Below are 112,458 nucleotides of genomic sequence, written 5' to 3' on the forward strand. Positions count from 1 at the left end.
GCAGCAGCAGCTCGGTCTCCTGCGCCAGGGCCATGGCGATCCAGGCGCGCTGCCGCTGGCCGCCCGACAGCTCGTCCAGCGTCCGGTCCGCCAGGTCGCCCATGCCCGTGGCGCTCAGGGCCTCGGCGACGGCGGCCTCGTCGCCGGAGGACCAGCGCCGGTACCAGGTCTGGTGCGGGTGCCGGCCGCGCGCCACCAGGTCGGCGACGCTGAGGCCCTCCGGCGCCACCGGCGACTGCGGGAGGAGGCCGACGCGCCCGGCGACCTCGCGGGTGGGGATGCGGTGCACGGGCCGCCCGTCGAGCAGGACGCGGCCGGCGGCGGGCTTCATCAGCCGCCCGAACGCCCGCAGGAGCGTGGACTTGCCGCAGCCGTTCGGGCCGATGATGACGGTGACCGCCCGGTCCGGGATGTCCAGGTCGAGGTCGTGCACGACGGTCCGGTCGCCGTAGGCGAGCGTCAGGCCCTCCGCGCGCAGGCGCGCCCCGTCGTCCGCCGGGGCGGTGCTCGCGGGCTCGGTGCCGATGGTGTCGGTCATGACGTGCGGGCCCTTCCGCTTCGAACGAGCAGGTACAGCAGGTACGGGGCGCCCAGCACCGCGGTGAGGATGCCGACGGGCAGCTCGATGCTCCCGAAGGCGGTGCGGCCGAGGACGTCGGCCCAGACCGTGACGGCCGCGCCGACCAGCGCGGAGGCGAGCAGCGGCGGCGCGCCCGAGCGCACCAGCCGGATCGCCAGCTGCGGGCAGGCCAGCGCCACGAAGGCGATCGGGCCGGCGGCGGCCGTCGCCGCGGCGGTCAGCAGGACGGCGGTGAACAGCAGCGCCGCGCGGGTCGCGGTCATGCGGACGCCGAGGCCGCGGGCGGTGTCGTCGTCGAAGACCAGCGCGCCGAACGGGAACGCGAGCGCCAGCGCCACGGGCATCAGCACCACCAGCGCCCACAGCGGCGGCTGCGCGGTCTCCCAGGACGCGCCGTTGAGGCTGCCGTTCAGCCACAGCAGCGCGCGCCCGGCGTCGACGATGTCGGCCTTCAGCAGCAGCCACGACAGCACGCTGGTGAGGACGGCGTTGACGCCCACCCCGACGAGCAGCACCCGGTAGCCCGACAGGCCGCGCCGCACGGCCAGCAGGTAGACGGCCACGGCGGCCAGGAGGCCGCCGCCCGCCGCGGCGGCGGGGACGCCGACGCTCGACAGCGAACCGCCGACGCCGCCGTAGGCACCGCCGAAGACGATGACGGTCACCGCGCCGACGCCCGAGCCCGCCGTGATGCCGAGGATGTCGGGGCTGGCCAGCGGGTTGCGCGCCAGCCCCTGGACGACCGCTCCCGCCAGCGCCAGCGCGGCGCCGGCCAGGGCGCCGGTCGCCGAGCGGGGCAGGCGCAGCTCCAGCACCACCGACCGGGCGGTCTCGTCGCCGCCGCCGAGCAGGGCCTGGGCGACCTGGCCGATCGGGATGGCGATGTCGCCGCGTCCGCAGCCGACGAGCACCCCGAGGAACAGCACGCCGAGCGCGACCAGCGGGACGAGCAGCGTGCGCGGCCGCCACGGCGCGGACACCGGGCCGGCGCGCAGGGCCCTCCTCCGGAGGGAGGTCGTGGTCATATCCGCACCCCTTCCCGGCGGCGCACCAGGTGGACGAACACCGGCGCGCCGATGAGCGCCAGCATGATGCCGACCTGCAGCTCGCCCGGCCGGGCGACCAGCCGCCCGAGGGTGTCGGCGGCGAGCATGAGGCTCGCGCCGATCAGCGCCGCCTGGGCCACGATCCAGCGGTAGTCGGGCCCGGACAGGTGCCGGGCGACGTGCGTGCCGACCAGGCCGACGAAGCCGATGGGCCCGCACACCGCCACCGCCGTGCCGGTCAGCAGCGTGACGGCGGCCATGCCGAGCGCCCGGTTCAGCCCGATCCGCACGCCGAGCGCGCGGGCCACGTCCTCGCCGAGCGACAGCGCGTTCAGGCCGGGGGTGTTCAGCGCGGCGAGCGCCAGGCCGGCCGCGATGAGCGGCAGCGCCTGGAGCGTGAGGTCCAGGGGACGGCCGCTGACCGAGCCGACCGTCCAGAAGCGGTAGGTGTCCAGGGCCTGCCGGTCGAACAGCACCAGGCCGGCGGTGATCGCCGTGAACAGGGCGTGCGCGGCGGCGCCGGCCAGCGCGAGGGTGACCGGGGTGGCGCCGCCGCGCGCGAGCGCGCCGATCGCGTACACCCCGGCGCCGGCGAGCGCGGCACCGAGCAGCCCGAACCAGACGTATCCGTACAGGCCGGTGAAGTCCAGGAGGAAGAGCGAGGCCACCACGCCCACGCCCGCGCCGGCGCTGATACCGAGCACCACCGGGTCGGCGATGGGGTTGCGGGTGTGGCCCTGCATCAGGGCGCCGGCGGCGCCGAGCGCGAGGCCGGCGACGAGCGCCGTCACGGTGCGCGGCAGCCGCAGCGACCGCACGATGACGTCGCCCTCGGTGCCCGAGGCGTGCCACAGCCCGTGCCAGATCTCCCCGGGGCCGAGCGGCTCGGCGCCCAGCGCGATGCTGAGCAGGACGGCGAGGAGCAGCGCGCCGGCCAGCGCGGCGGTCCAGGCCCGCCGTCTCCTCCCCCGCTCGGGCGCGACCCGCGGGACCTGCCCCCTTTTCCGCGAAGGCGCAGGTAGCGCTTTGGTCACGATCTCCTCCACGGTGATCTCTGGAATTTAGGTTAGCCTATCCTTAGCTTGCACGTTGGGAACGACGAAGGGACCCCCCGTTATGAGAGCCCGCCGGCTCAGCCGTTTCAGCCGCACCGGTTTCAGCCGCACTGCCGGCACCGTCGCCGTCGCCGCGGGGCTGCTCGCCGCCGCCGTCGGCTGCGGTGGCTCCGACTCCGCCGGCAAGGACGGCGCGGCACCGGCCGCGGCCGGTGCCGCGTTCCCCCGCACCATCGACCACGCCATGGGGCGGACGGAGCTGAAGGCCGAGCCGAAGCGGGTGGTGGCGCTGGACATGACCTTCGTCGACGCCACGCTGGCCCTGCAGTCCAAGGTCGTCGGCTACACCACGTTCGCCGCGCCGGACGAGAAGCTGCCGCCCTACTTCGGCGCCGACGCCGCCGCCTACGGGGGCGACGCCAAGCCGGTCGGCATGCTCGACGAGCCGAGCCTGGAGAAGATCAAGCTGCTCAAGCCCGACCTGATCCTGTCGGCCAAGGTCCGGCACGAGAAGCTCTACCAGCAGCTCTCGGCCATCGCGCCCACCGTCTTCACCGCGGACACCGGCGCGACCTGGAAGGACAACCTCAAGCTCGTCGGCAAGGCGCTCGGCAAGGAGAAGCTCGCCGACGAGAAGATCGCCGCCTACGACAAGCGCGCCAAGGCCGTCGGCGACGCGGTCCGCAAGAAGAAGGGGTCCAACCCCGCGGTCTCGGTCGTGCGCTTCGTGGACGGGCCGACGCGCCTGTACAAGGAGGACACCTACATCGGCGTCATCGTGAAGGACCTCGGCTTCGACAAGCCCGCCGACGCCAAGGGCACCGGCTTCAACGCCGACATCTCCGAGGAGCAGATCAAGAAGGTCGACGCCGACGACATCTTCGTCACCGCCTTCCCCGACCCGCAGGGCGCCTCGCGCAAGAGCAAGGAGAAGTACCAGGCCAACCCGCTGTGGAAGCAGCTGAAGGGCCAGGTCCACGAGGTCGACGACATCACCTGGATGATCGCCGTGGGCCTCTACGGCGCGAACATCGTCCTCGACGACGTCGCCAAGACCTACGGGGTCGACGCCGCCCGCGCCTAGGCGGCCGGCGCACCGGTGAAGGCCGGGCGTGCCCCGAAGGGGGCGCGCCCGGCCTTCGCCGTTGCCGCGGACGTCCGTCATGGGGCCGCCGCTACGACCGCGCACGGCGCGGGCAGGTCCCGCACAGGTCCTGCGGCGTGACGGTGTACCAGAGGCAGCAGTTGATCCGGGTGCGCGCGGCCTCCCCGTCCGGGCCCGCACAGGGCCGGAAGCCGGCCGAGCCCGCGAAGGGCGGGGTGCCGCCCGGCAGGAGCTCCTCGGCCGCCCGCACCGCCCGGCCCTCCTCGCCGACGACCCGCCCCACGTACCAGATCCCCTCGGCCAGCTCGTCGGTGGCCGAGCCCCACAGGACCCGGGGGCCCCGGCGCAGCAGCGGGCGGAACGCTTCGAGCACCGGACCGATGTGCTGGGCCACCGCGTTCCGCAGCTCCTGCCGCAGCCGCTCCTCGTCCGCCACGGCGCGCATGCCCGGCAGGCCCGCGGCGGGGTCGTCCGGCAGGCAGGCGATGCGGGACGGGGCGACGCTCAGCGAGAACGCCGCCTCGTCGTAGCCGATCTCGCGGAGGCCGAGCCACGGCACCCGCCGCTCCAGGAACCAGGGGCCGCTCATGGCCGCCGTGGCGAAGAAGGAGTAGCGGTGCAGCACGTCCGTGGCGGCCACGTCGCGCCGGGGCGTCACGCCGTGGGCGTCCGCCATGCGCCGGATCGTCTCGTCGACGAGCCGTTCGCGCAGGGCGGCGTCCCGGACGAGCCGCTCGCCGGTGATCGGGCCGTCGCCCGCGTGCGGCCCCGGTTCCAGGCGCACGAGGGAGCCGAGCGCCTCGCCCAGCCGTGCGTAGGTCGCGCGCAGGACGTCGGCGCGGACCGGTCCCGCCGGAGCGGCGGCCGTCCGGCAGGCGGCGGCTGCGGTCGTCACGGATCCCCCAGCGGCTGATCGGCACCAAGATCAAAGGTAGGTAAGGCTTACCTTAACACCTTGGCCCGGCGGCGCCAGGGGCCGGGCGGTCAGGCCGCGGTCGAGTGGCGCGACGGATGGGTCAGCGCGTACATCAGCAGGACGCACAGCCCGATGACCATCACCGACCACAGCGGGTAGGCCTTGAAGAAGACCAGCTGCCCGAGGGCGGCCAGGATCGCCATGGCGACGCCGACGGCGCGCGCCCATGTCTGCCCGGTGATGATGCCCGCGCCGACGGCCAGTTGCAGGATGCCGATGATGAGCCAGATCCAGCCCCAGGCGGTGAAGTCGAACAGCAGCACCTTGTCCTCGGTGACGAGGTAGTACTCGGGCTGGAACAGCGCCACCAGGCCGTCGATGACGTTGAACCCGCCGAGGACCAGGGCGACCAGCCCGGCGAACGTCAGCCAGCCGGAGGCGGGGCGTCCGTGCGCGGCGGACGGGGTGCGGGAAGACGTGTCGGCCATTGTGGAACCTCATTCTGCTCGTCGGATGCCACTACCCGGAACGTCTGAAAGACCATTCCGCCCGACGGACGGCAAAAACCCTAATAGCGCCGTTTTCGGCGCTATTAGGGGTGGAATTTCTAGAAATTTGCCTGCCTTTTTCGGCGGGGCGGGGATCAGCCGCCGCTGCGCAGCAGATCGGTGGTGAGGCTGTTGAGCTCGACGGCGCCGTCCTCACCGACGACGACCGTGCCGCCGAGGTTGGCCATGCGGCCGTCCAGCACGCAGTTGGGCTCGAAGGCGAAGGCCATCCCGGGGGCGAGCGGCAGGTCGCTGCCGATGGTGGGGACCTCGATGATCAGGCCGTACTCCGCCGCCTCCGGCAGCTCGCGCAGGCCGCCGCCGAAGCCGCAGACGGTCCCGTACGGGTCGAGGCCGTGCACCAGCGGGTGCACGTTCCAGCCGCCGGCCTCCTCCAGCGGCCGCCTCATCGCCTCGGCGACCTGGCCGAAGGTCGCGCCGGGCCGCAGCGTGGCCAGGCCCGCCTCGTAGGAGGCGCGCGCGACCTTGGCGGCCTGCGCCACGCCCGGGTGCGGCTCGCCGACCGCGATCGCGACCTGGTGCTGGGACTCGCGCATCCCGTAGGAGCAGAAGACCTCGGCCATGATGACGTCGCCGTCGTCGATGACGCGGGGCGCCTGCGGCCGGTAGGACCACGCCGGCGGCCCCCAGCACGCGAAGCCGGGGCCGGACTGGATGAGCATGCCGGGCGCGGCGGCGCCGAGCCGGAACCCGGCGGCCATCCCGGCGGCGTAGACGTCGGCCTCGGTGACGCCGGGCCGGGCCGCCTCCAGCATCGCCTGCGCCATCGCCTCGCCGATGCCCGCGGTGTGGGCGAGCACGGCCAACTCCTCCTCGGACTGGACGAGGGTGCGCAGCAGGAAGCTCAGCCAGACGGGCTTGAAGGTGGCCTGCGGGAGCTGCTCCAGCACGGTCGTCCACAGCCCGTAGGGCATGATCGGGTTGAAGTGGAACGGCGGGTAGGGCTCCAGGCCGATGACGCCGATCGCCGCGCGCTCCAGGCCGTGCTCCTTCAGCACCTGCACCACGCCGGGCGCGTGCTTGGCGACGCGCATGTTGCGCGGCTCGGTCCAGCACGCCTCGCCGCGCCGCCGCGCCTCGATGTGGTCGGCGACGTGCATCGGCGACCAGACCAGCGAGACGGGGTCGGCGTCGCGCGGGAACACCACGATCGAGCCGGGGCGCTCGTTGGTGAAGTAGACGTCGGGGGCGAACGGCGCCGGGCCGCTCGACTCGTGCTCGCCGTACACCACGAGCGCCTCGACGCCCTCGGCGTCCATCAGCTCGCGCGCCAGCGCCCAGCGCCGGTCCCGTTCGGCCAGGGAGTAGGTCGGGATCATGTCGGGCTCCTTCCGTGAGTGGTCCCGACGCTAGAAGCGGGCGGCGCGCGGGGAATCGGTCACGTGACCGGGCCGTACGCCGCCAAGATCGCCCGGCTTAGGTACGTTTGGCCGCATGCTTCATGGGCGGGCGGCCGAGCGGGCCCTCATCGACCGGATGCTGGCCGCCGCCCGGGACGGCCGGAGCGGCGCGCTGGTGCTGCGCGGCCCGGCCGGGATCGGCAAGTCCGCGCTGCTCGGCCACGCGGCGGAGGCCGCGGCGGGGTTCCAGGTGGTCCGCGCCGAGGGCGTGGAGTTCGAGGCCGAGCTGCCCTTCGCCGGGCTGCACCTGCTGCTCTCCCCCGTCCTGGACCGGATCGACCGGCTGCCCGCGCCGCAGGCCGAGGCGCTGCGCGGCGCCTTCGGCCTGACGGCCGCGGCGGCCGGCGACCGCTTCCTGGTCGGCCTGGCCGTCCTGTCGCTGCTCGCCGAGCTGGCCGAGGACGGCCCGCTGCTCTGCCTGGTCGACGACGCCCAGTGGTTCGACCGGTCCTCGGCCGAGGCGCTCGGCTTCGCGGCGCGCCGGCTGAACCGCGAGGGCGTGCTGCTGCTGTTCGGCGTCCGTGACGCCGGCGGCCCGCACGGCCCCGCCGGTCTCGCCGGCCTGCCCGCGCACCGGCTGGACGGCCTGGACGCCCCGGCCGCCGCGGCGCTGCTGGACGAGCGGACGCCCGGCCTGGCACCGCGCGTCCGGGCCCGCATCCTGGCCGAGACCGAGGGCAACCCGCTGGCGCTCATCGAGCTGCCGCTGGCGCTGTCCGCCGAGCAGCGGGCCGGCGAGCTGCTGCCGCTCTCCTACAACCTCGGGCCGCTGCCGCTGACCGAGCGGGTCCGCACCGCGTTCGGCGCGCAGGCGGCCCGGCTGGGCGAGCCGGCCGCCGCGCTGCTCCTGGTCGCCGCCGTGGAGGAGACCGGCGACCTGTCCACCGTCCTCGCCGCCGCGGCCCTCCTGGGGGCGGGGCCGGCCGAGCTGGAGGAGGCCGAGCGGCCGGGGCTGCTCGTGGTGGGCGACGCGGCGGTGTCCTTCAAGCATCCGCTGGCCCGCGCCGCGGTGCTGCAGGGCGCGCCGCTCACCCGGCGGCTCGCCGCGCACCGGGCGCTGGCCGAGGCACTGGCCGGGTCGGGCCTGCCGGACGCCGGGGACCGGGCGGCCTGGCACCGGGCCGCCGCCGCGACCGGCCCGGACGAGGCCGTCGCGGCGGCGCTGGAGGCCACCGCCCGCCGGGCCGCCACCCGGACCGGGCACGCCGCGCAGGCGGCGGCGCTGGAGCGGGCCGCCGAGCTGACCCCCGATCCGGGAGAGCGGGCCCGGCGGCTGGCCGGCGCCGCCGAGGCCGCCGTCGCCGCCGGCGACCTGCACCGGGCCTCCGCCATCGCGCGCCGCGCGTCGGCCGGCCCGGCGGACGCGCCGCTGCGGGCCCGGCTCACCCAGGTGCGGGCGGCGGTGGAGTTCGAGTTCGGCTCACCGCGCACGGCGGCCCGGCTGCTGCTGGACGGCGCGGCCGAGGCGTCCGGCCCGGCGGTGGTGCCGATGCTGGCCGAGGCCGTCCGCAACGGCTACTTCAGCGGCGACGCGGATCTCGCCGGGCAGGCCGCCGACCGGCTGCTCGCCGCGGCGGGCGCGTCGCCGTTCGCCACCGGGCTGGCGGGCCTCGCCCGGCTGATGACCGGCGACGCGGCCCGCGCCGTCCCCGCGATGCGGGCGATGACCGCGTTCGCCCTCGGCCCGCCGCGCCCCGCGCTCGGCGTCGGCGAGCGGCTGATCGCCGGCGCGATGGGCCTGATCACCGGCGACGACGACGCGGCGCGCGAGATGTTCCTGGCGCTGGTGGCCGACGCCCGCGAGCGGTCGCTGATCGGCTGGCTGCCGATCGCCCTGGAGCACCTGGCCCTCGCCGAGTTCTTCGGCGGCCGGGTCCGCGACGCCCACGTCCACGCCGAGGAGGGCCTGGTGCTCGCCGACAGCACCGGGCAGGCCCACCGGATGGACCATCTGCGCTGCGTCCTCGCCTGGGCCGCCGCCCTCACCGGCGACGAGGCGCGGTGCCGGGGGCTGGCCGAGGCGGCGATCGGCCCGGCGCTGGACCGGCACGCCGTCCGCACCGCCGCCTGGGGCACCATGGCCCTCGGCCTGCTCGACGTCGGCCTCGGCCGGTACGAGCAGGCCCTGGCGCGGCTGGAGACCGCCGCCGCGGGCCCCCTGACCGCGCACTACGCCGTCACCTACTTCGCCCCCGACCAGGTCGAGGCCGCGGTCAGGACCGGCCGCCCCGATCGCGCCGCCCGGCCGCTCGGACGCTTCCGCGACTGGGCGGCCGTGGCGGGGCAGCCCTGGGCCGAGGCCGTCGCGCACCGCTGCGCCGCCCTGCTCGCCACCGGCGGGACGGCCGAGGAGCACTACGCCGAGGCCGTCCGGCTGCACCTGAAGGGCGGCCGCCCCTTCGAGCGCGCCCGCACCGACCTGCTGTACGGCGAATGGCTGCGCCGGGCCCAGCGCAAGGCCGACGCCCGCGCCCGGCTCCGGCCCGCCCTGGAGACCTTCGAGCGGCTCGGCGCCCGGCCGTGGGCCGAGCGCGCCGCCGCCGAGCTGCGGGCCACCGGCGCCCCCGGCCCGGCGGCGCCCGGCCGGTCCCGGCTCGACCGGCTCACCCCGCAGGAGCTCCAGGTGGTCCGGCTCGCCGCGCAGGGCCTGTCCAACCGCGACATCGCCGGTCAGCTGTTCCTCAGCGCCCGCACGGTCGGCTACCACCTGTACAAGGCCTATCCCAAGCTGGGCGTGGCCGGGCGCGGCGAGCTCGCCGCGCTGCTCGGCGCGGAGGAGGCGCCGGGCCGGTGAGCGTCAGCGCACGACGCGCAGCCGCAGGGCGGTCGCGTGCGGCGTCTCCGACAGGGCGACGCGTTCGAGCCTGACGGTGCTCCCGCCGGGCTCGTCGAACAGGCGGACGCCGTCGCCGAGCATGACCGGCGCGACGCACACGAAGACCTCGTCGAGCACCCCGGCCCCGATGCACTGCCGGGCGACGTCGGCGCCGATGATGTTGACGTACCTGCCGCCCGCGGCCTCCTTGGACGCCTTGACCGCCTCGTCCAGGTCGTTGACGAAGGTGACGCCCGGGACGGGTTCGTCGGGGGTGCGGTGGGTCAGCACGAACTGCGGCCCCTCCCAGCCGCCGCCGAACGCCTTGCCCTCCTTGTCGGGATCGCCCCGGTGCGGGTCGTCGCCGCGCAGGCTGCGGTTGCCGATGAGCAGCGCGCCGATCTCACCGATCAGCCCGTCCACGGCGGGGTCGGGCCCCAGGTACGGGGTCAGCCAGGACATGTCGCCGCCCGGGCCGGCGATGAACCCGTCCAGTGACATGGTGGCCGAGTACAGCATCCTGCTCATGGGCCGTCTCCGTTCGGTCGGTCTTCGTCGTCCTGGATGCGGACGGCCGGGCGCGCGGAAACTCATCGGTGTCCGGTCCGGTCCGGGGTTTCGGTAGCGTCGGGGACATGCGGCTTCATGTGGGATGCGCGATGTGGACGCTCGCGCCCTGGCAGGGGCGTTTCCTGCCGCACCCGCTCCCGCCCAAGGAGCGGCTGCGAGCGTACGCGTCCTGGTGCAACGCGGTCGAGGGCAACACGACGTTCTACGCGACGCCGACGCGCGACACGGTGGAGACCTGGGCCGGGCAGACCGATCCCGGCTTCCGGTTCATCCCCAAGCTGCCGAAGACGATCACGCACGAGCGGCGGCTCGGCGACGTCGAGGAGGAGCTGCGCGCGTTCCTGGCCGCGATCGAGCCGCTCGGGCCGCGCGCCCACACGCTCTGGGTACAGCTGCCGGCGGCGTTCGCACCGGCGGACCTCGGGGCCCTCGCGGCGTTCCTGCGCCGCCTGCCGGGCTCGTACCGGTACGGCGTGGAGGTCCGGCACCGGGCGTTCTTCGAGGACGCGCGCGCCGCACGGCTGCTGGAGCAGGTGCTCGCCGGCGCCGGCGCGGAGTGGATCCCGTTCGACACCGTCACGCTGTTCCAGAGCCTCCCGACCAGCGACGCCGAGCGCGACGCGTGGCTGAAGAAGCCGCGGGTGCCGCGCCGGTCGCGGGCCCTCACCGACCGGCCGGTCGTCCGCTACCTCGGGCGCGACGACGTGGACCGCACCGTCGAAGGATGGCGGTTCTGGGTGGACACCGTCGCCGCGTGGCTGCGCGAGGGCCGCTCGCCGACGGTGTTCGTGCACACGCCCGACAACGCCGAGGCGCTGCCGCTGGCGCGCCGCTTCCACGACGACGTGCGGGCCGTCCTGCCCAGGGTCGAGCCGCTGCCCGAGCCCGTCCCGGCCGAACCGCCGGCCCTGTTCTGAGCGGTCCGCCCTACCCGCCGGAGACCTCGCGGCCCGCGCGCAGGGCGGTGGCGATGCTGTCGCGCAGGGCCGACTCGGCGTGGCGGGCGTCGGCGGTCAGCCGCTCGATCTGCTCGCGGGCCAGGTCGTCGCGGACCGTCTCGGCCAGCAGGTCCCGGTAGCGGGCGTTCTGCTCGGGCAGCCGCTGCAGGACCTGCCACTCGTGGTAGGCGTCGCCGGCCTCCTTCACGCGGCGGGCGTAGTCCTCCAGCGCCTCGACGCGCTCGGTGACCGAGCGGACCGACAGCTCCAGCGCGCTGCGCTGGGGTTCCAGCAGGGCGCGGACGGCGGGGCTCAGCCGCTGGGGTTCCTGGGCGCGGTACTCGCGGCGCAGCCGGGTGTGCTCGGCCAGCGCGCGCGCTATCGCCCATTCCTGCCGGGGCAGCTCCACGTTGTTGCCGACGTCGTCGAGCAGCCCGGCGCGGTGGGCCTCGGAGCCGAGGACGGCGTCGACGGCGCGCTGGGCGCGGGCCAGCAGCCGGGCGGCGGGCCGGTCGAAGTCGGCGGGCAGCAGGTAGCGGCCGTGCAGCTCGCGGGCGGCGCGGGCGGCGGCGGGCTCGCGGACGTGCTGCAGCGCGCCGGCGGCCCAGCCGGTGAAGCTGACGGCGGCGAGCGCGGCGGCGGCCTCGCCCTGCCCGAGCATCAGCAGCACGACCTGCACCGCCGGGGTGAGCATCATCGCGGTCAGCGGCAGCCGCCCCCACCGCAGCACGCCGCCCACCAGGTCGTCCTCGTCGAGGGAGGCCAGGAAGAACAGGTGGAACCAGCCGCCGGGCAGCACGCCGTAGAACAGCGCGAACAGCGGGATCCACACCAGGCGCGCCGCGATGGTGCCGATCCCCGGGCGCGGGGGCGGCGGGGCGGGCCGGCTCGCGGGGGCCAGGCGCTCGGGGGCGGCGGTGAGCAGCGCCCGGTCGCGGTCGGGCAGGGCGGGGTCGAGGACGGGCCGGGGACGGCTGGCGTCGGTCATGGACTCTCCCACCGGGTAAGGCGATTCACCCCACGCCTCGTGCCTATCACGAGGGACCGGTCCACTCCAGGAGCCGCCTGCATTCAGCCGGTCCGTCCGCCGGGCGTCCGCTGCGGCCCGGGTGGACCCGGCGCCGGCGATGGCGCCGCCCCGGTCGCGCGCGCTTCGGCCCGTCCGGGGTATGAAGGATCTTCAGCGGGGATGAACCCCGGCGACGCCCACGTGCGGACCGGCCGCGCGGGAGGAGAATCGTGAACGCAGCGCTCGGCCTGCTGGCGGTCCTGGTACTGACCGCCGCGACCGGCTACTTCGTGGCGCAGGAGTTCGCCTACGTCACCGCGGACCGGATCGCCCTCGCCGAACAGGCCCGGCACGGCGACCGGTCGGCCGAGCGCGCGGTGCGGGTGATGGGACGCCTGTCGTTCATGCTGTCGGGCGCCCAGCTCGGCATCACCGTGACCGCGCTGGTCGTCGGCTTCATCGCCAAGCCCGCGCTCGCCGACCTGCTGGCGCCGCTGCTGCGCGCCGCGGGGATGCCGGGCGGCGCGGTGAACGGCGTCGCGGTCGCGGCCGGCTTCGCCATCGCCACGGTCGTGCAGATGGTGCTCGGCGAGCTGTTCCCCAAGAACCTGGCCCTCGCGCGGGCCGAGCGGCTCGCCCGCGCGCTCGCCCGCTCCACCCTGGTCTACCTGGCGCTGGCCTCGCCGCTCATCCGGATGTTCGACGCCGCCGCCAACCGGCTGCTGCGCGCCGCCGGCATCGAGCCGGTGGAGGAGCTGCACCACGGCGCGACGCTGGAGGAGCTCGGCCACATCATCGGCGAGTCGGGTGAGGAGCTGCAGGACGGGCACGCCGACCTGCTGGAGCGGGCGCTGATGTTCTCCGAGCGCACCGCCGAGGAGGTCATGGTGCCCCGGGTGGACGTGGTGACGGTCGCCGCGACCGCGACCGCCGACACCATGGAGGAGGTCATCACCGCCAGCGGCCACACCCGCTACCCGGTGATCGGCGCCGGCGTCGACGACGTGCTCGGCACCGTCGGGCTGGAGGAGCTCATCGTGCTCAGCCCCGAGCAGGCGGCGCGCACCCCGATCGGCGACATCGCCCGGCCGCCGCTGATGCTGCCGGCCATGCTGCCGCTGCCGGACGTGGTGGCGCAGCTGCAGGCGGGCGGCGCCGCCCTCGCCTGCGTGGTGGACGAGTACGGCGGCTTCGCCGGCCTGGTCACCTGGGAGGACGTCGCCGAGGAGCTGGTCGGGGAGATCACCGACGAGAACGAGGCCGACGAGGACCTGGCGATCCGCAGCGGCGCGTGGTGGACCACCGACGCCGGGCTGCGCATGGACGAGGTCGCGCACGAGACCGGCATCGCGCTGCCCGAGGGCGACTACGAGACGGTGGCGGGGCTGCTGCTGCAGCGGCTCGGCCGGGTCGCCGAGCCCGGCGACGTGGTCGCGGTCGACCTCGAGCCGACCCGGATGGACGAGCCGCCGCGCCGCGCGGTCGTGGAGGTGCTGACGGTGCACCGGCACGTCCCGGAGCTGATCCGGATCCGCGCGGACGCGGTGGCCGGCGAGGACGAGGGGAAGGCCGGGGACTGATGGACCTGTCGGTGGGCGCGCCCCTCACGCTGCTGCTGCTCGCGGGCAACGGCTTCTTCGTCGCGGCCGAGTTCGCGCTGGTCGCGGCCAAGCGGCCGCGGCTGGAGCGGGCCGCGGCCGGCGGCTCGCGCGGCGCCGCGCAGGCGGTGGCCGGCATCCGGGAGCTGTCGCTGATGCTGGCCGGCGCGCAGCTCGGCATCACCATGTGCTCGCTCGGCCTCGGCCTGGTCTCCGAGCCGGTGTTCGCCGGGACGCTGACGCCGCCGCTGCACGCGCTCGGGCTGCCGGAGGCCGCCGCGCACGCGGTGGCGTTCGTGCTGGCGCTCGCGCTGGTGACGTTCCTGCACATGGTGCTCGGCGAGATGGCGCCGAAGTCGTGGGCGATCGTGGCCCCCGAGCGCTCGGCGACGATCCTGGCGCCGCCGTTCCGCGCCTTCGCCAAGATCGTCCGGCCGGTGCTGGCGGCGCTGAACTCGGTCACCAACCTGCTGCTGCGCCTGATCGGGGTGCGCCCGCGCGACGCGGTGGAGGTGTCGCGCACCCCCGAGCAGCTGCACAGCCTGGCGGTCGAGTCGCGCCGGCTCGGGCTGATCGCCGAGGCGGACCTGATCATCTTGACCGCCGCGCTGGAGGCGCCGCGGGCGCCGCTGGCCGACCTGGTGATCCCGGTCGCCGACATCGTGTCGGTGCCGGCGGCCGCGACGCCGCAGCAGGTCATCGACACCGCCGTGCGCACCGGCCGGACCCGGATCATGGTGGACGGCCCGGACGCCGACGGCCGCGACCGCATGGTGCACGTCCGCGACGCCTACCTGGCGCGGGCCCGCGGCCGGGACACCGCCGCGGGCGAGCTCGCCCACCCGGTGCCGGCGGTGCCGCTGGACTCCCCCGTCGGCGCGGCGGTGACGCAGCTGCGCGCCGCGCACAGCAGCCTCGGCGTGGTGACCGGCGCGGACGGCCGCCGGGCCGGGCTGATCAGCCTGGACGACCTGCTGGCCACCCTGGTCACCCCCGCCTGAGCGGCACCCCCGGAAACCCGTTCGTCAACCTGGGTTGACTTGGCCGCCGCGTCAACCTAGGTTGACGTCATGAGCGATGGAGTGACGCTCGCCCAGGAGGCGAGCAGCCGGGACCCGGCGGTCGGCCTGCGGGCCGTCCGCGCGCTGCGCGAGCTGACCGAGCGCCTGGAGGCCCTCCAGGTCGACAGCGCGCGCGGGCAGGGCTGGTCCTGGCAGGAGATCGCGGTCTGCCTCGGCGTCAGCCGGCAGGCCGTCCACAAGAAGCACGGCGGCGGCCGGCGACTGCTGAAGAAGGAGTCCTGATGTTCGAACGGTTCACCGACGAGGCCCGCTCCGTGGTGGAGCGGGCCCGGGACGAGGCGCTCGGCCTGCGCGCCGAGCGGATCGGGTCCGAGCACGTCCTGCTCGGCGTCATCGCGGGGCAGGGGCCGGCGGCGCTCGCCCTGCGCGAGCGGGGCGTCACGGCCGAGAACCTGCGCCCCCGCGTCGCGCACCTGGCCGAGCGGTCCCTGGACGCCGAGGCGCTGCGCAGCATCGGCATCGACCTGGCGGCCGTGCGGGAGGCGACCGAGGACAGCTTCGGCACGGGGGCGCTCGACGCGCCGCCCGGCCGTTTCCGCTCCGGGCGCGTCCCGTTCGGCCCCGACGCCAAGAAGAGCCTGGAGCTCGCCCTGCGGCAGGCGCTCCGGCTCGGCCAGAAGCACATCGCCGACGGCCACATCCTGCTCGGCCTCCTCCAGGACGGGCGCCTCCCGGCCGCGCGGGCGCTGGCCGAGGCCGGCGTGGACCTCGACGCGCTGCGCGAGGACGTCGAGCGGCGCGTGCTGGCCCGCGTGGCCTGAACCGCCGTCAGTTCCCGGCGAGCAGCTCGACGACCGGGGCGAACGCCTCGGCGAACGTCTCGGGCACGGTCACGTAGGAGATGCCGAGCTCGTCGCGGCGGCGGCGGAGGACGTCGGCCATCCGCTGCGGCGTCCCGGTCAGCAGCGCTGCAGAGCCGGCGGCGGCCATCTCGGCCGCGCTCATCCCGAGCCGCGCCGACAACCAGCCGGGGATCTCGTCGCCGACCACGTGCACGCTGCTGCACAACTCCACCCGGTCGAACCGGTCGCCGGCGGCGTCGCGGACCACGCCCACCAGGCCGGCGAGGTCGTCCTCGCCGGCCAGCGGCGAGACCCCGAACGCGACCGTGTCCGCCCGCTCCCCGGCCAGCCGCAGCAGCCGGGGCCGGGACGCGGCCATCAGCACGCGGGGCGGCCGGCCCGTCCCGCCGAACACGCCCTCGGGCGGGGCGGCCACGGCGTCCAGCACCCGGGCGAGGCGGTCGATCCGCTCGGCGGGCGTACCGTAGGGGACGCCGAGGCGGGCCGCGTCGGCCTCTCCCCCGGGCCGTCCCGCGCCGAGGCCGAGCTCGAAGCGGTCGCCGGTGAGGAACGCCAGCGACGCGGCCTCCCAGGCGATCTGCGCGACCGGGCGGTTCGCCACCGAGAGGACGAACGACCCGACGCGCAGGGTGGACGTGGCCGCCGCGGCGGCGGCGAGGGCGGGCAGCGGGGCGGGCGTGGCGAGGGTGTCGGCCGTCAGCAGCGTGGCGAAGCCGAGGTCCTCCGCCCGGCGGGCGGCCGCCGTCCACGCGGCGGCGTCGCGGCCGCCGGCCGCCATGGTCCCGAACCGGAATCGGCGCTCTGTCATGCCCTCCATAATGAGTGAGTACTCACTCATTCGTCAAGGCACCCCGCCGCGGCGGGGTTCCCGGACGGGTGTCAGAGGCGGTCGACGGCCAGCACGCGGACGACGGCCTCGCCCGCCTGGTCCGAGCCGGCCAGGTCGACCTCGGCGCTGATCCCCCAGTCGTGGTCGCCCGCCGGGTCGTCGAAGACCTGCCGGACCCGCCACAGGCCGTCCGCGGGGACCTCCTCGATCTGCAGCAGCTTCGGGCCGCGCGCGTCGGGGCCGGTGAGCAGCTCGTCGTGCTCGTCGTAGTAGGCGTCCATCGCCGCGCGCCAGCCCGCCTCGCCGAACTCGGGGTCCAGCTCGGCCAGCTCGCGGTAGTGCTCCAGCGCGGCCAGCTCGACCCGGCGGAACAGCGCGTTGCGCACCAGCACCCGGAACGCGCGGGCGTTGGCGGTGACCCGGGTGACCCGCTCCTCGATCGCCTCGGCGGGGTCGGCGGACGGGTTGGCCAGCTGCTCCCACTCGTCCAGCAGGCTGGAGTCGACCTGGCGGACCAGCTCGCCGAGCCACTCGATCAGGTCGATCAGGTCGTCGTTCTTGATCGACTCGGGCACGGTCTGCTGCAGCGCCTTGTAGGCGCCCGACAGGTAGCGCAGCACCAGCCCCTCGGCGCGGGCCAGCTCGTAGTAGCCGATGTACTCCACGAACGTCATCGCCCGCTCGTACATGTCGCGCACCACCGACTTCGGGCTGAGCGGGTGGTCGCCGACCCACGGGTGCCCGGCCCGGTAGATCTCGTAGGCCGCGCCGAGCTCCTCCTCCAGCGGCCGCGGGTAGGTGACGTCCTGCAGGAGCTCCATCCGCTCCTCGTACTCGATGCCCTCGGACTTCATCTCCTGCACCGCGATCCCGCGCGCCTTGTTCTCCTGCGCGGCCAGGATCTGGCGCGGGTCGTCCAGCGTCGCCTCGATCACCGACAGGACGTCCAGCGCGTAGCTCGGCGAGCCGGGGTCCAGGATCTCGAAGGTGGCGAGGGCGAAGGTGGACAGCGGCTGGTTCAGCGCGAAGTCCTCCTGCAGGTCCACGGTGATGCGCGCGTACCGGCCCTGCTCGTCGGGCTCGGGCAGCGTCTCCACCACGCCGCCGGCCAGCAGCGACCGGTAGATGGCGATGGCACGGGAGATGTGCCGGCGCTGCGCCGCGCGGTCCTCGTGGTTGTCGGTGAGCAGCCGCCGCATCGCCTGGAAGGCGTTGCCGGGCCGGGCGATGACCGACAGCAGCATCGCGTGGCTGACCTGGAAGCGCGAGCGCAGCATCTCCGGCTCGGCGCTCTGCAGCTTGACGAAGGTCTCCTCGTCCCAGCCGACGAACCCCTCGGGGGCCTTCTTGCGCTGGACCTTGCGCCGCTTCTTGGGGTCGTCGCCGGCCTTGGCCAGGGCCTTCTCGTTCTCCACCACGTGCTCGGGGGCCTGCGCGACGACGTACCCGACGGTGTCGAAGCCCGCGCGCCCGGCCCGGCCGGCGATCTGGTGGAACTCCCGGGCCCGCAGCCGCCGCACCCGGTGCCCGTCGTACTTGCTGAGCGCGGTGAACACCACGGTCCGGATCGGCACGTTGACGCCGACGCCGAGGGTGTCGGTGCCGCAGATGACCTTCAGCAGGCCGGCCTGCGCGAGCCGCTCCACCAGCCGCCGGTACTTGGGCAGCATCCCGGCGTGGTGCACGCCGATGCCGTGCCGCACGAACCGCGACAGGTTGCGGCCGAACTTGGTGGTGAAGCGGAAGCCGCCGATCAGGTCGGCGATCCGCGCCTTCTCCTCCTTGGTGCACACGTTGATGCTCATCAGCGACTGCGCCCGCTCGATCGCGGCGGCCTGGGTGAAGTGCACCAGGTAGATCGGCGCCTTGCGCTCGGCCAGCAGCTCCTCGATCGTCTCGTGCAGCGGGGTGACCCGGTAGTCGTAGATCAGCGGGACCGGCCGCTCGGCCGAGGAGACCAGCGCCGTCGGGCGGCCGGTGCGCCGGGTGAGGTCCTTCTGGAAGAACTCCACGTCGCCGAGCGTGGCCGACATCAGCAGGAACTGGGCGCGCGGCAGCTCCAGCAGCGGGATCTGCCAGGCCCAGCCGCGCTCGGGCTCGGCGTAGAAGTGGAACTCGTCCATCACCACCACGCCGACGTCGGCGTCGGCGCCGTCGCGCAGCGCCATGTTGGCCAGCACCTCGGCGGTGCAGCAGATGATCGGGGCGTCGGCGTTGACGCTGGCGTCGCCGGTCATCATGCCGACGTTCTCGCGGCCGAACATCTCGCACAGGTCGAAGAACTTCTCCGACACCAGGGCCTTGATCGGGGCGGTGTAGAAACCGACCTGGTCCCGGCCGAGGGCGGCGAACAGCGCGCCCGCCGCGACCAGGCTCTTGCCCGACCCGGTCGGCGTCGACAAGATCACGTTCGCCCCGGAGACGACCTCGATGAGCGCCTCCTCCTGGGCGGGGTAGAGCGCGATGCCGCGCTCGGACACCCACCGCTCGAACGCCTCGAACAGGGAGTCGGGGCCGAGGTCGTCACCGGAAGGAAGCTGATCAGTAAGGCTCACCCCTCCATCCTGCCTCTGTTCACCCACTGGATGGACCATCGCCGCCGCCGGGCCGCCTCCGTACATCGATCTGACAGAAATCATGCCGGAGATGTCATCTTGTCCCGCTACGCTCCCTGCCGATCACATCTGAACAGAGGACGCACATGAACGACGAACGGCCCCCCGCCCCTGACTCCCCCGGCGCACCGCAGGCTTGGGCCGCCCCCGGCTCCGCCGGGCAGACCGCGCCCGCCGCCCCGCAGGCCGCCCCGCCCGCCTACGGCCCGCTGCCCGGTCAGGGCGGGCCGCCGCCCAAACGCAGAACCGGGCTGATCGTCGGGCTCGCCGTCGGCTGCACGGTCGCGCTGGTCGCGGTGGCCGCGGGCGGCGCGGTGATGCTGGCGCGCACGGACGAGCCGAAGGCCAAGAACGACGCCGCCACGGCGACCACGGGGGCGCCGAGCGCCTCCGCCAAGCCGGCGGAGCCCGCCCGCAGGCTCACGGTCCCCAGCGCGGTCGCCGGATACGACCGGCAGACCGGGAACGTGGCCAAGCGCCTCATCGAGAGCATGCGCAAGGAGATGGCGTCCGGAAGCGACCAGGACAAGGCCATGGCCAAGCACGCCAAGGCGGCCCTGTACTCCTCCGGCGACGAGCAGGTCATCTTCCTGGGCTTCAGCGTCGCCGACATGGGCGGCCCGGCGAGCGGCGCCAAGCCGGAAGAGCAGTCCCAGCTCGTCGACGGCATCTTCCTCGGCGGCGGCGTCTCCGACACCACCGACCACCCCGCCGGGCCGCTCGGCGGCGTCCTGCGCTGCGGGAAGATCAAGTCCGATGGCACGGCCATCCCGACCTGCGCCTGGGCGGACGCCTCGGTGTCCGGGATGCTCATGGTCCCGGGCATGCCGATCAAGAAGCTGGCCGGGCTCACGGTCAAGTTCCGCGCCGCCGCCGAGCACTGAGGGCCCCGGCCGGCCCGGCGCCTCAGACCTCGACCTCGGTGCGGTCACCGCCCCACAGCGTGTGGAACGTGCCCGCGCGGTCGGCCCGGTGGTAGGTGTGCGCGCCGAAGAAGTCGCGCTGGCCCTGGGTGAGCGCGGCGGGCAGCCGCTCGGCGCGCAGCGAGTCGTAGTAGGCGAGCGCGCCGGCGAAGCCCGGCGTCGGGACGCCGAGCCGGACCGCGGTCGCCACCACCTCGCGCCAGGCGTCCTGGGCCGCGCCGAGGGCGGTGGCGAAGTGCTCGTCGGTCAGCAGCGTGGCCAGGCCCGGGTCGGCCCGGTAGGCGTCGGTGATGCGGTCCAGGAACCGGGCCCGGATGATGCAGCCGCCGCGCCAGATCCGGGCCATCGCGCCGGGGTCGATGTCCCAGCCGTACTCGGCGCTGCCCGCCTGGATCTCGTGGAAGCCCTGCGCGTAGGCGACGATCTTGGAGGCGTACAGGGCCTGCTCCACCAGATCGGCGAAGTCCGCGCCCCGGTCGGCCCGGCGGGCGGGGCCGGGCAGGGCCCGCGCCGCCGCGCGCTGGTCCGCGTGCCCGGAGACCGAGCGGGCGAAGACCGCCTCGGCGATGCCGTTGACCGGGACGCCGAGGTCCAGCGCGGTCTGCACGGTCCAGCGGCCGGTGCCCTTCTGCTCGGCCCGGTCCAGCACCACGTCCACGAACGGGCGGCCCGTCACGGGGTCGGTGTGCGCGAGCACCTCGGCGGTGATCTCGATCAGGTAGGACTCCAGCCGCCCGGTGTTCCAGGTGCGGAACACCTCGGCGATCTCGGCGGGCGTGAGCCCGGCGGCGTGCCGGAGCAGGTCGTAGGCCTCGGCGATCAGCTGCATGTCGGCGTACTCGATGCCGTTGTGCACCATCTTGACGAAGTGCCCGGCACCGTCGGGGCCCACGTGCGTCGCGCACGGCACCCCGTCCACCTTCGCCGCGATGTCCTCCAGCAGCGGGCCGAGCGTCTCGTAGGACTCGGCCGAGCCGCCCGGCATGATGCTCGGGCCGTGCAGCGCGCCCTCCTCGCCGCCGGAGATCCCGGTGCCGACGAAGTGGATCCCGCGCTCGCGCAGCGCGGCCTCGCGGCGGCGGGTGTCGGCGAAGTGCGCGTTGCCGCCGTCCACGATCATGTCGCCCGGTTCCAGCAGCGGCGCGAACTCCTCGATCACCGCGTCGGTGGCCGCGCCCGCCTTCACCATGATCACCAGCCGCCGCGGCCGCTCCAGCGCGGCCACGAACCCCTCCGCCGTCTCGGCCGGGACGAAGGTCCCCTCGTCCCCGAACTCCTCCACCAGCGCCGTGGTCTTGGCGGTGGTGCGGTTGTGCACCGCGACGGTGTGGCCGTGCCGGGCGAAGTTGCGGGCCAGGTTGCGGCCCATCACCGCCAGCCCGGTGACGCCGATCTGTGCTTTGTCCATGTCGTCTCCCCCTTACCGAGGCCATTACCCAGGTGATACGCGCATGGATCTTTCGCCGTTCGGGTGATCCGCGCGCGCATGGCCTTGCCCCAGGCGGGAAGACGTCCGATCGTTGGGACACGACGAACGGAAGAGGAGCGATGCTGGGACTGCCGGATGAGGTCGAGGCGTGCCTGTTCGACCTCGACGGGGTGCTGACCCGTACCGCCGCGGTGCACGCCGCCGCGTGGAAGCAGATGTTCGACGAGTTCCTGCGCGCGCGGGCCGAGCGGACCGGGGAGCCCTTCACCCCGTTCGACCCCGTCGCCGACTACGGGACCTACGTCGACGGCAAGCGCCGCGAGGACGGCACCCGCTCCTTCCTGGAGTCGCGCGGGATCGAGCTGCCCGAGGGCACGCCGGACGACCCGCCGGACGCCGAGACCGTCCACGGCCTCGGCAACCGCAAGAACGCCCTGGTGCTGAAGCTCATCGAGGAGAAGGGCGTGCAGACCTACGACGGCTCCATCGACTACGTGCGCGCCGCCCGCAAGGCCGGGCTGAAGACCGCGGTGGTCTCCTCCAGCGCCAACACCGCCCAGGTGCTGAAGGCCGTCGGCATCACCGACCTGTTCGACGCGCGGGTCGACGGCGTCGTCGCCCAGGAGCGGAACCTGCCCGGCAAGCCCGACCCGGCGATGTTCCTGGAGGGGGCGCGGGAGGTCGGCGTCGCGGCGGACCGGGCGGCGGTGTTCGAGGACGCCCTGGCCGGCGTGCGGGCCGGCCACGCCGGCGGGTTCGCCTACGTCGTCGGCGTCAACCGGGTCGGCGACGCGCAGGCGGCGGGCCTGGCCGAGTCCGGCGCCGACGTCGTCGTCGGCGACCTGTCGGAGCTGCTGAAGGGGGACGCGTGAACGGCCCCGAGGACATCCGCGACCCGTCCTACCTCGTCGACCCCTGGTGCGTGCGCGAGCCGGAGCTGCGGTTCGACCGGCTGGCGCAGAGCGAGTCGGTGTTCGCGCTGTCCAACGGCCATATCGGGATGCGCGGCAACCTGGACGAGGGCGAGCCGCACGGGCTGCCCGGCACCTACCTCAACTCCTTCTACGAGCAGCGGCCGCTGCCGCACGCCGAGATCGCCTACGGCAATCCCGAGTCGAGCCAGACCGTCATCAACGTCACCAACGGCAAGCTGATCCGGCTGCTGGTCGACGACGAGCCGTTCGACGTGCGCTACGGCGCCCTGCACCGCCACGAGCGGGTGCTGGACCTGCGGGCGGGCACGCTCACCCGGGAGGTGGAGTGGACCTCCCCCGCCGGGCAGAAGGTGCGCGTCACCAGCACCCGGCTGGTCTCGCTCACCCAGCGGGCCGTCGCGGCGGTCTGCTACGAGGTGGAGGCGCTGGACGCGCCCGCCCGGATCGTGGCGCAGTCCGAGCTGGTCGCCAACGAGGACCTGCCCGGCGCAGGCACCGACGACCCGCGCCAGTCGGCGGTGCTGGCGTCCCCGCTGGTCGGCGAGGAGCACGTCGCCAGCGGCACCAAGCAGGTGCTGGTGCACCGCACCCGGCACAGCGGGCTGCGGCTCGCCGCCGCGATGGACCACGAGGTGCACGGCCCCGACCCGATCTCGGTCGAGTCCGAGAGCGTCCCCGACGTCGCCCGGATGACGGTCGCGACCCGGCTGGAGCCCGGCCAGAAGCTGCGGATCGTGAAGTACCTGGCGTACGGGTGGTCGAGCCGGCGGTCCCGGCCGGCGCTGCACGACCAGGTCATCGGGGCGCTCGCGGCGGCCCGGCAGACCGGCTGGGACGGCCTGCTGGAGGAGCAGCGCCGGTTCCTGGACGACTTCTGGCACGGCGCCGACGTCGAGGTGGACGGCGACGCCGAGGTCCAGCAGGCGGTGCGGTTCGGGCTGTTCCACATCTTGCAGGCCGGGGCGCGCGCCGAGCGCCGGATGATCCCCGCCAAGGGGCTCACCGGCCCCGGCTACGACGGTCACACCTTCTGGGACAGCGAGACGTTCGTGCTGCCCGTGCTGACCTACACCCACCCCTCCGCCGCCGCCGACGCGCTCGCCTGGCGGCACATGACGCTGCCGCTCGCGCGCGAGCGGGCCAAGCAGCTCGGGCTGGCCGGCGCGACGTTCCCGTGGCGGACGATCCGCGGCCAGGAGTGCTCGGGCTACTGGCCGGCCGGCACCGCCGCGTTCCACATCAACGCCGACATCGCCGACGCGGTGGTCCGCTACGTGGACGCCACCGAGGACAGCGAGTTCGAGCGCGAGGTCGGGCTGGAGATGATGGTGGAGACCGCCCGGCTGTGGCGCGTCCTCGGCCACCACGACGTGGAGGGCGTCTTCCGCATCGACGGGGTGACCGGCCCCGACGAGTACAGCGCGGTGATGGACAACAACGTCTACACGAACCTGATGGCGCGGCGGAACCTCCAGGAGGCCGCCAACATGGCGATGCGCCATCCCGACCTCGCCGAGCGGATGGGGGTGACGGCCGAGGAGGCGGCGTCCTGGCGGGACGCGGCGGCGGCGATGCTGGTGCCCTACGACGACCGGCTCGGCGTGCACCCGCAGTCCGAGGGGTTCACCAACCACGCCCTCTGGGACTTCTCGGGGATGAAGCCGGACGACTACCCGCTGCTGCTGAACTTCCCTTACTTCGACCTGTACCGCAAGCAGGTCGTCAAGCAGGCCGACCTGGTCCTGGCGCTGCACCTGTGCGGCGAGGCGTTCACCCCCGAGCAGAAGGCCCGCGACTTCGACTACTACGAGGCGCTGACGGTGCGCGACTCCTCGCTGTCGGCGCAGACGCAGGCGGTGATCGCCGCCGAGGTGGGGCTGCTGGAACTGGCCCACGACTACCTCGGCGAGACCGCGCTGCTGGACCTGTACGACCTGAACCGCAACACCCGCGACGGCCTGCACATCGCCTCGATGGCGGGGGCGTGGAACGGCCTGGTCGCCGGGTTCGGCGGGATGCGCGCCGGGGGCGGCCGGCTGACGTTCGCGCCGCGGCTGCCCGGCGGCATCAGCCGGCTGGCGTTCCGGATGCGCTACCGGGGCAGCCTGATCAAGGTGACCGTCACCGGCGAGAGCGCCGTCTACGAACTGCTGGACGGCCCCGCGCTGCAGCTGCACCACCACGGCGAAGTGGTCTCGCTCGCGGGCGAGCCGGCCGAACTGCCGATCCCCAAGATCGACGCGCCGAAGCCGCCGCACCAGCCAGCCGGGCGCGCGCCGGCGCCGCGGCGCGTCGACCCGCGGCACCGGAGCCGCTGATCAGCGGCCCCCGGCGGGGACGCACGGCTCCCCGGAGCCGCACGGGGCCTCGTCCGCGGCCCGGTCGCCGACCCGGTCGCCGGTCCGGGCCTCGTCGCCGGCGGGGGCGTCGCGCGGGGCGAGCAGCCGGCGCGGGCCGGGCCCGTCGTCGCCGAGCCGGTCGTAGGGGTTGGCGAGGGCGCACCGGCTCATCGACAGGCAGCCGCAGCCGATGCAGTCGGTGAGGTCGTCGCGCAGCCGCTCCAGCTGCGCGATCCGGGCGTCCAGCTCGCCGCGCCAGGTCTGCGACAGCCGCGCCCAGTCGTCCACCGTCGGGGTGCGGCCGTCGGGCAGCGTGGCGAGCGCCGCGCGGATGTCGGCGAGCGGGATGCCGACGCGCTGGGACACCTTGATGAACGCCACCCGGCGCAGCGTGTCGCGGCTGAACCGGCGCTGGTTGCCCGCCGTGCGGCGGCTGCTGATCAGGCCCTTGGCCTCGTAGAAGTGCAGCGCCGACACCGCGACCCCGCTCCGCTCGGCGAGCTGGCCGACGGTCAGCTCCTGCACCCTGAACTCCAGCCGTGTCATGGGCGCATGCTACCCACGCGCCCCCGGCGCGGGCCCCGGGCACGGGCCCCTAGGCGGCGGTGTGCGGCTGCCGCGCGGAGGCGCGTTCGCCCAGCTTGCGGACCCGGAACGCCGCGCCGATCATCATGGCGCCGAACAGGATCGAGAAGAAGCCGATCATCCAGATGACCGCGAGGGCGCCCGAGACGGGCCAGATGAACAGCAGCACGCCGAACAGCACCGAGACCGCGCCGGTGAGGGCGTAGAGCCACTCCCCCTCGATCTCCTTGCGCATCGCGATCGCCGCGACGATCTCCATGACGCCGGTGACCACGGCCCAGGCGGCGATCAGCATGAGCAGGGCCAGGCCGGTCATGGCGGGCCAGAACAGCGCCATGAGGCCGAGCACGATGCCGGCGACGCCCGACACCGCCAGCCAGCCGCGCGACCCGCCCGCCCCGGCGCTGCCGCGGATCGCACCGGCGACCGCGATGACGCCGTCCACCAGCGCGTAGGCGCCGAACAGCACGACCAGCGCCCACACGGTGATGCCGGGCCAGATCCAGGCGACGATGCCGAAGAGGATGGCGAACGCGCCGCGCAGGGCGAGGACCCACCAGTTGCGGGTGATGGTGTCAAGCATGCTCGTCTCCCTGTCCGTTCTCCGAGCCGGTGGCGGGTGCGCCGCCCTGGACGTCGATGGCGAGCGCGTCGTCGCCCTCGCCGGCGTCCAGGCGCACCTGTGAGCCTTCGCTGATCTGCCCGTTCAGCAGCATCCGCGACAGCGGGTTGTCCACCTCGCGCTGGACGGTGCGGCGGAGCGGGCGGGCGCCGAACTCGGGCTGGTAGCCCTTGGCGGCCAGCCGGTCCTTGGCGGCGTCGGTGACCGTCAGCGTCACGCCCTGCCCGGCGAGGCGCTGCCGGGACTTGCCGAGCAGCAGGTCCACGATCTGGCGCAGCTCCTCGCGGTCCAGCCGGGTGAACACCACCGTCTCGTCGATCCGGTTGAGCAGCTCGGGCGGCAGCGAGCGCATCAGCAGGTCCATGACCTGCTGGTTCAGCTCGTCGCTGTCCTCGCCGGCGTCCAGGATGAGCTGGGCGCCCATGTTGCTGGTCATGATGACGACGGTGTTGCTGAAGTCGACGGTGCGGCCCTGGCCGTCGGTGAGCCGGCCGTCGTCGAGCATCTGCAGCAGGATGTTCATCACGTCGGGGTGGGCCTTCTCGATCTCGTCGAGCAGGACCACGCTGTGCGGGCGGCGCCGCACCGCCTCGGTGAGCTGGCCCGCCTCCTCGTAGCCGACGTAGCCGGGCGGGGCGCCGATCAGCCGGGCGACGGTGTGCTTCTCCTGGTACTCGCTCATGTCGACGCGGACCATGTGGTCGGTGCCGCCGAACAGCACGTCGGCCAGGGCGCGCGCGAGCTCGGTCTTGCCGACGCCGGTCGGGCCGAGGAACAGGAAGCTGCCCTGCGGCCGGTCGGGGTCGCCGAGGCCGGCGCGGGCGCGGCGGACGGCCTCGGCGACCAGCCCGACGGCCTCGTCCTGCCCGACGACGCGCTCGTGCAGGTGCTCCTCCAGCCGCAGCAGCCGGTCGCGCTCCTCCTCGGTGAGCTGGGCGACCGGGATGCCGGTCCGCTTGGACACCACCTCGGCGATGTCGGTCGCGGTCACCTGCGGCACGTCGTCCTGGCCGTGCCGGGCCGCCTCCAGCTCGGGCCGCAGCCGCTCGATCTCGGCGCGCAGCTCCTTGGCGCGGTCGTAGTTCTCGCTCGCGATCGCCTGGTCCTTGTCGCGGTGCAGCGCGTCCAGCCGCTGCTCCAGCTCGCGCGCGCCCTGGTCGGGCGCCAGCGAGCGCAGCCGGACGCGCGCGGCGGCCTGGTCCATCAGGTCGATCGCCTTGTCGGGCAGGAACCGGTCGGAGATGTAGCGGTGCGACATCCGCGCGGCGGCGTCGAGCGCGTCGTCGGTGACGCGGACCTGGTGGTGCGCCTCGTAGGCGTCGCGCAGCCCGGCCAGGATCTGGACGGTGTCCTCCACCGACGGCTCGGGCACCAGGACCGGCTGGAAGCGCCGCTCCAGCGCCGCGTCCTTCTCGATGTTGCGGCGGTACTCGTCGATCGTGGTGGCCGCGATGACGTGCAGCTCGCCGCGGGCGAGCGCGGGCTTGAGGATGTTGGCGGCGTCCATGCCGCCCTCGGCGGCGCCCGCGCCGACCAGGGTGTGCACCTCGTCGATGAAGATCACCAGCTCGTCGGAGTGCTCGCGGATCTCGTCGACGACCTTCTTGATGCGCTCCTCGAACTCGCCGCGGTACTTGGACCCGGCGACCATCCCGGTGAGGTCCAGCGCGACGACGCGCTTGTCCTTCAGCGTCTCGGGGACCGCGCCGTTGACGATGCGCTGGGCGATGCCCTCCACGATCGCGGTCTTGCCGACGCCCGGCTCGCCGATCAGGCACGGGTTGTTCTTGGTGCGCCGCGACAGCACCTCGATGGCCTGCTCGATCTCGTCCTCGCGGCCGACGACCGGGTCCAGGCCGCCGTCGCGGGCGGTCTCGGTGAGGTCGCGGCCGTACTCGTCCAGCGTCGGGGTGGACCCGCCCGCGGCGCGCACGCCGCCGCCGGCCCGTTCCGGCTCGGCCAGCACCGCGCTCTGCAGTTCGTTGGCGGACACGCCCTGCGCGCCGAGCAGCCGGGAGGCCTGCGAGTCGGGGTTGGCGGCGAGCGCGAGCAGCAGGTGCTCGGGGCCGATGTAGCTGGCCTCCAGGGCGCGCGAGATCCGCTGGGAGTCCAGCAGCGCGCGCTTGGCGGCCGGGGTCAGCGTCGTCGGGGTCTCGCCGGGCGTGCCGGCGCCGGTGAGGTCGGCGATCCGGGCCAGCAGCCCGTGCGGGTCGGCGCCCGCCGTGCTCAGCAGACCGCGGGCGGGGTCGGTCTCGGCGGCGGCGCCGAGCAGGTCGATGACGTCCAGGTCGGCGGCGCCGCGCTCCCCGGCGCGGTGCAGCGCCTGCCCGACCAGTTCCCGCCCGCTCTCGCTGAGCATGCGCCCGATGTCGACGCGCTGGACGCCGCCCGAGGACGGCGGCCACGACTCCGGCGCGCCGAACACGCGCCCGGTCAGGTACTCGAACCCCCGGAACGGGTCGTTGAACATGGAACCGAATGGCGAGCTGGTCACAGTGAGAAACCCCCTTGCCTCACTGCTAGCCGCGCGGCCCCGCTGACAAGACCAAGAGTTCTACCAAAAAGGACAAAGAACCCTGAACACCGACGACCGCGGGGCCGGTGGCCCCGCGGTCGTCGCGGTTCGGCGCCTGACGGCGTCAGGTCACTCGCCCAGGCGGTTCACCAGGGCGTTGTACTCGTCCCACAGCTCCTTCGGCAGGTGGTCGCCGAAGGTCTCGAAGTGCCCGGGGACCAGCGCGGCCTCCTGCTTCCAGACCTCGGTGTCCACCGACAGCAGCGTGTCGAGGTCGGCGGGGTCGATGTCCAGGCCCTCGGTGTCCAGGGCGTCCTTGGTCGGCAGCTGGCCGATCGGGGACTTGACGGCGTCGGCCTGCCCGTTCAGCCGGTCCACGATCCACTTCAGCACCCGGCTGTTCTCGCCGAAGCCCGGCCAGATGAACTTGCCGTCGGCGTTCTTGCGGAACCAGTTGACGTAGTAGATCCGCGGCAGCTTCTCGGCGTCGGTGGACTTGCCGATCTTCAGCCAGTGCGCGAAGTAGTCGCCCATGTTGTAGCCGCAGAACGGCAGCATGGCGAACGGGTCGCGGCGCAGCTCGCCGACGGTGCCCTCGGCGGCGGCGGTCTTCTCCGAGGCGACGTTGGCGCCGAGGAAGACGCCCTGCTGCCAGTCGAAGGACTCGGTGACCAGCGGGACCGCCGAGGCGCGGCGGCCGCCGAACAGGATCGCCGAGATCGGCACGCCCTTGGGGTCCTCCCACTCCGGCGCGATGATCGGGCACTGCCCGGCCGGGGTGGTGAAGCGGGCGTTCGGGTGCGCGGCCGGGGTGCCCGACCCGGGCGTCCAGTCGTTGCCCTTCCAGTCGGTCAGGTGCGCCGGGGGCTCCTCGGTGAGGCCCTCCCACCACACGTCGCCGTCGTCGGTCAGCGCGACGTTGGTGAAGATGCTGTTGCCCCACAGCGTCTTCACCGCGTTGGCGTTGGTGGCCGCGCCGGTGCCGGGCGCGACGCCGAAGAAGCCGGCCTCGGGGTTGATGGCGTAGAGGCGGCCGTCCTCGCCGAAGCGCATCCAGGCGATGTCGTCGCCGATGGTCTCGACCTTCCAGCCCGGGATGGTCGGCTCCAGCATGGCCAGGTTGGTCTTGCCGCAGGCCGACGGGAACGCGGCCGCGACGTAGCGGGTCTCGCCCTGCGGCGGGGTGAGCTTGAGGATGAGCATGTGCTCGGCCATCCAGCCCTCGTCGCGGGCCATGGTCGAGGCGATGCGCAGCGCGTAGCACTTCTTGCCGAGCAGGGCGTTGCCGCCGTAGCCCGACCCGTAGGACCAGATCTCGCGGGTCTCGGGGAAGTGCGAGATGTACTTGGTGGAGCTGCACGGCCACGGCACGTCGGCCTGGCCGGGCTCCAGCGGGGCGCCGACGGAGTGGACGGCCTTGACGAACTGGCCGCGCTCCTCGATGAGGCGCAGCGCGCCCTCGCCCATCCGGGTCATGATCTTCATCGAGACCACGACGTAGGGGGAGTCGGTGATCTCCACGCCGAGCTGGGAGATGTTGCCGCCGAGCGGGCCCATGCAGAACGGCACCACGTACATGGTGCGGCCCTTCATACAGCCGGCGAAGAGCTCGGAGAAGGTGGCACGCATCTTGTCGGGCGCGATCCAGTTGTTGGTCGGGCCCGCGTCCGCCTCGTTCTCGGAGCAGATGTAGGTGCGGTCCTCTACTCGCGCCACGTCGCTCGGGTCGGAGGCGGCGTAGAAGCTGTTCGGGCGCTTGGCGGAGTCCAGGCGTTTGAACGTGCCCTGCTCCACGAGGAGGCCGGTCAGGCGCTCCCACTCGGCCTCGGAGCCGTCACACCACTCGATCCGGTCGGGCCGCGTCAGCTCGGCGATCCCACGCACCCAGTCGATGAGTTCGGTGTGACTGGTCGGGGCCTGGTCGAGGCCGGGGATCTGGTTGGACACGGGCTACTCCTTCAGCTGTTCGCAGGATCTTTGCATCATGAACAAAAGCGAACGTCTTTGCCATTTGGTCTGGACCAATCGGTCCCAGATTTGGGACCTCTCACACCCATTTGTGATTGATGTCACGCGAAAAGTCCTGTTCGGCGGGGCCGCGCGGCACTCCGGGCCGCGCAGGCTCAAGCTGGATAAACGCGCGTTTCGGTGGCCTTCACCGCGGCCCACACCCGGCTGCCCTCGGTCAGGCGCAGTTCCGCGACCGCGCCGGGAGTGACGTCCGCGGCGGCGGTGAACGGCGGTCCGTCGAGCCGGATCCGCACCCGGTCCCCCCGCCGCTCGACCGCGCCGATCGTGGCCTGCCAGAGATTGCGCGGGCTGCCGTCCGGCCTGGACCGGTACAGCGCCACCGCGTCCGGCGAGAAGGCGAGGAAAACCTCACCCTGCAGTGAGTCCACGGTGTCGAGCCGGTGACCTTCCTCTAGCACCACGGTGTGGCCGTCCGCCCGGCCCCGGTAGAGGTTCAGGCCGACCAGCCGGGCCACGTAGTCGGTGCGGGGCCGCCGCGCGACCTCGGCGGGCGGGCCCTGCTGGACGAGCCGGCCCCGCTCGACCACCACGATCCGGTCGGCGAGCACCATCGCGTCCAGCGGGTCGTGGGTGACCAGCACCGCCGCGCCGCCGAACCCGGCCAGGTGGCGGCCGAGGGCGGCGCGGATCTCCAGCCGGGTGTGCGCGTCCAGCGCCGCCAGCGGCTCGTCGAGCAGCAGCAGCCTCGGCTCCACCGCCAGGGCGCGGGCGAGCGCGACGCGCTGCGCCTGGCCGCCCGACAGGGCCCGCGGCCGGGACGAGGCGTGCTCGGCGAGCCCGACCCGGGCCAGCCACTCCGCGGCGCGGCGGCGCGCCGCGGCCTTGCGCTCGCCCTGGCAGCGCGGCCCGAAGGCGACGTTGTCCAGGGCGCTGAGGTGCGGGAACAGCAGGTAGTCCTGGAAGACCATGCCGATGCCGCGCCGTTCGGGCGGCAGCGGGCGCAGGTCGGCGCCGTCCACCCGCACGTGCCCGCCCGCCATCGGGACCAGGCCCGCCAGGGCGCGCAGCGCGGTGCTCTTGCCGGCGCCGTTCGGGCCGAGCAGCGCGACGACCTCGCCGGGCTCGGCGGCGAGCGCCAGGTCCAGGTCGAAGGCGCCGCGCCGCACCACCACCCGCGCGTCCAGGCCCTTCCTCACGATGCCCCCGTCCAGCGGTCGCGGAGCGCGGCCAGCACGACCACCGAGACCGCGAGCAGCACCAGGCTGAGCACGATCGCGGCCTGCGGGTCGGTCTCCAGGGCGAGGTAGACCGCGAGCGGCATGGTCTGGGTGCGGCCGGGGAAGTTGCCCGCGAAGGTGATCGTGGCGCCGAACTCGCCGAGCGCGCGGGCCCAGCACAGCACCGCGCCCGCCGCGACGCCGGGCGCGACCAGCGGCAGCGTCACCCGGCGGAAGATCGTCCAGCGGGACGCGCCGAGGGTCGCGGCGGCCTCCTCCAGCCGCAGGTCGGCGGCGCGCAGCGCGCCTTCCACGCTGATCACCAGGAACGGCATCGCGACGAACGTCTCGGCGAGCACCACCCCGGCGGTGGTGAAGGGCAGGCTGATCCCGAAGGCGGCCTCCAGCCACCGGCCGGCCAGGCCGCGGCGGCCGAGCGCGAGCAGCAGCGCCACGCCGCCGACGACGGGCGGCAGCACCAGCGGGACGGTGACCAGCGCGCGCACGAGCCGCATCCCCGGCAGCCGCACCCGCGCCAGCACCCAGGCGAGCGGCACCCCGAACAGCAGGCAGAGGACGGTGGCGAGGGTGGCGCTCACCAGCGACAGGCGGAGCGCCTCCAGCACCTGCGGCTCGGCGAGGCGGGTGCCGAGGGTGGACCACGGCGCGCGGACCAGCAGCCCGGCCAGCGGCAGGACCAGGAACACCAGCCCGGTCAGGGCGGGCAGCACCAGGATCCAGGGCGGCCTGCCGGGCGGCCGGTCCGCGTCGCGCGTGGTCATGGGCTCTCGAAGCCCGCCCCGGTCAGCGCCGTCCTGCCCTGGCCGGACAGAACGAGCCCGACGAACTGGCGGGCGAGCGCGGGCTGCGGCGCCTTGGCGAGCGCGGCGATCGGGTAGTCGTTGACCGCCTTGGCCGACTCGGCGAACTCGATGCCCTTGACCTGCGCGGCCGCGGCCTTGGCGTCGGTGCGGTAGACGAGCCCGGCGTCGGCCTCGCCGAGCCGGACCTTGGTCAGCACGGCCTTGACGTCCTGCTCCTGCGAGGCGGGCTTCACCCTGACGCCCGCCGCCGCGAGCGCCTTCTCGGCGGCGGCGCCGCACGGCACCTGCTCGGCGCACAGCACGACCTTCAGCCCCGGCCTCGCCAGGTCGGCGAGCTTGGCGACCTTGCCCGGGTCCTGCGGCGGCACGGCGATGACCAGCCGGTTCTTGGCGAACACCTGCGGCTGCCCGGACGCGGCGCCGCCGTCGGTGACGGTCTTCATCGTCGCCGGGCTGGCGGCCGCGAACACGTCGGCGGGCGCGCCCTGGGTGATCTGCTGGGCGAGGGCGGAGCTGCCGCCGAAGTTGAACCGGACCTTCACGCCGGGGTGCGTGCCCTCGAAGGACCGGCCGAGGGCGGTGAAGGACTCGGTGAGGGACGCGGCGGCGAAGACGGTCAGCGTCTTCGCGCCCCCGCCGCCGTCCCTCTTCCCGCCGGTGTCGCCGCAGCCGGCCGCGGCGAGGGTCAGCACCGCCGCGGCGGCCGCCATCATGCGCTTCAAGGGGGTTCTCCTAAGGGGAGTCGGGGCGCTCGACCACGACGGTGGTGGACTTCACGACGGCCTCGGCGACCACGCCGACCTCCAGGCCGAGCTCGTCGGCGGCCTCGCGGCTCATCAGCGACACGATCCGGAACGGCCCGGCCTGGATGTCGACCTGGGCCATCACGCCGTCGCGGACCACGGCGGTGACGATGCCGCGCATCCGGTTGCGGGCGGAGGAGAAGCGGCCCTCGGCCCCCTCGCCCGCGGCCTGGGCGCGCACGAACGCGGCGAGCTCGGCGCCGGGCACGATGCGGTGGCCGTGCTCGTCGCGCTCGGCCGCCAGCCGGCCGCCGTCGACCCAGCGGCGGACGGTGTCGGCGCTGACCCCGAGCAGGGCGGCCGCCTCACTGATCCGGAATGACGTCACGAAGATCAGGTTAGCCCCTCGCACATGCCAGGCATAGCTGGAGATCTGCCCAGAATATGCGGCCGTTCCACCGTGACATCCCTGGCGGATGCTCCAGCCGACCCGATACCGAACCTCATTCCAATTCACGCGCCGGAATGCCACCATCGTCGGACGCCGCCCCAAGGAGGACCGTTGCCGCAAGCACAGTCGTCGCAAGCACAGCCGCCGCAAGCACAGCCGCCGCAGGCACAGCCGACGCCCCTGGTCATCGACCGGCGCGGGACCGCCAGCCTGCGCTCCCGTGCCGTGGCCGCCGGAGTCCGCCGCATCCTGCAGCCGCGCCTGGCCAAGGTCGCCGCCCTGCCGGTCGACGACAGGGCGTTCGCCCGCGCCGCCGCCCTCGACCGGCTCGCCGCGCGGGCCCGGCCGCCGCGCGGGACGCACTGCCGCTCCGTCCCCTTCCCCGGGTTCGGCGCCGAATGGGTGCACGGCCCCGGCGTCGGGCGCTCCCGCGAGCGCGTCATCCTCTACCTGCACGGCGGCGGCTGGGTCTGCTGCGGCCTGAACACCCACCGCCGGATGGTGGCGTGGTTCAGCGCCGCCGCCGGGGTGCCGGCGCTGTCGGTGGACTACCGGATGGTCCCGGCCGTCCCCTTCGAGAAGGAGGTGGACGACTGCGTCACCGCCTACCGCTGGCTGCTGGAGGAGTGCGGGACGCCGCCGGAGAACATCGTCGTCATGGGCGACTCGGCGGGCGGCTACCTCACCTTCGCCACCGCGCTGCGCGCCCGCGAGGAGGGGCTGCCGCAGCCCGCCGCGCTGGCGGCCCTGTCCCCCATGCTGGACATGGACCTGACCGGCAAGCTCGCGCACGCCAACATGGAGCTGGACCCCTCGGCCCCCGGCGCGCTGCTGGAGCGGCTGATGGAGGCGCTCGTCGGGCACCTGGACGCGGCCGACCCGAAGGTCTCGCCGGTCCGCGCGGACCTGACCGGGCTGCCGCCGACGCTGCTCACCGCCGGTTCGACCGAGCTGCTCTACTGCGACTCCGAGGAGATGGCGCGGCGGCTCGCCGCCGCCGGCGTCCCGGTCACCCTGCAGGTCTGGGACCGCCAGGTGCACGTGTTCCAGATGTTCGGGACGTTCCTGCCCGAGTCCCGGCGGTCCATCGCCGAGCTCGGCCGGTTCGTGCGCGAGGCGTTCACCCGGGCGGACGACGACGGCGCTCCCCCGGCGCTTGGACCCGATTCCGCCGGGTAAAGGGGTCACAAAACTTCACTCCTTCGCCCTCGAGGAAAGTGACATGACAGGGATCAAGCGCGTACCGCGCACCCGCGGCGTCCTCAGCGGGACGCTCCTGGTGCTGCTCGGAGCCTGGGGCGGCCTGCTGCCGTTCGTCGGCCCGTACCTGGACTTCGGGTTCCAGCCCGACCGCACGTGGGTCTACAACACCGACCGGCTCCAGCTGTGCGTCGCGCCGGGGGCAGCGGCGGCGCTCGGCGGGCTGATCGTGCTGTTCAGCGCCAACCGCATGTTCGCGATGCTGGGCGGCTGGCTGGCCGCGCTCGGCGGCGCCTGGTTCGCCGTCGGCCCGCAGGTGGCCGCGCTGTGGGACGCCTCCGGCGTCGGCGCGCCGCTCGGCACCGAGCAGGGCCGGCAGGTCGCCGAGCAGCTGGCCGGGTTCACCGCGCTCGGCGTGCTGATCGTGTTCTTCGCCGCGCTCGCGCTCGGCCGGTTCGCGGTCGTCGGCGTCAAGGAGGTGCGCCGCGACCGGGAGCTCGCCGAGGCCGAGGAGCCGCACGTGGAGGAGCGGCCCGACCTGTTCGCGCCGCGGACGGCCGACACCCGGCCCGACATCGACCGGACGGCCCACGGCCGGCCGGAGGGCCGCACCCAGCCGCTCGCCCGCCTGCAGGGACGTTACGGCCGCCAGGGCCAGGTCCCGCCGCAGGGCGGCCCGCAGGACCGGCACGTCGCCGGCGAGCACGGCGAGCGAGGGTGAGCGTCAGCGGTTGCGGGACCTCATGTTGCGCACGCTCTTGGTGGTCTCGTAACTGCTCTTGTCGTCGTCGTGCACGTCGTCGCGGTCGGTGAACATCGCCGCGAACGCGACCAGCAGGCCGACGCCGCCGATCCACGGCTCCCGCCAGACGAAGCTGAGGGTCAGGCAGACCCCCGCGACCGCAAGAAGGAACAAGAGCTTCACGTCGCACCCCTCGACCACGCGCCCCGATGCCGGCGGACCGGTCACCCCTGCACTGGACCCTGCGCCCGTTGCCGGGGCAACGAGTAAGGGAGAGCTTACAGATCTCTCCCGTTCGCATCCTGACACGCCGCGGCCCGCCACGGGAAGACTCCCGGGCGGGCCGTGCGCATGCGCGGGCGCTACTTCTTCTTGCCCCGCTTCTCGCGGATCTTCATGGTGATGTCGAGCGGAGTGCCCTCGAAGCCGAACTCCTCGCGCAGCCGCCGCTCGATGAACCGGCGGTAGCCCTCCTCCAGGAACCCCGAGGTGAACAGCACGAACCGGGGCGGGCGCACGCCCGCCTGGGTGGCGAACAGGATCTTGGGCTGCTTGCCGCCGCGGATCGGGTGCGGGTGGGAGTTGACCAGGTCGGCGAAGAACTGGTTCAGCTTGGACGTCGGCACCCGGGTGCCCCAGCCCTCCAGCGCCGTCTCCAGGCCCGGCACGAGCTTCTCCATGTGCCGGCCGGTCTTGGCGGAGATGTTCACCCGGGGCGCCCAGCGCGCGTTGTGCAGCTGCCGGTCGATCTCGCGCTCCAGGTAGTGGCGACGCTCCTCGTCCAGCAGGTCCCACTTGTTGTAGGCGATGACCAGGGCGCGGCCGGACTCGATCACCATGGAGATGATCCGCAGGTCCTGCTCGGCCATCGGCTCGTCGGCGTCGACCAGCACCACCGCGACCTCGGCGCGCTCCAGCGCCGACTGGGTGCGCAGCGTGGCGTAGAAGTCGGCGCCCTGGTTCTCGCGGTGCCGGCGGCGGATGCCGGCGGTGTCGATGAACCGCCACACCTTCCCGCCGAGCTCGATCTCCTCGTCGATCGGGTCGCGGGTGGTGCCCGCGACCGAGTCGACGACGGCGCGGTTCTCCCCCGCCAGCTTGTTCAGCAGGCTGGACTTGCCGACGTTCGGGCGGCCGAGCAGCGCGACCCGGCGCGGGCCGCCGGCCTCCTCGAACGTCTCGGCCGGGGCCTCCTCGGGCAGCGCCGCCAGCACCGCGTCCAGCAGGTCGCCGCTGCTGCGGCCGTGCAGCGCGCTCACCGGGTACGGCTCGCCGATGCCGAGCGACCACAGGGCCGCGGCGTCGGACTCGGCGGCCACGTCGTCGACCTTGTTGGCGACCAGCACCACCGGCTTGCCCGAGCGGCGCAGGATCTCCACCACGGCCTCGTCGACGTCGGTCGCGCCCACGGTGGCGTCCACCACGAACATGACCACGTCGGCCAGGTCCACCGCCAGGCGGGCCTGCTCGGCGATCGCGGCGGCCAGGCCGGTCTCGTCGGGCAGCCAGCCGCCGGTGTCCACGACGGTGAAGCGGCGCCCGGCCCAGGTCGCGTCGTAGGCGACGCGGTCGCGGGTCACCCCCGGCACGTCCTCCACGACCGCCTCACGGCGGCCGATGATCCGGTTGACCAGGGTCGACTTGCCGACGTTCGGCCGGCCCACCACCGCCACCACCGGCGCGGGCGCCGCGTCGACGGCCGCCGCCTCGGCATCGGTCAGGGTGGATGTATCGAAGTCGTATTCGCTCACGTCTGCTCTTTCGCGAGGCGGACGACCGCCTCGATGACCTCGCCGAGGCTGAGCTCGGTCGAGTCGATCTCATGTGCGTCCGCCGCCTTGGTCAGCGGTGACGCCTTACGGGTGGAGTCGAGCCGGTCCCGGCGGGCCTGCTCGGCCTGGGTGACGCTCACCGAGGCGGCGGGGTCGGCGGCCAGGTCCTTGGCGCGGCGCGCGGCACGCGCCTCCTCGCTCGCGGTGAGGTAGACCTTCACCGCGGCGTCCGGGACCACGACGGTGCCGATGTCGCGGCCCTCCACCACGATGCCCCCCGCCCCGATGATCTCACGCTGCCGGGCGACCAGCCGCGCCCGGACCGCCGGCACCGCCGAGACGGCGCTGACGGCGTTGGTGACCTGCCGGGTGCGGATCGGCGCCGACACGTCGGTGCCGTCCACCACGATCGTGGGGCTGTCGGGGTCGGTGCCCGACTCCAGCACCGGCTCGGCCGCCCGCGCCGCGACGGCCTCGGCGTCCTCCACCGGGACGCCGTGCTCCAGCATCCACCAGGTCATGGCGCGGTACATGGCGCCGGTGTCGAGGTAGCGCAGCCCGAGCGCCCGGGCGACGCCCTTGGACGCGCTGGACTTACCCGACCCGGAGGGGCCGTCCATGGCGATGACGAGCGGCACGATCGCTCCCTTTCCCAGTTGCTTTCGGCGGGCATGACAGGGCGGGCGCCCCCGCGAACGTGCCCCAACGCTCCAGGTTACCGGGCGCCCGGAGCCCCCGATCACGGTTTCGCCGGGGCGGACCGGTCAGCCCGGCACCGACCAGCCGCGGGCGCGCAGCTCGGCGGCCAGGGTCTCGGCGGCCTCGGGCGCGACCGCCAGCTCCAGCGCGCCGACCGGGCGGCCGGGCGAGTGCTCGATGGTGACGTCCTCGATGTTGACGCCCGCGATGCCGGCCGCCTGGAAGATCATCGCCAGCTCGCCGGGGCGGTCGGGGATGACCACGGTCACCGTGGCGTAGGCCTTCTGCGCCGCGCCGTGCTTGCCCGGGATGCGGGCCCGCCCGGCGTTGCCGCGCAGCAGCAGGTCGGCGACGTGCGCGGCGGCGCCCTCGCTGCCGTCGCGCAGCAGCGAGGCGGCGACGGCCAGGTCGGTGGCGACGGCCTCCAGCACGTCGGCGACCGGCGCGGCGTTGGCCGACAGGATGCCGATCCACAGCCGCGGGTCGCTGGCGGCGATCCGGGTGACGTCGCGCACGCCCTGCCCGGCCAGGCCGAGCGCGGTGTCGTCGGCGCCGGTCAGCCGGGCCGCGACCGCGGCCGACACCACGTGCGGGGCGTGCGAGACCAGCGCGACGGCGCGGTCGTGCTCGGCGGCGTCCACGGTCACCGGCTGCGCGCCGCACGTCTCGGCGAGCGCGGTGACGGCGGCGACCGCGTCCGGCGCGGCCCCCGGGGCCGGGCAGAGCGCCCAGGGGCGGCCGAGGAACAGGTCGCCGCGGGCGGCGGCCGGGCCGGAGCGCTCCCGGCCGGCCAGCGGGTGGCCCGCCACGTAGGACGACAGGTCGCAGCCGAGCTCGGCGGCCTGCGCCAGCGGCAGCGCCTTGACACTGGCGACGTCGGTGTAGGCGGTGGCCAGGCCGCGCTTCTGCGCGTCCAGCAGGGTGACCGCGACGGCGGCGGGCGGCACCGCCAGCACCGCCAGGTCGGCGGGGCCGGCCGCGGCGCCGTCCGGCAGCGCGGTGCCCGCGCCGAGCTCGACCGCCATGGCCAGCGCGGCCTGGTCGCGGTCGGTCAGCAGCACCTCGACGCCGTGCCCGCGCAGCGCCAGCGCGATCGAGGTCCCGATCAGCCCGGTGCCGACGACGACCACACGCTCCAGAACGCCCTTTTCAGCCACCCGACAAGGGTAGCGGCCCGGCGGGCCGCCACCCGCCGGGAGGCGCGGGCCGCGGCTACTGGGCGATGTCCAGCCGCAGCGCGGTCGCGCCGCGCAGGTAGACGTGCTGGACCTGCGCGCGCGGCCGGTCGGTCTCGATGTGCGCCATCAGCCGGATCACCCGGGGCAGCGCGTGCGGCACCCCGATCTCCGATGCGCAGAGCAGCGGGACCTCGTGGAAGCCGAGCTTGCGGGCGGCCAGGGCGGGGAACTCCGCGGTGAGGTCGGGCGTCGCGGTGAAGACCACGCTGATCACATCGTCGGTGGTCAGCGCGTTGCGCGCCATCACCTCGGCGACCAGCTCGGTCGTCGCCTCCAGGATCTGGTCCCGGTCGTCGGCCTCGACCTGCGTCGCCCCTCGAACCGCCCGTACCGCCACAGTCGTCCCCCTCCTACAGGCCCACGGCCTTGTACAGCTCGCCGACCTCTTTCACGGTCAGCGCGCGGATGCCGCCGGGGTTCAGCTGCCCCAGCTTGACCGGCCCGAACTCTACGCGGGCCAGCTGCTGGACGGGGAACCCGACCTCCTTCAGCAGCCGCCGCACGATGTGCTTGCGGCCCTCGTGCAGGGTGATCTCCACCAGCACGCGCCGGCCCGCCTGGTCGAAGATGCGGAACTTGTCGGCGCGGGCGGGGCCGTCCTCCAGCATCACCCCGTCGCGCAGCCGCCTGCCGAGGTCGCGCGGGATCGGGCCGTGCACCTCGGCGAGGTAGACCTTGTCCACGCCGTAGCTCGGGTGGGTCAGCCGGTGCGCCAGCTCGCCGTCGTTGGTGAGCAGGATCAGGCCCTCGGTGTCGGTGTCCAGCCGGCCGACGTGGAACAGCCGCTCGGGCACCTCCACGTAGTCGGCCAGGGACTTGCGGCCCCGCTCGTCGGACATGGTGGAGACCACGCCGCGCGGCTTGTTGATCATGTAGTAGCGCATCTCGGCGCGGGTCTCCACCCGGCGGCCGTCCACGTGGATCACCGCGGTCTGCGGGTCCACCCGCTCACCGAAGCGGAAGATCTTGTTGCCGTTGACCGTGACCCGGCCCTCGCCGATCAGTTCCTCGCAGTGGCGGCGGCTGCCGATCCCGGCGTCCGCCAGGACCTTCTGGAGCCGTACGCCTTCTTTTTCGTTCACTTGTCCTCAACAATGTCATCGGGCAGGTCGTCGGGCAGGTAGGGGGCGAGCTCGGGCAGCTCCTCCAGGGAGCGCAGGCCGAGCCGCTCCAGGAAGTGGTTCGTGGTGCGGTACAGGTGCGCCTGCGACTCGGGGTCCTGTCCCGCGTCCTCGATGAGGCCGCGCAGCGTCAGGGTGCGCATCACCCCGTCGCTGTTGACGCCGCGGACGGCCGAGACCCGGGCCCGGCTGACCGGCTGGCGGTAGGCCACCACGGCGAGGGTCTCCAGCGCCGCCTGGGTGAGGCGGGCCTGCTGGCCGTCGGTGACGAAGCGCTCCACCACCGGGGCGCACACGTCCCGGGTGTAGAAGCGCCAGCCGCCGGCGGCCTCCCTCAGGTCGAACCCCCGGCCCTGCTCGGTGTATTCCGCGGCCAGCCCGCGCAGCGTGGCGGCGACCTCGTGGCGGGGGCGCTCCAGCAGCTGGGCGAGGGTGATCTCGCCCACCGGCTCGTCCACCACCAGCAGGATCGCCTCGATCGAGGCCCGCAGGCCGGGCAGGCCGGAGCCGGGCCCCTCGGCGGGGGCGGGTGTGTCGGTCATCGCTCCTCGGTGTCCCTCTCGGGCCCTGCGTTCTCGGGCCCTGTGTTCTCAGGCACGGCGTTCTCAGGCACGGCGTTCTCGGGCCCTGTGTTCTCAGGCACGGCGTTCTTCGGGGGCCCGGCGTCCTTGGCCGGTTCGCGCGCGCCCTCGTAGTCGTCGCCGACCCGCACGTCGCCCTCGTCGGTGCCGGTCCAGGTGATGTGCAGCACCGCGAGCGGCTCGTCCTGCTCGAAGGTGACCGCGAGCTCGCGGTACAGCTCCAGCAGCGCCAGGAACCGGGCGACGACCTCGTAGGTGCCCTCGGCGTCGTCGACGAGCACCCCGAAGGTGGTCCGCCGCAGCTCGCGCAGCTTGGCCACCACGATCTCGGCCTGCTCCTTGACGCTCGCCTTCGGCTGGTACATGTGCTCGACCGACACCGCCGGCGGCGCCTTCGGCGCCAGCGCCCGCGCGGCGAGCCGGGCGAACTCCTCGGGGCCGAGGCCGAGCAGCACCTCGGGCAGCAGGCCGGCGAACCGCGGCTCCATCGGCACGAGGCGGGGGAACCGGCGGTCCTGCTCGGCCATCCGGCCGGCCAGGACCTGCGCGACCTCCTTGTAGGCGCGGTACTGCAGCAGCCGCGCGAACAGCAGGTCGCGGGCCTCCAGCAGCGCCAGGTCCTCCTCGTCGTCGACCTCGCCCGACGGCAGCAGCCGGGCCGCCTTCAGGTCCAGCAGCGTCGCGGCGACCAGCAGGAAGTGGGTGGTCTGGTCCAGGTCCCAGTCCTTGCCGTGCGCCGAGATGTGCGCGATGAAGTCGTCGGTGACCTTGTGCAGCGACACCTCGGTGATGTCGAGCTTGTGCTTGGAGATCAGCCCGAGCAGCAGGTCGAACGGCCCCTGGAAGTTGTCCAGGTGCACCTGGAAGCCCTTGTGCTCGGACTCGGGCGAGGACTCGGGCGCGGCCTCGGGGCCGGCTTCCGGGGACGCCGGCGGCTGCGGGGCCGGCTCATCGGCCATCGGCACGGCCTCCGGGGCGGCGGGACGGGTCACAACACAGCACCGTAACCGAAGACCGCCCGCCACCTGGCATCGAACGCGGCGGGCGGGCCCGCCAGGGCCCGCCCGGACACCGCCGGCGGCGGCCTCAGTCGAGCAGCTTCCAGCGCTCCAGCACCTCGCGGGCGAGGCCCCGGTAGGCGTTGGCGCCCATCGAGTTGGGGTCGAAGTAGGTGATCGGCTCGCCCGCCACGGTCGCGTCGGGGAACCGCACGGTGCGGTTGATCACCGTGTGGAACACCTTGTCGCCGAACGCCTCGACGATGCGGCCGAGCACCTCGCGGGTGTGCAGGGTGCGCGAGTCGTACATGGTGCCGAGGACGCCGTCGATGACCAGGTCGGGGTTGATGCGCCCCTGCACCTTGTCGATGGTCTCCATCAGCAGCGCGACCCCGCGCATGGCGAAGTACTCGCACTCCAGCGGGATCAGCACGCCCGCGCTGGCGGCCAGCGCGTTGATCGTCAGCAGGCCGAGCGACGGCTGGCAGTCGATCAGGATGTAGTCGTAGTGCGGGACCGCCGACTTCAGCGACCCGGCGAGGATGTACTCGCGGCCGACCTCGTGCACGAGCTGCACCTCGGCGCCCGACAGGTCGATGTTGCTCGGCAGCAGGTCCATGCCGTCGACACCGGTCTCGATGACGACGTCCTCCCACTCGGTGTCGCGCTCGAGCAGCAGGTTGTGGATCGTCACGTCGAGCTGGCGCGGGTCGCCCTTGCCGAGCCCCACCGACAGCGCGCCCTGCGGGTCGAAGTCGACCAGCAGCACCCGGCGGCCGTACTCGGCGAGCGCGGCGCCGAGGTTGATGGTGGTCGTGGTCTTGCCGACGCCGCCCTTCTGGTTGCAGATCGACACGATGCGCGCCGGTCCGTGTTCGGCGAGCGGTTCCGGGTTGGGGAACACCGGGACGGGTCGCCGAGTTGGCCCGAGCGCCCTGCTCGGATCGGTCTCTATGGTCGCGGAGGAGAGAACACCCTCCGGAGCCTGTGTGCTGGTCACCAGATCCCTCCCGGGCGGCCCGAAAATGCCATCCAGACTGGGGACTCTATGGCCTGACCCCCCGGGTCTCAAGCCGACGCGCGACGATGGCCGGGTTTTGTCGGCGGCCCGCCGACCTCGTCGATCATCCGCGGGCACGCGGGTGGGATGTGGCGTAGACCTCGCGCAGCAGCTGGACCGTCACCAGAGTGTAGACCTGCGTGGTGGTCACCGAGGCGTGCCCGAGCAGTTCCTGGACGACGCGCACGTCGGCGCCGCCGTCCAGCAGGTGGGTGGCGAAGGAGTGGCGCAGGGTGTGCGGCGACACGTCGGTCAGGCCGGCCCGCCCTGCGGCGGCGCGCAGCACCATCCAGGCGCCCTGGCGCGAGAGCCGGCCGCCGCGCGCGTTGAGGTACAGCGCCGGTCCCCCGCGCCCGGCGCGGGCGAGCTCGGGGCGGGCACGCACCAGGTAGGCCTGCACGGCGCGGCGGGCGTAGTCGCCGATCGGCACGACGCGGTCCTTGCCGCCCTTGCCCGCGACCCGGGCGAAGCCCTCCTCCAGGTCCAGGTCGTCGACGTCCAGGCCGACCGCCTCGGAGATGCGCACGCCCGACCCGTACAGCAGCTCCAGCAGCGCGCGGTCGCGCAGGCCGCGCGCGGTGTCGGCGTCGCCGGCGGCGGCGAGCAGCCGTTCGACCCGGTCCAGCGGGATCGCCTTCGGCAGCCGCCGCGGCGGCGTCGGCGGTTTGACGTCGCGGGCGGGGTCGGCGGCGGCGAGGCCCTCGCGCAGCGCGAAGCGGTGCAGGCCGCGGACGGCGACGACGGCGCGGGCCGCCGACCCGGCCGACAGCGGCGGGTGCTCGGGGTCGCCCTCGCGCAGGCCGGCCAGGAAGGCGCGCACGTCGTCCTCGGTGACGTCGCCGATCGCGGTGCGGCCCCGGGCGGTCAGCACGCCGGTGTAGCGGCGCAGGTCGCGGCGGTAGGAGCTGAGGGTGTTGGCGGCCAGGCCCCGCTCGACGGCCAGGTGCCCGAGGTAGGAGCGCACGGCGGCCAGGAGCGCGGACTCCTCCTGCTCACCGGAGCCCTTGATGTTCGGCGCGGCGTCCGCCGGATCGATCCGGGCAGGATCGAACTGCGCGGGGACGGCCTGTTCCGGGACGGCCCGTGCCGGAACGGGCCGCTCGGTGCTCTGGCCGGTCGTGCTCGGGGACAGGGCGGCACCTCTTCTGGACGGTTCGGCCGTGCGGGTCCCGCCCATCATGCCCCCTTCCGGGCCGCCGCAGCGTGACGACGCCCCCGCGCCGGGCGGCGCGGGGGCGTCGTCACGTACGGGGCCGGGCCGGGTCAGCCCTCCGGCGCGTCGGCGGGCCGCAGGTCGCGGTAGCCGCGGGCGCGGGCGGCCTGCAGCGCCAGCACGCCGACCGTGGCGAGCGTGTTGTGGATCTCACCGGCCAGCACCTTGCGCACGGCCTCCTCCAGCGGCAGCCACACCAGGGGCATGTCGGCCTCCTCGTGCACCCGCTCGAAGTCGATCTGGTCGGCGGGCACCTCGGTGAGCCCGCGGGCCAGGAAGATCCGGGACCGCTCGTCCGACATGCCCGGCGAGGGGTAGACGTCGGCGAGGGTGTCCCAGCGCGCGGCGCGGTACCCGGCCTCCTCCAGCAGCTCGCGGGCGGCGAGCGCCTGCAGCGGCTCGCCGTCCTTGTCGCGCAGCCCGGCCGGGATCTCCCAGAGCAGGTGCCCGACGGCGTGCCGGTACTGGCGCAGCAGCAGGACGCGGTCGTCGCCGTCCACCGCCAGGATGCCGACCGAGCCCTTGTGCTCGATGACGTCGCGGCCGACGACCTCGGTGCCGGAGCCGTTCGGCATGACCACCTTGTCGCGGCGCACGCTGAAGATGGGACCGCGGTAGGCGTGCTCGGCCGCCACCGTCTCCCAGCGCTCGGGCCGGTCCCGGACGTCGCCGGCGCCGAGCCCGCTCACGCGCCGCCCCCGGCGCCCTCGGAGCGCCCCGCGGCGTAGTCGAGCGCGGCCGAGACCAGGCCGGTGAACAGCGGGTGGGGCCGGGTCGGGCGGGAGCGGAACTCCGGGTGCGCCTGGGTGCCGACGAAGAACGGGTGGGTGTCGCGGGGCAGCTCGACGTACTCCACGAGCCGGCCGTCCGGGGACAGGCCGCTGAAGCGGATCCCGGCCTTCTCCAGCTGCGGCCGGTAGGCGTTGTTCACCTCGTAGCGGTGCCGGTGCCGCTCGGACGCCTTGGCCTCGCCGTACAGCTCGCGCACGATGGACCCCTCGGCCAGGTCGGCGGGGTACATGCCGAGCCGCATGGTGCCGCCCATGTCGCGCTCGCCGGCGACGACGTCGAGCTGGTCGGCCATGGTCGCCACGATCGGGTGCGCGGTGGCCGGGTCGAACTCGGCGCTGCCGGCGTCGTCCAGGCCGCCCAGGTTGCGGGCCGCCTCGATGACCATGCACTGCAGGCCGAGGCAGATGCCCAGCAGCGGGATGCGGTTCTCGCGGGCGTAGCGGATCGCGCCGAGCTTGCCCTCGATGCCGCGCACCCCGAAGCCGCCGGGGACCAGCACGCCGTCGACGTCGCCGAGCCGCTCGCGGGCGCCCTCGGCGGTCTCGCACTCGTCGGACTTGACCCAGCGGATGTGCACCTTGGCGTCGTTGCCGAAGCCGCCGTGGCGCAGCGCCTCGGTGACCGACAGGTAGGCGTCGGGCAGGTCGATGTACTTGCCGACGAGCGCGATGGTGACCTCGCGGGCGGGCTTGTGCACGCGGCGCAGCAGCTCGTCCCAGGCGCCCCAGTCGACGTCGCGGAAGGGCAGCCCGAGCCGGCGCACCACGTAGGCGTCCAGGCCCTCGGCGTGCAGCACCTTCGGGATGTCGTAGATGCTGGCGGCGTCGACGGCCGAGACCACGGCCTCGCGGTCCACGTCGCACATCAGGCTGATCTTCTGCTTCAGGCCGTCGGTGATCGGCCGGTCCGAGCGGCACACGATCGCGTCGGGCTGGATGCCGATGGAGCGCAGCGCGGCGACCGAGTGCTGGGTCGGCTTGGTCTTCAGCTCGCCGGACGGGCCGATGTAGGGCAGCAGCGACACGTGCAGGAAGAAGCAGTTGTCGCGGCCGATCTCGTGCCGGATCTGGCGGACCGACTCCAGGAACGGCAGCGACTCGATGTCGCCGACCGTGCCGCCGACCTCGGTGATGACCAGGTCCACGTCGGCCTCGGCCATGCCGCGGATGCGGTCCTTGATCTCGTTGGTGATGTGCGGGATGACCTGGACGGTGTCGCCGAGGTACTCCCCGCGCCGCTCCTTGGCGATGACGTTGGAGTAGACCTGGCCGGTGGTGACGTTGGCCGAGCCGTGCAGCTCGGTGTCCAGGAAGCGCTCGTAGTGGCCGACGTCCAGGTCGGTCTCGGCGCCGTCGTCGGTGACGAAGACCTCGCCGTGCTGGAACGGGTTCATCGTGCCGGGGTCGACGTTGAGGTAGGGGTCGAGCTTTTGCATCGTGACCCGCAGGCCGCGGAGCTTGAGAAGCCGCCCCAGGCTGGACGCCGTCAGTCCCTTGCCGAGGCTGGAGGCGACACCGCCGGTGACGAAGAGATGCTTGGTAGGACGGGTCCTACCAGTGGCTGCCGAAGGCAAGAAGACACTCCCGTGGTGGTTGCGAGGCGGACGAGACGCACTGTCCACGGGCCACCAGGATAACAAACCCCGGGCCGTGCGGCAGCCGGGACATGCCCGCCGGCGGGGCACGCGCCCCTGGTCAGGACATCGGCGCCCCGTCCCGCGGCCGTTGCGGGCGCGGGGACGGGGCGGGCGCCGCCGATTCGGCGGTCAGATCCGCGGCGCGGCGGTCGGCATGATCGTGCGCAGCTGCCGGGTGAGCTCGTCGATCAGCGACCGGGCCTGGTCGGCGGCCTGCCGGGCGGCGTCGCGCTCCTGCGACAGCTCGGCGATGGCGGCGCGCTGCTCGGTGACGGCCTGGGCGAGCTGGTCCACCCACTGGTCGCGCTCGGCGAGCTTCTCGGCGATGGCGTCGCGCTCGGCGGCCAGCTGGCGCAGCCCGGCGACGGCCTTGTCCTTCTCCCGGGACTCGGAGTCGGCGCGGCCGCGGGCGATGGTCAGCTCGGACTCGGCGCGGGCCTGCGCCTGCACCGCGGCCTCGCGGGCGCGCTCGGCGGCGTCGCGGCCGGCCGCGGCCTCGGCCAGGCTCCGCTCGGCCTTCTTGGCGGCCTCCAGCGACTGCGCGGCGGTGTCGAGGGCCTGCTGGCGCTCGGCCTCGGCCTGCTCGACGCGGCGCTCGGCCTCGGCGATCCGCCGCTCGGCGTCCTGGGCGCGGCGCTCGGCGTCGCCGGCCCGGCTGTCGGCGCCCTTGGCGCGCAGCTCGGACTCGCCGGCGCGGCGCTCGGCGTCGCCGGCGCGGCGCTCGAACTCCTTGGCGCGGCCCTCGGCGGCGGTCGCGCGGATGCGCGTCTCCTCCAGCTCCTTGGCGGTGCCGGCGACGGCGTGCTGCAGGTTCTTGGCGGTCAGCTCGGCGTCGGCGAGCTTGCCGCGCACCGCGCTCAGCTCGCCGTGCGCGGCCTCCAGGGCGCGCGACAGCTCGGCGACCTGCTCGGCGGCGCGGTCGCGGTCGTTCTCGGCGGCGCGGCGGGCGGCGACGGCGTCCTCGACGGCGCGCAGCGCGTCGTCGCGGGCCTCGCTCATGGCGTCGCGCTGGGTGATCGCCTGGCGGACGGTGGCCTCGGCCTCGGCGACCCGCCGCTCGGCCTGCTCGGCCTGCGCCTGCGCCTGCTCCATCTGGGCGCGGGCCTGGTCGGCGGCGCCGCGGGCCTGGTCGGCCTGCGCACGCGCCTGCTCGGCCTGGACCCGGGCCTGCTCGGCCTGCCCGCGGGCCTGGTCGGCGGCCGCGCGGCCCTGCTGGGCCTGGTTCCACGCGGCGGCGGCGTCGCGCTGGGCGTTGTCCTTCTCGCCCTGGAGCGCGGCGATCTGCTGGACGGCCTCGGCCTGCACCTCGGCGATGCGGCGCTCGGCCTCGGCGAACTGCCGCTCGGCCTCGACGGCGCGGCGGTCGGCCTGCCCTCGCGCGCGCTGCACCTCGCCCCACGCCGCGGCCGCGTCACGCTGTGCGGCCTCCTTCTCGGCCTGGATGGCCGAGACCTGGGAGGCGGCCTCGGTCTGCGCCTCGGTGATGCGGCGCTCGGCCTCGACGGCGCGGCGGTCGGCCTGCTCGGCCTGGCCCCGCGCGCGCTGCACCTCGCCCCACGCCGCGGCCGCGTCACGCTGCGCGGACTCCTTCTCCGCCTGCAGCGCGGTGACCTGGGAGGCGGCGTCGGTCTGCGCCTCGGAGACCTTGCGCTCGCCGGCGGCCAGGGCGTCGCCGATGAGGTCGGCCATCTGGCGCAGGCGTTCCACGATGTCCCACGGCTGCGCCTCGGGCGCCTCGGCCTCGGCCGGGCGGCCGGCCTTGATGGGCTGCTGGGCGGGCAGGTCGGGTTTGCCGCCCGCGTCGCGCAGCGGCCAGGGCGAAGCGGGGTCCGGAACGTTCCGTGAACCGCCGGATCCGTTCAGTTCGCTCACGTCTCTCCTCGGCTGTTCGCTGAACTCCTCGCCTGCCGGCTCGTCGCTTGGCTCACGAGAGGCACTCTAGTGCCGACCAGCGGAACCTTTGCCCAGTTTGGGGTTTGGTTTCTTGATCCTCATGTGCGGGACAGGCGGAACCGGTCCTGGCACGGCGCTCCCGGCCCCTTGCTCCACAAGTGCAAGAATCACTGCTCATGGAGGAGCTTCGCACCTTGTACCCGCCGATCGAGCCTTACGAGACGGGCCTGCTCGACGTCGGTGACGGCAACGAGATCTATTGGGAAGTGTGCGGCAATCCTACGGGCAAGCCCGTGGTGATGCTGCACGGCGGGCCGGGCGGGGGCTGCAACGCCGAGCACCGGCGCCAGTTCGATCCGGATGCCTACCGGATCGTCCTGTTCGACCAGCGCAACTGCGGGCGCAGCAAGCCGCACGCCAGCGATCCGAAGGTGTCGCTGGAGGCGAACACCACCTGGAACCTGGTGGCCGACATGGAGCGGCTGCGCGAGCACCTCGGCATCGAGCGGTGGCTGGTGTTCGGCGGGTCGTGGGGCAGCGCGCTGTCGCTGGCCTACGCGCAGACCCACCCCGAGCGGGTCAGCGAGATGGTGCTGCGGGGCATCTTCATGCTGCGCCCCTTCGAGCTGTACTGGTTCTACCAGGAGGGCGCCTCGCTGCTGTTCCCCGACCTGTGGGAGCACTACGTCGCGCCGATCCCCGAGGACGAGCGCGAGGACCTGCTGTCGGCCTACCACGAGCGGCTGGAGTCGGCCGACCCGCAGGTGCGGGTGCCGGCGGCGCAGGCGTGGGCGCGCTGGGAGGGCTCGGCGATCACGCTGCTGCCGAACCCGGACCTGGTCGACCACTTCGGCGAGTCCGACTACGCGGTGGCGTTCGCCCGGATCGAGAACCACTACTTCGTCAACGAGGGGTTCTTCGAGGACGAGCAGCTGCTGCGGGGCGTGGACAGGATCCGGCACATCCCGGCGGTCATCGTGCAGGGCCGCTACGACGTGTGCACGCCGCCCGCGACGGCCTGGGACCTGCACCGGGCCTGGCCCGAGGCCGAGTTCCACATGGTGCCCGACGCCGGGCACGCCTTCGACGAGCCGGGCATCCTGCACCACCTGATCGAGGCCACCGACCGCTTCGCCAAGAACGGCTGAGCCTGCCGGCATCCGCAGGGACGGGCCCCGGGCGTCATCGCCCGGGGCCCGCCTCATGCCATGGGGCGTCTCAGGCGGGAGTCACCACGCTCCGGCCGTTCCCACGCCGGCGCGCGGTGACGCACGACGTGCCCGGAAGATGACAGCGGAGTTACGTGATTCACCCCACAGAATTGAGATCCAAAACGGCTTACCGGGCGGCCGGGCGTCACTAGAGTGACGCTCGCGGTCACGCGACTTCTCCGTTCCGCGCCTAGCGCGCGTCTCCCCTGCGTGCTCCAGAGAATGGAGCGCTCCCGGCGGCGCCCCGCCCGCGAAGAAGCGCCCCGATTCAAACAAGGCAACTGCCCTACCCGGCCCGAAAAGGGCTAAACATTCCTTGGGTAACAATCTCCATCGGTCCCTTCGCGGAGTTCGCTAGGTTCCCTGGGCATGGCAGTGAACCACCTGGAAACCACCCCCCGGACCGTCCGAAAACCGGAGACCCGCCTCCAGGAGCCGACCGTCGACGACGGCCCGGAGTTGTGGCGCATCGCCCGCGACTCCAAGGTCCTGGACGTCAACTCGACCTACAGCTACACCCTCTGGTGCCGTGACTTCGCCGGCACCTCCGTGGTGGCCAAGGACGCGGGGACCGCGTGCGGTTTCGTCACCGGCTACGTCCGCCCGGCCGCCCCCGACACCTTCTTCGTCTGGCAGGTCGCCGTCGACCGCGACCACCGCGGCCAGGGCCTGGCCCGCCGCATGCTGGACCATCTCGCCGGGCGCATGGCGGCCCGCGGCCACCGCTTCGTGGAGGCCACCGTCACGCCGGCCAACACCGCCTCCACCGCGATGTTCGAGTCGTTCGCCCGCGACCACGGGTGCGCGCTCACCCGGCGGCCGCTGTTCGGCCCCGAGCACCTGGGCGGGCACGACCCCGAGGTGCTGTTCCGGATCGGCCCGCTGCCGACGGAGAACTGACGGCTGCGCCGTCCCGCTCCACAGACTTTTCCCTTCCTTTCCATTCCCACCTGCCGGAGGCATGCGTTGGACACTTTCACTCGCCTGGAATCGGAAGTCCGCGGCTACTGCAGAGGCTGGCCCACGGTGTTCACCACCGCACAGGGCAGCCACATCACCGACGAGAACGGCCGCCGTTACCTGGACTTCTTCGCCGGGGCCGGCTCGCTGAACTACGGGCACAACAACCCGCTGCTGAAACAGCGGCTGATGGACTACCTGGCCGGGGACTCCATCGTGCACAGCCTGGACATGTACACCGCCGCCAAGCGCGACTTCCTGGAACGTTTCGAAGAGGTGGTGCTGAAGCCGCGCGGCCTGGACTACAAGGTCCAGTTCCCCGGCCCGGCGGGCAACCACTCGGTGGAGGCGGCGCTGAAGCTGGCCCGCAAGTACACCGGCCGCGAGACGGTCGTCAGCTTCACCAACGCCTTCCACGGCATGACGCTCGGCGCCCTGGCGGTCACCGGCAACTCGATGAAGCGCACCGGCGCGGGCGTGCCGCTCGGGCACGGCGTGGCGATGCCCTACGACAACTACCTGGACGGCCGCACCCCCGACTTCCTGCTGTTCGAGACGATGCTGGAGGACAGCGGCAGCGGGCTGGACAAGCCCGCCGCGGTGATCGTGGAGACGGTGCAGGGCGAGGGCGGCATCAACGCCGCGACCGCCGAGTGGCTGCGCGGCCTGGCCGAGGTGTGCCGCCGGCACGACATGCTGCTGATCGTCGACGACGTGCAGATGGGCTGCGGCCGGACCGGCGCGTTCTTCAGCTTCGAGCAGGCCGGGATCACCCCCGACATCGTGTGCCTGTCCAAGTCGCTGAGCGGCTACGGCCTGCCGTTCGCGGTCACGCTGTTCCGGCGCGGGCTGGACGTGTGGGAGCCCGGCGAGCACAACGGGACGTTCCGCGGCTTCAACCCCGCGTTCGTCACCGCCACCGCCGCGCTGGAGGAGTACTGGACCGACGGCGAGCTGGCGGCGCGGACCCTGGCCAAGGGCCGGCTCGTCGAGCAGGGCCTGAACGAGATCGCGCTGCTGAACGCGGACGCGGTGGAGACCGTCCGCGGCCGGGGCCTGGCCTGGGGCCTGGTCATGAAGGACCCCGAGGCGGCGCCGCGGGTCTGCGCCGAGGCGTTCGGGCGCGGCCTGCTGATGGAGACCTCCGGCCCCGAGGGCGAGGTGGTCAAGCTGCTGCCCGCGCTCACCACGAGCGAGGAGGACCTCGGCCGCGGCCTGGACATCATCGCCGAGTCCGTGAGCGCGGTGGCCCCCACCGCGGTGGGCGTCTGACCCGTCCGAGGAGGGAGAACCCATGATCGTCCGCACCCTGGACGAGATCGTCGGCACCGAGCGCGACGTGCGCGCCGAGACCTGGCGCAGCCGCCGCCTGGTGCTGGCCGGGGAGAAGGTCGGCTTCTCGCTGCACGACACCGTCCTGTACGCCGGCACCGAGACGCGGATGTGGTACGCCAACCACATCGAGGCCGTGTACTGCATCGACGGCGAGGGCGAGCTGGTCAACGAGGAGACCGGCGAGAAGCACCGCATCGAGCCCGGCGTCATGTACCTGCTGAACGGCCACGAGCACCACACCCTGCGCGCCCACACCGACGTGCGCACCGTCTGCGTGTTCAACCCGCCCGTCACCGGCCGCGAGGTCCACGACGAGAACGGCGTCTACCCCCTGCTGACCGAGGAGAGCGAGGAGAACGCGTGAGTATCGAGACCCATCCGACCCTTGACGATCCCTACCCGACCCGCAAGTCCGGCGAGGCGGCGCTGCTGTACCGCCAGGACCCGGTCGTATACGGCGCGCCGGGGGACGGGCCGATCGACGGGGCCACGCTGGAGTCCTACGAGCGCGACGGTTTCCTCAGCGTCGACCGGCTGCTGGACCCGGGCGAGGTGGAGACCTACCGCGCCGAGCTGCGCCGGCTGGCCGCCGACCCGGCGGTGCTGGCCGACGAGCGCACCGTCACCGAGCGCGGCTCGGACGAGGTCCGCTCCATCTTCGAGGTGCACCGCCTCAGCGAGGTGTTCGCCGAGCTGGTGCGCGACCCGCGGGTCGTCGGCCGGGCGCGGCAGATCCTCAGCTCGGACGTGTACGTGCACCAGAGCCGCGTGAACTACAAGCCGGGGTTCACCGGCAAGGACTTCTACTGGCACTCCGACTACGAGACCTGGCACGCCGAGGACGGCATGCCGCGGATGCGCGCGGTCAGCATCTCGATCGCGCTCACCGAGAACTTCGTGCACAACGGCGCGCTGATGATCATGCCGGGGTCGCACAAGACCTTCGTGAGCTGTGTCGGCGAGACGCCCGCCGAGCACTACAAGGAGTCGCTGAAGGGGCAGGAGGTCGGCACCCCCGACCCGGCGAGCCTGTCGATCCTGGCCGAGAAGCACGGCATCGAGGTGTTCACCGGCCTGGCGGGCTCGGCGACGATGTTCGACTGCAACTGCATGCACGGCTCGAACGGCAACATCACCCCGTTCCCGCGCTCGAACGTGTTCATCGTGTTCAACAGCGTCGAGAACACCTGCGTGGAGCCGTACTCCGCGCCCGCGCCGCGCCCCTCGTTCATCGGCGCCCGCGACTTCACCCCGGTCGTCTGAGCGGCACCCCCCGCATCCCCCTTCCCCGCGTCCGCCAGGGTCTTCCGGCCCTGGCGGACGCGGGGGTCTCCCCTCACCCCAGGAGTTCAACGATGACTTCCTCACGGCGTGACTTCCTGCGCACCGCGTCGCTGCTCGGCATGGCCGTCCCGCTCGGCGCGGCGGCGTGCTCCACCACCGACCCGGCCAAGGAGCGGGCGGGCGGCGGCACGCTCGCCAAGGCCAGAAAGCAGGGCCACATCACCATCGGCTTCGCCAACGAGTCGCCCTACGGGTTCACCGACAGGTCGGGCAAGCTGACCGGCGAGGCGCCCGAGCTGGCCAAGGTGATCTTCAAGGAGCTGGGGATCGCCGAGGTGCGGGGCGTCCAGGTCGACTTCGGCGGGCTGATCGCCGGCGTGCAGGCGCGGCGGTTCGACGTCGTGGCGGCCGGCATGTTCATCAACCCCGAGCGCTGCGGCCAGATCGCGTTCGCCGACCCCGACTACATCGCCAAGACCGCGTTCCTGGTGCCGAAGGGCAACCCGCGCAGGATCAGGACGTTCGAGGACGCGGCCAGGGCGAAGGCGAGGATCGGCGTGCTGACCGGCGCCGTCGAGGGCGGCTACGCCGAGAGGCTGGGCGTCGCCAAGGGCGACATCAAGGCGTTCGCGTCGCAGCCCGACGCCTACGACGGTCTGAAGGCCGGCCGGGTCGACGCGGTCGCGCTCACCCGCATCTCGCTGGTGGACCTGATGTCCAAGCACCAGGGCGACGCGTTCGAGGTGACCGACGCGTTCGTCCCGGTCATCGACGGCAAGGAGCGGTTCGGCGCGGGCGGCTTCGCGTTCCGCAAGGCCGACACCGAGCTGCTGCAGGCGTTCAACGGCAAGCTCGCCGAGCTGAAGAGGTCGAACCGGCTGCTGCCGATCATCAAGCCGTTCGGCTTCAGCGAGGCGGAACTGCCCGGCGACCACACGGCCGCCGAGTTCTGTAAGGGCTGATGCCCTGTGTGGGACGTCATCGAGGCCCCGATCCTGTGGCAGGGCGCCTGGGTCACCGTGCAGCTCACGCTGTACTCCGCCGCGCTCGCGTTCGCCCTCGCGTTCCCCTTCGGGCTGGCCGGCATCTCGCGGCACGCCTGGGTGCGCGCCATCGGCCGGTTCTACGTGGAGGTCTTCCGCGGCCTGCCGGCACTGGTGCTGATGTTCTGGTTCTTCTACTCGCTGCCGCTGGCCGGCCTGCGGCTGGAGACCCTGTTCGCCGGGGTCGCCGCCCTCGGCCTCAACTACGGGGCCTACGGCGCCGAGGTGGTGCGCGGGGCGCTGAAGGCGGTGCCGAAGACGCAGTTCGAGGCGGCGGTCGCGCTCAACCTGCGCCCCGCCCAGCGGGTGCGGCGGGTGCTGCTGCCGCAGGCGGTGCCGCTGATGCTGCCGACGTTCGGCAATCAGCTGGTCGAGCTGATGAAGGCCACCGCGATCGTGTCGCTGATCTCCATCAGCGACCTGATGTTCCGGGCGCAGCAGCTGCGCTCGTCGACCGGTGAGGGCGCGGCGGTCTTCCTGGTGATCCTGGTCATGTACTTCGTCATCGCCCAGGCGATGCTGCTGCTGGTGCGCTACCTGGAACGCAGGTCCGAGCGGACGCTCGGCCGGGTGCGCGCCGAGGGGGCCGCCCGATGATCTGGGACTGGGACTACACCCGCGAGCTGCTGCCGAGCCTGCTGCACGGCCTGCGCTACACCGTCCAGGCGACGCTGCTCGGCTACGTCCTGGCGGTGCTGGCCGGGCTGCTGTGGGCGGTGCTGCGCCGGTCGGGCAACGTGGTCGTCGACCAGGCGGTCCGCTGGGTCGTGGAGTTCGTGCGCAGCACTCCCCTGCTGGTGCAGCTGGCGTTCCTGTACTACGCGCTGCCCGCCACGGGCGTGCGGTTCAGCGCGCTGGTGACGGGCGTCATCGGGCTCGGCCTGCACTACTCGGCCTACACCGCCGAGGTGTACCGGGCGGGCATCGCCGACGTGCCGCGCGGCCAGTGGGAGGCCGCGACCGCGCTGAACCTGCCCCGGCGGCGGGTGTGGCTGGCGGTGGTGCTGCCGCAGGCGGTCCGGCGCGTCATCCCGCCGCTCGGCAACTACCTCATCGCCATGTTCAAGGACTCGCCGCTGCTGCTCGTCATCACCGTGCCGGAGATGATGCACGAGGCGCAGGCGGCCGGCAGCCCGACCGGGCGCTTCCTTGAGCCGTTCACCGTGGCGGCCGTGCTGTTCGTCTTCGTCAGCGTGGTGTCGTCCGTCCTGATCCGACGTCTGGAGAGGCGCTATGGAACCGTCTGACGCGTCCGCGGGCGTGCTGCCGAAGGGCGGCACGCCGGGCATCCGGTTCGACAAGGTGGTCAAAAGCTACGGCGGCAACGCCGTGCTGCGCGGCCTGGACTTCACCATCGCCCCGGGTGAGCGGGTCACGCTCATCGGGCCGAGCGGCTGCGGCAAGACCACGATCCTGCGGCTGCTGATGACGCTGGAGAAGGCCGACGGCGGCGACATCTGGATCGGCGACCGGGCCCTCACCCACATGGACAAGGGCGGGAAGAAGGCGCCGCCGAGCGAGAAGCACCTGCACGAGATGCGCAAGCAGGTCGGCATGGTGTTCCAGCAGTTCAACCTGTTCCCCAACATGAGCGTGCTGCGCAACCTCACCGAGGCGCCGGTGCACGTGCTCGGGGACTCCAAGGACGAGGCCGCCGAGCGCGCCCGCGAACTGCTGGAGATGGTCGGCCTCGCCGGCAAGGCGGACGCGCACCCGTCCCAGCTGTCGGGCGGGCAGCAGCAGCGGGTCGCGATCGCGCGGGCCCTCGCCATGCGCCCGAAGGTGCTGCTGCTGGACGAGGTCACCTCGGCGCTGGACCCCGAACTGGTCGTCGGCGTGCAGGACCTGCTGCGCGACATCGCCCGCCAGAGCGACCTCACTCTGCTCTGCGTGACCCACGAGATGAACTTCGCCAAGGACATCTCCGACCGGGTCCTGATGTTCGCCGAGGGTCGGATCGTGGAGGAGGGACCGCCCGAGCAGATCTTCAGCGCGCCCGCCGAGCAGCGGACCCGCGACTTCCTGCAGGCGGTCCTGGCCACCTGAGCCGGACCGCCCCCGACGACCAGAACGACATTCGGTACTGTGGCGGCGACCACGACGTGAAGGAGGCACCGGTGGTGCTGCATGGGTGAGGGCGCGGCCATCGCGGGGCTCGGGATGACCGAGCTCGGCAAGGTGTACGGGCGCAGCCCGCGGCGGCTCGCGGCCGACGCGGTACGGCTCGCCGCCGCCGACGCCGGGCTGACACTGGACGATCTGGACGGCCTGCTGGTCAGCCACGGCCTCGGCGGCTCCCCCGGGATCGAGCTGGCCGACACGCTCGGCCTGCGCGACCTGCGGCTGCTGTCGCAGATGAACGCCTTCGGCGCGACCGCCGGGGCGATGGTGTCCTACGCCGCGATGTCGGTGGCGTCGGGCGCCGCGACCACGGTGGCGTGCGTGTTCTCCGACGCGCCGCTGCAGCCGAAGCAGTCGGCGGGCTCGGCCTACCACCGCGACGCGCCCGAGTGGTACGGGTTCGGCGGCATGACGGCCGCGCTCGGGTTCCGCAGCGTCAACGCCTTCTACGCGCTCGCCGCGCAGCGGCACATGGCGCGCTACGGCACCACCAGCGAGCAGCTCGGCGCGATCGCGGTCGGCACGCGGGAGTGGGCGTCGCGCAACCCGCTCGCCCAGATGCGCGAGCCGATCACCCTCGCCGACCACCAGGCGTCGCGCTGGGTCGCCGAGCCGCTGCACCTGCTGGACTGCTGCCTGGTGTCCAACGGCGCGATCGCGGTGATCGTGACCTCCGCCGGACGCGCCCGCGACCTGGCGCAGCCGGCGGTGCACGTGTGGGGCTGGGGGCAGGGCCATCCGGGGCACCGCAAGGAGCGCGGCAGCGAGTTCGGCCTGGTCACCGGCGCCGCCGCGTCCGGGCCGGTCGCGATGAAGATGGCCGGGGTGACGCCCGCCGACGTCGACGTCTGCCAGCTCTACGACTGCTACACCTACACGGTGCTGGTGTCGCTGGAGGACTACGGGTTCTGCGCCAAGGGCGAGGGCGGCGCGTTCGCGGCGTCCGGCGCGCTCGGCCCCGGCGGGTCGCTGCCGACCAACACCGGCGGCGGGCAGCTGTCGGGCTACTACATGTGGGGCATGACGCCGCTGTCGGAGGCGGTGATCCAGGCGCGCGGCCAGGGCGGCGAGCGCCAGGCGGCCCGCAACGACGTGATCCTGGTCAGCGGCAACGGCGGCATCCTGGACCACCACTCCACGCTGATCGTCAGCCCGCACCCGAAGGAGGCCTGAGCATGGACATCGGCATCCTGCGCCGCGACGGCCGCACCGACCCGTTCTTCGACGGCACCGCCGCGGACCGGCTGGTGATCAAGCGCTGCGACGCCTGCGACCGGTGGTTCGCGCCCGACGCGGTGTCGTGCCCGGACTGCGGTGAGGAGGAGCTGGCGTGGGCCGAGGCGTCCGGCGCGGCGACCCTGGTCACCTGGACGGTGCTGCACGGGCGGCCCGCCGCGGACGGCACCGCCCCGCCGCCGGCGCACCTGGCGCTGGTGGAGCTCGCCGAGGGGCCGTGGCTGCACGCTCGGCTGGACGGCGTCGCCGCGCCGCGCGAGGGCCTGCCGCTCACCGCGGCCTACGAGCACCCGGCCGAGGGAGAGGCGTACCTGCTGTTCAGGCCGTGATCACCGGTAGGTGACACTGGGCGGATGGAACCGAACGCGCCCTACCCGCCGATCGAGCCGTACGCCTCGGGGATGCTCGCCGTGGGCGGCCGGGACGAGATCTACTGGGAGGTCTGCGGGAACCCCGCCGGCAAGCCCGCCGTGTTCGTGCACGGCGGGCCGGGCGCGGGCTCCTCGCCCGCGCACCGGCGGGTGTTCGACCCGGCCGCGTACCGGATCGTGCTGTTCGACCAGCGCAACTGCGGGCGCAGCGTCCCGCACGCCGCCGACCCCGGCACCGACCTGTCGGCCAACACCACCGCGAACCTGGTGGCCGACATGGAGCGGCTGCGCGAGCACCTCGGCATCGAGCGGTGGCTGGTGTTCGGCGGGTCGTGGGGCAGCACGCTGTCGCTGGCCTACGCGCAGACCCACCCCGAACGCGTCACCGAGCTGGTGCTGCGCGGCGTCTACATGGTGCTGCCGGCCGACGAGCCGTGGTGCTTCGCCGAGGGCGGGGTGTCGCGGTTGTTCCCCGACGCCTGGGAGGAGTTCCGCGCGCTGATCCCCGAGGACGAGCGCGGCGACTACATGGCCGCCTACGCGCGGCGGCTGGCCGACCCGAATCCGGCGGTGCACGTCCCGGCGGCCGTGGCGTGGACGCGGTGGGAGGACGCGACCGGGGCGCTGCTGCCCCGCCCCGCCGAGGAGGAGGACGTCCGCGATCTGGTGGCGGTGGCCCGGCTGGAGAACCGCTACTTCGGCAACGGCTGCTTCCTGGAGGAGGGACAGCTGCTGCGGTACGCCTCCCGGCTGCACGGCATCCCCGGCGTGATCGTGCAGGGCCGCTACGACCTGCTCACTCCCCCGGACGGCGCCTGGGCGCTGCACAAGGCGTGGCCGGGCTCGGAGCTGCAGATCGTCGCCGACGCCGGGCACGCCTTCGACGAGCCGGGGACGCTGCAGCGCCTCCTGGCGGCGACGGACCGCTTCCGGCCCTGGACCGAATGACATTCGGTCCACTAGCGTCGGCGGCATGCGCACCGAGGTCTGTGAGATGTTCGGGATCGAGTTCCCGCTGTTCGCCTTCAGCCACTGCCGGGACGTGGTCGCGGCCGTCACCAACGCCGGCGGGCTCGGCGTCCTCGGCGCGGTCGCCTACACGCCCGAGCGGCTGGAGGAGGAGCTGCGCTGGATCGACGACCACGTCGGCGGCCGGCCTTACGGGGTGGACGTGCTGGTCCCCGCCAAGATCGACGAGTCGGCCGCGCGGGCCGGGCGCGGCGAGGGCGGCCTGGACACCATGCTCGCGGCCGTCCCGCAGGAGCACTGGGCGTTCCTGTTCGCACTGTTCGAGAAGTACGGCGTCCCGCTGCCGGACTTCGAGAAGGCCAAGAAGGCCAACTCCAAGGGCGGCACGCAGGTCACCACCGAGGGCGCGTCGGCCCTGATCGACGTGTCGCTGGCGCACCCGATCCGGCTGATCGCGAGCGCGCTCGGCACCCCGCCCCCGCTCATGGTGGACAAGGCCAAGGCGGCCGGCGTCCCGGTCGCCGCGCTCGTCGGGACGGCCGAGCACGCCCGCCGCCAGGTCGCCGCCGGCGTCGACCTGATCGTCGCGCAGGGCGGCGAGGCCGGCGGGCACACCGGCGAGATCTCCACCATGGTCCTGGTGCCCGAGGTGGTGGACGAGGTCGCGCCGCTGCCGGTCCTGGCCGCCGGGGGCATCGCCACCGGCCGCCAGATGGCGGCGGCGATGGCGCTCGGCGCGGCCGGCGTCTGGTGCGGCTCGGTGTGGCTGACCACCGAGGAGGCCGAGACGCCGCCGCCGGTGAAGGAGAAGATGCTGGCCGCCACCTCGCGCGACACCGTCCGCTCCCGCTCGCGCACCGGCAAGCCCGCCCGCCAGCTGGAGTCGGCGTGGACGCGGGAGTGGGAGGGGCCCGCCAGCCCCGGCCCGCTGGGGATGCCGCTGCAGATGATCATCGCCGAGGGGGCGATGCGGCAGATCAACAAGGTCGCCGAGACGGGCAACCCGGGCGCCCGGGAGCTGGCCAACTACTTCGTCGGGCAGTGCGTCGGGCAGATGAACGCGGTGAAGCCGGCCCGCCAGGTCGTCTACGACATGGTGCAGGAGTTCGCCGACGCCGTCGACCGGCTGAACACCATCACCGGGTAGCCGGGCGGGGCGAAGGTCAGCGGGGGTCGCGGCCGGGGCCGGCCCGGCGCGACCGGAACCGGGCCAGCGGGCCGGTCCGCGCGGACTCGCCGAGGTCGGGGCGGGCCCAGTGCGCGGGCTTGATCAGCGCCACCCGGACGCCGGTCGGGTCGGCCAGGTGGGTGAACCGCCCGGGCGGGATGTCGGTCGGCGGCACCCGGATCGTGGCCCCCAGCTCGACCGCCTTGGCGGCGTAGGCGTCGCAGTCGGTGACGGCGAAGTAGGGGATCCAGTGCGCCGGGTAGTTCGGCGACCAGCGCTCGTCCATGGCCAGGATCCCGCCCATCGACCGGCCGCCGACCCGCCAGTTGGTGTAGCTGGCGGCGTAGTAGTCGCGGCGGGCGAACGTCCAGCCGAACACCCGCGCGTAGAACTCCTCGGCCCGGCCGGGGTCGCGGCACGCCAGCTCCGCCCAGCACATGGCGCCCGGCTCGCCGACGACGGCGGCGCCCTGGAAGGTGTAGGCCTGCCACAGCCCGAGGTCGGCGCCCTCGGGGTCGCCGACCAGCGCCATGCGCCCCAGGTGGCCGACGTCGACGGGGTCGGTCAGCACCTGCCCGCCCGCCGCCGTCACCCGCTTCAGCGCCGCCTCCATGTCGTCGACGCTGATGTAGCACGTCCACGACGGGCGCTGGCTGTCGTCGGCCAGGGCCTTCAGCCAGCCGACCTCGGGGTCGCCCGGCTCGTCCAGCGTCCACATGTCGTAGTCGCCGAGCCGGTCGTCGGCGATCGTGAACGAGCGCCAGCCCAGCAGCTCCCGGTAGAACGCCCGGGACACCCTGATGTCGGGAGTGGCCAGCTCGGCCAGGTTGGGCATGCCCGGTGCGTACTCGGTCACCTCACCCATCAGAGCCCTTTCTCCGGTATCGAAGTGATTACCCACTGTGAGCCGGTGGACACCCTTGCGCCCGGTCTGTGACCGGGCGCCGGTCCGGCACCGCCGCGAGGGTGCCACCGACCGCTCCGACCAGCAAGGATATGGATTCTCATATCGCTCGCCGACTCATATCGCTATTGGACATGGGCGGGCCCGGTCTGTTGTGCTTCCCCCGACCGAAGATCATGCACGCCGACCATGACCACGAGGAGACCGAGCATGCGCGAAACCGACCGCCGGCGCCCCTGGCGGACGACGGCCGCCGCGGCGCTGGCCGCGTCCCTGCTGTTCGGCGGGGCCGCCTGCGGCACCGCCCCGGCCGAGACCAGGGCCGCCACCCGCGGCGGGACGGCCCCGGTCGCCGCGACCGGCCCGGTCCGCCAGGGCGAGGTCACCCGGCGGCTGCGCGACCTGGAGACCGCCTACAAGGGACGCATCGGCGCGTTCGCGGTCGACACCGGCACCGGCCGCGTCGTCGGCCACCGCGCGCACGAGCGCTTCCCCTTCCTGTCGACGTTCAAGGCGCTCGCCGCGGCGGCCGTCCTGCACAAGGCCCGCACCCAGGACCCGGGCCTGATGGAGCGCGTCGTCCACTGGACCGAGCAGGAGGAGAAGCCCAACTCGCCGAAGACCAAGGGCCAGGGCGGCCCGGACAAGGGCATGACCGTCGCGCAGCTGTGCGACGCGGCCATCCGCTACAGCGACAACACCGCCGGCAACATGCTGCTGAAGCAGCTCGGCGGCCCGGCCGGGTACACCCGCCACCTGCGCTCCCTCGGCGACCCCGTCTCGCGGCTGGACCGCTGGGAGATCGAGCTGAACGACTGGAAGCCCGGCGAGAGGAACGACACCACCACGCCCGCGAACATGGGGGCCGACCTGCGCGAGGTCACCGCGGGCGGCGCGCTCGTCCCCGCCGACCGCGCGCGGCTGGTCGGCTGGCTGCGCGCCAACACCACCGGCGACGCCCGCATCCGCGCCGGCCTGCCCCACTGGACCGTCGGCGACAAGACCGGCAGCGCCGACGCCAGGGCCAACGACGTGGCCGTCGCCTGGCCGCCCGGCGCGGCCGCCCCGGTGATCATCGCGGTCTACACCTACCGGCACGACCTCACCGCGCCCCGCGAGGACAAGGTGATCGCCGACACGGCCGCGGTCCTGGCGCGCGGCCTCGGCCTGGCGCCCTGACCGGCCCGGGCGGCCGGCGTACCGCCGGCCGCCCGGCCACCGCGACGGCGTGCGGCCGGTTGTTCTGTGCTCAGCGGGAACAAGGGTGAGCATGGATCACTCTGAGGCACCGGTGCTGGACGCACTGGCGAAGTACCACGAAAGAGGAGAAGTCCCGTTCACTCCCCCCGGCCACAAACAGGGCCGGGGAGCCGATCCGCGGGTGCTGGAGACGCTCGGCGCGCCGGTGTTCCGGTCCGACGTCCTCGCGGTCGCCGGGCTGGACGACCGCCGCTCGACGGGCCGGGTGCTGGAGCGCGCCCAGGAGCTGATGGCCGACGCCGTCCACGCCGAGCAGACGTTCTTCACCACCTGCGGCAGCTCGCTGTCGGTCAAGAGCGCGATGCTGTCGGTCGCCGGCCCGCACGAGAAGCTGCTGGTGGGCCGGGACGCGCACAAGTCGGTCATCGCCGGGCTGATCCTGGCCGGGATCACCCCGATCTGGGTCGAGCCGAACTTCGACCCCGCGCTGCACCTGGCGCACCCGCCGTCGGCGGAGGCGTTCCGGGCCCGGTTCGCCGAGCATCCCGACGCGCGGGGCGCGCTCGTGACCAGCCCGACGCCCTACGGGACGTGCGCGGAGCTGGCCGCCATCGCCGAGGTCTGCCATGAGCACGGGCGGCCGCTGATCGTGGACGAGGCGTGGGGCGCGCACCTGCCTTTCCATCCCGCGCTGCCGTCGTGGGCGATGGACGCCGGCGCCGACGTGTGCGTGACCAGCGTGCACAAGATGGGCAGCGGCCTGGAGCAGGGGTCGGTCTTCCACCAGCAGGGCGACCTGGTCGACCCGGCCGTGCTGAAGGCCCGCGCGGACCTGCTCGGCACCACCAGCCCGTCGGTGCTGATCTACGCGGGGCTGGACGGCTGGCGCCGCCAGATGGTGCAGGACGGCCACCGGCTGCTCGGCGACGCCCTGGACCTGGCGCACGAGGTCCGCGCCGGGATCGAGCGGATCGACGGGCTGCACGTGCACCACGACGAGTTCCTCGGCCCCGGCCGGGCCGCCGAGCTGGACCCGCTGCAGGTCATCATCGACGTGTCCGCGCTCGGCGTCACCGGCTACCAGGCGGCCGACTGGCTGCGCGAGCACCACCGAATCAACCTGCACGTGTCCGACCACCGGCGCAGCAGCGCCCAGCTCACCTACGCCGACGACCGCGAGACCGCCGCGGTCCTGCTGTCGGCGCTGCGCGACCTGCCCCGGCACGCCGGGGAGATCGGCCCGGCGCCCGCGGTGGACGTCCCCGATCCGCGCGAGCTGCGGCTGGAGCAGGTGCTGCTGCCGCGCGACGCCTTCTTCGGGCCGACCGAGCAGGTCCCGGTGGACAAGGCCGCCGGGCGGATCACCGCCGAGATGCTGACGCCCTACCCGCCGGGCATCCCGGCCGCGCTGCCCGGCGAGCGGCTGACCGGCGACGTGCTGGACTACCTGCGGACCGGGATCGAGGCGGGCATGGTGGTGCCCGACGCCGTCGACCCGAAGCTGGACGGCGTCCGGGTCGCGGTCGAGGAGTAGTCACACGGCGGCGCTCAGGGCCGGTGCCCGATCCCGGTGAGCAGCTCGCGGACCCGCATGGGCCCGCCGGTGCGGGGGGACAGCGGCGGGGTGTCCATCCCCGCCTCCTCCCGCAGCCCGGTGAGCAGCTCCCCGATCGCGGCGGTCGCGCTGTGCTCGGGCCGCCAGCCGAGCTCGGCGCGGGCCCGGCCGCAGTCCATGATCGGCAGATGCAGCGCCAGGTCCAGCAGGTCCGGCGAGGCGGGCACCAGGCCGAGCGACCAGGCGGCGGTCAGCGCGACGCGGACGCCGCGCGCGGGCACCCGGACCGGCCGGGCGCCGAGCATCCGGGCCAGCTCCGGCGTCCCGATCACCGGCTCCGCGGCCAGGTTGAACGCGCCGCGGACCTCGCGCAGCACCGCCTGCCGGTACGCCGTGCCCGCGTCGGCCGAGTGCAGCGCCTGGAAGCGCAGGCCGGGGATGTCGGGGACGACCGGGATCAGGCCGGGCCGCACGAGCGAGCCCGGCAGCAGCGGCCCGGCGAACAGGCGGCGCTGCCCGGAGGCCGCCTCCCGCTTGAAGATGAACCCCGGCCGCATCCGCACCACCCGGCAGGAGGCGTGCTCCATCTCGAAGATGTCGAGCAGCCGCTCCACGTAGGCCTTCTCGCGGCTGTAGGCGGCGGGCGGCCAGCCGTTGGTGGGCCAGCCCTCGTCGACGGGGTTCTCCTTGTCCGCCGGCGAGTAGGCGCCCACCGAGGAGGCGTGCACCAGGGCGGGCACGCCCGCGCGCGCGACGGCGTCGAAGACGCGCGAGCTGCCGATCACGTTGGTCTTCCAGGTGGTGTTCGGATCGTGCGTGGGCTGGAACAGCCACGCCAGGTGGACCACCGCGTCGGCGCCCCGGAACAGCGGGACCAGGTCGGTGCGGGTCACGTCGGCCCGCTCCCACTCGGTCTTGCCGATCTCCAGCCGGGGCAGCCGGCGGGCCAGCCCGAGGATCGAGGTGATCCGGGGCTCGGCCGCCAGCGCCTGGACGGTGCTGGTGCCGACGTTGCCGGTCGCTCCGACGACCACGACGCGCATGATGCCTCCTGACGAGAGCCCGGGTCCTTGCCCTCCGCCCTACCCCGCGCCCCCGCCGCCACGCATGGGCCGCCCGGGTACCCCGATCCGCGGCGAACATGCACGTCGCGGCCGTGATTCTTCCGTCCGGTGCGGGGGCGGCGGCGCGATTCGAGGCGCCCCCTGCGGGCAAGGATCATCTCGTCGCCGGTGCGGCCGGGGACCGAGGGCGGCGAAGGGGGAGCGGCACGGTGACCATGGGCGTGGAGGAGGAGTTCCTGCTCGTCGATCCCGCGGCCGGGACGACGGCGCCGCTGGCCGCGCCGGTCCTCGCCCGGGCCGTCGCCGCCACCGTGGAGGCCGCGGCGACCGGCGCGATCGGCACCGGCGCGGCCGGGACGGGCGGCGCCATCCGCTTCTCCGCGGAGATGCTGTCCACCCAGGTGGAGTCGATCACCGGCATCTGCACCGGGCTGGACCAATTGCGCGAGGAACTCGTCCGCGGCCGGGCGTTCCTGGCGGCGGCGGCGCGCGCCGAGGGCGTCCGGCTGGCCGCCACCGGCACGGCCGTGCTGCCCGGCGCGGACCCGCCCGTCACCGAAGGCGCCCGCTTCGCCCGCATCGCCGGCATGTACGAGGCGGTCGTCCGCGACTATCAGTGCTGCGGCTGCCACGTGCACGTCGGCGTCCCCGACCACGAGACCGCGGTCGCGGTGACCAACCACCTGCGGCCGTGGCTGCCGACGCTGGTGGCCCTGTCGGCCAACTCCCCCTATGCCCACGGCCGCGACACCGGCTACCAGAGCTGGCGGATGCTGGAGCAGGCGCGGTTCCCCGGCGCGGGCGTCCCGCCCTACTGCGCCTCGGCCGCCGAGTACGACCGGACACTGGACCAGCTGGTCGACTTCGGCGTGCTCGCCGACCCCTCGATGACCTTCTGGCTGGCCCGCCCCTCCACCCGCTACCCCACCGTGGAGGTGCGGGCCGCCGACACCGCCCTCGGCGTCGACGACGCGGTCCTGCAGGCCGCGCTGACCCGGGCGCTCGTGCGCACCGCCCTCGCCGCGCTCGACGCGGGCCGCGAGGCGCCGCCGGTGCCCGGCCAGGTCTGCGCGGCGGCGCTGTGGGCGGCCGCCCGCCACGGCATCTCCGGCGACGGCGTGCACCCGGTGCTCGAACGCCCCCTCCCGGCCGTCGTCCTCGCCGAGGAGCTGCTGGTGTGGGTGCGGCCCGCGCTGGAGGACGCCGGCGACCTCGGCACCGTCCGGTCGCTGCTGGACCGGCTCCGCCGGGAGGGCACCGGCGCGACCCGCCAGCGCCGCGCCGCGGCCGCCGGGCTGCCCGCCGTGGTCGCCATGCTCGCCGAACACACCGCGCCGGACCCCGGATCCGGCGCTTCCGACCCCGACGACGGAGGAACATGACCACCCTGCACACCGGTATCAGCGAGGCCGGCCGCCACACCGGCCCGGCGCTGCCGCGCCCCCGCGGGCCGCTGTCCGAAGCGGTGATCACGGCGCTGCGGCACGACCCGGCCGGCCCGGTCCCGGCCTGGCCGCGGACCGAAGGCGCCGACCCGTTCGGCGAGGACCTCCAGCTCGCCCTCTACACCTGCTACGAGCTGCACTACCGGGGCTTCGACACCGTCGACCCCGACTGGGAGTGGAACCCGGGCCTGCTGGGATTCCGCGCCGGGATGGAACAGCCCTTCCTGGCGGCGCTGCGCGCGGGCGTGCCCGGCGGCGACGACGTCGAGGCCGTCCTCGGCGAGCTGCTCGTGGAGGACCTGGACGCCCGCGGCGTCTCCCACCACCTCAAGGACGACGGGCAGTGGTGGCAGATGCGCGAGTACATCGTCCACCGCTCCCTCTACCACCTGAAGGAGGCCGACCCGCACGCCTGGCTCATCCCGCGCCTGCAGGGGCAGGCCAAGGCGTCGCTGGTGGCGGTGGAGTTCGACGAGTTCGGCGGCGGGCGCTGGGAGCGCCTGCACGCCCGCCTGTTCGCCCACCTGATGGAGGCCGCCGGGCTGGACGCGCGCTACCTCGGCTACATCGACGCCGTGCCCGCCGAGGCGCTCGCCCCGGTCACCATGATGTCGCTGTTCGGCCTGCACCGCGCCCTGCGCGGCGCGATGGTCGGGCACTTCGCCGCCGCGGAGATCACCACGGCGCCGAGCGCGCACCGGCTGGCGCTCGCCCTGCAGCGCATGGGCGCCGACCCCGCCTGCGCGGTGTTCTTCACCGAGCACATCGAGGCCGACGCCGTGCACGAGCAGGTGCTGCGCCGCGACGTCATCGGGGACCTGCTCGCCCGCGAGCCGGGCCTCGCCGCCGACGTCGTCTTCGGCGTCCAGGCCACCGGGCTGCTGGAGGACCGGCTCGGCGAGCACCTGCTGGCGAGCTGGCGCGCGGGCCGCTCCTCGCTGCCGCACGGGCTGCCGGACGGGCCGGGCCGCCCCTGACCGCGCTCAGCCGTCGCCGGAACGCACCTTCCGGCGGTGGCTGGTGTCGCAGAACGGGAACCGGCGGCTGCGCCGGCAGACGCACAGCGCCACCAGGAACCGGTCCGACGTCGCCACGGACCCGTCCTCCATGACGATCTCCACCGGCCCCTCGACCAGGACGGGGCCGTCCTTCTCCAGGATCACGCGGCGGGGGCGCGGCGCGTCAGGCGCGCCGTTCTGGCCGGTCGGCACGGATCACCACCAGTTCCTCGTGCTCCTGCCCGGCCGCGATCAGGCCCCGGGCCCGCAGCTGCGCCGCCCGCGCCCGCAGCACCGGGCCGAAGGGCACGGTGTCCCGGGCGACGACGGCGGCCTTCAGCCCCTGCTCCCGCAGCGACTCCAGGCTCGTCTCGACCCCGCAGAGCGCCGAGTGCACCATCAGCAGCGTGCCGCCGGGGACGAGCAGCGCGGGGGCCTGCGCGCAGATCCGGTCCACGCCCTCACGCCCCTGCGGACCGGCGTCCCACGCCCGCGCCCGGCTGTGCGGCCCCGGCGCGCCGGGGCTCGGCACGTACGGCGGATTGGCCGTGATGACGTCGAACCGCTCCCCCGCGACCGGGGCGAACAGATGGCCGCGGTGGACCCGCACGGCGCAGCCCCGCACCCGCGCGTTGAGCCGCGCCGCCAGCACCGCCCGCGCGGAGACGTCGACGGCGGTGACCCGGCTCGCGCCGCACCGCGCGGCCGCGATGGCCACCGCGCCGGTCCCGGTGCACACGTCGAGGACCGAGGCGCCCGCCGTGACGGCCGCGCTGCGCAGCGCGGCGCAAAGCAGGAAGGTATCGCCCTGCGGTCGGTAGACCCCGGGCACGCTCAGCATCCTCACAACCCGCATCTACCGCCATGAACCCCACCCAAACCTCGGGCCTCTGGAGTTGCGCCCGCATGCCGCGGTCACCGCCGGGTAGGGCCGCTCCTACGGCACCCGGACCGAAAGGCACCCGATGATCACTTCGATCGCCGCCAGGGCGGCGGAGGAAGCGGCGCGGCTGCGCGGCGCCCGCGCCCTGCACCCCGCCGGGCGCTCCTACGAGGCGACCCTGCGCGTCACCGGGACCCCGGACCTGCCCGCCCCGGCGGGACCGCTCGCCGAACCCGGCGCACACCCGGCGATCACCCGCCTGTCCAAGGGCGCCGGACTGCCCGCGGGGCTGCCCGACGCGCTCGGCATCGCCCTGCGCGTCCCCGCCGGCGACGCCGTCGTGGACCTGCTGTTCACCACGGCGGGCACCCTGCCCGGGGCGCGGCACGCGCCGGTGCCCCGCGCCTCGTTCCTGTCCGGCGCCTACACCACGCTGCTCCCCTACCGGGTGGGCGGCGAGGTCCGGATGCTCGGGATCTTCCCGCACCGGCACCGGGACCTGCCCGTCCGGATCGACGCCCTGGACGCCGCGGTGACCGCCGAACCCGCCGAGTTCGTCCTGGCCTCGGCCTCCCTCACCGGCGCCTGGCGGCCCTTCGCCCGGCTGAGCGTGCACACCCCGCTCGCCGCGGACGATCCGAGGGCGACCGCCTTCGACCCGGTCCTGAACGACCTGCCGGGCCTGCGCCTCACCGGCCCCCTGGTCACCCTACGGCGGCGGGCCTACGCGGCGTCCCGGCGCGGCCGCGGCGCCCCCGCGCCGCACGGCGGCGCCGTCACCGGTACAGCGGCCGGCCCGGCCCCTTCCCGACCTGGTCGATGACGAGCCGGGCGAACGCCTCGTGCCCCTTCACCGTCGGATGGAAGCTGCGCGGCTCGGCGGCGAACCCCGGCAGGCTGAAGGCCAGGCCGTTCATGTACGGGTCGGCGCTGCCGGCCTCGTGCCCGGCGAAGGCGCTGTAGGCGTCGATGAACTCGGCGCTGCCGCCCCCCTGCGCCGCGACGATCCCCTCGTCGGTCTCGGCGACCGCCTGCCGGACCACCTCGTTCAGCTCGTGGGCGCGGGCGTTCAGCCAGCGCTGGTCCTCGATCGAGATGTTGTCGCCGTCGGTGCCGGTGACCTCGGAGAAGACCCGCGGATAGCCGAGGACGATCAGCCGGGCCCGCGGTGCCCGGGCGACGATCCGCCCGAGCACCTCCGGCAGCGTCCGGCGCAGCACCGCCATCCGGGCCGCGATCTCGTCGCCCTGCTCCTCGCAGTCGCGGCTCCACGGCAGCTTCTTCACACAGCCCGCGACGATCTTGGCGAAGCCGATGTCGTTGCCGCCCAGGCTGAGGGTGATCAGGCTGGTGCCGCCGTCCACCCGGTTCAGCTGGGGCGGCTCGCCCGACTGGCCGTTCAGGATGTTGCCGGTCTTGGCGCCCGAACAGGCGAAGAAGCCACCGCCGCCCTGGAACGCGAACGCCTTGGCGACGGCGTGGTAGTACGCCTTGGACGTGCGGTGGCAGCGCTCCAGGGGGTTCTGGTCCGCCAGGTCGCCCTCGGCGCCGACGCCGGAGGAGTAGGAGTCGCCGAGGGCCACGTAGGAACCCTGCTGGGCCGCCTCCACCGGGGTGAGGGGGCGTCCCTGCCGGGGCGCGGGGTCGGCGTGCACGGGGCCGGGCGGCTTCCGGCAGCCGTGACCGAAGACCTCGCAGCGGACGGCGGGCAGGGCCACCAGCGGCACGAGCATGGCGGCCAGGAGCCCGACGAGCAGGACGGCGGCGGGACCGCGCTCGCCGAGCCGGGACCGCAGGGCCGCGGGCCACGTCCGCGGACTCTTCATCGCCTCCTCCTCCCCTTCGTCCAGGCAGACGCCGGAGCGGCCGTCCCGGTTCCGGCCTTTACATTGTAGATCCGATTCGGGGGTGCCGCCGGAACCGGGCCGGGGAACGATCCGTCCAAAGAGGACCACGATACGTCCGGGGAGACGCCACCGATGCTCGCGGTACTGACCGGCCTGGGGCTGAGCGCCGCCGCCGGGCTCAACGCCTACATCCCGATGCTGCTGGTCGGGCTGCTCGCCCGCTACAGCGACCTCGTCCGGCTGCCCGCCGAGTTCGGCTGGCTGACCAACGGCTGGGTGCTGACCGGGCTCGGGCTGCTGCTGACCGCCGAGGTGATCCTGGACAAGGTGCCGGTGGTCGACTCGGCCAACGACGCGGTGCAGACCCTGGTGCGGCCCGCGGCCGGCGGCGCGGTCTTCGCCGCGACCGACGCCGCCGGGCGGCTCGACCACTCCGCCTTCATGCACGACAACCCCTGGATCGGCTGGGGCCTCGGCATCGTCGTCGCGCTGCTGGTGCACAGCACCAAGGCCGCGGTGAGGCCGGTCGTCAACGCCGGTACCCTCGGGACCGGCGCCCCCGTGGTGAGCGCGGCCGAGGACGCGCTGTCCCTCGGCATGAGCGTGCTGGCCGTGCTGGCGCCGGTGGTCGCGCTGCTCCTGGTGGCGCTGCTCGCCTTCGCCGCCCTGCGCCTGCTGCGGCGCCGGCGCCGCCGCCGGGCGGCCGCAAGGGCCTGAGGGCCCTCGCCGATATCGCCTCCGCGGTGCGAGCCTGGCATGATTCAACACCGATCGGCAGGGAATAGGGGGACGGGGCTACCGACCTGCACCACAGCGTGACCGTTTTCGAAGGGATCGTCATGACGCTCCGCGAAGAGCAGGCTGAAGTGCTGGTCGACCCCTCGGGCCTGTCCGCCGCGCAGAAGGCCGGCCGCGCCTGCGTGGTGTGCGGCAAGCGCTGGCCGTCCCCGCAGGTGCGCATCGGCCGCGCCGCCAAGGGCGGGCCGCTCTACGCCTGCACCGACGACGCGCCGCTCATCGTCCAGGCCCGCCCGAAGGCCGGCTCGGCGGCCGGTCCGACGCTCGCCACATGACCAGGCGCGGGCCGAGCCCGGGCAGGCCCGCCGCCAGCTCGGCCCGCCAGTAGGCCCGCAGGCCCGGCCCCCACGCCTCCTCGGGCAGCTCGGCGAACCCGTGCCGGGCGTACCAGGGGCCGTTCCACGGCACGTCCCGGAAGGTCAGCAGGCTCACCCCGGGCGAGCCCGCCGCGGCGGCCCGCGCGAGGACCGCGCCGAGCAGCCGCCCGCCGATCCCCCGCCCCATCAGGTCGGCCCGCACCGCGATCTGCTCCAGATGGGTGCCGCCGTCCACCTCCCGCACCGCCGTGAACCCGGCGGGGGGCTCCCCCGCCACCAGGATCTCGGCCCCCTTGCCGATCATCTCCTCGATGACGGTGGGGCCGGGCGGGAAGACGATCCCGAGCGACGCGAACAGCGCGTCGGAGCTGTTCTCGATCGCCGGCAGCGGCTCCAGGTCGGCGGGCCCGGCCAGACGCACCTCGGTGTCCATGCCGCGAGGGTAGGACAGGGCCTACCGCGCCGTCACCGCGGTTTCGTCGGCCGTGGCGACCGCGGCGGCAGGGCGGCGCGGCGGCGCCAGCGCGGCGGCGATGGCGACCGTGCCGACCGCGCATACCGCGGCCGTCCCGTACAGCAGGAGGTGCAGCGCCTCGGTGAACCCGGCGGCCAGCGCGGCGCCGTCGCCGCCGGACAGGTCGCCGGCGGCGACCTTCGCGGCCAGCCCGGGCGAGCCGACGCGGGTGGCGGTCAGGCTGACCAGGACCGCGCCGAACACCGCGATGACGATGGCCTCGCTGCCGATCCGCATGGTGTTGAGGAAGCCGGTGGCCATCCCCGCGCGCTCGGGCTCGACCAGGCTCATCGCCATCCCGTCGCCCGCGCCGAAGGTCAGCCCGGCGCCGAGGCCGATCAGCAGCAGCGGCCCGGCGATGACGGCGGCGGGGGTGTCCGGGCCGATCACGGTGAGCCAGGTGTTGCCCCCGGCGAACATCGCCAGCGCCGCCGTGATCACCGCGCGGGCCGGCACGCCCCGGTTGACCAGTCCCCCGGCCAGCGGCGGGGCCGCCAGCACCGGGGCGGTCATCAGCAGCATCACCGTCCCGGCGCGCTGGGCGGACAGTCCGCCCGCGCCCACCAGGTAGGTCGGCAGGTAGGTCAGCAGCGTCACGAACCCGAAGGTCGTCACCACCGGCACCAGGCAGAGCGCCAGGAAGCGGCGGTCGCGCACCAGCGACAGGTCCAGCAGCGGGGCGGCCGAGCGCGCCTGCAGGACGGTGAAGGCGGCCAGCAGCGCCACGCCGGCGACCAGCAGGGCCGCCACGCCGGGGTTCGACCAGCCCCACCCGGGGCCCTGCACGGCGCCCAGCACCAGGGCGCCCAGCCCGGCGACGAACACCACCGCGCCGGTCACGTCCAGCCGGGGGCGCCGGGCGGCGCGGGACTCGGCGATGAACCCGGTACCGGTCAGCGCCACGATCAGCACGGCCGCGTGCAGCCCGAAGGAGGCGCGCCAGCCGAGCGTGCCGGCCAGCCAGCCCGACAGGGTGGGGCCGGCCGCCAGGCCGAGCCCGGCGGCGCTGCCGAGGGCGGCGAACGCGCGGGTGCGGGCGGCGCCGTCGAAGGTGGTGGCCAGGATCGCGCCGCCGCTGGCGAACACCCCGGCCGCGCCGACGCCCGACAGCGCGCGGGCGGCGTCCAGCAGACCGGCGCCGGGGGCGGCCGCCGCGGCCAGCGAGCCGAGGGCGAACAGCGCCGCGCCGCCCGCGAAGACCCGGCGGCGGCCCAGCAGGTCGGCGGCGGACCCGGCGACCAGCATGAACGAGGCGAACGTCAGGTTGTAGGCGTTCATCACCCACTGCAGCGGCGCGCCGGCGGCGTGCAGGTCCGCGCCGATGCCCGGCAGCGCGACCGCCGCCCCGGAGATGGACATCGGCACGGTGATGAAGGCCGCCAGCACCACCACGAGGGTGATCAGCGGATGTGAGCGATCGCTGCGCACGGAACGGGCTCCTTGACGGGGGGACGAGGGCGGCCCCAGATGGCCACCAAGGCGAGAGTGCCACTCAGTGGCATAAGAAGTCAAAGGGCAACTGCTGCCGGGTGCTAATCTCATGACGTGAGCGATGACCTGCGCGACCTGCCGCTACGCGAACGCAAGAAGCTGCGCACCCGCCGCGCCCTGGCCGAGACCGCGCTCCGGCTGTTCACCGAACGCGGCTACGAGGCCACCACGCTGGACGACCTGTGCGACGCGGTGGAGGTGTCCAAGCGCACCCTGTTCCGCAACTTCCCCTCCAAGGAGGACATCGCGCTCGCCGCCGACAGCGACCTGTGGTCGGCCTACCTGGAGTACGTGCCCACCGCCCAGGCGGACGGCCCGCTGCTGAAGGTCCTGCACGCCGCCCTGGACACCACCCTCGGCGCCATGGACCCCGACTGGGACCGCCGCTTCCTGGCCGCCCGCGAACTGTCGGAGCTCGTCCCCGCCCTGCAGGCGCACAGCCTCGGCTACTGCCACGACACCACCCGGGCCCTGATCCGGGCGGTGGGCGGCCGCTCGGACGCCGACCCGATGCGCCTCCACCTGGTCGTGGAGGTCTTCGTGGCCGCCTGGCGCACCGCGTCCCTGCACTGGGCGGCCCAGCACGGCGAGGGCGGCCGCGCCGCCCTGCGGACCCTGGTCGCCCAGGCCTTCGCCGACCTCCCCGCGGCTCTGACGCACCCCGCGTGAATCGCGATCGGCCCGGCGGGCGACGCGGCAAAGGCGGGGACCGCCTGCGCGCTGACGAGGATTGCCCCATTCTGGAGGTTCGGGCCGACGCGAAGGAGGCAGCGATGATCGCAAGAGTCGCCGTATGGGAACCGATGCCGACCGACGACCGCGACTGGGTGCTGGACGCCGCCGCCGGCACGCCCGGCGTCCACGGTGCGTACCACCTCATCGACCCCGCCACCGGCAACGGGCTGGCCATCGCCTTCTTCGAGGACGAGGCCGCGGCCCACGCCGCGCGCAAGGCGATCGAGCAGCGCGCCGAGGAGATCGGCTGGAACAGCGCCCCGCACCCGTCGCCCGCCTCCCAGACGATCTACCAGGTCATCCGGCACGTGTAGCGCGGCGCTCATGGGAGCCCGCCGCTTCCATGGTCGCTTTCGGCCGGTCGTGCGGACCCGGGCCCCGGGCCCGCCTCGCCGATGAGCGGTCCACCGGGGCCGTGCGCGGCGCCGCCCGCGCCGCGGGGCTCCGGCGCAAGGATCAGGCCCGCGCGCCGGGAAGGCGGGCGGGCCTGGGACGGCGGCGGGTCAGTGGACGCCGGCCTCCTTCATCTCGCGGAGTTCGCGCTTGAGCTCCTTGATCTCGTCGCGAAGGCGTGCGGCGAGCTCGAACTGCAGGTCGGCCGCGGCCTGGTGCATCTGGGCCGTCATCGACTCGATCAGGCCCTCCAGCTCCTCGCGGGGGCGCTCGCCGACCAGGTCGGCGGCGTGCCGGCCCGCCTCGCGGCGGGAGGCGAGGCCGGGGACGGGGGCCTTGCCGCGGCTCTGCTGGCGGCCCGCGCCGCCGAGCAGGGTCTCGGTGTCGGCGTCCTCGCGGACCAGCGAGTCCAGGATGTCGGCGATGCGCTTGCGCAGCGCGGTCGGCTCGATGCCGTGCTCTTCGTTGTAGGCCTGCTGCTTGGCGCGGCGGCGGGCCGTCTCGTCGATGGCCCGCTCCATCGACGGGGTGATCTTGTCGGCGTACATGTGCACCTGGCCCGACACGTTGCGCGCGGCGCGGCCGATGGTCTGGATGAGGGAGGTCTCCGAGCGCAGGAAGCCCTCCTTGTCGGCGTCCAGGATCGCCACCAGCGACACCTCGGGCAGGTCCAGGCCCTCGCGCAGCAGGTTGATGCCGACCAGCACGTCGAACTCGCCGGCGCGCAGCTCGCGCAGCAGCTCGATGCGGCGCAGCGTGTCGACCTCCGAGTGCAGGTAGCGCACCTGGATGCCGAGCTCCAGCAGGTAGTCGGTGAGGTCCTCCGACATCTTCTTGGTGAGGGTGGTGACCAGGACCCGCTCGTCGCGCTCGGTGCGCAGCCGGATCTCGTGGATCAGGTCGTCGATCTGGCCCTGGGTGGGCTTGACGACGATCTCGGGGTCGATCAGCCCGGTCGGCCGGATGACCTGCTCGACCACGTCGCCCTTGACCCGGTTCAGCTCGTAGGGGCCGGGCGTCGCCGACAGGTAGACCGTCTGCCCGATGCGCTCCAGGAACTCCTCCCACTTCAGCGGCCGGTTGTCCATCGCCGACGGGAGCCGGAAGCCGTGCTCGACCAGCATCCGCTTGCGCGAGGCGTCGCCCTCGTACATCGCGCCGATCTGCGGGACGGTCTGGTGCGACTCGTCGACGACCAGCAGGAAGTCCTCGGGGAAGAAGTCCAGCAGCGTGTTGGGGGCGGTGCCGGGGGCGCGGCCGTCGATGTGCCGGGAGTAGTTCTCGATGCCCGAGCAGGTGCCGACCTGGCGCATCATCTCGATGTCGTAGGTGGTGCGCATGCGCAGCCGCTGCGCCTCCAGCATCTTGCCCTGGCGCTCCATGACGGCGAGGGTCTCGGTCAGCTCGGCCTCGATCGCGCCGATCGCGCGCTCCATCCGCTCGGTGCCGGCGACGTAGTGCGAGGCGGGGAAGACGTACAGCTCCTCGTCCTCGGTGATGACCTCGCCGGTGAGCGGGTGCAGGGTGGCCAGCTTCTCGATCTCGTCGCCGAACATCTCGATCCGGACGGCGAGCTCCTCGTACTGCGGGATGACCTCGATGGTGTCGCCGCGGACCCGGAAGGTGCCGCGGGTGAAGGCCAGGTCGTTGCGCGAGTACTGCATGGCGACCAGCCGGCGCAGCAGGGCGTCGCGCTCGAACTCCTGCCCCACCTTGAGCTGGAGCATGTTGTCGACGTACTCCTGCGGGGTGCCGAGGCCGTAGATGCACGACACCGAGGCGACCACGATGGTGTCGCGGCGGGTCAGCAGCGAGTTGGTCGCCGAGTGCCGCAGCCGGTCGACCTCGTCGTTGATCGAGGAGTCCTTCTCGATGTAGGTGTCGGTCTGCGGGATGTAGGCCTCGGGCTGGTAGTAGTCGTAGTACGACACGAAGTACTCGACCGCGTTGTTCGGCATCATCTCGCGCAGCTCGTTGGCGAACTGCGCGGCGAGCGTCTTGTTCGGCTGCATGACCAGCAGGGGCCGCTGCAGCTTCTCGGCCAGCCAGGCGACGGTGGCGGTCTTGCCGGTGCCGGTCGCGCCGAGCAGCACCGCGTCCTTGTCGCCGCGTTCCATCCGCGTGGTGAGCTCGGCGATCGCCTGCGGCTGGTCGCCCGACGGCGTCATCTCGGTGACGACCTCGATCGGTGCCACCTTGCGCTGCAGATCAGTGATCGGCCGCATTCCCGCCCTTTCGTGAAGGGGCCCGGTCGCCCCCGCTCGGTTCCACTGTATGCAGGAGGTGTGACAATCGCGGGGACCGGGACGTTCGCGCAGGTCAGGAAGCCGGCAGCGGGAGGCGGGCGCGGACGGTGTAGCCGCCGGGCGGGGTCGGCCCGGCCTCCAGCCGGCCGCCGAGGGCGGTGACGCGCTCGCGCAGCCCGACCAGGCCGTTGCCGCCCGAGGGCAGCCCGTGCCGGGGCGCGGCGGCGGGCGGCCGGTTGGTGATCTCGATCTCCACCGCGCCCGGCAGCAGCCCGAGCCCGACGCGGGTGTCGGCGTCCCCGGCGTGCTTGTGCACGTTGGTGAGCGCCTCCTGGACGATCCGGTAGACGGTGCGGCCGACGGCGGCCGGCATCGGGCTCTCCTCGCCGGTCACCTCCACGTCGACGCGCAGCCCGGCGGCGCGGGACTGGCCGATCAGCTCGTGCACGTCGGCCAGCGTCGGCGCCTCGGCGGGCAGCGTCTCCTCGCCCTGGCGCAGCACCCCGATGACCTGCCGCAGCTCCTCCAGCGCCTGCCGCCCCATGTCGCCGATCACCGCGGCGGTCTCGGCGGCGCGGGCCGGGTCGCGCGCGACGGTCGCCTTCAGCGCCCCGGCGTGCACGACCATCACGCTGACCCGGTTGGCGACGACGTCGTGCATCTCGCGGGCGATGCGGGTGCGCTCCTCGGCGCGGGCGCGCTCGGTGAGCAGGCCCTGCTCGCGCTCCAGCCGGGCGGCGCGCTCCTGCAGCGAGGCGACGAGCTGCTTGCGGGCACCCATGTACAGGCCGAGCACGACCGGCAGCACGGTGAAGGCCAGCGCGAAGATCGACTTGGCCAGGAACGAGCTGTCCTGGTCGGTCGCCCCCGGCAGGCCGAGCGCCACGGCGTACCCGAACGCGGCGACCGCGAGCACGGTGCGGCGGGAGGCGGCGTAGGCGCCGAGGGAGTACAGCACGACCAGGGCGGCGAACCCGCCGCCGCCCGTCACCGCGACGAACACCACGTTGAACACCGCGAGCCCGACCGGGTGGCGGCGGCGCACCACCAGCGCGAGCGCGCCGACGGCCCCGCTGGCTGCGACGACCTCGCGCGGGAACCAGAAGTGCCGGTAGGCCAGGTAGAGGAAGGCCGCGTCGAGCACGGCGAAGCCGGCGGCCAGCGACACGTCGAGCACCGCTGATCTTCGTGACGGCCACCATGCCGCCCGCCGGCCGCCCCTGCGCATGGGCCCGACCCTATAGCCAGGAGGCGCGCCGCCGCGCGGGACGGCCGGTGGCCCGGCGCCCGCGGCGGTGGTTACGATGACGGCGCCGACAAGGACGGGGATACAGCACACCATGACCCGAATCGCCGTGTGGCTCGGGAAGAACGCCGACGCCGTGATCGCGCTGCTGCTGGCCCTCGTGGTCGCCGTCCTCGGCCTCGGGGTGGACATGCCCAACGAGGACGAGATCGTCAACAGCGCCACCCTCGCGGTGATCGGCCTGCTGGCCACCTCGGTGCTGCGCGACCGGGGGCGCCGCGAGCCGGTGGAGACCGAGGTGCGCGCGTCGCTGCGGGAATCATCGCAGACGCTCGGGGAGCTGAGCGGCCGGCTGGCGCACATGGACCGCTTCGAGCAGGTGGTGGACGACGCCCGGCGGGCGCTGGACGAGGCGTCGGTGGTGCGGGTGCTCAGCCGCGCCCAGCTCGACCAGGTGCTGACCGAGGCCCGCCGCAGCACCGACCGCTGGCACTACAAGGGCGGCACCGGCCGCTACCTGCGCACCCGCACGCTGCCCGAGTGCGTGGCGGCGGCCCGCCGCGAGCGCCGCACGCTGCTGATGCGGGTGGAGATCGTCGACCCGGCCGACGAGCAGGTGTGCGAGACCTTCGCCCGGCACCGCGACTCGCTGCCCGAGGGGCCGGGCGGGACGGCGCCGCAGGACCGCTGGACCGCCGACCGGGTCCGCAAGGAGGTCTACGCCACCGTGCTGGCGGCGTGCTGGTACCGGCAGCGGTTCGCGATGCTGGACATCGACGTCGGCCTGTCGCGGGCGATGACCACGATCCGCTACGACCTGTCGGCGTCGCTGATCGCGGTGACCCGCGACGACCCGGCCGGCGACGTGCTGATCGTGGACGCGGGCCGGTTCTACTACGGCTGGTGCGCGACCGAGCTGCAGACCAGCCTGGAGCAGGCGCGGCGGGTGCCGATCGAGCAGGCCCGGCTGGCGCCGCTCGGCGACGAGCCGACGCTGGAGGAGGTCCGCAAGCTGTTCGAGGTGCTGAACCTGCCGCTGCCGCGCGGGTACACCGACCGCGACGTCATCGAGATCGTCCGCAAGGCGCTGCGGCCCGCGCCATGACCGCCGCGGACCTGCCCGCGCTGCTGCGGGGCGGCCCCGGTCCGGGCGCCCCCGACCATGGGGCGCTGCGCGCCTGGGTCCGCGCGGCGGTGCGGGAGGTGCCGGCGGGCGCGGCGGTGCGCCATCCGCTCGGGTTCGTGTGCCTGCCGGTGCGCCGGACACCGGAGACGGGCGTGTGCGTGCACGTGTGGTCGCCGCGGCTGCCGGGGGCGGCGCCGACGACCTCGGGCGTGCACTGCCACAGCTGGGACCTGGTCAGCTACGTGCTGTTCGGCGAGATCGGCAACGAGACGCCGGCCGTGGCGGACACGGTGGAGCGTCCCACCCACCGCCTGTTCGAGGTGGTCAGCCGGGCCGGCACCGACGATCTGCGCCCGACCGGCCGCACGGTGCGCCGCGCCGCCGGCGAGACGGGGCGGTTCGGCGGCGGCGACGTCTACCGGCTGCCCGCCGGGGTGTTCCACCGGACGGTGGTGCCGGCGGGCGTGGACACCGCCACGGTCGCCGTCGGCCGGGTCCGGCCGGGCCACGGCGACCTGTCGCTCGGCCCGCTCGGCGGCGGCCCGCACCGGGTGACGCGCACGCCGTGCGATCCGGACGAGCTGGCCGAGGCGGTCCGGGTGACGCTGGATGGGCTCGGCTAGCCGGTCGCCAGCAGCGCGCCGGTCGCGGCGGCGCAGCCCGCCGCCGCCAGGACGACGCCGGTGAGGACGAACTTGCGCATCGGGACGCGCACGTCCCAGCGGCGGCACCACTCGAACCACAGCAGCGTCGCCAGCGACCCCCACGGGGTGATGACGGGGCCGACGTTGGTGCCGATGAGCAGGGACAGCAGCTGGTCGCGGTGCCCGGCCGCGACGGCCGACTCCCCCGCCACGTAGGCCGGCAGGTTGTTGAGGACGTTGGACAGGCCCGCCCCGGCGAACGCCGCGCGCAGCGCCCCGCCGGTCCCGTCGTCGGTGCCGACCAGGGCCCGCATGACCTCGTCCAGGCCGTGCCGCTCCAGCGTCGGGACGACCAGGAACAGGCCGGTCACGAAGACCATGAGCTGCCACGGGATCAGCGCGGGGCCGAGCGCGGAGCGGTCGCGGACGGCGAACGCGGCGACCGCGACGACGGCGGCGGCGGCCGCGGCGAGGCCGAGCTGGATGCCGGTGTGCACGCCCGCCAGGATCGCGGCGATGAACAGCAGGCACGCGCCGCCGGTCGCCCAGAACAGCACCGGGTCGCCGATCGGCTCGGGCGGCGGCGGGTCGTAGCGGTCGGCGCCGCGCATCCGCCGCCGCCAGAAGAACACCCAGAGCAGCAGCATCGTGACGGCGAGGGCGGCCAGCTGCGGCGCCCACATCCGCGCCGCGAACGCCCGCGTCTCCAGGGCCACCCGGTCGGACGCCAGCAGGTTCGTCAGATTCGACACCGGTAGCAGCAGCGACGCGGTGTTGGCGAGCCAGACCGTCGTCATCGCCAAGGGCAGCGCGGCGATGCCAGCGCGCGCGGCGAGCGCCAGCATGACGGGCGTGAGCAGCACCGCCGTGGTGTCCAGGTTCAGGAAGACGGTGTTGACGGTCGCGAACGCCACGCACAGCAGGAACAGCGCCGGGTAGCCGCCGCGGCCCGCGCGGGCCATCCGCTGCGCGATCGCGTCGAACACGCCCGCCTGCTTGGTCAGCTCGGCCAGCACGATGACGGCGAACAGGAACAGCAGCAGCGGCGCGATCCGGTCGACGCTGGCGCGGGCGTCGGCCGCCGGCAGCGCGCCGGTCGCCACGAACACCAGGCCGAGGAGCAGGACCGCGACGCGGATCCAGTCGAGAACGCCGAGCGACCGCGCGGCGCGGCGGAGGGTCCAGGTGGCCACCCTTGATCTTAAAGGGCGGCCGGGGCGCTGCGGCGGGCCGTACGGGCAAGGAATACTGACCGCATGACCTCCTCCGCCGAACGGTTCGGGCAGGAACGTCCGACGGACTTCTTCATCAGCTACTCCCCCGCCGACGAGCGATGGGCGTCCTGGATCGCCTGGCAGCTGGAGGCCGCCGGCCACCGCACCATGATGCAGGCGTGGGACTTCGTGCCCGGCACCAACTTCATCGACTTCATGGACCGCGGGCTGTCGGAGGCCAAGGCGGTGATCGCGGTGCTGTCGCGCAACTACCTGCGGTCGCGGTACGGCCGGTGGGAGTGGATGACGGCGCTGCGCGCCGATCCCGACGACCCGTCCCGCAAGCTGATCACGGTGCGGATCGAGGACTGCCCGATCGACGGCCTGCTGTCCACGATCACCTATGTGGACCTGGTGGGCGTGGCCGACCCGGGCCGGGCGCGCGACCTGCTGATGCGCCGGATCGGCGAGTCGCTGGCCGGGCACGCCCGCCCGTTCGAGGGCCCGGGCTTCCCCGGCGGCGGCGAGGGCGCCGCGCCGCCGGCGCCGGTCGTGGTGCAGCCGCGGGTGGTGAGCACGCCGACGGGCCTCGCCGCCGCCGAGACCGGCCAGCCGCCGATGACCGGCGAGCGGGCGGCGCGGCGCGTCCCGGTGCGGGCGCCGCGCTTCCCGGTGGCGGGCGGCGAGGGCGACGGGCCGCGCGAGCGGCTCAGCGTCCTGCACGTCCCCGGCCCCCGCTTCGGCCGCACGCTCGGCGGCCCGGACGAGCCGGCGACCGCGACCGAGCTGCAGGACCGGATCTGGAGCGACGTCACCCGGATGGCCGACGCCGGGGTGCCGCGCCCCGAGCTGCTCGTCGTCACCGGCAACCTCACCCACTCGGGCAGCCGCCGCGAGTTCACCGAGGCGCTGTCGTTCCTCACCAGCCTGCGCAACCTGCTCGGGCTGGAGGCGCAGCGCGTGGTGGTGGTGCCCGGCACCCACGACGTGACGCGCGCGGCGAGCCAGGCCTACTTCTCCAGCTGCGAGGCCGACGACATCGAGCCGCAGCCGCCGTACTGGCCGAAGTGGCGGCACTTCGCCACCTTGTTCAAGGACTTCTACCAGGGCCTGGACGGCCTGATCTTCGACAGCGCGCAGCCGTGGACGCTGTTCGCGGTGCCGGACCTGAAGGTGGTCGTCGCGGGCCTGAACTCCACGCTCGCCCAGACCCACCGCGAGCAGGACCGCTACGGGCTGGTCGGCCGCGCGCAGGCCGCCTGGTTCACCGAGCGGCTGCGCGAGTTCGAGGCCGAGGGGTGGCTGCGCCTCGGCGCGGTCGAGCACAGCCCGGTCGCCGGCGAGCCGGGCGCGCTGCGCGACGCCGCCGAGGCGGGCGCGCTGCTCGGCCGGCACGTCAACCTGTTCCTGCAGGGCGCCGAGACCGACCTCGGCGGCATCCCCGAGCTGGAGTCCGGGACCCCGTCGCTGCCCTCGCCCGGTCCCGGGCGGCACCAGATCGCGGTGCTGACGCGCGACGGCCTGGAGCGCTGGACCCCGGCCGAGCCCGCGCCGCGCCGGCTGGAGCGCGCCTGGATCGACGTGCACGGCACCTTCCCCGTCCCCGACGAGCAGCCGCCGCCCGAGCCGCCGCAGCTCCCGGCGCCGGTCCCGCGGCCCCGCGACGACGACCCGCGCCCCGACCCGACCGCGCAGCTGCTGGACCGGCTCGCCGAGGCGTGCGAGACGCGGTTCGAGCGGGCCACGATCCGCCGCGTCGACGCCGACCCGCCGCACCTGCTGCTCACCCACCTGGAGGACGGGTTCGTCCGCCAGTACCGGATCGGCGCGCACGTCGGCCGGCCGACCGAGCCCGACGTGGACGCCTTCGTCCGGCACGTGCACGCCGACGGCGCCGACCACGGCTCGGAGCTGGTCTACCTCGGCCCGCCGCCGCCCCGCACCCTGCGCGACGACGCGCTGCGCCGCGGCGTGCGGCTGCGCAGCCTCACCGAGTTCCAGGGGCTGCTGGACCTGTCGGAGTACGTGGCCGGGCAGACCGCGCGGCTGGCCACCGGCGGCCTGTACCCGCCGTCGCTGTACGTGCCGCAGCGCTACCGGGAGCTGGACCGGCCCGCGTCCGCCGAGCCCGGGCAGGACGTCGTCGGCGACGTGCTGCGGCTGCTGGCGGCCGACCACGGCCGGTTCCTGCTGCTCCTCGGCGACTTCGGCCGCGGCAAGACGTTCGCGCTGCGCGAGCTGGCCCGCCGCATCCCGGCCGAGCTGCCGCACGTCATCCCGATCCTGATCGAGCTGCGCGCCCTGGACAAGGCGCAGTCGGTGGACGCCCTGGTCGCCGCGCACCTGGCGCACCACGGCGAGGAGCTGATCGACCTCAAGGCGTTCCACTACATGCTGCGCCAGGGCCGCATCGTGCTGCTGTTCGACGGGTTCGACGAGCTGGTCACCCGGGTCTCCTACGACCAGGCCGCCGACCACCTGGACACGCTGCTGCAGGCCGCGCAGGACAAGGCCAAGATCGTGGTGGCGGGCCGCACCCAGCACTTCAAGTCGCAGGCGCAGGTGCTGACCGCGCTCGGCGAGCGGGTCGGGGTGCTGCCGCACCGCCGCGTCCTCGGCCTGGAGGACTTCTCCCCCGCGCAGGTCCGCTCCTACCTGGTCAACCGCTACGCCGACGAGCAGGTCGCCGACGAGCGGCTGCGGCTGCTGGAGGGCATCGGGGAGCTGTTCGGCCTGTCGGCCAACCCGCGGATGCTGAGCTTCATCGCCGACCTGCCCGAGGACCGGCTGCGCGCCGTCGCGCAGGCCCGCCACACCGTCTCCCCCGCCGACCTGTACCGGGAGATCCTCACCACCTGGCTGACGCACGAGGCGGGCCGGGTCCGCCAGCCCGGCGGGGCGCCCGGCCTGGACGTGCCGGCGATGTGGGAGGCGGTCACCACGCTCGCGCTGCGCCTGTGGGAGAGCGGCGAGCAGTTCCTGCGGCTGGCCGAGCTGTCCGACATCGCCGACGCCCTGACCGGCCTCGCCGGCGGCCGCATGTCGGCGTCGCAGGTGACGCACGCGGTCGGCGCGGGCAGCCTGCTGGTGCGCACCGACGCCGGGCTGTTCGGGTTCATCCACGGGTCGGTGATGGAGTGGCTGGTGGCCCGGCACCTGGCCGCCGGGTTCGCGGCCGGGGCGGTCCCGGCCGAGCTCGGCCGGCAGGCGCTGACGCAGCTCACCGTGGACTTCCTGTGCGACCTGGCCGACACCCGCGCCGTCCAGGAGTGGGCGGCCGGGGTGCTGGCCGACGCCGCGGCGCCCGACGCCGCGCGCAGCAACGCCATCAAGGTCACCACCCGGCTGCGCACGCCCGCCCGCGCCGACCTGCGCGGCGCGAACCTGCAGGGCGAGGACCTGTCCTACCGCGACCTGCAGGACGTCGACCTGACCGGCGCCGACCTCACCGACGCCCAGCTGGTCGGCGCGAACCTGTCGCGCGCGGTGCTGCGCGACGCGTGCCTGGCCGGAGCGCGGCTGGACGAGGCCCGCCTCACCGGCGCCGACCTGCGCGGCGCGGACCTGTCGCGGGCCCGGCTGGCCCGCGCCGACCTGCGCGACGCGACCGTCGAGGGGGGCCGGTGGACGCGCGCCGCGCTGATCGGCGCGACGCTGCCCGACCGGATCGCGCGCGCCCCCGAGCTGTACGAGGCCGCGATCGCGCCCGGCCGCCCGGTGGAGACCCAGCTCACCCCGGCGGCGGTCGGCGTCCCCTACGGCTTCCACTTCCGCACCAGCCGGCTGCCCCAGCCCCTCGCCTACAGCCCCGGCGGCGCGATCCTGGCGGTCGGCAGCGAGGACGGCGGGGTGCTGCTCGTCGACGCCGTCACCGGCGCGCCGCTGCGCAACCTGCAGGGCCACCGCGACCGCGCCTACGCGGTCGCGTTCGACGCCGCCGGCTCGCTGCTGGCGACCGGCTCGGCCGACGGCACCGTGCGGATCTGGGACCTGGCGACCGGGCACAGCGCGCACACCCTCACCGTCCACCCCGAGGGCGTGTGGCCCGTCATCGTCGGCGGCGGCGGGGACGGCCCCGTGCTGGTCGCGGCGGGCGCCGCCGACGGCGTGATCCGCGTCTGGGACGCCCGCACCGGAGAGCTGCGCCAGGAGCTGCCCGGCCACACCGCGCCCGTCTACACCGCGGTGTTCGACCCGGCGATGACGATGCTGGTCACCGGCGACGCGAGCGGCACCCTGCGGGTGTGGGACCTGGCCACCGGCGCGCTCGTGCGCACCCTGGCCGGGCACCGCGGCGCGGTGTTCCGCGCGGTGTTCCGCCCCGGCGGGTCGCTGCTGGCGGCGGGCGACGAGGCCGGCGTGGTCCGGCTCTGGGACGTCCGCACCGGGGAGATCCGCGGCGAGCTGCTCGGCCACACCGGCCGCGTCTACGCGATCGCCTACCATCCCGGCGGCGACCTGCTGGTCACCGGCGACACCGACGGGTCGCTGCGGCTGTGGGAGGGCGGCGAGCACCGCCGCACCCTGTCGGGGCACACCGGCGCGATCTACCAGGCGACGTTCAGCCCCGACGGGTCGCGCCTGGCCACCTCCGACAGCGACGGCTCGGTCCGGCTGTGGGACCCCGCCACCGGGACGCAGCGCCTGGCCCTGGCCGGCCACCGCGGCGCGGTCTGGCCGTTCGCGTTCCGGCCCGACGGCGAGCAGCTGGCCACCAGCAGCAACGACGGCACCGCGCGCCTGTGGGACGCCGAGACCGGGCAGTGCCGCACGGTGCTGCGCGGCCACGGCCGCCGCGTCACCGGCGTCGCCTTCAGCCCCGACGGCGGGCTGCTCGGCAGCAGCGGCAACGACGGCCTGGTGCGGCTGTGGGACCCGCGCACCGGGCGGCTGGCGCGCACCCTGCGCGGCGCCGCCGACAACCTGACCTCGGTGGCGTTCAACCCGGCCGGGACGCAGCTGGCGACCGCCACCAACGACGGCGGCGTGCACCTGTGGCAGGCCGCCGCGGGGATCTTCGAGCGCGAGCTGAACGTGGAGACCGACCACGTGTGGGCGCAGGCGTTCAGCCCCGCCGGGGACGTGCTGGCCACCGCCAACGACGACGACACCGTCCGCCTGTGGTACTGGACGACCGGCCGCGAGGTCGCCAACCTCGCCGACCACCGCGGCCGGGTCCGCTCGATCGACTTCAGCCCCGACGGGCGGCGCGTGGCGACCGGCTGCGACGACAGCGTGGTGCGGGTCTGGGGCGCCGAGGACGGCGGGCTGCTGAACGAGCTGCGCGGCCACACCGACCGCGTCTACCGGGTGGTGCACGACCCGTCCGGTGCGCTGCTGGCGTCGGCGAGCAACGACGGGACCGTGCGGCTGTGGGACCTGCGCTCGGGTGAGGCGCGGCATGTGCTGACCCGGCACACCGGGCGCCTGTGGACGGCGGCGTTCAGCCCCGACGGGGAGCTGCTGGCGACCGCCGGCGACGACCTGGTCGTCCGGCTGTGGGACCCGCGCACCGGCCGCTACCTGCACACCCTCACCGGGCACACCCGGCGCGTGTGGTCGGCGGCGTTCAGCCCCGGCGGTGAGCTGCTGGCCACGGCCGGCGACGACGGCTCGATCATCGTGTGGGACGTGGCGGACCGGTCCGCGCCGGCCCGCCGCGTCACGCTGCTCGGCCTCGCCGAGGGCTGGGCGGCGCTGGCGCCCGACGGCCGCTACAAGTGGGAGGGCGGCGGGAACGCCGAGTTCTGGCACGCGATCGGGATGTGCCGGTTCGAGCCCGGCGAGCTGGACCCCTACCTGCCCGAGGTGCGGCGGCTGCCGCTGGAGGCGGCGTTCTGAGGGCTCAGCCCGCCGCCGCGCGGCGGGCGAGCTCCTCCCACAGCTCGTCGGCGCGGGCCTTCAGGTCGGCCAGGCTGCCGGAGTTGTCGATGACGTGGTGCGCGATGGCGCGGCGCTGCTCGCGGGTCGCCTGCGCGGCGATCCGCGCGCGCGCGTCGGCCTCGGTCATGCCGCGCCGGGAGGTGAGGCGGTCCAGCTGCGTCTCGACGGGCGCGTCCACGACCACGACGACGTCGTAGAGCTCGGCGAGGCCGTTCTCGGTGAGCAGCGGGACGTCGTAGACGACGATGGCGCCGGCCGGGGCGGCGTCCATCAGCTCCTGCATCCGCTCCCCCACCAGGGGGTGCACGATGGCGTTCAGCGCCTTCAGCCGCTCGGGGTCGGCGAACACGATCGAGCCGACCTTCTCGCGGTCCAGGCCGCCGCCGGGCAGCAGCACGCCGTCGCCGAACTCGGCGGCGACGGCGGCCAGGCCGGGCGTGCCCGGCTCCACCACCTCGCGCGCGATCTTGTCCGCGTCGATGACCACGGCGCCGCGGGCGGCCAGCCGCCGCGACACCTCGCTCTTGCCCGACCCGATTCCGCCGGTGAGTCCCACTTTCAGCACGGGCACCACCGTACTCAGGTCGCCGGCTCCGCGGGAGGGAGGGGCTTGCGCATGTGCACGAACGTCAGGTGCGCGGCGACCCGCTCGCGGCGCGTCTCGGCGTACCCGAGGCGGCGGTACAGGCGCAGGTTGCCCTCGCTGAGGTGGCCGGTGAACAGCACGCACGCCTCGGCGCGCCCGGCGACGGCGGCCTCCAGCTCGCGCATCAGCCGCGAGCCGATGCCGCGCCCGTGCAGGTCGGGCGCGACGACCAGGCGCCCGACCAGGCAGGTGGCGCCGCCGAAGGTGGCGCGGACGGCGCCGGCCAGCCGGTCGCCCGCCATCGCCTTCAGCACCACCGCGTCGCTCTCGATGACCCTGCGCACCTGCCCGGCCGACTCCACCAGCGGCGCGATGAACGGGTCGCCGTACAGCTGCGCCTCGGTGACGTAGGCGGCGCGCTGCACGGTCAGGATCGGGCCCGCGTCCTGCGGCCGGGCGGGCTCGATCCTGACCTCGGCCACGCCTAGCCCCCGACCCGGACGGTGACCGCGACCGGCGCGTGGTCCGACGCCGCCGAGGCCGGCACCTCGTAGTCGCCGAACAGCAGGTCGTCGGTCCCGAAGATCCAGTCGGGCCGGTCGCGGCCCGCGGTCGGGGTGGCGTCGCCGAGCGCGGCGCTGCGCAGCCGGCCGCCGCCGGTGACCCGCTCGACCTCCGCGCTGCCGGGGCCGGCGCCGAAGTCGCCGGCGATCAGGGTGCGCGGCGCGCCGCCCCAGGCCCGCAGCAGCGCCGCGGCCTCGCGCAGGCGCGCCCGGCCGTGCCCGCCGCCCTCGGACAGGTGGGTGGACCACACGTCCATGGTGGTGCCGCCGACCTGCAGCCGCGCCCACACGTAGCCGCGGATCTGGGACCAGTCGCCGCGCGGCATCCGGCCGGTGCCCGAGCCGCGCACCGGCAGCGACGTCAAGATCGCGTTGCCGAACTGGCCGTCGGCGGCCGGGCCCCACAGCAGCTTCATGCCGAGGCGCCGCGACAGCCACACCCCGACGTCGGTGGTGCCCGACATGAGCGCGCCGCGCCCGGCCTCCTGGAGCAGCACGACCTGGGGCCGCTGCCGCTCGATCGTCCGGGCGACCGCCTCGGGGTCCAGCCGCCCGCCGGTGTCGACGGCGTCGTGGATGTTGTAGCTGAGCACCCGGACCTGCCCGGCGACGGCGGCCGCGGGGGCCGTGCCCTTCGGCGAGACGAGGGTGTACAGCAGGGTGCCGGCGAGCAGGACGAGCGCGCCCGCGCCCGCGGTGAGGGCGCGCAGCGGCGCGCGCGCGGGCAGCGGGCCGCCGCGCGCGGCGGCGATGGCGGCCAGCGCGCCCAGCAGGATGCCGGCGAGGCCGGGCAGCAGGTTGTTGGGCAGCGGCAGGTCGGTGATGGCGCTCATCTGGTACGGCAGCAGCACCAGCGCGACCAGGAACCCGCCGAGGGCGGCGCCGATGTCGACGCGCCAGACCGGGCCGCCGGTGCCGGCGCGGCGCAGCGGCGCCCGGCAGGCGACCGCCAGCAGCCACGCCGCCAGCACCTGCCCGCCGATCACCACCGGAACGATCTCGACGCCGGTCACCGCGTAGGTCCCGGCGATGGTGCCGGCGCCGATGCCGAGCAGGGTGCCGCCGAGCACGCACACCCCGCCGGGGACGGCCCGCACCGCCAGGCCCGAGGCCAGGAACGCCAGCGCGAGGCCCTGCCCGATCACCACGATCACGTGCGCGGCGGTCAGCGACACCCAGCCGCTGGAGGCCACGAACGCGGGGCTGGACAGCACCAGCACCTGCAGCGCCAGGAACGGGCCGAACGCGGCGGCGCCGAGCGCGTCGCGCCAGGACAGGCCGGGCGCGGCGACCGGGCCCGAGGCGAGCTCGCGGTAGAGGGCGAACGCGCCGGGGCCGACGAACAGCAGGCACGCCAGCCAGGACGGCACGTCGGACCGCCAGACCGGGTCCCAGGTGCCGAACGCCATCCGCACCGCGGTGTCGGCGGCCAGGCCGGCCACGGTCGCGGTGGCGAAGCCGACGCCCGACAGGCCGCGCGCGCCCTCGTACAGCGCCGCCACCGCGATCATGCCGACGGCGGCGCCGAGGAAGGCCAGCCACAGCTGGGGCGAGAGCGCCTGGGCCAGCAGCCGGACGGCCAGCAGCGCGCCGACGCCGCCGGCCAGCAGCCCGCGCGGGCCGGCGGCGCGGCGCAGCAGCGGCGCGGCGAACCCGGCCAGGGACACCGCGAGCACGGCGCCGGCGGCGGCGCCGTACCCGGCGTCCGCCCCGAAACGGTCGAACTGCGGAAGGGAGAAGCGCAGGGTCTGGGCGAGCACCGCGACCGTGATCGCGATCAGCGCGAGCCGCGCGGGGCCCTGCGGGACGATGGACGGACCGGCCGCCGGGCCGCCGCCGGTCTTGATGCCTGCCTCTGTGCTGGCCAATTGAACGAGTGCTCCGGGGGCGTGGGAGGAAGGGCGGGGAAACAGATCACGGCCGGAACGCGCCCCCGCGGGGACGCCTTCCGGCCGTGCTCATTCGACCACCGGCCCGCGCGCGGCGCCCCGGTGGGGGCGCCGCGCGGCGGGCGCGGTCACGCTGCGACGGGTCACTGACCGCCGGAGAGCTTCTCCCGCAGCGCGGCGAGGGCCTCGTCGGTGGCCAGGGCGCCACCGGTGGTCTCGCTCTCGCCGCCGCCGGAGTAGGAGGTCTCCGTGCCGGCCGCGGTGGTGCCGCCGGTGGTCTCGGCCTCCGCCTCGGCCTTGCGGGCCTCCTCGATCTGCTTGCGGTGCGCGTCGAACTTGGCGCGGGCCTCGGCGTACTGCCGCTCCCAGGTCTCGCGCTGCTCGTCGAAGCCCTCGAGCCACTCGCCGGTCTCGGAGTCGAAGCCCTCGGGGTACTTGTAGTTCCCCTCGGCGTCGTACTCGGCGGGCATGCCGTACAGCGTCGGGTCGAAGTCCTCTTCCTCGACGCCCGCGGCGCTCTCGTTGGCCTGCTTCAGCGACAGGCTGATGCGGCGCCGGTCCAGGTCGATGTCGATGATCTTGACGAAGATCTCGTCGCCGACCTGCACGACCTGCTCGGGGATCTCCACGTGGCGCTCGGCCAGCTCGGAGATGTGCACCAGGCCCTCGATGCCCTCCTCGACGCGGACGAACGCGCCGAACGGCACCAGCTTGGTGACGCGGCCCGGCACGACCTGGCCGATCTGGTGGGTGCGGGCGAACTGCTGCCACGGGTCTTCCTGGGTGGCCTTCAGCGACAGGGAGACGCGCTCGCGCTCCATGTCGACGTCCAGCACCTCGACCGTGACCTCCTGGCCGACCTCGACCACCTCGGACGGGTGGTCGATGTGCTTCCAGGACAGCTCGGACACGTGCACCAGGCCGTCCACGCCGCCGAGGTCGACGAAGGCGCCGAAGTTGACGATCGAGGACACGACGCCCTTGCGGACCTGGCCCTTCTGCAGCGTGTTGAGGAAGGTCTGGCGGACCTCGCTCTGGGTCTGCTCCAGCCAGGCGCGGCGCGACAGCACCACGTTGTTGCGGTTCTTGTCGAGCTCGATGATCTTGGCCTCGAGCTCGCGGCCCACGTAGGGCTGCAGGTCGCGGACACGGCGCATCTCGACCAGCGACGCGGGCAGGAAGCCGCGCAGGCCGATGTCGAGGATGAGGCCGCCCTTGACGACCTCGATGACCGTGCCGGTGACGATGCCGTCCTCGTCCTTGATCTTCTCGATCGTGCCCCAGGCGCGCTCGTACTGAGCGCGCTTCTTGGACAGGATCAGACGGCCTTCCTTGTCCTCCTTCTGGAGAACGAGGGCCTCGACGTGGTCTCCGACGGTGACGACCTCGTTGGGGTCGACGTCGTGCTTGATGGAGAGCTCACGCGAGGGGATGACACCCTCGGTCTTGTAGCCGATGTCGAGGAGGACCTCGTCTCGATCGACCTTGACGACGGTGCCTTCGACGATGTCACCGTCATTGAAGTACTTGATGGTCTCATCGATCGCGGCGAGGAAGGCTTCCTCTGACCCGATGTCATTGACCGCTACCTGCGGGGTGGTCGAGGTGGCCTCGGTGCTGCTCGTCATGTGTCGGCTGACTCCGGATGCGGACATAGTGGGTGTCGTTGATGCGCGGAGGGCCGGTATCCGCCCTGCCGAGGACCGGAGGAGAGACGCGGCCTGGACCGCGTCAGGGAACCGAAAGTCGACGACCTGACCGAGCGCGAGCCTGCTCTGTCCGAAGCGCGCGCAGGCCCACAGCGCAGCGATCAGGATATGGGACCAGGGCCCTGTGGTCAATCGGAGCGGCGGGACGCGTCCGGTCAGTAGGTGCGGGCGAGGTCCCGGAACCGCCCGCCGAGGCGGCCCAGCCCGGCCCGGGGGAAGCTCACGGTGCCCGGATCGCCGTCAGAGGTGTAGCGCTCACCGGGGTTCTCGTCCAGCCGGTCCAGCCACGCCGTGGAGCAGAACCGCCGGCAGTCGTTCTCCTTGATCTTGCCCTCGGACCGGATCCGGGTGACCGCCCACCGGTCGAACCCCTTGTCGAACGGCGACTCCGAGGGCTTCCACCCGGCCAGGAAGACGCCCTGGAACCCGTACCGGCCGCCGTCGCGCTGCGCCCAGGCCCGCCGCGCCGGGATCGCGCCGTAGGGGTAGGCGAAGGTGGCGGTGTGCCGGCCGGTGAGCCGGAAGATCTTGTCCTCCATCCCGCCGATCTCCTTGCGCACCCCGCCCTGGGACATCCGCGACAGGTCCAGGTGGTGCACGGTGTGGTTGGCGATCTCGTACCCGTGGCCGATGAGCCACTTCAGCCCTTCGGCGGCCCGCTCCCCCATGCCGAACAGGTCGTCGTTGACGTAGAAGGTCGCCGTCGCCCGGAACCCGGGGTTCCGGCGCGCCACGTCCTCCAGGATCGCGACGGCGGTGTCGGGCTCGACCTGCCCCCGCGCGTCCAGCCCGAAATGCCCGGGCGAGCTGTCGTCGAAGGTCAGCACCACCGGATGCCGCCCGGCGGGCACGTCGATGCGCCCCGACACCAGCTCCGCGGCGGTGATCGGCACGTACCCCTCCCGCGCGAGCCGGGTCAGCTCGGCGCGCAGCTCCCCGGTCGACCGGTCCAGCGACAGCACCGGCCTCTTCATGATCCGGTGGTACATCAGGACCGGGATCTCCCCGAGCTCGTTGGCCCGCACCGCGACGGCCTGCGGCGTAGCGGCCCGGACCGGCGCGGGCGGCGTCGCCGAGGGGCGGACGGAGGGCGCGGCCGGGGTCGAGGGCGCCCTCGTCGTCGCCGGAACCTGCTGCGGAGAAGCAGCGGGCGCGGGCCTGGCGGCCTGCGAGGCGGCACCCGCGTGCGCGACGGTCCCCGCCCGCCGGGGACGCTGCCCCGGCAGCGTCAGCCCGAGGATCAGCGCGCCCAGCAGGACGACTCCGGCGATCTTGTGGAGGAACGGCACAGGCGTCTCCCGGGGGCGTTACCTACTCGGCCTCGCAACAGCGTACGACCATCCACCCCCGAACGGGCCGAACCTCACTAACCCGACATCGATCACACCGACCGGGCCGAGCCTCACCACGTTTTTGCCCCGCCCCGCCCAAGACTTAACGCCCCAGCATCCCCTCCGGCCAAGCCGGGGATACGCCCTTTACCCCACCCACAGGGACACCGGTCACCTCGCACAGCCGGAGACCGGCGAAGGCAACACCGGAGAAACGGCCCTCGTCCGCACTCCCCCCTCAGCCCGCTTCCCACCCCCGCAAGGACACCAGCCACCGCGAACGCGACCAAAGGCCTAACGAGAGGGCGGCGCCAAAGGCGAACCCCGCCCCGCCGGATCACGAAGCGATACGACGATCAGCCACACCTCCGGCAAGGCCGAGACACGACCCCGTCCACACCCACCTCAGCCCGCTTCCCACCCCCACAAGAACACCAGCCACCGCGAACGCGACCAAAGGCCTAACGAGAGGGCGGCGCCAAAGGCGAACCCCGCTCCGCCGGATCACGAAGCGATACGACGATCAGCCACACCTCCGGCAAGGCCGAGGCGGGACTCCATCCGCACCCGCCCCAGCCCGCTTCCCAGCCCCGCAAGGACATCGGCCACCGCGAGCGCGACCGGAGGCTGACGGGCGGGGCGACGCCGAAGGCGGGCCCCGCCCGTCAGATCGCGAAGCGATGCAGCGCTCGCCGTAAGTTCGGTTAGGCCGAGCCGCCAGGCGAGGCCGTAGGCCGAAATTACCTAATGCGCAGCGTCCTGCCAGGTCCTGCCGGTGCCCATGGAGACCTCCAGGGGTGCGCGCAGGTCGTAGGCGCCGGCCATCTGCTCGCGGACGAGCTTCTCCAGGGTCTCCTGCTCGCCCTCGGCGACCTCGAAGACGAGTTCGTCGTGGACCTGCAGCAGCATGCGGGAGGTCAGGGCGTGCTCGCGCAGGGCGCGGTCGACGTTGAGGCCGGCGACCTTGACGATGTCGGCGGCCGAGCCCTGGATGGGGGCGTTGAGGGCCATGCGCTCGGCCATCTCGCGGCGCTGGCGGTTGTCGGAGTTGAGGTCGGGCAGGTAGCGGCGGCGGCCGAGGATGGTCTCGGTGTAGCCGTCCTGGCGGGCCTTGGCGACCACTTCGCCGAGGTAGTCGCGGACGCCGCCGAACTGCTGGAAGTACTCCTCCATCAGCCCGCGGGCCTCGCTGGGCGAGATCCGCAGCTGCTGGGACAGGCCGTACTCCGACAGGCCGTAGGCGAGGCCGTAGTTCATGGCCTTGATGCGCGCGCGCAGCTCGGAGTCGATCTGCTCGGGCGGCAGGCCGAACACGCGGGAGGCGGTGATGGTGTGGAAGTCGGCGCCGGAGCCGAACGCCTCCAGCAGGGCCTCGTCGCCGGACAGGTGCGCCATGATCCGCAGTTCGATCTGGCTGTAGTCGGCGGTGAGCAGGGCGGCGAAGCCGTCGCCGACGACGAACGCCTCGCGGATCTGGCGGCCTTCGGCGGTGCGGATCGGGATGTTCTGCAGGTTGGGGTCGGTGGACGACAGCCGGCCGGTGGCGGCGATCATCTGGTTGAAGGTGGTGTGGATGCGCCCGGCGTCGTCGGCCATGGGGATGAGGGAGTCGACGATGCTCTTGAGCTTGGCGACCTCGCGCCAGCGCAGGATGTGCTCCAGGACGGGGTGGCCGTCCTTGGCGAGCAGGTTCGTCAGGGCCTCGGAGTCGGTGGTGTAGCCGGTCTTGGTGCGCTTGGTCTTGGGCAGGCCGAGCTCGTCGAACAGCACCTGCTGGACCTGCTTGGGCGAGCCGAGGTTGAACTCGTGGCCGACGGCGGCGTGCGCGGCCTGCTCGACGTCCTTGACCTGGGCGCCGAGGGTGGCCGACAGGCCGGCCAGGTGGTCGGCGTCGACGGCGATGCCGGCGCGCTCCATGCCGGCCAGGACCCGCACGAGCGGCAGCTCGACCTCGTGCAGCAGCCGGGTGGCGCCGCGCTCGTCCAGCTCGGTGTCCAGGACGTCGGCGAGCTCGGCGACGGCGCGGGCGCGCACGGCCAGGTCCTGCGCGGCCTCCTCCTCGCCGGAGCCGTCCAGGGTGAGCTGGCCCGACTCCTCGCCCTCGTTGCGCAGCTCGCGGTGCAGGTAGCGCAGCGCCAGGTCGGCCAGGTCGAAGGAGCGCTGCCCGGGCAGCGCCAGATAGGCCGCCAGGGCGGTGTCGCTGGTGATGCCGTCCACGGTGAGGCCGCGGGCGGCCAGGGCCAGCATGGGGCCCTTGGCGTCGTGCAGGGCCTTCGGGCGGGCGGGGTCGGCGAGCCAGCCGGCGAGGGCGCGCTCGTCGTCCGCGATCAGCTCGGCGGGGTCCAGCGACACCGCGGGGCCCTTCTTGGACGCCAGCGCCAGCCCGGTGATCTCGCCGGTGCCGCGCCCCCAGGTGCCGGTGACGGCGACGCCGATCCGGTCGGCGGCGGTGGCGTTGGCCTCCAGCCAGGCGCCGAGGGCGCCGGGCTCCAGGGCCTCCAGCGCCACCTCGAAGCCCTCCTCGGCCTCGGGCTCGGCGGCGCTGATCGAGGCGTAGAGCCGCTCGCGCAGCACCCGGAACTGCAGCGAGTCGAACAGGGTGTGGATCTCGTCGCGGTCCCACTGGCCCATGGTCAGCTGCGGCGGGGCCAGCTCGAGCGCGACGTCGCAGTCCAGCTTGTTGATCTGCTGGTTGCGCAGCACGCCGGCCAGGTGGGCGCGCAGGTTCTCGCCGGCCTTGCCCTTGATCTCGTCGACGCGGGCGACGAGCTCGTCCAGGCCGCCGTACTGGGTGAGCCACTTGGCGGCGGTCTTCGGGCCGACGCCGGGCACGCCGGGCAGGTTGTCGCTGCTCTCGCCGACCAGGGCGGCCAGCTCGCGGTAGCGCTGCGGCGGCACGCCGTACTTGGCCTCGACGGCGGCGGGGTCCATCCGGGCCAGCTCCGACACCCCGCGGATCGGGTACAGGATCGTGACGTTCTCGTCGACCAGCTGGAACGCGTCGCGGTCGCCGGTGACGATGAGGGTCTGCATCCCGGCGGCGGTCGCCTGCACCGACAGGGTGGCGATGATGTCGTCGGCCTCGAAGCCGGGCACCGACATGCGCGGGATGCGCAGCGCGTCCAGCACCTCGTGGATGAGGCTGACCTGGCTGCGGAACTCGTCGGGGGTCTTGGCCCGGCCGGCCTTGTACTCGTCGTAGGCCTGGTGCCGGAACGTCGGCTCGGACCGGTCGAACGCCACCGCCACGTGCGTCGGCTGCTCGTCGCGCATCACGTTGATGAGCATGGAGGTGAAGCCGTACACCGCGTTGGTGGGCTGCCCGTCGGAGGTGCTGAAGTTCTCCACCGGGAGCGCGAAGAACGCCCGGTACGCCAGGGAGTGCCCGTCGAGCAGGAGGAGCCGGGGCTTGTCAGGGGTCGGTGCTTTCGTCGCCACAGGGTGACTCTAGTCTGCGCGTACGACAGTTCGAGGGAGGCTGAATGAACCAGGAGCAGCGCGAACTCCTCGGCCGCTTCGGCGGCGAGGCGCTGGGGGACCTGGCCAAGACGATGGGCATCGAGTTCCTGGAGGCGACCCCCGAGCGGGTCGTCGCGCGGATGCCGGTCAAGGGCAACACCCAGCCCTACGGCCTGCTGCACGGCGGCGCCTCCTGCGTCCTCGCCGAGACGATCGGGTCGACCGGCGCGGTACTGCACGCCGGCGAGGGCCGGATCGCGGTCGGCGTGGAGATCAACGCGAGCCACCACCGGTCGGCGACCGAGGGCTTCGTGACGGGCGTGGCGACCCGCGCGCACGGCGGCCGCACGCTGGCCACCTACGACATCGTCATCACCGACGAGCAGGACCGGCGGGTGTGCACCGCCCGGCTGACGTGCATGCTGCGCGACGCTCCCGGCGCCTGATCACCGATCTTCCGGCGCTTCCTTTGCGGAGCACGGTCCAAGGTCGCTACCTTGGAGCAAGGCCCGGGACCACCGAGTAGACAACGCCCGTCCCCGCGGGGGCGTGCGGCCCCAAAGGTGGTCCCGGGCCTTCGGCGTTCCCGGGAACAGGCGCATGTCACCGGTCAACGCGTTTCGCTGGTTGCGGTTGGGTTGCGAGTCCGCCGGAACGGTTCCCTCCGGCGTGTCCGCGATCTACCGTCGCCCCATGCGGCTGACCGTGCCGGCGACCGGCGTCGCCCTCCTGCTGTCCCTTGCTGCGGCCTGCTCGGACGGCGGTTCCCCGAAGGCCCAGGCGACCTACGACCTGCCCGCGCGCACCGTGCGCGAGGGCGAGCAGGCGGCGCACGTGCCGCCGGTGAGCGACGGCGACACCCAGTTCACCCTGATCGGGTACACGCCCGCGCTGCCGGAGATGGTCGGCAGCCACGCCGACGTGCGGCCGAACGGCGTGTTCGTGCGGGTCCGGCTCGTCGCGGTCAACAACGGCCGCACCTCCACGACGCTGGACCTGACCCGGCAGCGGATCGTCACCGCCGGCGGCGCGACCGTCCTGCCCGACTACAACGCCCGCATCGTCAAGCGCGTCCCGGACAAGGTGGAGATCGGCCCGACCATGCGGGTGGAGTTCGACCTCTGGTACGACCTGCCCAAGAACGCCAAGGCCACCGCGCTGCGCCTGTACGGCGGCATCACGCTGATGGACATGAAGGACGAGCAGGGCGTCGACCTGCGCCTGCCCTGACGCGCCGGACCCCCGCCCGGGAACCCGGACGGGGGTCTGGCGTCACGCGGTCCCTACTCGCCGGCCTCGCCCTTGCCGAGGTCGACGGAGCCGTCCGCGGCGGTGCCCGCCGCGGGCGCGGTGTCCTCGACCGCCAGGTCGCCGCCGAGGTAGGCGGCGCGCACCTGCGGGTCGTCGAGCAGCTCCCGCGCGGGCGCGCTCTTGACGACCGCGCCGGTCTCCAGCACGTACGCGCGGTGCGCCAGCGACAGCGCCTGCTGCGCGTTCTGCTCCACGACCAGCACGGTCTTGCCGCGCCGGTTGATCTCCTTGATGATGTCGAAGATCTGCTGGATCAGCATCGGGGCCAGGCCCATCGACGGCTCGTCCAGCAGCAGCACCTTCGGGTCGGTCATCAGCGCGCGGCCGATCGCGACCATCTGCTGCTCACCGCCCGACATGGTGCCGCCGAACTGCTTCTTGCGCTCGGCCAGGCGCGGGAACAGCTCGTACACCTCGGCCAGGGTCTTGGAGGCGTCCCCCTTGCGGGCGTAGGCGCCCATGTAAAGGTTCTCCTCGACCGTCATGCCGGGGAACACGCCGCGGCCCTCGGGCGACTGGCCGATGCCGACCAGCACCCGCTTGTGGCCGGGCATCTTGCTGATGTCCCTGCCCTCGAAGACCACCTTGCCCGACGACAGCGGCCGCAGCCCCGAGATCGTCTTCAGCGTGGTGCTCTTGCCCGCGCCGTTGGCGCCGATCAGCGTGACGATCTCGCCCTCGTCGACCTGCAGCGAGATGCCCTTGAGCGCCTCGATCTTCCCGTAGTGGACGTGGATGTCCTGGATGTCAAGAAGCATCGGCGGGAGCCCCCAAGTACGCCTCGATCACCTTGGGGTTGTTCTGCACCTCGCGGGGCAGCCCGTCGGCGATCTTCTGACCGAAGTCCAGCACCGCGATCCGGTCGCTGATGTCCATCACCAGCCCCATGTCGTGCTCGATCAGCAGCACGGTCCGGCCCGAATCGCGGATCTTGCGGATCAGCGCCTGCAGCGCGACCTTCTCGGCCGGGTTCATGCCGGCCGCGGGCTCGTCCAGCAGCAGCAGCTTGGGGTCGGTGGCGAGCGCCCGCGCGATCTCCAGCCGGCGCTGGTCGCCGTAGGACAGGTTCTTGGCGGTCTCGTCGCCCTTCTGCCCGATCCCGACGAAGTCCAGCAGCGCCCGCGCCGTCTCCCGGCCCTGGCGCTCCTCCTTGCGGTGCCACGGCAGGCCGAGGATCGCGCCGATCGCACCCGTCTTGTGGTGCGCGTCCGCGCCCACCATGACGTTCTCCAGCACCGACATGTTGTGGAACAGCCGGATGTTCTGGAACGTGCGCGCCACGCCCGACTTGGTGACCTTGAAGCGCTTCATGCCGCTGATGCGCCTGCCGTCGAAGACGATCTCGCCCTCGGTCGGCTTGTAGACGCCCGTCGTCACGTTGAACACGGTCGTCTTGCCCGCGCCGTTCGGCCCGATCAGCGCGAAGATCTCACCCTTGCGGACGGTGAGCTCCACCTCGCGCAGGGCCGTCACGCCGCCGAAGCGCATCGTGACGTTGCGCAGCTCCAGCAGCGGCTCGCCGACGCCCTCGGCCTGGCCGGCCTCGATGTCGCTCACTTGGTCACCTCCACGGACGCCTCGGTGTCGGGGCCGGCGACCTCGCCGCCCATCGCGCCCAGGGTGCCCGCCCCCTCCTTCATCTCGGCCTTGCGCTGCCGCGACGGCAGCAGGCCCTCGGGACGCAGGATCATCATCGCCACCAGCACCACGCCGAACGCCATGGTGCGGTACTCCTGGATGAACCGGAACCGCTCCGGCAGCCAGGCGATGATGAACGCGCCGAGGATGACGCCCGGGATGTTGCCCGAACCGCCGAACACCACGCAGACCAGGATCGTCGCCGACAGGATGAACGTGAAGTTCTCCGGCTGGATGTAGCCCTGCACGCCGCCCATCTGGCCGGTGCCGGCGAGACCGCCGATCATCGCGCCGATGAAGAACGCCAGCAGCTTGAACTTGAACGTCGGCACGCCCATCAGCTCGGCCGCGTCCTCGTCCTCGCGGATCGCCGTCCACGCCCGGCCCACCCGGCTCTGGTTCAGCCGCACCGAGATGATGATCACCAGCGCGATCATCACCAGGACCAGGTAGTAGAACGGCTTGGCGTCCAGCAGGTTCTCGAAGTCCAGGCCGAACATCGCCGGCGGCCGCGGCAGCCCCTCGATGCCCTGCGAGCCGCCGATCGCGTCGGTGTTGCGCGCCACGATCCGGATGATCTCGCCGAAGCCCAGCGTCACGATCGCCAGGTAGTCGCCGCGCAGCCGCAGCGTCGGCGCGCCCAGCAGGATGCCCGAGACCGCCGCGATCAGCAGCGCCGCCACCACCGTGTACCAGAAGCCCCAGTGGTGGATCTTGCCGAGCACGCCCACGCTGTAGGCGCCGATGGCGAAGAACGCCACGTAGCCGAGGTCCAGCAGGCCGGCCTGCCCGACCACGATGTTCAGGCCGAGCGCCAGCAGGATGTACAGGCCGATCGGGTCCCACAGCGTGGTCACCCAGTCGGTCTCGGGCGACATGAACGACTTCACGCCGTCCGACGGCAGAACGAACATCGCGAACAGGAACAACAGGACGTAGATCGCAGTACGGACGTACCACGGCGAGTCCGCCCAGATGTCCCGGACGTCGCGCCGGGAACGGGCCGGAGAGCTGTTCTTCTTCTTCGTGAGGTTCATGCGCGCGCCTGCTGAAGAGACTCACCGAGAAGCCCGGTGGGACGGAACATGAGGATGATGACCAGAACCGTGAAGGCGATCACGTCCTTCCACTCGGAGCCGAAGAAGATGGCCCCCCAGTTCTCGATCAGGCCCAGCGCGAAACCGCCGACCAGCGCACCGCGCAGGTTGCCGATCCCGCCCAGCACCGCCGCCGTGAACGCCTTCACACCGAGGATGAACCCGATGTTGTACGCGGTGATCTCGAACTTGACGATGTAGAGCAGCGCCGCGACACCCGCCATCGCGCCGCCCAGCAGGAACGTCGTGCGCACGATGGTGTCGATGTTGACACCCATCAGCACCGCCGTCTCCGGGTCCTGCGCCGTCGCCCGGATGCCCCGGCCGACCTTGGTACGGGTCACGAACTGGTCCAGCGCCACCATCATGACGACCGCCGCCACCACCACCAGCACATGGTCGGTGCGCACGTCCATGCTGCCGACGCTGAACAGCACGTCCTTGTCCATGATCCGCGGAACGCCGATCTGGTTGCGCCCCTCCGGCCGGTCGAACAGCTTCGGGATCACCTGCAGCGCGAAGACCTCCTGCAGGAAGAACGACGCGCCGATCGCCGAGATCAGCGCCGCCAGCCGCGACGCGCCGCGCCTGCGCAGCGGCCGGTAGGCCACCAGCTCCAGCAGCACCGCCGCGCCACCCGACGCCGCCATCGCCACCACCAGCAGCAACAGCACCATGCCGACCAGCGCGAACCCCGTCAGCGGGCTCTTGATGTCGAACACCTGGCTGATCGTGAACAGGCCGGCCACCGTGCCGACCATGAAGATCTCAGAGTGCGCGAAGTTGATCAGGCGGAGCACTCCGTACACCATCGTGTAGCCCAGCGCGATCAGCGCGAAAATGGCCCCGACGGCCAGCCCATCCACCGTGGACTGCGGAAATTGAGAGATGAAGTCGTTGAACAATGGGTTCGCCTTCAAAACGGGGACGGCGATCAGCCGCCCGGCTGACAGGGGCGGGAGCGCGGTAGCGCCCCCGCCCCCGCGCCATCACCTCAAGGTGACGGCAGGAGGCGTCAGCCCTTCAGCTTGGCCTGGTCAGAGGTGCCGAGCCACTTGATCGTGCCGCCCTCGACCTGGTACAGGTGGATCGTGGTCGCGGCCAGCTCACCGGTGGCGTCCCACTTGATCTCCTTGGACACACCCTTGGCGGTGTAGGTCTTCAGGAAGTCGTTGATCTTCTCACCGGTCGTGTTGCCGGCCTTGATCGCCGCGATGAACGCCGACGCCGCGTCATACCCCTCGGTCGAGTAGATCGACGGGTCCGCGCCCACCTTCGCCTTGTAGTCCGCGACGAACTTCACCAGCGTCGGGTCGGTCTGCTGACCGAACGGAATGAAGCACGGGCAGCCGATGACCGCGTTCTCCGCCTGCTTGGCGCCCGCGCCCTCCACCAGCTTGGCGTCCAGCGAACCGTCGCCCGAGGCGAACATCGCGGTCACCCCGCCGTCGCGCAGCTGCTTCAGCAGCTTGCCGCCCTCGGAGTAGTACCCGCCGTAGAAGATCACGTCCGGCGCGAACGACTTGACCTTGGTCACCGTCGAGGAGAAGTCCGACGCCGTCTCGTCGATCTGGTCCCGCTGGACCGTCAGGCCCTTGCCCTTGAAGGTGTTGAAGGCGAAGTCGCCGATACCGACGCTGTAGGCCTTCTTGCCGTTGATGACATAGGCCTTCTTCGGCGACTTGGCCTTGATCATCGCCTCGGCGATGCCGGCGCCCTGCGCCGCGTCCGTCGCCACCAGGCGGTGCCAGTACTTGTACCCCTGCTTGGCCAGGTCCGGGTTGGTCGCCGACGGCGTGATGTTGGGGATCTTGCCCTTCTCCAGGATCCCGTCCGCCGCCTTGGACTCACCCGAGAACGCCGGGCCGATCATCGCGACGACCTTGTCGTCCTTGATCGCCTTGGGCGCCAGCGCCGCGGCCTGGTTCTCCTTGCCCTGCGTGTCGTAGTTGACCAGCTTGAGCTTCTTCTTCGGGTTCGTCGCGTTGTACTGCTCGATCGCCAGCTGCGCACCCTTGTTCGGCGGGATCACGATCGACGAGTCCGGACCGGACAGGTCGCCCATGAAGCCGATGTTCAGAGTGTCGCCACCCTTGCCGTCGCCACCGCCACACGCGGCCGCGCCAAGCGCCAGCACCGCGCTCATCGCCACCGCGCCGGTGACCCTCAACATGTTGCGCCGCAAGGTGCCCAACCTTTCCATCCGGATCCGGAACGGATCGGGTACGAGTCATGTCCCGAAGCCGAATCTCAGGAGGAGAAATCGGTCACTCGGGGACCAGGTATGTCGTACACCGAGCAGAGCGCCCAGATCAGTACCCCCGGATAGAAGGGTTATTCGTTCGTTACTGCTCCGTGCCCATCGGAGCACCCCCGTTGCCAGGAACTATCACCCAGCGTCACCGCACACCAGGACGCCCGGCCCAGTACCCCGCCCACCCTAAGGCCTCAGGACCCGGGCCCCCGGACCCGACCCACCGGACACCACGACTCACCCCCCGGCCGGCTCACCACCACCCGAACCACCCGACCCGCCCGACGCACCCGCCACCACGGCCTCCGCCACCGCACGCATCGTCAAACGCCGATCCATCGACGTCTTCTGAATCCACCGGAACGCCTCAGGCTCGGACATCCCATTCACTTCCTGCAAGATCCCCTTCGCCCGATCCACCACCTTGCGCGTCTCCAGCCGATCCTGCAGACCGGCGACCTCCGCCTCCAACGCGCGCATCTCGGTGTACCGGCTCACCGCCACCTCGATCGCCGGCGCCAGATCCGACTTGCTGAACGGCTTCACCAGGTACGCCATCGCACCCGCCTCCGTCGCCCGCTGCACCAGCTCCCGCTGCGAGAACGCCGTCAGCATCACCACCGGCGCCACCCGCTCCGCCGAGATCCGCTCCGCCGCCGAGATCCCGTCCAGCACGGGCATCTTCACGTCCAGGATCACCAGGTCCGGCTTGTGCTCCAGGGCCAGCCGCACCGCCGACTCGCCATCGCCGGCCTCGCCGACGACCTGGTAGCCGTCCTCCTGCAGCATCTCCTTGAGATCCAGCCGGATCAGGGCCTCATCTTCTGCGATCACAACTCGCCGAGCGCTCTCCGTCACGCGCACGAGACTACCGGGACCCGCTACGCTGGTCCTCGGCAGGTGGGCCCGCAGCCCACCGGCGACCCAAGAAAACTGAATAAAAAATGTCCGTTTTATCAGGACAAAAGCCCCGATATCCCAATTGGTAGAGGACGCGGATTCAAAACCCGTTTAGTGTGGGTTCGAATCCCACTCGGGGCACAATATGACAGAGCCGCCGCCCGGCTGACCGGGCGGCGGCTCTGTCATACGGTGGTATCACTTACCATGCGCTTCGCCATACGGCGGTATCACCTGCCGGGCACTCTGTCGCGCCGCCGCATTGCATACCGCGGTATGACGACATCTAGCCGTTCATGAGCAATCCTGTTCCCATGCCCCCGGATTCACGCAAGGAACTAGCCCGAAAACTTAAACAAAACGGGCTTACCGACCAAGAAATCGCTCTCGCCTGCGGCGTCAGCTCGCACAGCATCCGCCTCTGGCGAGACGCGGACAAGCGCGCCGCCGCTCCGCCCGCACTCCTCACCAAAGACGAGTGCTCTCGCTGCCGAACAGTCGATGTCGATCGGCAGGCATACGCCTACCTGCTCGGCGTCTACCTTGGCGACGGCTGCCTGACACACAAGGGCAGAGACGTCTACCGGTTGGAGCTCGCCTGCTCCGACGCATGGCCTGGGCTCGTCGACGAAGCCGCCGAGGCGGTCGCCGCCGTCATGCCCGATTCAAAGGTGGGCCGCTACCAGAAGTCAGGATGCAAGTCCGTCGGTTCTCACTCCAAGCACTGGCCATGTCTGTTCCCTCAACACGGGCCGGGACACAAGCACACTCGAAAGATCGAGCTCGCTTCCTGGCAGGACGAGATCGTCGCCAACTTCTCCCAGGAGTTCATCCGCGGCCTGATTCACTCGGATGGCTGCCGGGCCATGAACAAGGTACGGCGGCAGTTCAAAAGTGGGGAACGCCTCTACGAGTACCCGCGCTACTTCTTCACCAATGCCTCCGACGATATTCGCATGCTCTTCACCGATGCGCTCGACCGGCTCGGCATCGAGTGGAAGCAGAACAACGCCAGGAACATCTCCGTCGCCAAGCGGGAGGCGGTGGCGCGGCTGGACGGGTTCGTCGGCCCGAAGTTCTGAAGATCACACCCCGGGGACGGGCCGGTAGGGCCCCAGGACCCTAATGATCTTGGTCGCGGCGCGGGGGCGGGCGGGCGGCGGCCGGAGCGGAGGTGGGCCCTGGGGCCCGGCCGGCCGGGGTGGGGCCCAGGGGCGGCCGGGGGTGGTCCGGGTGAACGGCCGGTGTCAGACCGGGTAGCGGACGGCCTCCTCCATGGGGGTGGGGGTGGATTCGGCGAGGGCCTGGGGGGTGGGCGGGACTTCCTGGCCGGTGGTGAGGTCTTCCAGGGGGGTTCGGGGCGGCAGGGTGCGCCAGCGCGCGGCGTCGGCGGCGGCGGGCTTGGTTTCGTCGTCCATGTGTTCAGGATGCGGTTCTGATCACGGCCGTGTCCACAGTGGACCTCAACCGTGATCGGCCGGTGACGCCGCAGCCCCGTCCCGGCGGGGCCGGGACGGGGCTGCGGGTGTGCTGGCCGGTGGTGCGGGTTCAGTGGCGCACGTTCAGTGGCGCAGGGCGTGGGCGATGGCGTCGCCGATGCGGTGGACGCGCAGGGCGTTGGTGGAGCCGGGGGTGCCGGGCGGGGAGCCGGCGACGACGACGACGCGGTCGCCCTTCTGGCAGCGGCCGGCCTCCAGCAGGCCCTGTTCGACCTGGCGGACCATGTCGTCGGTGTGGTCGACGTGGGGGACGATGAAGGTCTCCACGCCCCACACGTGGGCGAGGCGGCCGCGGACGGCGGGCACGGAGGTGAAGGCCAGCAGCGGGATGGGCGAGCGGTAGCGGGAGAGGCGGCGGGCGGTCTCGCCGGACATGGTGAAGGCGACCAGGGCCTCGGCGCCGACGGTCGCGCCGACCTCGGCGGCGGCGCGGGCGATGGCGCCGCCGACGGTCTCGGGGATGCGGTCGAGGGTGTGGGTGGCCTGCAGGGAGGCCTCCTCGGCGGTGGAGACGATGCGGCTCATGGTCTGCACGGCGAGGATGGGGTACTGGCCGACGCTGGTCTCGCCCGACAGCATGACGGCGTCGGCGCCTTCGAAGACGGCGTTGGCGACGTCGGAGGCCTCGGCGCGGGTGGGCCGGGGCGCGGAGATCATCGATTCGAGCATCTGGGTGGCGACGATGACGGGGCGGGCCTTCTCGCGGCAGAGCTCGATGGCGCGCTTTTGCACGATGGGGACCTGCTCGAGGGGCAGTTCGACGCCGAGGTCGCCGCGGGCGACCATGATGCCGTCGAAGGCGGCGACGATGTCGGGGAGGTTGTCGACGGCCTGCGGCTTCTCGATCTTGCCGATGAGGGGGACGCGGACGCCCTCCTCCTCCATGATCTGGTAGCAGATCTCGGCGTCGTCGGCGCTGCGGACGAAGGACAGGGCGACCATGTCGACGCCGAGGCGCAAGGCCCAGCGCAGGTCGGTCTCGTCCTTGTCGGTGAGGGCGGGGACGCTGACGGGGACGCCGGGCAGGTTGAGGCCCTTGTTGTCGGAGACCATGCCGCCGACGGTGACCTTGGTGCGGACGCGGGTGCCGTCGACGTCGACGACCTCGAGGGCGACGCGGCCGTCGTCGATGAGGACGGTGTCGCCGGGGCTGACGTCGCCGGGCAGGCCCTGGTAGGTGGTGGAGACCTCTTTGCGGGTGCCGGGGACGTCGTCGGTGGTGATGGTGAACTCGTCGCCGAGGGTGAGGCGGACGGGGCCGTCGGGGAACCGGCCGACGCGGATCTTGGGGCCCTGCAGGTCGGCCAGGATGCCGACGCCGCGGCCGGTCTCGGCGGCGGCGGCGCGCAGCCGGTGGTAGACCTCTTCGTGCCCGGCGTGGTCGCCGTGGCTCATGTTGAGCCGGGCGACGTCGACGCCGGCGTCCACGAGGGCGCGGATCTGCTCGGCGCTGGAGCAGGCGGGGCCGATGGTACTGACGATCTTCGCTCGACGGTTCACGGGAACAACGCTACTTAGTTACCAGCCGGTACGGATATTCGTGCAGGTTGCGGCCACCGAAGATTCATCCGGTGGTCCAGACCACAGGCTTTCCCCGCGGGCTTTCACCGCGGGTTCGCACCACGGGCTTGCACCACGGGCTTGCACCACGGCCCGGACCACCGGCGCGGCGGTCACCGCTTGAAGACCTCGACGAACGCCTGGCAGAAGGCCTTCAGGTCGTCGGGCTTGCGGCTGGTGACCAGGACGTTGTTCCCGTGGTCGCACACCTTGACCTCCTCGTCGACCCAGGTGGCGCCGGCGTTGCGCAGGTCGGTGCGCAGGCTCGGCCAGGAGGTGAGCACGCGGCCGCGCACCACGTCGGCCTCGATCAGCGTCCAGGGCGCGTGGCAGATGGCCGCGACGGGCTTGCCGGCGTCGAAGAACGCCTTGACGAAGGCGACGGCGCCCTCGTCCATGCGCAGGAAGTCGGGGTTGGCGACGCCGCCGGGCAGGACCAGGGCGTCGAACTCGGTGGAGTCGGAGACGTCGACGGTGGTGTCGACGGGGAAGGTGTCGGCCTGGTCCAGGTGGTCGAAGGCCTGGAGGCGGCCGGACTGGGTGGAGACGAGGCGGGGCTGCCCGCCGGCCTGCTCGACGGCCTTCCAGGGTTCGGTCAGCTCGACCTGCTCGACGCCCTCGGGCGCGGCGAGGAAGGCGATCGTCTTTCCGTGGAGATCGGTTGCCATAGGTGGTCCTCCTGGTCGCTCGTGTCGGTTCTCCTTTCGCCCTGCCCGGTCAGGCGGATGGTATGCAGGGTGTCGTGAGCGGCATCGGTTACCGCGAGGAGCGGGCGGCGGGGCTGGCGTGCGTGTGGCGGGCGGCGCTGCCGGCGGACGCGGGCGGCCCGTTCCGGCAGCGTGTCGTGCCGGACGGCTGCGTGGACCTGATCTGGTGGGGCCGGGACGCGCGGATCACGGTGGCGGGTCCCGACACCGGTCCGGCGCCCGCCGAGCTGGCGCCGGGCGACCGGTTGTTCGGGGTGCGGCTGCGGCCGGGGACGGCGGCGCCGGTGCTCGGTGTGGCGGTGGACGCGGTCCGGGACGCGCGGATACCGTTGCGGGAGCTGTGGGGCGATGAGGCCGAGCGGCTCGCCGCGGCCGCCGATCCTCGGGCGGCGCTGCTGGGGGCGGTGCGGGCGCGGCTGGCGGGGCCGGTGGATCCGTTCGTCCCGGCGCTGGTGGCGGGTCTCGGCGCGGGGTCGGTGCGGGAGGCCGCGGACGCGCTCGGGTTCGGTGAGCGGCAGTTGCGGCGGCGCGCGGCGGCGGCGTTCGGGTACGGGCCGAAGACGCTGCAGCGGGTGCTGCGTTTCCAGCGGGCGCTCGGGATGGCGCGGGCGGGGCGGCCGCTGGCGGAGGTGGCGTATGCGGCCGGGTACGCCGACCAGGCGCACCTGGCGCATGAGGTGCGGGCCCTCGGCGGCGTCCCGATCCGCTCCTTGCTCTAGTCGCGGCGCGGCGGGCGGAGCCGCTTGGGGAGGGTGGCGGCGACGGTGTCGTAGGACTGCTCGATGAGGGCGAGCACCTCGGCCTCGTCCAGGGCGGCGCCGAACAGGACCGTCACCCAGTGGCGTTTGTTGAGGTGGTAGCCGGGCAGCACGGTGCCGGCGTACTCGGCCTTCAGCGCGGTGACCTCGTCGGGCGGCAGTTTCAGGCTGACGCGCGGCGGGTCGGCGTCCTCGGCGAGCAGCGCGAAGATCTTGCCGGCGATGCGGTAGACGGCGGGCTGGGGGCCGAAGGGGAAGTCCTCGGTGGCGCCGGGCAGGGACAGGCAGTGGTCGGCGGCGGTCTCGGGCGTCATGTCCCGATCATGCCGTAGGCGCGCAGGGTCAGCAGCCGTTCGACGGTGATGTGGCCGCGCCATTCGGGTTCGGTGACGGGGGTCCAGATCAGGAAGCCGACGGTCCAGCCGCCGTCGGGGCGGCGGGCGGCGGCGAGGGCGTCCAGGTGGGCCTGGACGGTCTCGTCGGTGAACAGGCGGCGGCCGTATCCGTGCGGGGTGGGCGCGAGGTCGAGCGGGGAGTGCACGGCGCCTTCGGCGTGCGGGTCGAGGGTCGCGGCGGCGGCGAGCGTGGCGCGGTGGCGGGTGAAGGCGGCTTCGGCGCGGTCGCGTTCGGGGGTGTGGTCCAGGAAGGTCAGGATGGCCAGGACGTCGTAGGGGCCGGGTTCGGCGCCGGGGGCCTCCAGGTAGCGCCAGCAGAATTCGGCGGCGTTCTTCAGCCAGGGGTTCTCGGGGAGGCCGGCGCGGTACAGCAGGCCGGCGAGCGAGGCGGTGGGGTTGATGGAGCCGGGCGGTTCGGTGTCGGTGGTGCGCCACCAGGGAGCGCGGGGGGCTTCGGGCCCGGCGGGCAGCACGAACGGCACTCCCCCGTCCGGCGCGGTGATCGTCTCCAGGTGGGCGGCGATGCGGGCGACGGCGGGGTCGTCGTCCGCGCCGGTCTCGTGCAGGATCTCCAGGGCGTGCTGGGCCGGGACGGGCTGGCTGGCCTCGCCGCGCAGGTCCGGTTCCAGGGCGTGGCCGTAGCCGCCGTCGGGGTTCTCGTAGGGGCGCAGCGCGGCGAGGACGGGTGCGGGGCCGGCGCCGCGGAAGTGCAGGGCGAACCGGTGCCGGTCGATCAGGCGGGCGTTCAGCCGCAGGAAGCCCTCGGCGTCGTTCAGCATGTCCATGGTCGTGTCCATGGACACGACCGTAGGGCGGCCGGCGGCCGGGGGGCTTGTCGAAAACGGACGCGACGGTCTTGACTACGGTGATGAGTGATCCACTTCACGAGCGCGACATCGCCGAGACCGCCCTGGAACTGGTGTTCCAGGCCGCCGGGCCGTATCTGGGGTCGCTGCCGGAGCGCAAGGTCCACGACCGGGACGCCGACGCGCTGCTGGAGGAGCTGGGCGGGCCGCTGCCCGAGCACGGGGCGGGCACGCTCGACAGCGTCGAGCGGCTGGTGCGGGTCGGCACGGGGGCGGCGACGCACTCCTCCGGCCCGCGCTTCTTCCACCTGGTCGTCGGCGGGTCCACGCCGGCGGCGTTGGCGGCGGACTGGACGGCGTCGCTGCTGGACCAGACGGCGGGCCTGTGGGCGTCCTCGCCGTTCGCGGCGCGCGCCGAGACCGTCGCGCTCGGCTGGCTGAAGGAGCTGTTCGGGCTGCCCGCCTCCTTCGGAGCGGTGCTGACGCCGAGCGCCACGTTCGCGCACCTGACCGGCCTCGCCTGCGCGCGGTCGTGGTGGGCCGAGCAGCACGGTGTGGACGTGTCCGCGCAGGGCCTGGCGGGCCTGCCGGAGATGCCGGTGCTGAGCAGCGGCCTGGTGCACGTCAGCACCCGCAAGACGCTGCAGATGCTCGGCTGCGGCCGTGACACGCTGCGCACGTTCGCGCGCGACGACGCCGGGCGGATCGACCTGCCCGCGATGGAGGCCGCGCTCGCGGCGCTGGACGGCCCCGCGGTGATCATCGGCAATCTCGGCGAGGTCAACACCGGCGACTCCGACCCGATCGCCGAGCTGGCCGACCTGGCGGAGCGGTACGGGGCGTGGCTGCACGTGGACGGCGCGTTCGGGCTGTTCGCGGCGCTGTCGCCGCGCACCGCTCACCTGGCGCGCGGGGTGGAACGTGCCAACTCGATCACCGCCGACGGGCACAAGTGGCTGAACGTGCCCTACGAGAGCGGGTTCTCGTTCGTGCGCGACGCCTCGTGGATGTCGCGGGCGTTCGGCGCGTGGGGCGCGGCCTACCTGCCGGACGCCGGCGACGGGCGCGTCAACTACAACATGCTCGGCCCGGAGTCGTCGCGGCGGGCGCGGGCGCTGCCGATCTGGGCGACGCTGCGCGCCTACGGCCGCGACGGGCACCGCGCGATGGTGGAGCGGCACCTGGACGTCGCCGGGCACCTCGGCGCGCTGGTGGAGCGGGCGCCCGACCTGGAGCTGCTGGCGCCGGTGCAGCTGTGCGTGGTGTGCTTCCGCTACCGGCCGCCGGGCGTGCCCGAGGAGGAGCTGGACGACCTGAACGCCCGCCTCGGCGAGGCGCTGCTCGCCGACGGCCGGGTGTACGCCGGGACGAGCCTGTACCGGGGCATGCGGGTGTTCCGCCCCGCGCCGCTGAACTGGCGCACGACGCCCGGGGACGTGGAACTGCTGGTCACGGTGCTGCGCGAGCTCGGCGCCGCCCTGACGGGCGGCTGAGCCGCGGCGGGGCCCGCCGGGCGGGCCCCGCCGGCTCACTCCGCCGGATGCGCCCCCGGCCAGGGGCCCGGCGGGTGGTGCTCGTGCGTCTCGGCGCCGACCTTGACGTCATAGACGCGGAAACCGCGCGCCTGGTAGTTCTTCAGCGCGGCCGGGCCGTCGTTGGAGCAGGTGTGCACCCACACCCGGCCGGTCGGCTCGCGGCCGGGCCAGCGCTCGGCCAGGTCCCAGGCGCGGCGCGCGCCGGTCGCCAGCAGGTGCCCGCCGAGGCCCTGCCCGTGGAACGCCGGCAGCAGCCCGAAGTAGGTGATCTCGACCTGCCCGCCGGGCTGGGGGTCCAGTTCGGCGTACCCGGCGGGCGTGCCGCGCACGTACGCCACCCAGGTCTCCACGCCCGGCCGGACGAGCCAGTTGCGCCACTGCTCGTAGGTCCACGGCAGCCGGTCGGTCCAGTACCAGTCGCCGCCGACCGCGGTGTACAGGAAGCGGCTGAGCTCGGGGCTCGGCACCTCCGCCCGGACGATCCGCACCGGGACGGCGGGTTCGCCGGCCGGTCGCAGCTCGACCGGGTCGCGCTGTTCCAGATACCACGTGGTGACCTCGATGCGCCGGCTCGGCACGGCGTTCCCCCCTGAATACGCGGACCGCCGCGCCCCGGCGGGAGCCGGGGCGCGGCGGACCTGTGCCTGCTGTCCGCTAGATGATCATGCCATCGGGCGGGCGGTCGGCGGAATGGGGTAGGGCAGGGCGGAGTGGCCGGTGAGGAACGCGTCCACGCCGCGCGCGGCGGCGCGGCCCTCGGCGATCGCCCACACGATCAGCGACTGGCCGCGGCCCATGTCGCCGGCCGCGAAGACCCCGTCGACCGAGGTCGCGTAGTCGCCGCCGCGCACCACGTTGCCGCGCTGGTCCAGCTCGACGCCGAGCTGCTCCAGCAGGCCCTGCTTCTGCGGGCCGAGGAAGCCCATGGCGAGGGTGACCAGCTCGGCCGGGATCTCGCGCTCGGTGCCCTCGACCGGCGCGAACCCGGTCTCGGGGCCGCCGACCTCGACCAGCTTCAGCGCGCGGACGTTGCCGGCCCCGTCGCCGAGGAACTCCACCGTCGACACCGCGTACACGCGGTCGCCGCCGAGGTCGGCCAGCTCCTCGTGCGCGCTCTCCATCTTGAACAGGATGGGGAACGTCGGCCAGGGCTGGTGGCCCGGCCGCGACTCCGGCGGCCGCGGCATGATCTCCAGCTGGGTCACCGACGCGGCGCCCTGGCGGATCGCGGTGCCGATGCAGTCGGCGCCGGTGTCGCCGCCGCCGATCACCACCACGTGCTTGCCGGCCGCCGAGACCGGGGCGGTCTCGTAGTCGCCCTCCTGCACCTTGTTGGCCAGGGGCAGGTACTCCATCGCCTGGTACACGCCCGCCAGATCGCGGCCGGGCACCGGCAGGTCGCGCCACACCGTGGCGCCGCCGGCGAGCAGCACCGCGTCGTGGCCCTCGCGCAGCTCCTCGGCGGTGATGTCGACGCCCACGTTCACCGAGGTCTTGAAGTCGGTGCCCTCGGCGCGCATCTGGGCGATGCGCCGGTCCAGGTGCTTCTTCTCCATCTTGAACTCGGGGATGCCGTAGCGCAGCAGGCCGCCGACGCGGTCGGCGCGCTCGTACACCTTGACGTCGTGGCCGGCGCGGGTGAGCTGCTGGGCGGCGGCGAGGCCCGCCGGGCCCGAGCCGACGACCGCGACCTTCTTGCCGGTCTTGACCGCGGGCGGCTGCGGGCGCACCCAGCCCTCCGACCAGGCCCGGTCGATGATCTCGGCCTCGACGCGCTTGATCGCCACCGGCTCCTGGTTGATGCCGAGGACGCACGCCGCCTCGCACGGGG

The 112,458-nt window shown here is 73.5% G+C and carries 103 protein-coding genes and 1 tRNA gene (2 of these 104 only partly in view); 43 read left to right on the top strand and 61 right to left on the bottom strand.

Translation table 11 applies throughout. From position 1 onward, the window contains the following. The 3 genes in view from ACRB68_RS00930 to ACRB68_RS00940 are tightly spaced (each overlapping or abutting the next) and all read right to left on the bottom strand, a layout consistent with a single transcriptional unit that may run on beyond the window. Positions 1-538, bottom strand: the 5' portion of a protein-coding gene (locus tag ACRB68_RS00930) for an ABC transporter ATP-binding protein (RefSeq protein WP_153530433.1). 305 nt of this gene lie to the left of the window's left edge; the window shows 538 of its 843 coding nt (coding positions 1-538); its start codon is at positions 536-538; its stop codon lies beyond the left edge, outside the window. Continuing rightward, on the bottom strand, positions 535-1,605 hold the full coding sequence (locus tag ACRB68_RS00935; protein WP_153530434.1) for a FecCD family ABC transporter permease: 1,071 nt from the start codon (positions 1,603-1,605) through the stop codon (positions 535-537). The genes ACRB68_RS00930 and ACRB68_RS00935 overlap by 4 nt, the downstream gene beginning before the upstream one ends. Then, positions 1,602-2,660 (bottom strand): FecCD family ABC transporter permease, encoded by a 1,059-nt coding sequence (locus tag ACRB68_RS00940; protein WP_207709549.1) that lies wholly within the window; start codon positions 2,658-2,660, stop codon positions 1,602-1,604. Before ACRB68_RS00940 ends, ACRB68_RS00935 begins: the two co-directional genes overlap by 4 nt. 82 nt (positions 2,661-2,742) lie before the next feature. Between ACRB68_RS00940 and ACRB68_RS00945 the strand changes: the two genes are divergently transcribed. After that, entirely contained in the window at positions 2,743-3,765 is a 1,023-nt protein-coding gene (locus tag ACRB68_RS00945) for an ABC transporter substrate-binding protein (RefSeq protein WP_153530435.1), read from the top strand. A 91-nt stretch (positions 3,766-3,856) separates the two neighbouring features. Here the strand turns inward: ACRB68_RS00945 and ACRB68_RS42330 are convergent, their stop codons facing one another. From ACRB68_RS42330 to ACRB68_RS00960, 3 genes are all read right to left on the bottom strand, one after another. Continuing rightward, positions 3,857-4,681: a (2Fe-2S)-binding protein gene (locus ACRB68_RS42330; protein ID WP_153530436.1), complete on the bottom strand. Its 825-nt coding sequence runs from the start codon at positions 4,679-4,681 to the stop codon at positions 3,857-3,859. Between the two features lie 89 nt (positions 4,682-4,770). Continuing rightward, positions 4,771-5,190, bottom strand: coding sequence for a DUF7144 family membrane protein (locus tag ACRB68_RS00955; protein ID WP_153530437.1), 420 nt, complete (start codon positions 5,188-5,190; stop codon positions 4,771-4,773). A gap of 155 nt (positions 5,191-5,345) precedes the next feature. After that, positions 5,346-6,590 carry a M24 family metallopeptidase gene (locus tag ACRB68_RS00960; protein WP_153530438.1) on the bottom strand — a complete coding sequence of 415 codons (1,245 nt, stop codon included), beginning with the start codon at positions 6,588-6,590 and terminating at the stop codon, positions 5,346-5,348. 115 nt (positions 6,591-6,705) lie between these two features. Here ACRB68_RS00960 and ACRB68_RS00965 point away from each other — a divergent pair, with 115 nt between their 5' ends. Then, positions 6,706-9,465: a helix-turn-helix transcriptional regulator gene (locus ACRB68_RS00965; protein ID WP_153530439.1), complete on the top strand. Its 2,760-nt coding sequence runs from the start codon at positions 6,706-6,708 to the stop codon at positions 9,463-9,465. Positions 9,466-9,468: 3 nt separating this feature from the next. Here the strand turns inward: ACRB68_RS00965 and ACRB68_RS00970 are convergent, their stop codons facing one another. Further along, positions 9,469-10,014, bottom strand: a complete 546-nt coding sequence (locus tag ACRB68_RS00970; protein WP_153530440.1) for a dihydrofolate reductase family protein — start codon at positions 10,012-10,014, stop codon at positions 9,469-9,471. Positions 10,015-10,121: 107 nt separating this feature from the next. Here ACRB68_RS00970 and ACRB68_RS00975 point away from each other — a divergent pair, with 107 nt between their 5' ends. After that, positions 10,122-10,973 carry a DUF72 domain-containing protein gene (locus ACRB68_RS00975; protein WP_153530441.1) on the top strand — a complete coding sequence of 284 codons (852 nt, stop codon included), beginning with the start codon at positions 10,122-10,124 and terminating at the stop codon, positions 10,971-10,973. A 10-nt stretch (positions 10,974-10,983) separates the two neighbouring features. On the opposite strand, the gene ACRB68_RS00980 is transcribed toward ACRB68_RS00975, so the two are convergent. Continuing rightward, a complete protein-coding gene (locus ACRB68_RS00980) occupies positions 10,984-11,982 on the bottom strand; it encodes a hypothetical protein (protein WP_153530442.1) in 999 nt (332 codons plus the stop codon). A 251-nt stretch (positions 11,983-12,233) separates the two neighbouring features. Here ACRB68_RS00980 and ACRB68_RS00985 point away from each other — a divergent pair, with 251 nt between their 5' ends. The 4 genes from ACRB68_RS00985 to ACRB68_RS01000 all read left to right on the top strand — a co-directional run bounded on the left by ACRB68_RS00985 (position 12,234) and on the right by ACRB68_RS01000 (position 15,444). Further along, on the top strand, positions 12,234-13,583 hold the full coding sequence (locus ACRB68_RS00985) for a hemolysin family protein (RefSeq protein WP_328593569.1): 1,350 nt from the start codon (positions 12,234-12,236) through the stop codon (positions 13,581-13,583). Continuing rightward, positions 13,583-14,602, top strand: coding sequence for a hemolysin family protein (locus ACRB68_RS00990; protein WP_153530443.1), 1,020 nt, complete (start codon positions 13,583-13,585; stop codon positions 14,600-14,602). Before ACRB68_RS00985 ends, ACRB68_RS00990 begins: the two co-directional genes overlap by 1 nt. Positions 14,603-14,671: 69 nt before the next feature. Further along, the gene (locus tag ACRB68_RS00995) at positions 14,672-14,905 is read left to right on the top strand and encodes a sigma-70 RNA polymerase sigma factor region 4 domain-containing protein (RefSeq protein ID WP_153530444.1); all 234 of its coding nucleotides are present in this window, start codon (positions 14,672-14,674) and stop codon (positions 14,903-14,905) included. Further along, entirely contained in the window at positions 14,905-15,444 is a 540-nt protein-coding gene (locus ACRB68_RS01000; protein ID WP_153530445.1) for a Clp protease N-terminal domain-containing protein, read from the top strand. The genes ACRB68_RS00995 and ACRB68_RS01000 overlap by 1 nt, the downstream gene beginning before the upstream one ends. Positions 15,445-15,451: 7 nt before the next feature. On the opposite strand, the gene ACRB68_RS01005 is transcribed toward ACRB68_RS01000, so the two are convergent. Both ACRB68_RS01005 and ACRB68_RS01010 read right to left on the bottom strand, forming a co-directional pair. Further along, positions 15,452-16,294, bottom strand: coding sequence for an LLM class flavin-dependent oxidoreductase (locus ACRB68_RS01005; RefSeq protein ID WP_153530446.1), 843 nt, complete (start codon positions 16,292-16,294; stop codon positions 15,452-15,454). A gap of 71 nt (positions 16,295-16,365) precedes the next feature. Beyond that, complete coding sequence (locus ACRB68_RS01010) at positions 16,366-18,870, bottom strand: DEAD/DEAH box helicase (RefSeq protein ID WP_328593570.1); 2,505 nt, start codon at positions 18,868-18,870, stop codon at positions 16,366-16,368. 146 nt (positions 18,871-19,016) lie between these two features. Between ACRB68_RS01010 and ACRB68_RS01015 the strand changes: the two genes are divergently transcribed. Beyond that, positions 19,017-19,814 carry a hypothetical protein gene (locus tag ACRB68_RS01015; RefSeq protein ID WP_153530447.1) on the top strand — a complete coding sequence of 266 codons (798 nt, stop codon included), beginning with the start codon at positions 19,017-19,019 and terminating at the stop codon, positions 19,812-19,814. A 22-nt stretch (positions 19,815-19,836) separates the two neighbouring features. Here the strand turns inward: ACRB68_RS01015 and gndA are convergent, their stop codons facing one another. Further along, positions 19,837-21,261, bottom strand: coding sequence for an NADP-dependent phosphogluconate dehydrogenase (gene gndA, locus ACRB68_RS01020; protein WP_153530448.1), 1,425 nt, complete (start codon positions 21,259-21,261; stop codon positions 19,837-19,839). Positions 21,262-21,401: 140 nt separating this feature from the next. On the opposite strand from gndA, the gene ACRB68_RS01025 reads away from it, so the two are divergent. Further along, a complete protein-coding gene (locus tag ACRB68_RS01025) occupies positions 21,402-22,154 on the top strand; it encodes an HAD family hydrolase (RefSeq protein ID WP_153530449.1) in 753 nt (250 codons plus the stop codon). Further along, a complete protein-coding gene (locus ACRB68_RS01030) occupies positions 22,151-24,535 on the top strand; it encodes a glycoside hydrolase family 65 protein (RefSeq protein WP_328593571.1) in 2,385 nt (794 codons plus the stop codon). Before ACRB68_RS01025 ends, ACRB68_RS01030 begins: the two co-directional genes overlap by 4 nt. Here the strand turns inward: ACRB68_RS01030 and soxR are convergent, their stop codons facing one another. The 8 genes from soxR to ACRB68_RS01070 all read right to left on the bottom strand — a co-directional run bounded on the left by soxR (position 24,536) and on the right by ACRB68_RS01070 (position 33,421). Further along, positions 24,536-25,102, bottom strand: a complete 567-nt coding sequence (soxR, locus tag ACRB68_RS01035; RefSeq protein WP_153530450.1) for a redox-sensitive transcriptional activator SoxR — start codon at positions 25,100-25,102, stop codon at positions 24,536-24,538. Positions 25,103-25,151: 49 nt separating this feature from the next. Further along, positions 25,152-25,724 (bottom strand): HdeD family acid-resistance protein, encoded by a 573-nt coding sequence (locus ACRB68_RS01040; RefSeq protein WP_153530451.1) that lies wholly within the window; start codon positions 25,722-25,724, stop codon positions 25,152-25,154. Further along, a complete protein-coding gene (locus ACRB68_RS01045; RefSeq protein WP_328593572.1) occupies positions 25,717-28,257 on the bottom strand; it encodes an ATP-dependent Clp protease ATP-binding subunit in 2,541 nt (846 codons plus the stop codon). Before ACRB68_RS01045 ends, ACRB68_RS01040 begins: the two co-directional genes overlap by 8 nt. 150 nt (positions 28,258-28,407) lie before the next feature. Beyond that, a complete protein-coding gene (locus ACRB68_RS01050) occupies positions 28,408-30,225 on the bottom strand; it encodes a phosphoenolpyruvate carboxykinase (GTP) (protein WP_328593573.1) in 1,818 nt (605 codons plus the stop codon). A 176-nt stretch (positions 30,226-30,401) separates the two neighbouring features. Then, entirely contained in the window at positions 30,402-31,445 is a 1,044-nt protein-coding gene (locus ACRB68_RS01055) for an ABC transporter ATP-binding protein (RefSeq protein ID WP_328593574.1), read from the bottom strand. Next, positions 31,442-32,248, bottom strand: coding sequence for an ABC transporter permease (locus ACRB68_RS01060; RefSeq protein WP_153530452.1), 807 nt, complete (start codon positions 32,246-32,248; stop codon positions 31,442-31,444). Before ACRB68_RS01060 ends, ACRB68_RS01055 begins: the two co-directional genes overlap by 4 nt. Further along, positions 32,245-33,003: a molybdate ABC transporter substrate-binding protein gene (modA, locus tag ACRB68_RS01065; protein WP_153532110.1), complete on the bottom strand. Its 759-nt coding sequence runs from the start codon at positions 33,001-33,003 to the stop codon at positions 32,245-32,247. The genes ACRB68_RS01060 and modA overlap by 4 nt, the downstream gene beginning before the upstream one ends. A gap of 19 nt (positions 33,004-33,022) precedes the next feature. Continuing rightward, a complete protein-coding gene (locus ACRB68_RS01070; protein WP_194293280.1) occupies positions 33,023-33,421 on the bottom strand; it encodes a TOBE domain-containing protein in 399 nt (132 codons plus the stop codon). 174 nt (positions 33,422-33,595) lie between these two features. Between ACRB68_RS01070 and ACRB68_RS01075 the strand changes: the two genes are divergently transcribed. Together ACRB68_RS01075 and ACRB68_RS01080 are read left to right on the top strand one after the other, a co-directional pair. Continuing rightward, positions 33,596-34,663, top strand: coding sequence for an alpha/beta hydrolase (locus tag ACRB68_RS01075; protein ID WP_235958689.1), 1,068 nt, complete (start codon positions 33,596-33,598; stop codon positions 34,661-34,663). A gap of 43 nt (positions 34,664-34,706) precedes the next feature. Beyond that, positions 34,707-35,405: a hypothetical protein gene (locus tag ACRB68_RS01080; RefSeq protein ID WP_153530455.1), complete on the top strand. Its 699-nt coding sequence runs from the start codon at positions 34,707-34,709 to the stop codon at positions 35,403-35,405. Between the two features lie 3 nt (positions 35,406-35,408). On the opposite strand, the gene ACRB68_RS01085 is transcribed toward ACRB68_RS01080, so the two are convergent. The 13 genes from ACRB68_RS01085 to ACRB68_RS01145 all read right to left on the bottom strand — a co-directional run bounded on the left by ACRB68_RS01085 (position 35,409) and on the right by ACRB68_RS01145 (position 48,408). Further along, positions 35,409-35,609, bottom strand: a complete 201-nt coding sequence (locus tag ACRB68_RS01085; protein WP_328593575.1) for a hypothetical protein — start codon at positions 35,607-35,609, stop codon at positions 35,409-35,411. Between the two features lie 179 nt (positions 35,610-35,788). After that, entirely contained in the window at positions 35,789-37,177 is a 1,389-nt protein-coding gene (gene der, locus ACRB68_RS01090) for a ribosome biogenesis GTPase Der (RefSeq protein ID WP_328593576.1), read from the bottom strand. Beyond that, complete coding sequence (gene cmk, locus ACRB68_RS01095; protein WP_328593577.1) at positions 37,174-37,836, bottom strand: (d)CMP kinase; 663 nt, start codon at positions 37,834-37,836, stop codon at positions 37,174-37,176. The genes der and cmk overlap by 4 nt, the downstream gene beginning before the upstream one ends. Positions 37,837-37,962: 126 nt before the next feature. Beyond that, positions 37,963-39,054 (bottom strand): prephenate dehydrogenase, encoded by a 1,092-nt coding sequence (locus ACRB68_RS01100; protein WP_328593578.1) that lies wholly within the window; start codon positions 39,052-39,054, stop codon positions 37,963-37,965. Between the two features lie 55 nt (positions 39,055-39,109). Then, positions 39,110-39,472, bottom strand: a complete 363-nt coding sequence (gene aroH / locus ACRB68_RS01105) for a chorismate mutase (RefSeq protein WP_328593579.1) — start codon at positions 39,470-39,472, stop codon at positions 39,110-39,112. 13 nt (positions 39,473-39,485) lie between these two features. Beyond that, complete coding sequence (locus tag ACRB68_RS01110; protein ID WP_328593580.1) at positions 39,486-40,217, bottom strand: pseudouridine synthase; 732 nt, start codon at positions 40,215-40,217, stop codon at positions 39,486-39,488. Further along, positions 40,214-40,798: an SMC-Scp complex subunit ScpB gene (gene scpB, locus ACRB68_RS01115; RefSeq protein WP_153530456.1), complete on the bottom strand. Its 585-nt coding sequence runs from the start codon at positions 40,796-40,798 to the stop codon at positions 40,214-40,216. Before scpB ends, ACRB68_RS01110 begins: the two co-directional genes overlap by 4 nt. After that, positions 40,795-41,796, bottom strand: a complete 1,002-nt coding sequence (locus tag ACRB68_RS01120) for a segregation and condensation protein A (RefSeq protein WP_153532116.1) — start codon at positions 41,794-41,796, stop codon at positions 40,795-40,797. The genes scpB and ACRB68_RS01120 overlap by 4 nt, the downstream gene beginning before the upstream one ends. Before the next feature lie 127 nt (positions 41,797-41,923). Then, on the bottom strand, positions 41,924-42,790 hold the full coding sequence (locus ACRB68_RS01125) for a ParA family protein (RefSeq protein ID WP_328594058.1): 867 nt from the start codon (positions 42,788-42,790) through the stop codon (positions 41,924-41,926). 169 nt (positions 42,791-42,959) lie between these two features. Further along, positions 42,960-44,075 (bottom strand): site-specific tyrosine recombinase XerD, encoded by a 1,116-nt coding sequence (gene xerD / locus ACRB68_RS01130; RefSeq protein ID WP_235958690.1) that lies wholly within the window; start codon positions 44,073-44,075, stop codon positions 42,960-42,962. Between the two features lie 83 nt (positions 44,076-44,158). Beyond that, entirely contained in the window at positions 44,159-44,797 is a 639-nt protein-coding gene (locus ACRB68_RS01135) for an NUDIX hydrolase (protein ID WP_328593581.1), read from the bottom strand. Then, on the bottom strand, positions 44,794-46,473 hold the full coding sequence (locus ACRB68_RS01140) for a CTP synthase (protein ID WP_153530457.1): 1,680 nt from the start codon (positions 46,471-46,473) through the stop codon (positions 44,794-44,796). Before ACRB68_RS01140 ends, ACRB68_RS01135 begins: the two co-directional genes overlap by 4 nt. A gap of 192 nt (positions 46,474-46,665) precedes the next feature. Next, a complete protein-coding gene (locus tag ACRB68_RS01145; protein ID WP_153530458.1) occupies positions 46,666-48,408 on the bottom strand; it encodes a coiled-coil domain-containing protein in 1,743 nt (580 codons plus the stop codon). Between the two features lie 197 nt (positions 48,409-48,605). Between ACRB68_RS01145 and pip (ACRB68_RS01150) the strand changes: the two genes are divergently transcribed. The 13 genes from pip (ACRB68_RS01150) (at position 48,606) to ACRB68_RS01210 (ending at position 60,106) form a co-directional block, all read left to right on the top strand. Beyond that, complete coding sequence (pip, locus tag ACRB68_RS01150; RefSeq protein WP_153530459.1) at positions 48,606-49,577, top strand: prolyl aminopeptidase; 972 nt, start codon at positions 48,606-48,608, stop codon at positions 49,575-49,577. A gap of 432 nt (positions 49,578-50,009) precedes the next feature. After that, a complete protein-coding gene (gene ectA / locus ACRB68_RS01155) occupies positions 50,010-50,540 on the top strand; it encodes a diaminobutyrate acetyltransferase (protein ID WP_153530460.1) in 531 nt (176 codons plus the stop codon). Positions 50,541-50,606: 66 nt separating this feature from the next. After that, on the top strand, positions 50,607-51,872 hold the full coding sequence (ectB, locus tag ACRB68_RS01160) for a diaminobutyrate--2-oxoglutarate transaminase (RefSeq protein ID WP_153530461.1): 1,266 nt from the start codon (positions 50,607-50,609) through the stop codon (positions 51,870-51,872). Between the two features lie 22 nt (positions 51,873-51,894). Continuing rightward, the gene (locus tag ACRB68_RS01165; RefSeq protein WP_153530462.1) at positions 51,895-52,299 is read left to right on the top strand and encodes an ectoine synthase; all 405 of its coding nucleotides are present in this window, start codon (positions 51,895-51,897) and stop codon (positions 52,297-52,299) included. Next, positions 52,296-53,198 carry an ectoine hydroxylase gene (thpD, locus tag ACRB68_RS01170; RefSeq protein ID WP_328593582.1) on the top strand — a complete coding sequence of 301 codons (903 nt, stop codon included), beginning with the start codon at positions 52,296-52,298 and terminating at the stop codon, positions 53,196-53,198. Before ACRB68_RS01165 ends, thpD begins: the two co-directional genes overlap by 4 nt. 92 nt (positions 53,199-53,290) lie before the next feature. Then, positions 53,291-54,181 carry an ectoine/hydroxyectoine ABC transporter substrate-binding protein EhuB gene (gene ehuB, locus ACRB68_RS01175; protein WP_153530463.1) on the top strand — a complete coding sequence of 297 codons (891 nt, stop codon included), beginning with the start codon at positions 53,291-53,293 and terminating at the stop codon, positions 54,179-54,181. Between the two features lie 6 nt (positions 54,182-54,187). Continuing rightward, complete coding sequence (gene ehuC, locus ACRB68_RS01180) at positions 54,188-54,859, top strand: ectoine/hydroxyectoine ABC transporter permease subunit EhuC (protein ID WP_328593583.1); 672 nt, start codon at positions 54,188-54,190, stop codon at positions 54,857-54,859. Beyond that, the gene (ehuD, locus tag ACRB68_RS01185) at positions 54,856-55,509 is read left to right on the top strand and encodes an ectoine/hydroxyectoine ABC transporter permease subunit EhuD (RefSeq protein ID WP_153530464.1); all 654 of its coding nucleotides are present in this window, start codon (positions 54,856-54,858) and stop codon (positions 55,507-55,509) included. The genes ehuC and ehuD overlap by 4 nt, the downstream gene beginning before the upstream one ends. Beyond that, positions 55,496-56,308, top strand: a complete 813-nt coding sequence (ehuA, locus tag ACRB68_RS01190; RefSeq protein WP_153530465.1) for an ectoine/hydroxyectoine ABC transporter ATP-binding protein EhuA — start codon at positions 55,496-55,498, stop codon at positions 56,306-56,308. Before ehuD ends, ehuA begins: the two co-directional genes overlap by 14 nt. An 81-nt stretch (positions 56,309-56,389) precedes the next feature. After that, positions 56,390-57,556 carry a thiolase family protein gene (locus ACRB68_RS01195; protein WP_153530466.1) on the top strand — a complete coding sequence of 389 codons (1,167 nt, stop codon included), beginning with the start codon at positions 56,390-56,392 and terminating at the stop codon, positions 57,554-57,556. Positions 57,557-57,558: 2 nt separating this feature from the next. After that, complete coding sequence (locus ACRB68_RS01200; protein WP_153530467.1) at positions 57,559-57,948, top strand: Zn-ribbon domain-containing OB-fold protein; 390 nt, start codon at positions 57,559-57,561, stop codon at positions 57,946-57,948. 24 nt (positions 57,949-57,972) lie between these two features. Next, positions 57,973-58,938: a prolyl aminopeptidase gene (gene pip, locus ACRB68_RS01205; RefSeq protein WP_153530468.1), complete on the top strand. Its 966-nt coding sequence runs from the start codon at positions 57,973-57,975 to the stop codon at positions 58,936-58,938. Positions 58,939-58,963: 25 nt separating this feature from the next. Continuing rightward, a complete protein-coding gene (locus tag ACRB68_RS01210; RefSeq protein ID WP_153530469.1) occupies positions 58,964-60,106 on the top strand; it encodes an NAD(P)H-dependent flavin oxidoreductase in 1,143 nt (380 codons plus the stop codon). A gap of 16 nt (positions 60,107-60,122) precedes the next feature. On the opposite strand, the gene ACRB68_RS01215 is transcribed toward ACRB68_RS01210, so the two are convergent. Further along, complete coding sequence (locus ACRB68_RS01215) at positions 60,123-60,992, bottom strand: VOC family protein (protein WP_153530470.1); 870 nt, start codon at positions 60,990-60,992, stop codon at positions 60,123-60,125. 249 nt (positions 60,993-61,241) lie between these two features. Between ACRB68_RS01215 and bla the strand changes: the two genes are divergently transcribed. After that, positions 61,242-62,210: a class A beta-lactamase gene (gene bla / locus ACRB68_RS01220; RefSeq protein ID WP_153530471.1), complete on the top strand. Its 969-nt coding sequence runs from the start codon at positions 61,242-61,244 to the stop codon at positions 62,208-62,210. A gap of 91 nt (positions 62,211-62,301) precedes the next feature. Then, positions 62,302-63,765 (top strand): aminotransferase class I/II-fold pyridoxal phosphate-dependent enzyme, encoded by a 1,464-nt coding sequence (locus tag ACRB68_RS42335; protein ID WP_153530472.1) that lies wholly within the window; start codon positions 62,302-62,304, stop codon positions 63,763-63,765. A gap of 14 nt (positions 63,766-63,779) precedes the next feature. Here ACRB68_RS42335 and ACRB68_RS01230 read toward each other — a convergent pair whose 3' ends face one another. After that, positions 63,780-64,829 (bottom strand): NAD-dependent epimerase/dehydratase family protein, encoded by a 1,050-nt coding sequence (locus tag ACRB68_RS01230; RefSeq protein ID WP_153530473.1) that lies wholly within the window; start codon positions 64,827-64,829, stop codon positions 63,780-63,782. A 236-nt stretch (positions 64,830-65,065) separates the two neighbouring features. On the opposite strand from ACRB68_RS01230, the gene ACRB68_RS01235 reads away from it, so the two are divergent. Both ACRB68_RS01235 and ACRB68_RS01240 read left to right on the top strand, forming a co-directional pair. After that, positions 65,066-66,232 carry a carboxylate-amine ligase gene (locus tag ACRB68_RS01235; protein ID WP_153532122.1) on the top strand — a complete coding sequence of 389 codons (1,167 nt, stop codon included), beginning with the start codon at positions 65,066-65,068 and terminating at the stop codon, positions 66,230-66,232. Next, positions 66,229-67,272, top strand: coding sequence for an iron-containing redox enzyme family protein (locus ACRB68_RS01240; protein ID WP_153530474.1), 1,044 nt, complete (start codon positions 66,229-66,231; stop codon positions 67,270-67,272). The genes ACRB68_RS01235 and ACRB68_RS01240 overlap by 4 nt, the downstream gene beginning before the upstream one ends. Before the next feature lie 6 nt (positions 67,273-67,278). On the opposite strand, the gene ACRB68_RS01245 is transcribed toward ACRB68_RS01240, so the two are convergent. Both ACRB68_RS01245 and ACRB68_RS01250 read right to left on the bottom strand, forming a co-directional pair. Next, entirely contained in the window at positions 67,279-67,506 is a 228-nt protein-coding gene (locus ACRB68_RS01245; protein ID WP_328593584.1) for a CDGSH iron-sulfur domain-containing protein, read from the bottom strand. Continuing rightward, complete coding sequence (locus ACRB68_RS01250) at positions 67,478-68,134, bottom strand: HemK2/MTQ2 family protein methyltransferase (RefSeq protein ID WP_235958881.1); 657 nt, start codon at positions 68,132-68,134, stop codon at positions 67,478-67,480. Before ACRB68_RS01250 ends, ACRB68_RS01245 begins: the two co-directional genes overlap by 29 nt. Before the next feature lie 124 nt (positions 68,135-68,258). Between ACRB68_RS01250 and ACRB68_RS01255 the strand changes: the two genes are divergently transcribed. After that, positions 68,259-68,999, top strand: coding sequence for a catalase family protein (locus tag ACRB68_RS01255; RefSeq protein WP_153530476.1), 741 nt, complete (start codon positions 68,259-68,261; stop codon positions 68,997-68,999). Here ACRB68_RS01255 and ACRB68_RS01260 read toward each other — a convergent pair. Continuing rightward, positions 68,953-70,002: an SGNH/GDSL hydrolase family protein gene (locus ACRB68_RS01260; protein ID WP_153530477.1), complete on the bottom strand. Its 1,050-nt coding sequence runs from the start codon at positions 70,000-70,002 to the stop codon at positions 68,953-68,955. The genes ACRB68_RS01255 and ACRB68_RS01260 overlap by 47 nt on opposite strands. Before the next feature lie 153 nt (positions 70,003-70,155). Between ACRB68_RS01260 and ACRB68_RS01265 the strand changes: the two genes are divergently transcribed. Together ACRB68_RS01265 and ACRB68_RS01270 are read left to right on the top strand one after the other, a co-directional pair. After that, entirely contained in the window at positions 70,156-70,740 is a 585-nt protein-coding gene (locus ACRB68_RS01265; protein WP_153530478.1) for a DUF4126 domain-containing protein, read from the top strand. Between the two features lie 122 nt (positions 70,741-70,862). Beyond that, complete coding sequence (locus ACRB68_RS01270) at positions 70,863-71,096, top strand: hypothetical protein (protein WP_153530479.1); 234 nt, start codon at positions 70,863-70,865, stop codon at positions 71,094-71,096. Here ACRB68_RS01270 and ACRB68_RS01275 read toward each other — a convergent pair. Together ACRB68_RS01275 and ACRB68_RS01280 are read right to left on the bottom strand one after the other, a co-directional pair. After that, positions 71,038-71,571, bottom strand: coding sequence for a GNAT family N-acetyltransferase (locus tag ACRB68_RS01275; RefSeq protein WP_153530480.1), 534 nt, complete (start codon positions 71,569-71,571; stop codon positions 71,038-71,040). The genes ACRB68_RS01270 and ACRB68_RS01275 overlap by 59 nt on opposite strands. Positions 71,572-71,592: 21 nt before the next feature. Next, positions 71,593-73,080 (bottom strand): MFS transporter, encoded by a 1,488-nt coding sequence (locus tag ACRB68_RS01280; protein WP_207709550.1) that lies wholly within the window; start codon positions 73,078-73,080, stop codon positions 71,593-71,595. Between the two features lie 117 nt (positions 73,081-73,197). Between ACRB68_RS01280 and ACRB68_RS01285 the strand changes: the two genes are divergently transcribed. Both ACRB68_RS01285 and ACRB68_RS01290 read left to right on the top strand, forming a co-directional pair. Next, entirely contained in the window at positions 73,198-73,812 is a 615-nt protein-coding gene (locus tag ACRB68_RS01285; protein WP_328593585.1) for a TetR/AcrR family transcriptional regulator, read from the top strand. A 104-nt stretch (positions 73,813-73,916) separates the two neighbouring features. After that, positions 73,917-74,192 carry a hypothetical protein gene (locus tag ACRB68_RS01290; protein WP_153530482.1) on the top strand — a complete coding sequence of 92 codons (276 nt, stop codon included), beginning with the start codon at positions 73,917-73,919 and terminating at the stop codon, positions 74,190-74,192. 189 nt (positions 74,193-74,381) lie between these two features. Here the strand turns inward: ACRB68_RS01290 and uvrB are convergent, their stop codons facing one another. Both uvrB and ACRB68_RS01300 read right to left on the bottom strand, forming a co-directional pair. Next, positions 74,382-76,496 carry an excinuclease ABC subunit UvrB gene (gene uvrB, locus ACRB68_RS01295; RefSeq protein WP_153530483.1) on the bottom strand — a complete coding sequence of 705 codons (2,115 nt, stop codon included), beginning with the start codon at positions 76,494-76,496 and terminating at the stop codon, positions 74,382-74,384. A gap of 94 nt (positions 76,497-76,590) precedes the next feature. Next, a complete protein-coding gene (locus ACRB68_RS01300) occupies positions 76,591-77,694 on the bottom strand; it encodes a sensor histidine kinase (RefSeq protein ID WP_328593586.1) in 1,104 nt (367 codons plus the stop codon). A 163-nt stretch (positions 77,695-77,857) separates the two neighbouring features. On the opposite strand from ACRB68_RS01300, the gene ACRB68_RS01305 reads away from it, so the two are divergent. Together ACRB68_RS01305 and ACRB68_RS01310 are read left to right on the top strand one after the other, a co-directional pair. Further along, on the top strand, positions 77,858-78,868 hold the full coding sequence (locus ACRB68_RS01305; RefSeq protein WP_153530485.1) for a hypothetical protein: 1,011 nt from the start codon (positions 77,858-77,860) through the stop codon (positions 78,866-78,868). Further along, positions 78,865-79,512 carry a hypothetical protein gene (locus tag ACRB68_RS01310; RefSeq protein WP_153530486.1) on the top strand — a complete coding sequence of 216 codons (648 nt, stop codon included), beginning with the start codon at positions 78,865-78,867 and terminating at the stop codon, positions 79,510-79,512. Before ACRB68_RS01305 ends, ACRB68_RS01310 begins: the two co-directional genes overlap by 4 nt. Here the strand turns inward: ACRB68_RS01310 and ACRB68_RS01315 are convergent. Beyond that, on the bottom strand, positions 79,509-80,726 hold the full coding sequence (locus tag ACRB68_RS01315) for an ArsB/NhaD family transporter (protein ID WP_328593587.1): 1,218 nt from the start codon (positions 80,724-80,726) through the stop codon (positions 79,509-79,511). The two genes, ACRB68_RS01310 and ACRB68_RS01315, sit on opposite strands and share 4 nt — an antisense overlap. 63 nt (positions 80,727-80,789) lie before the next feature. Between ACRB68_RS01315 and ACRB68_RS01320 the strand changes: the two genes are divergently transcribed. Beyond that, positions 80,790-86,588 (top strand): WD40 domain-containing protein, encoded by a 5,799-nt coding sequence (locus ACRB68_RS01320; RefSeq protein WP_153530487.1) that lies wholly within the window; start codon positions 80,790-80,792, stop codon positions 86,586-86,588. A gap of 4 nt (positions 86,589-86,592) precedes the next feature. Here the strand turns inward: ACRB68_RS01320 and coaE are convergent, their stop codons facing one another. The 6 genes from coaE to polA all read right to left on the bottom strand — a co-directional run bounded on the left by coaE (position 86,593) and on the right by polA (position 96,146). Continuing rightward, positions 86,593-87,195, bottom strand: coding sequence for a dephospho-CoA kinase (coaE, locus tag ACRB68_RS01325; RefSeq protein ID WP_328593588.1), 603 nt, complete (start codon positions 87,193-87,195; stop codon positions 86,593-86,595). A 14-nt stretch (positions 87,196-87,209) separates the two neighbouring features. Next, entirely contained in the window at positions 87,210-87,698 is a 489-nt protein-coding gene (locus tag ACRB68_RS01330) for a GNAT family N-acetyltransferase (RefSeq protein WP_328593589.1), read from the bottom strand. A 2-nt stretch (positions 87,699-87,700) separates the two neighbouring features. Further along, entirely contained in the window at positions 87,701-89,647 is a 1,947-nt protein-coding gene (locus ACRB68_RS01335) for an endonuclease/exonuclease/phosphatase family protein (protein WP_153530488.1), read from the bottom strand. Between the two features lie 164 nt (positions 89,648-89,811). Beyond that, positions 89,812-91,296, bottom strand: a complete 1,485-nt coding sequence (rpsA, locus tag ACRB68_RS01340; RefSeq protein WP_153530489.1) for a 30S ribosomal protein S1 — start codon at positions 91,294-91,296, stop codon at positions 89,812-89,814. A gap of 236 nt (positions 91,297-91,532) precedes the next feature. Next, positions 91,533-92,666 (bottom strand): polysaccharide deacetylase family protein, encoded by a 1,134-nt coding sequence (locus ACRB68_RS01345; protein ID WP_328593590.1) that lies wholly within the window; start codon positions 92,664-92,666, stop codon positions 91,533-91,535. A gap of 786 nt (positions 92,667-93,452) precedes the next feature. After that, positions 93,453-96,146, bottom strand: a complete 2,694-nt coding sequence (polA, locus tag ACRB68_RS01350) for a DNA polymerase I (protein ID WP_328593591.1) — start codon at positions 96,144-96,146, stop codon at positions 93,453-93,455. A 44-nt stretch (positions 96,147-96,190) separates the two neighbouring features. On the opposite strand from polA, the gene ACRB68_RS01355 reads away from it, so the two are divergent. Together ACRB68_RS01355 and ACRB68_RS01360 are read left to right on the top strand one after the other, a co-directional pair. Further along, on the top strand, positions 96,191-96,613 hold the full coding sequence (locus tag ACRB68_RS01355; RefSeq protein ID WP_153530490.1) for a PaaI family thioesterase: 423 nt from the start codon (positions 96,191-96,193) through the stop codon (positions 96,611-96,613). A 247-nt stretch (positions 96,614-96,860) separates the two neighbouring features. Then, complete coding sequence (locus ACRB68_RS01360) at positions 96,861-97,397, top strand: DUF4352 domain-containing protein (RefSeq protein WP_153530491.1); 537 nt, start codon at positions 96,861-96,863, stop codon at positions 97,395-97,397. Between the two features lie 53 nt (positions 97,398-97,450). Here the strand turns inward: ACRB68_RS01360 and ACRB68_RS01365 are convergent, their stop codons facing one another. The 6 genes from ACRB68_RS01365 to ACRB68_RS01390 form a co-directional block, all read right to left on the bottom strand. Next, positions 97,451-98,236, bottom strand: coding sequence for an ABC transporter ATP-binding protein (locus ACRB68_RS01365; RefSeq protein ID WP_153530492.1), 786 nt, complete (start codon positions 98,234-98,236; stop codon positions 97,451-97,453). Continuing rightward, entirely contained in the window at positions 98,226-99,035 is an 810-nt protein-coding gene (locus tag ACRB68_RS01370) for an ABC transporter ATP-binding protein (RefSeq protein ID WP_456356030.1), read from the bottom strand. The genes ACRB68_RS01365 and ACRB68_RS01370 overlap by 11 nt, the downstream gene beginning before the upstream one ends. Further along, positions 99,032-100,153: a branched-chain amino acid ABC transporter permease gene (locus tag ACRB68_RS01375; RefSeq protein WP_153530493.1), complete on the bottom strand. Its 1,122-nt coding sequence runs from the start codon at positions 100,151-100,153 to the stop codon at positions 99,032-99,034. The genes ACRB68_RS01370 and ACRB68_RS01375 overlap by 4 nt, the downstream gene beginning before the upstream one ends. Further along, positions 100,150-101,118, bottom strand: a complete 969-nt coding sequence (locus tag ACRB68_RS01380) for a branched-chain amino acid ABC transporter permease (RefSeq protein ID WP_153530494.1) — start codon at positions 101,116-101,118, stop codon at positions 100,150-100,152. The genes ACRB68_RS01375 and ACRB68_RS01380 overlap by 4 nt, the downstream gene beginning before the upstream one ends. 110 nt (positions 101,119-101,228) lie before the next feature. Further along, entirely contained in the window at positions 101,229-102,398 is a 1,170-nt protein-coding gene (locus ACRB68_RS01385) for a branched-chain amino acid ABC transporter substrate-binding protein (RefSeq protein ID WP_207709551.1), read from the bottom strand. 306 nt (positions 102,399-102,704) lie between these two features. Then, the gene (locus ACRB68_RS01390; RefSeq protein WP_328593592.1) at positions 102,705-103,331 is read right to left on the bottom strand and encodes an ANTAR domain-containing response regulator; all 627 of its coding nucleotides are present in this window, start codon (positions 103,329-103,331) and stop codon (positions 102,705-102,707) included. A gap of 103 nt (positions 103,332-103,434) precedes the next feature. Between ACRB68_RS01390 and ACRB68_RS01395 the strand changes: the two genes are divergently transcribed. Together ACRB68_RS01395 and ACRB68_RS01400 are read left to right on the top strand one after the other, a co-directional pair. After that, positions 103,435-103,508, top strand: a tRNA-Leu gene (locus tag ACRB68_RS01395). A gap of 155 nt (positions 103,509-103,663) precedes the next feature. Continuing rightward, the gene (locus ACRB68_RS01400) at positions 103,664-104,449 is read left to right on the top strand and encodes a helix-turn-helix domain-containing protein (RefSeq protein WP_235958691.1); all 786 of its coding nucleotides are present in this window, start codon (positions 103,664-103,666) and stop codon (positions 104,447-104,449) included. 165 nt (positions 104,450-104,614) lie between these two features. On the opposite strand, the gene ACRB68_RS01405 is transcribed toward ACRB68_RS01400, so the two are convergent. From ACRB68_RS01405 to ACRB68_RS01415, 3 genes are all read right to left on the bottom strand, one after another. Next, positions 104,615-104,785, bottom strand: a complete 171-nt coding sequence (locus tag ACRB68_RS01405) for a hypothetical protein (RefSeq protein ID WP_153530497.1) — start codon at positions 104,783-104,785, stop codon at positions 104,615-104,617. 144 nt (positions 104,786-104,929) lie between these two features. Next, positions 104,930-106,366 carry a pyruvate kinase gene (gene pyk / locus ACRB68_RS01410; RefSeq protein ID WP_328593593.1) on the bottom strand — a complete coding sequence of 479 codons (1,437 nt, stop codon included), beginning with the start codon at positions 106,364-106,366 and terminating at the stop codon, positions 104,930-104,932. Between the two features lie 173 nt (positions 106,367-106,539). Beyond that, positions 106,540-107,094: a type 1 glutamine amidotransferase domain-containing protein gene (locus ACRB68_RS01415; protein ID WP_153530498.1), complete on the bottom strand. Its 555-nt coding sequence runs from the start codon at positions 107,092-107,094 to the stop codon at positions 106,540-106,542. A 74-nt stretch (positions 107,095-107,168) separates the two neighbouring features. Between ACRB68_RS01415 and ACRB68_RS01420 the strand changes: the two genes are divergently transcribed. Then, positions 107,169-107,852 carry a DUF6597 domain-containing transcriptional factor gene (locus ACRB68_RS01420; protein WP_328593594.1) on the top strand — a complete coding sequence of 228 codons (684 nt, stop codon included), beginning with the start codon at positions 107,169-107,171 and terminating at the stop codon, positions 107,850-107,852. Here the strand turns inward: ACRB68_RS01420 and ACRB68_RS01425 are convergent. Both ACRB68_RS01425 and ACRB68_RS01430 read right to left on the bottom strand, forming a co-directional pair. Beyond that, a complete protein-coding gene (locus ACRB68_RS01425; protein ID WP_153530500.1) occupies positions 107,849-108,205 on the bottom strand; it encodes an MmcQ/YjbR family DNA-binding protein in 357 nt (118 codons plus the stop codon). The genes ACRB68_RS01420 and ACRB68_RS01425 overlap by 4 nt on opposite strands. Then, complete coding sequence (locus ACRB68_RS01430) at positions 108,202-109,083, bottom strand: hypothetical protein (RefSeq protein WP_235958694.1); 882 nt, start codon at positions 109,081-109,083, stop codon at positions 108,202-108,204. The genes ACRB68_RS01425 and ACRB68_RS01430 overlap by 4 nt, the downstream gene beginning before the upstream one ends. Before the next feature lie 71 nt (positions 109,084-109,154). On the opposite strand from ACRB68_RS01430, the gene ACRB68_RS01435 reads away from it, so the two are divergent. After that, entirely contained in the window at positions 109,155-110,585 is a 1,431-nt protein-coding gene (locus ACRB68_RS01435; RefSeq protein WP_153530501.1) for a pyridoxal phosphate-dependent decarboxylase family protein, read from the top strand. A gap of 35 nt (positions 110,586-110,620) precedes the next feature. Here the strand turns inward: ACRB68_RS01435 and ACRB68_RS01440 are convergent, their stop codons facing one another. Further along, positions 110,621-111,205: a GNAT family N-acetyltransferase gene (locus ACRB68_RS01440; protein ID WP_328593595.1), complete on the bottom strand. Its 585-nt coding sequence runs from the start codon at positions 111,203-111,205 to the stop codon at positions 110,621-110,623. Positions 111,206-111,289: 84 nt separating this feature from the next. Continuing rightward, positions 111,290-112,458, bottom strand: partial view of a glutamate synthase subunit beta gene (locus ACRB68_RS01445; protein WP_153530502.1) — the 3' portion only. 295 nt of this gene lie beyond the right edge of the window; only the last 1,169 of its 1,464 coding nucleotides appear in the window; its start codon lies off the right edge, out of view — the gene reads right to left on this strand; its stop codon occupies positions 111,290-111,292.

The organism is Actinomadura macrotermitis (assembly GCF_009604375.1).
In the GTDB taxonomy this organism is placed as follows: domain Bacteria; phylum Actinomycetota; class Actinomycetes; order Streptosporangiales; family Streptosporangiaceae; genus Spirillospora; species Spirillospora macrotermitis.

Excerpts from the sequence above, each read along its gene's own strand:
- ACRB68_RS00935 (WP_153530434.1), bottom strand. The coding sequence starts at position 1,605 with ATGACCACGACCTCCCTCCGGAGGAGGGCCCTGCGCGCCGGCCCGGTG.
- ACRB68_RS00945 (WP_153530435.1), top strand. The coding sequence starts at position 2,743 with ATGAGAGCCCGCCGGCTCAGCCGTTTCAGCCGCACCGGTTTCAGCCGC.
- ACRB68_RS00955 (WP_153530437.1), bottom strand. The coding sequence starts at position 5,190 with ATGGCCGACACGTCTTCCCGCACCCCGTCCGCCGCGCACGGACGCCCC.
- ACRB68_RS00960 (WP_153530438.1), bottom strand. The coding sequence starts at position 6,590 with ATGATCCCGACCTACTCCCTGGCCGAACGGGACCGGCGCTGGGCGCTG.
- ACRB68_RS00965 (WP_153530439.1), top strand. The coding sequence starts at position 6,706 with ATGCTTCATGGGCGGGCGGCCGAGCGGGCCCTCATCGACCGGATGCTG.
- ACRB68_RS00970 (WP_153530440.1), bottom strand. The coding sequence starts at position 10,014 with ATGAGCAGGATGCTGTACTCGGCCACCATGTCACTGGACGGGTTCATC.
- ACRB68_RS00975 (WP_153530441.1), top strand. The coding sequence starts at position 10,122 with ATGCGGCTTCATGTGGGATGCGCGATGTGGACGCTCGCGCCCTGGCAG.
- ACRB68_RS00980 (WP_153530442.1), bottom strand. The coding sequence starts at position 11,982 with ATGACCGACGCCAGCCGTCCCCGGCCCGTCCTCGACCCCGCCCTGCCC.
- ACRB68_RS00990 (WP_153530443.1), top strand. The coding sequence starts at position 13,583 with ATGGACCTGTCGGTGGGCGCGCCCCTCACGCTGCTGCTGCTCGCGGGC.
- ACRB68_RS00995 (WP_153530444.1), top strand. The coding sequence starts at position 14,672 with ATGAGCGATGGAGTGACGCTCGCCCAGGAGGCGAGCAGCCGGGACCCG.
- ACRB68_RS01000 (WP_153530445.1), top strand. The coding sequence starts at position 14,905 with ATGTTCGAACGGTTCACCGACGAGGCCCGCTCCGTGGTGGAGCGGGCC.
- ACRB68_RS01005 (WP_153530446.1), bottom strand. The coding sequence starts at position 16,294 with ATGACAGAGCGCCGATTCCGGTTCGGGACCATGGCGGCCGGCGGCCGC.
- ACRB68_RS01015 (WP_153530447.1), top strand. The coding sequence starts at position 19,017 with ATGAACGACGAACGGCCCCCCGCCCCTGACTCCCCCGGCGCACCGCAG.
- gndA (WP_153530448.1), bottom strand. The coding sequence starts at position 21,261 with ATGGACAAAGCACAGATCGGCGTCACCGGGCTGGCGGTGATGGGCCGC.
- ACRB68_RS01025 (WP_153530449.1), top strand. The coding sequence starts at position 21,402 with ATGCTGGGACTGCCGGATGAGGTCGAGGCGTGCCTGTTCGACCTCGAC.
- soxR (WP_153530450.1), bottom strand. The coding sequence starts at position 25,102 with ATGACACGGCTGGAGTTCAGGGTGCAGGAGCTGACCGTCGGCCAGCTC.
- ACRB68_RS01040 (WP_153530451.1), bottom strand. The coding sequence starts at position 25,724 with ATGCTTGACACCATCACCCGCAACTGGTGGGTCCTCGCCCTGCGCGGC.
- ACRB68_RS01060 (WP_153530452.1), bottom strand. The coding sequence starts at position 32,248 with ATGACCACGCGCGACGCGGACCGGCCGCCCGGCAGGCCGCCCTGGATC.
- modA (WP_153532110.1), bottom strand. The coding sequence starts at position 33,003 with ATGATGGCGGCCGCCGCGGCGGTGCTGACCCTCGCCGCGGCCGGCTGC.
- ACRB68_RS01080 (WP_153530455.1), top strand. The coding sequence starts at position 34,707 with ATGACAGGGATCAAGCGCGTACCGCGCACCCGCGGCGTCCTCAGCGGG.
- scpB (WP_153530456.1), bottom strand. The coding sequence starts at position 40,798 with ATGACCGACACACCCGCCCCCGCCGAGGGGCCCGGCTCCGGCCTGCCC.
- ACRB68_RS01120 (WP_153532116.1), bottom strand. The coding sequence starts at position 41,796 with ATGGCCGATGAGCCGGCCCCGCAGCCGCCGGCGTCCCCGGAAGCCGGC.
- xerD (WP_235958690.1), bottom strand. The coding sequence starts at position 44,075 with ATGATGGGCGGGACCCGCACGGCCGAACCGTCCAGAAGAGGTGCCGCC.
- pip (WP_153530459.1), top strand. The coding sequence starts at position 48,606 with ATGGAGGAGCTTCGCACCTTGTACCCGCCGATCGAGCCTTACGAGACG.
- ectA (WP_153530460.1), top strand. The coding sequence starts at position 50,010 with ATGGCAGTGAACCACCTGGAAACCACCCCCCGGACCGTCCGAAAACCG.
- ACRB68_RS01165 (WP_153530462.1), top strand. The coding sequence starts at position 51,895 with ATGATCGTCCGCACCCTGGACGAGATCGTCGGCACCGAGCGCGACGTG.
- ehuB (WP_153530463.1), top strand. The coding sequence starts at position 53,291 with ATGACTTCCTCACGGCGTGACTTCCTGCGCACCGCGTCGCTGCTCGGC.
- ehuD (WP_153530464.1), top strand. The coding sequence starts at position 54,856 with ATGATCTGGGACTGGGACTACACCCGCGAGCTGCTGCCGAGCCTGCTG.
- ehuA (WP_153530465.1), top strand. The coding sequence starts at position 55,496 with ATGGAACCGTCTGACGCGTCCGCGGGCGTGCTGCCGAAGGGCGGCACG.
- ACRB68_RS01195 (WP_153530466.1), top strand. The coding sequence starts at position 56,390 with ATGGGTGAGGGCGCGGCCATCGCGGGGCTCGGGATGACCGAGCTCGGC.
- ACRB68_RS01200 (WP_153530467.1), top strand. The coding sequence starts at position 57,559 with ATGGACATCGGCATCCTGCGCCGCGACGGCCGCACCGACCCGTTCTTC.
- pip (WP_153530468.1), top strand. The coding sequence starts at position 57,973 with ATGGAACCGAACGCGCCCTACCCGCCGATCGAGCCGTACGCCTCGGGG.
- ACRB68_RS01210 (WP_153530469.1), top strand. The coding sequence starts at position 58,964 with ATGCGCACCGAGGTCTGTGAGATGTTCGGGATCGAGTTCCCGCTGTTC.
- ACRB68_RS01215 (WP_153530470.1), bottom strand. The coding sequence starts at position 60,992 with ATGGGTGAGGTGACCGAGTACGCACCGGGCATGCCCAACCTGGCCGAG.
- bla (WP_153530471.1), top strand. The coding sequence starts at position 61,242 with ATGCGCGAAACCGACCGCCGGCGCCCCTGGCGGACGACGGCCGCCGCG.
- ACRB68_RS42335 (WP_153530472.1), top strand. The coding sequence starts at position 62,302 with ATGGATCACTCTGAGGCACCGGTGCTGGACGCACTGGCGAAGTACCAC.
- ACRB68_RS01230 (WP_153530473.1), bottom strand. The coding sequence starts at position 64,829 with ATGCGCGTCGTGGTCGTCGGAGCGACCGGCAACGTCGGCACCAGCACC.
- ACRB68_RS01235 (WP_153532122.1), top strand. The coding sequence starts at position 65,066 with ATGGGCGTGGAGGAGGAGTTCCTGCTCGTCGATCCCGCGGCCGGGACG.
- ACRB68_RS01240 (WP_153530474.1), top strand. The coding sequence starts at position 66,229 with ATGACCACCCTGCACACCGGTATCAGCGAGGCCGGCCGCCACACCGGC.
- ACRB68_RS01250 (WP_235958881.1), bottom strand. The coding sequence starts at position 68,134 with ATGCTGAGCGTGCCCGGGGTCTACCGACCGCAGGGCGATACCTTCCTG.
- ACRB68_RS01255 (WP_153530476.1), top strand. The coding sequence starts at position 68,259 with ATGATCACTTCGATCGCCGCCAGGGCGGCGGAGGAAGCGGCGCGGCTG.
- ACRB68_RS01260 (WP_153530477.1), bottom strand. The coding sequence starts at position 70,002 with ATGAAGAGTCCGCGGACGTGGCCCGCGGCCCTGCGGTCCCGGCTCGGC.
- ACRB68_RS01265 (WP_153530478.1), top strand. The coding sequence starts at position 70,156 with ATGCTCGCGGTACTGACCGGCCTGGGGCTGAGCGCCGCCGCCGGGCTC.
- ACRB68_RS01270 (WP_153530479.1), top strand. The coding sequence starts at position 70,863 with ATGACGCTCCGCGAAGAGCAGGCTGAAGTGCTGGTCGACCCCTCGGGC.
- ACRB68_RS01275 (WP_153530480.1), bottom strand. The coding sequence starts at position 71,571 with ATGGACACCGAGGTGCGTCTGGCCGGGCCCGCCGACCTGGAGCCGCTG.
- ACRB68_RS01290 (WP_153530482.1), top strand. The coding sequence starts at position 73,917 with ATGATCGCAAGAGTCGCCGTATGGGAACCGATGCCGACCGACGACCGC.
- uvrB (WP_153530483.1), bottom strand. The coding sequence starts at position 76,496 with ATGCGGCCGATCACTGATCTGCAGCGCAAGGTGGCACCGATCGAGGTC.
- ACRB68_RS01305 (WP_153530485.1), top strand. The coding sequence starts at position 77,858 with ATGACCCGAATCGCCGTGTGGCTCGGGAAGAACGCCGACGCCGTGATC.
- ACRB68_RS01310 (WP_153530486.1), top strand. The coding sequence starts at position 78,865 with ATGACCGCCGCGGACCTGCCCGCGCTGCTGCGGGGCGGCCCCGGTCCG.
- ACRB68_RS01320 (WP_153530487.1), top strand. The coding sequence starts at position 80,790 with ATGACCTCCTCCGCCGAACGGTTCGGGCAGGAACGTCCGACGGACTTC.
- rpsA (WP_153530489.1), bottom strand. The coding sequence starts at position 91,296 with ATGACGAGCAGCACCGAGGCCACCTCGACCACCCCGCAGGTAGCGGTC.
- ACRB68_RS01355 (WP_153530490.1), top strand. The coding sequence starts at position 96,191 with ATGAACCAGGAGCAGCGCGAACTCCTCGGCCGCTTCGGCGGCGAGGCG.
- ACRB68_RS01360 (WP_153530491.1), top strand. The coding sequence starts at position 96,861 with ATGCGGCTGACCGTGCCGGCGACCGGCGTCGCCCTCCTGCTGTCCCTT.
- ACRB68_RS01365 (WP_153530492.1), bottom strand. The coding sequence starts at position 98,236 with ATGCTTCTTGACATCCAGGACATCCACGTCCACTACGGGAAGATCGAG.
- ACRB68_RS01375 (WP_153530493.1), bottom strand. The coding sequence starts at position 100,153 with ATGAACCTCACGAAGAAGAAGAACAGCTCTCCGGCCCGTTCCCGGCGC.
- ACRB68_RS01400 (WP_235958691.1), top strand. The coding sequence starts at position 103,664 with ATGAGCAATCCTGTTCCCATGCCCCCGGATTCACGCAAGGAACTAGCC.
- ACRB68_RS01405 (WP_153530497.1), bottom strand. The coding sequence starts at position 104,785 with ATGGACGACGAAACCAAGCCCGCCGCCGCCGACGCCGCGCGCTGGCGC.
- ACRB68_RS01415 (WP_153530498.1), bottom strand. The coding sequence starts at position 107,094 with ATGGCAACCGATCTCCACGGAAAGACGATCGCCTTCCTCGCCGCGCCC.
- ACRB68_RS01425 (WP_153530500.1), bottom strand. The coding sequence starts at position 108,205 with ATGACGCCCGAGACCGCCGCCGACCACTGCCTGTCCCTGCCCGGCGCC.
- ACRB68_RS01430 (WP_235958694.1), bottom strand. The coding sequence starts at position 109,083 with ATGGACACGACCATGGACATGCTGAACGACGCCGAGGGCTTCCTGCGG.
- ACRB68_RS01435 (WP_153530501.1), top strand. The coding sequence starts at position 109,155 with ATGAGTGATCCACTTCACGAGCGCGACATCGCCGAGACCGCCCTGGAA.